At 66.9% G+C, this 114,826-nt stretch carries 94 protein-coding genes, 1 other RNA gene and 1 riboswitch (1 of these 96 cut by a window edge); of the genes, 60 read left to right on the top strand and 35 right to left on the bottom strand.

Annotated features, from left to right (window positions below):
- The 4 genes from SMAL_RS02555 to SMAL_RS02570 form a co-directional block, all read right to left on the bottom strand.
- Positions 1-638, bottom strand: the beginning of a protein-coding gene (locus tag SMAL_RS02555; RefSeq protein WP_012509976.1) for an FAD-binding oxidoreductase. Its footprint begins 676 nt before the window's first position; only the first 638 of its 1,314 coding nucleotides appear in the window; its start codon is at positions 636-638; its stop codon lies off the left edge, out of view.
- Positions 635-2,026, bottom strand: a complete 1,392-nt coding sequence (locus SMAL_RS02560; protein WP_041864470.1) for a UbiA family prenyltransferase — start codon at positions 2,024-2,026, stop codon at positions 635-637. Before SMAL_RS02560 ends, SMAL_RS02555 begins: the two co-directional genes overlap by 4 nt.
- A gap of 419 nt (positions 2,027-2,445) precedes the next feature.
- On the bottom strand, positions 2,446-3,384 hold the full coding sequence (locus tag SMAL_RS02565) for an electron transfer flavoprotein subunit alpha/FixB family protein (RefSeq protein ID WP_012509978.1): 939 nt from the start codon (positions 3,382-3,384) through the stop codon (positions 2,446-2,448).
- Positions 3,384-4,130, bottom strand: a complete 747-nt coding sequence (locus SMAL_RS02570) for an electron transfer flavoprotein subunit beta/FixA family protein (RefSeq protein WP_012509979.1) — start codon at positions 4,128-4,130, stop codon at positions 3,384-3,386. Before SMAL_RS02570 ends, SMAL_RS02565 begins: the two co-directional genes overlap by 1 nt.
- Before the next feature lie 285 nt (positions 4,131-4,415).
- Here SMAL_RS02570 and rfbB point away from each other — a divergent pair, with 285 nt between their 5' ends.
- From rfbB to glmS, 5 genes are all read left to right on the top strand, one after another.
- A complete protein-coding gene (rfbB, locus tag SMAL_RS02575; protein ID WP_012509980.1) occupies positions 4,416-5,471 on the top strand; it encodes a dTDP-glucose 4,6-dehydratase in 1,056 nt (351 codons plus the stop codon).
- 14 nt (positions 5,472-5,485) lie between these two features.
- On the top strand, positions 5,486-6,373 hold the full coding sequence (gene rfbA / locus SMAL_RS02580; protein ID WP_012509981.1) for a glucose-1-phosphate thymidylyltransferase RfbA: 888 nt from the start codon (positions 5,486-5,488) through the stop codon (positions 6,371-6,373).
- Positions 6,370-6,927, top strand: a complete 558-nt coding sequence (gene rfbC / locus SMAL_RS02585) for a dTDP-4-dehydrorhamnose 3,5-epimerase (protein ID WP_012509982.1) — start codon at positions 6,370-6,372, stop codon at positions 6,925-6,927. The genes rfbA and rfbC overlap by 4 nt, the downstream gene beginning before the upstream one ends.
- Entirely contained in the window at positions 6,924-7,862 is a 939-nt protein-coding gene (gene rfbD, locus SMAL_RS02590; protein WP_012509983.1) for a dTDP-4-dehydrorhamnose reductase, read from the top strand. The genes rfbC and rfbD overlap by 4 nt, the downstream gene beginning before the upstream one ends.
- A 118-nt stretch (positions 7,863-7,980) precedes the next feature.
- On the top strand, positions 7,981-9,819 hold the full coding sequence (gene glmS, locus SMAL_RS02595; protein ID WP_012509984.1) for a glutamine--fructose-6-phosphate transaminase (isomerizing): 1,839 nt from the start codon (positions 7,981-7,983) through the stop codon (positions 9,817-9,819).
- 92 nt (positions 9,820-9,911) lie between these two features.
- Here glmS and SMAL_RS02600 read toward each other — a convergent pair whose 3' ends face one another.
- Positions 9,912-11,315 (bottom strand): mannose-1-phosphate guanylyltransferase/mannose-6-phosphate isomerase, encoded by a 1,404-nt coding sequence (locus SMAL_RS02600; protein ID WP_012509985.1) that lies wholly within the window; start codon positions 11,313-11,315, stop codon positions 9,912-9,914.
- Between the two features lie 11 nt (positions 11,316-11,326).
- Positions 11,327-12,673: a phosphohexomutase domain-containing protein gene (locus SMAL_RS02605; protein WP_012509986.1), complete on the bottom strand. Its 1,347-nt coding sequence runs from the start codon at positions 12,671-12,673 to the stop codon at positions 11,327-11,329.
- Between the two features lie 231 nt (positions 12,674-12,904).
- Here SMAL_RS02605 and SMAL_RS02610 point away from each other — a divergent pair, with 231 nt between their 5' ends.
- From SMAL_RS02610 to SMAL_RS02635, 6 genes are read left to right on the top strand one after another with little or no spacing between them, the layout of a single operon-like run.
- Positions 12,905-13,861 carry a UDP-glucuronic acid decarboxylase family protein gene (locus SMAL_RS02610; RefSeq protein WP_012509987.1) on the top strand — a complete coding sequence of 319 codons (957 nt, stop codon included), beginning with the start codon at positions 12,905-12,907 and terminating at the stop codon, positions 13,859-13,861.
- Between the two features lie 10 nt (positions 13,862-13,871).
- Positions 13,872-14,816 (top strand): glycosyltransferase, encoded by a 945-nt coding sequence (locus SMAL_RS02615; protein WP_012509988.1) that lies wholly within the window; start codon positions 13,872-13,874, stop codon positions 14,814-14,816.
- Complete coding sequence (locus SMAL_RS02620) at positions 14,794-15,198, top strand: GtrA family protein (protein WP_004141946.1); 405 nt, start codon at positions 14,794-14,796, stop codon at positions 15,196-15,198. Before SMAL_RS02615 ends, SMAL_RS02620 begins: the two co-directional genes overlap by 23 nt.
- On the top strand, positions 15,195-15,794 hold the full coding sequence (locus SMAL_RS02625; protein ID WP_012509989.1) for a hypothetical protein: 600 nt from the start codon (positions 15,195-15,197) through the stop codon (positions 15,792-15,794). Before SMAL_RS02620 ends, SMAL_RS02625 begins: the two co-directional genes overlap by 4 nt.
- Before the next feature lie 49 nt (positions 15,795-15,843).
- A complete protein-coding gene (locus tag SMAL_RS02630; protein ID WP_012509990.1) occupies positions 15,844-16,269 on the top strand; it encodes a hypothetical protein in 426 nt (141 codons plus the stop codon).
- Positions 16,244-17,446 (top strand): hypothetical protein, encoded by a 1,203-nt coding sequence (locus SMAL_RS02635; RefSeq protein ID WP_012509991.1) that lies wholly within the window; start codon positions 16,244-16,246, stop codon positions 17,444-17,446. The genes SMAL_RS02630 and SMAL_RS02635 overlap by 26 nt, the downstream gene beginning before the upstream one ends.
- Before the next feature lie 30 nt (positions 17,447-17,476).
- Here SMAL_RS02635 and SMAL_RS02640 read toward each other — a convergent pair whose 3' ends face one another.
- Positions 17,477-20,791, bottom strand: a complete 3,315-nt coding sequence (locus SMAL_RS02640; RefSeq protein WP_012509992.1) for a DEAD/DEAH box helicase — start codon at positions 20,789-20,791, stop codon at positions 17,477-17,479.
- Positions 20,792-20,951: 160 nt separating this feature from the next.
- Between SMAL_RS02640 and SMAL_RS02645 the strand changes: the two genes are divergently transcribed.
- Positions 20,952-21,683, top strand: coding sequence for a CoA transferase subunit A (locus SMAL_RS02645; protein WP_012509993.1), 732 nt, complete (start codon positions 20,952-20,954; stop codon positions 21,681-21,683).
- Position 21,684: 1 nt separating this feature from the next.
- Positions 21,685-22,317 (top strand): CoA transferase subunit B, encoded by a 633-nt coding sequence (locus SMAL_RS02650; protein ID WP_012509994.1) that lies wholly within the window; start codon positions 21,685-21,687, stop codon positions 22,315-22,317.
- 10 nt (positions 22,318-22,327) lie between these two features.
- Here the strand turns inward: SMAL_RS02650 and SMAL_RS02655 are convergent, their stop codons facing one another.
- The gene (locus SMAL_RS02655) at positions 22,328-24,388 is read right to left on the bottom strand and encodes a glycoside hydrolase family 99-like domain-containing protein (RefSeq protein ID WP_012509995.1); all 2,061 of its coding nucleotides are present in this window, start codon (positions 24,386-24,388) and stop codon (positions 22,328-22,330) included.
- A 116-nt stretch (positions 24,389-24,504) separates the two neighbouring features.
- On the opposite strand from SMAL_RS02655, the gene SMAL_RS02660 reads away from it, so the two are divergent.
- Entirely contained in the window at positions 24,505-25,092 is a 588-nt protein-coding gene (locus SMAL_RS02660) for an alpha-ketoglutarate-dependent dioxygenase AlkB family protein (RefSeq protein ID WP_012509996.1), read from the top strand.
- A 71-nt stretch (positions 25,093-25,163) separates the two neighbouring features.
- Here SMAL_RS02660 and SMAL_RS02665 read toward each other — a convergent pair whose 3' ends face one another.
- The 4 genes from SMAL_RS02665 to SMAL_RS02680 are packed head-to-tail and all read right to left on the bottom strand — an operon-like array spanning position 25,164 to position 28,682.
- Positions 25,164-25,805 carry an ABC-type transport auxiliary lipoprotein family protein gene (locus SMAL_RS02665; RefSeq protein ID WP_012509997.1) on the bottom strand — a complete coding sequence of 214 codons (642 nt, stop codon included), beginning with the start codon at positions 25,803-25,805 and terminating at the stop codon, positions 25,164-25,166.
- Positions 25,802-26,728 carry an MlaD family protein gene (locus SMAL_RS02670; RefSeq protein ID WP_012509998.1) on the bottom strand — a complete coding sequence of 309 codons (927 nt, stop codon included), beginning with the start codon at positions 26,726-26,728 and terminating at the stop codon, positions 25,802-25,804. The genes SMAL_RS02665 and SMAL_RS02670 overlap by 4 nt, the downstream gene beginning before the upstream one ends.
- 3 nt (positions 26,729-26,731) lie before the next feature.
- The gene (locus tag SMAL_RS02675) at positions 26,732-27,559 is read right to left on the bottom strand and encodes an ABC transporter ATP-binding protein (protein ID WP_012509999.1); all 828 of its coding nucleotides are present in this window, start codon (positions 27,557-27,559) and stop codon (positions 26,732-26,734) included.
- Between the two features lies 1 nt (position 27,560).
- On the bottom strand, positions 27,561-28,682 hold the full coding sequence (locus tag SMAL_RS02680; RefSeq protein WP_012510000.1) for an ABC transporter permease: 1,122 nt from the start codon (positions 28,680-28,682) through the stop codon (positions 27,561-27,563).
- Positions 28,683-28,774: 92 nt separating this feature from the next.
- Here SMAL_RS02680 and SMAL_RS02685 point away from each other — a divergent pair, with 92 nt between their 5' ends.
- Positions 28,775-30,034, top strand: coding sequence for a threonine/serine exporter family protein (locus SMAL_RS02685; protein ID WP_004142069.1), 1,260 nt, complete (start codon positions 28,775-28,777; stop codon positions 30,032-30,034).
- Between the two features lie 130 nt (positions 30,035-30,164).
- Here SMAL_RS02685 and SMAL_RS02690 read toward each other — a convergent pair whose 3' ends face one another.
- The 3 genes from SMAL_RS02690 to SMAL_RS02700 form a co-directional block, all read right to left on the bottom strand.
- The gene (locus SMAL_RS02690) at positions 30,165-30,548 is read right to left on the bottom strand and encodes an H-NS histone family protein (protein ID WP_004142140.1); all 384 of its coding nucleotides are present in this window, start codon (positions 30,546-30,548) and stop codon (positions 30,165-30,167) included.
- A 222-nt stretch (positions 30,549-30,770) separates the two neighbouring features.
- Positions 30,771-32,474, bottom strand: coding sequence for a proline--tRNA ligase (locus tag SMAL_RS02695; RefSeq protein ID WP_012510001.1), 1,704 nt, complete (start codon positions 32,472-32,474; stop codon positions 30,771-30,773).
- A 593-nt stretch (positions 32,475-33,067) separates the two neighbouring features.
- The gene (locus tag SMAL_RS02700; protein WP_012510002.1) at positions 33,068-33,442 is read right to left on the bottom strand and encodes a DUF4124 domain-containing protein; all 375 of its coding nucleotides are present in this window, start codon (positions 33,440-33,442) and stop codon (positions 33,068-33,070) included.
- An 80-nt stretch (positions 33,443-33,522) separates the two neighbouring features.
- Between SMAL_RS02700 and pssA the strand changes: the two genes are divergently transcribed.
- Genes pssA through rimI form a run of 3 tightly spaced genes read left to right on the top strand, consistent with a single transcriptional unit; the run spans position 33,523 to position 35,293 of the window.
- Entirely contained in the window at positions 33,523-34,299 is a 777-nt protein-coding gene (gene pssA / locus SMAL_RS02705; protein ID WP_004142286.1) for a CDP-diacylglycerol--serine O-phosphatidyltransferase, read from the top strand.
- A complete protein-coding gene (locus SMAL_RS02710) occupies positions 34,296-34,799 on the top strand; it encodes a hypothetical protein (protein ID WP_004142287.1) in 504 nt (167 codons plus the stop codon). Before pssA ends, SMAL_RS02710 begins: the two co-directional genes overlap by 4 nt.
- Positions 34,796-35,293: a ribosomal protein S18-alanine N-acetyltransferase gene (rimI, locus tag SMAL_RS02715; protein WP_004142288.1), complete on the top strand. Its 498-nt coding sequence runs from the start codon at positions 34,796-34,798 to the stop codon at positions 35,291-35,293. The genes SMAL_RS02710 and rimI overlap by 4 nt, the downstream gene beginning before the upstream one ends.
- Before the next feature lie 67 nt (positions 35,294-35,360).
- Here the strand turns inward: rimI and SMAL_RS02720 are convergent, their stop codons facing one another.
- The 5 genes from SMAL_RS02720 to SMAL_RS02740 form a co-directional block, all read right to left on the bottom strand.
- Complete coding sequence (locus tag SMAL_RS02720) at positions 35,361-36,182, bottom strand: EamA family transporter (protein WP_012510003.1); 822 nt, start codon at positions 36,180-36,182, stop codon at positions 35,361-35,363.
- Positions 36,183-36,275: 93 nt separating this feature from the next.
- Positions 36,276-39,104 (bottom strand): valine--tRNA ligase, encoded by a 2,829-nt coding sequence (locus SMAL_RS02725; RefSeq protein ID WP_012510004.1) that lies wholly within the window; start codon positions 39,102-39,104, stop codon positions 36,276-36,278.
- Between the two features lie 33 nt (positions 39,105-39,137).
- Positions 39,138-39,329, bottom strand: coding sequence for a YqaE/Pmp3 family membrane protein (locus SMAL_RS02730; protein WP_012510005.1), 192 nt, complete (start codon positions 39,327-39,329; stop codon positions 39,138-39,140).
- A gap of 19 nt (positions 39,330-39,348) precedes the next feature.
- On the bottom strand, positions 39,349-39,774 hold the full coding sequence (locus SMAL_RS02735; protein ID WP_005415211.1) for a DNA polymerase III subunit chi: 426 nt from the start codon (positions 39,772-39,774) through the stop codon (positions 39,349-39,351).
- Positions 39,775-39,856: 82 nt separating this feature from the next.
- A complete protein-coding gene (locus SMAL_RS02740; protein ID WP_004142473.1) occupies positions 39,857-41,335 on the bottom strand; it encodes a leucyl aminopeptidase in 1,479 nt (492 codons plus the stop codon).
- Positions 41,336-41,439: 104 nt separating this feature from the next.
- Here SMAL_RS02740 and lptF point away from each other — a divergent pair, with 104 nt between their 5' ends.
- Positions 41,440-42,522 (top strand): LPS export ABC transporter permease LptF, encoded by a 1,083-nt coding sequence (lptF, locus tag SMAL_RS02745; protein WP_012510006.1) that lies wholly within the window; start codon positions 41,440-41,442, stop codon positions 42,520-42,522.
- Positions 42,519-43,625, top strand: coding sequence for an LPS export ABC transporter permease LptG (gene lptG, locus SMAL_RS02750; protein ID WP_004142518.1), 1,107 nt, complete (start codon positions 42,519-42,521; stop codon positions 43,623-43,625). Before lptF ends, lptG begins: the two co-directional genes overlap by 4 nt.
- A gap of 82 nt (positions 43,626-43,707) precedes the next feature.
- On the opposite strand, the gene SMAL_RS02755 is transcribed toward lptG, so the two are convergent.
- Complete coding sequence (locus SMAL_RS02755) at positions 43,708-44,199, bottom strand: RDD family protein (RefSeq protein WP_012510007.1); 492 nt, start codon at positions 44,197-44,199, stop codon at positions 43,708-43,710.
- 56 nt (positions 44,200-44,255) lie between these two features.
- Here SMAL_RS02755 and xerD point away from each other — a divergent pair, with 56 nt between their 5' ends.
- Together xerD and SMAL_RS02765 are read left to right on the top strand one after the other, a co-directional pair.
- Positions 44,256-45,233 carry a site-specific tyrosine recombinase XerD gene (xerD, locus tag SMAL_RS02760; protein ID WP_012510008.1) on the top strand — a complete coding sequence of 326 codons (978 nt, stop codon included), beginning with the start codon at positions 44,256-44,258 and terminating at the stop codon, positions 45,231-45,233.
- 100 nt (positions 45,234-45,333) lie between these two features.
- Complete coding sequence (locus SMAL_RS02765) at positions 45,334-46,125, top strand: DsbC family protein (protein WP_012510009.1); 792 nt, start codon at positions 45,334-45,336, stop codon at positions 46,123-46,125.
- A gap of 121 nt (positions 46,126-46,246) precedes the next feature.
- Here SMAL_RS02765 and SMAL_RS02770 read toward each other — a convergent pair whose 3' ends face one another.
- Complete coding sequence (locus tag SMAL_RS02770) at positions 46,247-48,358, bottom strand: glycosyl hydrolase family 18 protein (RefSeq protein WP_012510010.1); 2,112 nt, start codon at positions 48,356-48,358, stop codon at positions 46,247-46,249.
- A gap of 831 nt (positions 48,359-49,189) precedes the next feature.
- On the opposite strand from SMAL_RS02770, the gene purL reads away from it, so the two are divergent.
- The 17 genes from purL (at position 49,190) to pncB (ending at position 77,184) form a co-directional block, all read left to right on the top strand.
- Positions 49,190-53,074 carry a phosphoribosylformylglycinamidine synthase gene (purL, locus tag SMAL_RS02775; protein ID WP_012510011.1) on the top strand — a complete coding sequence of 1,295 codons (3,885 nt, stop codon included), beginning with the start codon at positions 49,190-49,192 and terminating at the stop codon, positions 53,072-53,074.
- 438 nt (positions 53,075-53,512) lie between these two features.
- Positions 53,513-60,691 carry an ESPR-type extended signal peptide-containing protein gene (locus SMAL_RS02780; protein ID WP_012510012.1) on the top strand — a complete coding sequence of 2,393 codons (7,179 nt, stop codon included), beginning with the start codon at positions 53,513-53,515 and terminating at the stop codon, positions 60,689-60,691.
- 158 nt (positions 60,692-60,849) lie between these two features.
- On the top strand, positions 60,850-62,703 hold the full coding sequence (locus tag SMAL_RS02785) for a S8 family peptidase (protein WP_012510013.1): 1,854 nt from the start codon (positions 60,850-60,852) through the stop codon (positions 62,701-62,703).
- A 136-nt stretch (positions 62,704-62,839) separates the two neighbouring features.
- Complete coding sequence (gene gspE, locus SMAL_RS02790) at positions 62,840-64,561, top strand: type II secretion system ATPase GspE (protein ID WP_004142827.1); 1,722 nt, start codon at positions 62,840-62,842, stop codon at positions 64,559-64,561.
- Between the two features lie 24 nt (positions 64,562-64,585).
- Positions 64,586-65,806, top strand: a complete 1,221-nt coding sequence (gene xpsF, locus SMAL_RS02795; protein WP_004142828.1) for a type II secretion system protein XpsF — start codon at positions 64,586-64,588, stop codon at positions 65,804-65,806.
- A 49-nt stretch (positions 65,807-65,855) separates the two neighbouring features.
- Positions 65,856-66,299, top strand: coding sequence for a type II secretion system major pseudopilin GspG (gene gspG / locus SMAL_RS02800; protein WP_004142831.1), 444 nt, complete (start codon positions 65,856-65,858; stop codon positions 66,297-66,299).
- A gap of 6 nt (positions 66,300-66,305) precedes the next feature.
- Positions 66,306-66,800 (top strand): type II secretion system protein XpsH, encoded by a 495-nt coding sequence (xpsH, locus tag SMAL_RS02805; protein WP_012510014.1) that lies wholly within the window; start codon positions 66,306-66,308, stop codon positions 66,798-66,800.
- Entirely contained in the window at positions 66,797-67,216 is a 420-nt protein-coding gene (gene xpsI, locus SMAL_RS02810; RefSeq protein WP_012510015.1) for a type II secretion system protein XpsI, read from the top strand. The genes xpsH and xpsI overlap by 4 nt, the downstream gene beginning before the upstream one ends.
- A complete protein-coding gene (locus SMAL_RS02815) occupies positions 67,213-67,845 on the top strand; it encodes a type II secretion system protein J (RefSeq protein ID WP_012510016.1) in 633 nt (210 codons plus the stop codon). The genes xpsI and SMAL_RS02815 overlap by 4 nt, the downstream gene beginning before the upstream one ends.
- Positions 67,842-68,705 carry a type II secretion system minor pseudopilin gene (locus SMAL_RS02820; RefSeq protein WP_004142842.1) on the top strand — a complete coding sequence of 288 codons (864 nt, stop codon included), beginning with the start codon at positions 67,842-67,844 and terminating at the stop codon, positions 68,703-68,705. The genes SMAL_RS02815 and SMAL_RS02820 overlap by 4 nt, the downstream gene beginning before the upstream one ends.
- Positions 68,702-69,841: a PilN domain-containing protein gene (locus SMAL_RS02825; protein ID WP_012510017.1), complete on the top strand. Its 1,140-nt coding sequence runs from the start codon at positions 68,702-68,704 to the stop codon at positions 69,839-69,841. Before SMAL_RS02820 ends, SMAL_RS02825 begins: the two co-directional genes overlap by 4 nt.
- Positions 69,816-70,523, top strand: a complete 708-nt coding sequence (gene gspM, locus SMAL_RS02830; protein WP_012510018.1) for a type II secretion system protein GspM — start codon at positions 69,816-69,818, stop codon at positions 70,521-70,523. The genes SMAL_RS02825 and gspM overlap by 26 nt, the downstream gene beginning before the upstream one ends.
- On the top strand, positions 70,513-71,304 hold the full coding sequence (locus SMAL_RS02835) for a hypothetical protein (RefSeq protein WP_012510019.1): 792 nt from the start codon (positions 70,513-70,515) through the stop codon (positions 71,302-71,304). The genes gspM and SMAL_RS02835 overlap by 11 nt, the downstream gene beginning before the upstream one ends.
- Before the next feature lie 9 nt (positions 71,305-71,313).
- On the top strand, positions 71,314-73,515 hold the full coding sequence (gene gspD / locus SMAL_RS02840; RefSeq protein ID WP_012510020.1) for a type II secretion system secretin GspD: 2,202 nt from the start codon (positions 71,314-71,316) through the stop codon (positions 73,513-73,515).
- A 688-nt stretch (positions 73,516-74,203) separates the two neighbouring features.
- Complete coding sequence (locus SMAL_RS02845; RefSeq protein ID WP_004142973.1) at positions 74,204-75,058, top strand: glycosyltransferase family 2 protein; 855 nt, start codon at positions 74,204-74,206, stop codon at positions 75,056-75,058.
- Positions 75,055-75,894, top strand: coding sequence for a glycosyltransferase family 2 protein (locus SMAL_RS02850; RefSeq protein ID WP_012510021.1), 840 nt, complete (start codon positions 75,055-75,057; stop codon positions 75,892-75,894). Before SMAL_RS02845 ends, SMAL_RS02850 begins: the two co-directional genes overlap by 4 nt.
- A gap of 108 nt (positions 75,895-76,002) precedes the next feature.
- Positions 76,003-77,184 (top strand): nicotinate phosphoribosyltransferase, encoded by a 1,182-nt coding sequence (gene pncB, locus SMAL_RS02855; protein ID WP_012510022.1) that lies wholly within the window; start codon positions 76,003-76,005, stop codon positions 77,182-77,184.
- A gap of 19 nt (positions 77,185-77,203) precedes the next feature.
- Here pncB and SMAL_RS02860 read toward each other — a convergent pair whose 3' ends face one another.
- On the bottom strand, positions 77,204-77,569 hold the full coding sequence (locus SMAL_RS02860; RefSeq protein ID WP_004143030.1) for a hypothetical protein: 366 nt from the start codon (positions 77,567-77,569) through the stop codon (positions 77,204-77,206).
- 440 nt (positions 77,570-78,009) lie between these two features.
- Between SMAL_RS02860 and SMAL_RS02865 the strand changes: the two genes are divergently transcribed.
- The 8 genes from SMAL_RS02865 (at position 78,010) to SMAL_RS02900 (ending at position 91,674) form a co-directional block, all read left to right on the top strand.
- A complete protein-coding gene (locus SMAL_RS02865; RefSeq protein WP_004143031.1) occupies positions 78,010-78,549 on the top strand; it encodes a fimbrial protein in 540 nt (179 codons plus the stop codon).
- A gap of 85 nt (positions 78,550-78,634) precedes the next feature.
- Positions 78,635-79,366 (top strand): fimbrial biogenesis chaperone, encoded by a 732-nt coding sequence (locus SMAL_RS02870; RefSeq protein ID WP_012510023.1) that lies wholly within the window; start codon positions 78,635-78,637, stop codon positions 79,364-79,366.
- Positions 79,367-79,458: 92 nt separating this feature from the next.
- On the top strand, positions 79,459-82,023 hold the full coding sequence (locus tag SMAL_RS02875; RefSeq protein ID WP_050767026.1) for a fimbria/pilus outer membrane usher protein: 2,565 nt from the start codon (positions 79,459-79,461) through the stop codon (positions 82,021-82,023).
- Positions 82,014-83,051: a fimbrial protein gene (locus tag SMAL_RS02880; RefSeq protein WP_012510025.1), complete on the top strand. Its 1,038-nt coding sequence runs from the start codon at positions 82,014-82,016 to the stop codon at positions 83,049-83,051. The genes SMAL_RS02875 and SMAL_RS02880 overlap by 10 nt, the downstream gene beginning before the upstream one ends.
- A 267-nt stretch (positions 83,052-83,318) precedes the next feature.
- On the top strand, positions 83,319-84,503 hold the full coding sequence (wecB, locus tag SMAL_RS02885) for a non-hydrolyzing UDP-N-acetylglucosamine 2-epimerase (RefSeq protein ID WP_012510026.1): 1,185 nt from the start codon (positions 83,319-83,321) through the stop codon (positions 84,501-84,503).
- The gene (locus tag SMAL_RS02890; RefSeq protein ID WP_012510027.1) at positions 84,500-86,701 is read left to right on the top strand and encodes a cellulose biosynthesis cyclic di-GMP-binding regulatory protein BcsB; all 2,202 of its coding nucleotides are present in this window, start codon (positions 84,500-84,502) and stop codon (positions 86,699-86,701) included. The genes wecB and SMAL_RS02890 overlap by 4 nt, the downstream gene beginning before the upstream one ends.
- Before the next feature lie 6 nt (positions 86,702-86,707).
- Positions 86,708-88,855 carry a glycosyl transferase family protein gene (locus SMAL_RS02895; protein ID WP_012510028.1) on the top strand — a complete coding sequence of 716 codons (2,148 nt, stop codon included), beginning with the start codon at positions 86,708-86,710 and terminating at the stop codon, positions 88,853-88,855.
- Positions 88,852-91,674 (top strand): NfrA family protein, encoded by a 2,823-nt coding sequence (locus SMAL_RS02900; protein WP_012510029.1) that lies wholly within the window; start codon positions 88,852-88,854, stop codon positions 91,672-91,674. Before SMAL_RS02895 ends, SMAL_RS02900 begins: the two co-directional genes overlap by 4 nt.
- Here SMAL_RS02900 and SMAL_RS02905 read toward each other — a convergent pair.
- The 3 genes from SMAL_RS02905 to ettA form a co-directional block, all read right to left on the bottom strand.
- Positions 91,668-92,672: a DUF4434 domain-containing protein gene (locus SMAL_RS02905; RefSeq protein WP_012510030.1), complete on the bottom strand. Its 1,005-nt coding sequence runs from the start codon at positions 92,670-92,672 to the stop codon at positions 91,668-91,670. The genes SMAL_RS02900 and SMAL_RS02905 overlap by 7 nt on opposite strands.
- Before the next feature lie 82 nt (positions 92,673-92,754).
- A complete protein-coding gene (locus SMAL_RS02910) occupies positions 92,755-94,071 on the bottom strand; it encodes an NCS2 family permease (RefSeq protein ID WP_004143054.1) in 1,317 nt (438 codons plus the stop codon).
- 183 nt (positions 94,072-94,254) lie between these two features.
- Positions 94,255-95,919, bottom strand: a complete 1,665-nt coding sequence (ettA, locus tag SMAL_RS02915; RefSeq protein WP_004143079.1) for an energy-dependent translational throttle protein EttA — start codon at positions 95,917-95,919, stop codon at positions 94,255-94,257.
- A 255-nt stretch (positions 95,920-96,174) separates the two neighbouring features.
- Here ettA and SMAL_RS02920 point away from each other — a divergent pair, with 255 nt between their 5' ends.
- From SMAL_RS02920 to ribD, 6 genes are all read left to right on the top strand, one after another.
- Entirely contained in the window at positions 96,175-96,648 is a 474-nt protein-coding gene (locus tag SMAL_RS02920; RefSeq protein WP_012510031.1) for an RcnB family protein, read from the top strand.
- 187 nt (positions 96,649-96,835) lie between these two features.
- Positions 96,836-98,089, top strand: a complete 1,254-nt coding sequence (gene glyA, locus SMAL_RS02925; protein WP_004143345.1) for a serine hydroxymethyltransferase — start codon at positions 96,836-96,838, stop codon at positions 98,087-98,089.
- Between the two features lie 124 nt (positions 98,090-98,213).
- Entirely contained in the window at positions 98,214-98,633 is a 420-nt protein-coding gene (locus SMAL_RS02930; RefSeq protein WP_012510032.1) for a hypothetical protein, read from the top strand.
- 27 nt (positions 98,634-98,660) lie between these two features.
- Positions 98,661-99,110, top strand: a complete 450-nt coding sequence (locus SMAL_RS02935; RefSeq protein WP_012510033.1) for a hypothetical protein — start codon at positions 98,661-98,663, stop codon at positions 99,108-99,110.
- Positions 99,111-99,258: 148 nt separating this feature from the next.
- Positions 99,259-99,780, top strand: coding sequence for a transcriptional regulator NrdR (nrdR, locus tag SMAL_RS02940; RefSeq protein WP_004143350.1), 522 nt, complete (start codon positions 99,259-99,261; stop codon positions 99,778-99,780).
- Between the two features lie 79 nt (positions 99,781-99,859).
- On the top strand, positions 99,860-100,945 hold the full coding sequence (ribD, locus tag SMAL_RS02945) for a bifunctional diaminohydroxyphosphoribosylaminopyrimidine deaminase/5-amino-6-(5-phosphoribosylamino)uracil reductase RibD (RefSeq protein ID WP_012510034.1): 1,086 nt from the start codon (positions 99,860-99,862) through the stop codon (positions 100,943-100,945).
- Between the two features lie 35 nt (positions 100,946-100,980).
- Here the strand turns inward: ribD and SMAL_RS02950 are convergent, their stop codons facing one another.
- The 3 genes from SMAL_RS02950 to SMAL_RS02960 form a co-directional block, all read right to left on the bottom strand.
- Positions 100,981-101,415, bottom strand: coding sequence for a hypothetical protein (locus SMAL_RS02950; RefSeq protein WP_232274006.1), 435 nt, complete (start codon positions 101,413-101,415; stop codon positions 100,981-100,983).
- Between the two features lie 95 nt (positions 101,416-101,510).
- Positions 101,511-102,395: a hypothetical protein gene (locus tag SMAL_RS02955; protein ID WP_004143360.1), complete on the bottom strand. Its 885-nt coding sequence runs from the start codon at positions 102,393-102,395 to the stop codon at positions 101,511-101,513.
- A 152-nt stretch (positions 102,396-102,547) separates the two neighbouring features.
- A complete protein-coding gene (locus SMAL_RS02960; RefSeq protein WP_012510036.1) occupies positions 102,548-103,168 on the bottom strand; it encodes a hypothetical protein in 621 nt (206 codons plus the stop codon).
- Between the two features lie 301 nt (positions 103,169-103,469).
- Positions 103,470-103,615, top strand: a riboswitch (FMN riboswitch).
- Positions 103,616-103,692: 77 nt separating this feature from the next.
- Here SMAL_RS02960 and SMAL_RS02965 point away from each other — a divergent pair.
- From SMAL_RS02965 to thiL, 5 genes are all read left to right on the top strand, one after another.
- Complete coding sequence (locus tag SMAL_RS02965; RefSeq protein ID WP_012510037.1) at positions 103,693-104,319, top strand: riboflavin synthase; 627 nt, start codon at positions 103,693-103,695, stop codon at positions 104,317-104,319.
- Positions 104,316-105,416 (top strand): 3,4-dihydroxy-2-butanone-4-phosphate synthase, encoded by a 1,101-nt coding sequence (gene ribB, locus SMAL_RS02970; RefSeq protein ID WP_004143417.1) that lies wholly within the window; start codon positions 104,316-104,318, stop codon positions 105,414-105,416. The genes SMAL_RS02965 and ribB overlap by 4 nt, the downstream gene beginning before the upstream one ends.
- Positions 105,417-105,601: 185 nt before the next feature.
- Complete coding sequence (gene ribH, locus SMAL_RS02975; protein WP_004143439.1) at positions 105,602-106,069, top strand: 6,7-dimethyl-8-ribityllumazine synthase; 468 nt, start codon at positions 105,602-105,604, stop codon at positions 106,067-106,069.
- On the top strand, positions 106,066-106,545 hold the full coding sequence (gene nusB / locus SMAL_RS02980; protein ID WP_004143441.1) for a transcription antitermination factor NusB: 480 nt from the start codon (positions 106,066-106,068) through the stop codon (positions 106,543-106,545). The genes ribH and nusB overlap by 4 nt, the downstream gene beginning before the upstream one ends.
- A gap of 120 nt (positions 106,546-106,665) precedes the next feature.
- A complete protein-coding gene (thiL, locus tag SMAL_RS02985) occupies positions 106,666-107,628 on the top strand; it encodes a thiamine-phosphate kinase (protein WP_004143456.1) in 963 nt (320 codons plus the stop codon).
- 231 nt (positions 107,629-107,859) lie between these two features.
- Here the strand turns inward: thiL and SMAL_RS02990 are convergent, their stop codons facing one another.
- The 5 genes from SMAL_RS02990 to SMAL_RS03010 form a co-directional block, all read right to left on the bottom strand.
- Entirely contained in the window at positions 107,860-108,045 is a 186-nt protein-coding gene (locus tag SMAL_RS02990) for a hypothetical protein (protein ID WP_012510038.1), read from the bottom strand.
- Between the two features lie 341 nt (positions 108,046-108,386).
- A complete protein-coding gene (locus SMAL_RS02995) occupies positions 108,387-109,772 on the bottom strand; it encodes an FAD-binding oxidoreductase (protein WP_012510039.1) in 1,386 nt (461 codons plus the stop codon).
- Positions 109,769-110,350 (bottom strand): metal-dependent hydrolase, encoded by a 582-nt coding sequence (locus tag SMAL_RS03000; protein ID WP_012510040.1) that lies wholly within the window; start codon positions 110,348-110,350, stop codon positions 109,769-109,771. The genes SMAL_RS02995 and SMAL_RS03000 overlap by 4 nt, the downstream gene beginning before the upstream one ends.
- A 110-nt stretch (positions 110,351-110,460) precedes the next feature.
- A complete protein-coding gene (locus tag SMAL_RS03005) occupies positions 110,461-110,829 on the bottom strand; it encodes a YraN family protein (RefSeq protein ID WP_041864472.1) in 369 nt (122 codons plus the stop codon).
- On the bottom strand, positions 110,819-112,540 hold the full coding sequence (locus SMAL_RS03010; RefSeq protein ID WP_012510042.1) for a penicillin-binding protein activator: 1,722 nt from the start codon (positions 112,538-112,540) through the stop codon (positions 110,819-110,821). Before SMAL_RS03010 ends, SMAL_RS03005 begins: the two co-directional genes overlap by 11 nt.
- An 81-nt stretch (positions 112,541-112,621) precedes the next feature.
- On the opposite strand from SMAL_RS03010, the gene rsmI reads away from it, so the two are divergent.
- Positions 112,622-113,440: a 16S rRNA (cytidine(1402)-2'-O)-methyltransferase gene (gene rsmI / locus SMAL_RS03015; protein WP_012510043.1), complete on the top strand. Its 819-nt coding sequence runs from the start codon at positions 112,622-112,624 to the stop codon at positions 113,438-113,440.
- A 124-nt stretch (positions 113,441-113,564) separates the two neighbouring features.
- Positions 113,565-113,916: RNase P RNA component class A (rnpB, locus tag SMAL_RS20645), an RNA gene on the top strand.
- 123 nt (positions 113,917-114,039) lie between these two features.
- On the opposite strand, the gene SMAL_RS03020 is transcribed toward rnpB, so the two are convergent.
- Positions 114,040-114,519: a DM13 domain-containing protein gene (locus tag SMAL_RS03020; protein ID WP_012510044.1), complete on the bottom strand. Its 480-nt coding sequence runs from the start codon at positions 114,517-114,519 to the stop codon at positions 114,040-114,042.
- Positions 114,520-114,826 lie beyond the last annotated feature (307 nt).

The raw sequence follows: 114,826 nt of genomic DNA on the forward strand, positions 1-114,826 counted from the left end.
ACCGTGTACTCATAGCCTGCTGCAGAATCCCGGGAAAGCTCGAAGAATTCATCAAGATTGCCGAATCGGATCGACTCGGTTTCGATCCATGGGCCGGGTACCCGGCGAAGCTGCAGTTCGGCCCAGGTAATGAATCCGGTCAGACCTAATCCCCCTGCGGTGGCCGCGAATAGTCCACTACTGTCAGCTGCCGTGAGTTGCTGGCGCGAACCATCGCTGCGTAGCAGTTCCAAGCGCAGCACATGATGGCAGAAGGTCCCGGCGCGATGGTGGTTCTTGCCGTGCACGTCATTGCCAATGGCGCCGCCAACGGTGGCGTAGCGTGTGCCCGGTGTTACGGGCAGGAACCAGCCACGTGGCAGTGCAATATCCAGTATGGAGGCCAAGGTTACGCCGGATTCGCAGCGCACGATGCCGGTAGCGGGATCAAAATCGATGAATCGGTCCAGTCCGTGGCTGGTGAGCAGGGTGGCATCCGGATTCAGGCAACTGTCGCCATAACTGCGGCCATTGCCGTGAGGCAGCACCGAGCCCCCATCGACAGGCAATGGCAGCGGAACGTCGCGGTCGAAAACCGGCACTATCCGCTGATTGACTCGCGGATAGCGCCCCCAGGATTGGCCGGCCGGTGCACTCATATTGCGATCAGGACGATGAGGAGGCACAAGCCGATCACGATTTGACTACTACGGTCTGTCGCAGCGAATACGATGGGATCGTCATGCATGTCGCCACGGTGAGAGACGATCCACATGCGGCTGATCCAGTACAACAGGATCGGACAAAGGAGCCATAGCAGTTTCGGGCTGGTGTATAGCTCCAGGCTTTCGGGGCTGTTGATGTACAGCGCGAATACCAGCACGCCAATGTAACCTGCGGCGGCTCCCAATGATTGCACCAACGGCAGGTCGGCCACAGAGTAGCCACGGCCGATGGCCACTTCCTTGCCACTGGCCAGCGCCGAAGCCAGTTCCGTATAGCGCTTGAGCATGGCCAGGCTGAGGAACACGAACATCGAGAAAGCCAACAGCCAGAACGAGAGTTCAGAGCTGATTGCCACTGCGCCGCCAATGATACGCACGGTGTACAGCGCCGCCAGCATTACGACGTCAATCATCACAATGCGCTTGAGCTTGAGGGAGTAGCTCAATGTCATTACGTAATAGCACAGCAACACGCCGGCGAAGGCTGGGCTGCAGGCCAGGGCGAGTGCGAATCCGGCCAGCGTGATCAGCGGGGCTGCCAGCAGCCCGTGCAGCAATGGCAGCGTCCCGGCGGCAAATGGCCTCCGGCGCTTGCGCGGATGCATACGATCGGGAGTCAAGTCCAGCAGGTCGTTGAGCAGGTAGACGCCTGACGCGCACAGGCCGAATGCCAGGAAGGCCACCCCGGCATCGACGACCGAGCCGATGTCGAAGAAGCGGTGGGCAGTCAGCAAGGGCACCAGCACCAGCAGGTTCTTCAGCCACTGATAGACGCGAAGGGCCTTGATCCAGGTGAGCAGGCCTCCGCTCTGAGACGGCAGGTGGGCCAGGACTTCCGTCCGCGTGCTTGCCGCGCGGACCAGCCCGTTGCCATTGTTGACAACAATGGCTCCTCCGGCGTGCGCCCAGACCTTCAGGTCGACCTGGCCGTTACCCATATAGTCGAAGCCGCGTTCACCGAAGCGCTCCGCCAATGCCTGCCCTTTGTTGGTGCCGGACAGGTTGGTGTACCCATCGCTGGCCATGACCTCTTCGAACAGGTCCAGATGGTCGGCAATGGGTTGGACCAACAGCCGGTCCGACGCCGTACACAGTACGCGCGGCCGTTGCGTGGTGGTGCGTAGAATTTCCAGGACCCGCTCGTCATAAGGCAAAATTGCTGCGGGCAATTGCACGCGCGAGGCCAGTTGGCGCTTCACATACGCCTTGCCTTTCAACAGCCAGAAGGGAACCAGGAAGACATACAGTGGATTGTGCGCCAACAGCGCCAACAAGGACTCGTAGAGGATGTCGGAACGCAGTAGGGTTCCATCAAGATCCACGCAAAGCGGTCGATTGGAAGCCGTCACAGAGGAAAGCCCCGGTTCGTAGCCGCATTGTTTTGTCGCATTTTCATGCCTTTCATGGTTACCGGTGACGAGGCGAATGATAGATGATGGCAACCTCGGTAATCGCTATCGATATTCAGGCGCGAGGCTCGCGGTACGCCGGCTGCCGCTCATGTGCTTTATGGGGGGCGTTCAGCCCAGTCGTCCAGCCCAGTCGTCGGGCTCATCCGTCCGAACGATAGGCAATTATCCGTGATCCTGCGCCAGGAGGAGCGGGAGGGGCCGCCGGTCGGCTGTGCAGGAACGGAGTATCTGATCCAGACAGGTGCCCCGGCAACCCGGTTACGCGCCGGGCTGCCATTGGGTGGGTCTGGTCCCCCGGTAGTTGATAGCGTACTTGCCGGGAGTGAGGCTTACAGCGCCTTTTCCAGCTCCGGCAGGATCGCAAACAGATCCCCCGCCAGGCCGATGTCGGCGATCTCGAAGATCGGCGCGTCGCCGTCCTTGTTGATCGCCACGATCGTGCCGGCATCCTTGATGCCGGTCAGGTGCTGGATCGCACCACTGATGCCGACCGCCACATACAGTTCCGGCGCGATGATCTTGCCGGTCTGGCCAACCTGCAGGTCGCTGGGCACATAGCCGGCATCAACTGCGGCACGCGAAGCACCGACGGCGGCACCGAGCTTGTCGGCCAGCTGGAAGATGACCTTGAAGTTCTCTTCCGAACCGACACCACGACCACCGGAGACCACACGCTTGGCGCTCTGCAGGTCCGGACGGTCGCTGGCACCGGCGGCCAGGCCGACGAAGCGGGTGTGGGTCGGCAGGGCAGCATCGACGTTGGCCGCTTCGATGGCGGCGCTGCCGCCTTGGGCGGCTTCCGGCCACGAGGCGGCACGCACGGTGGCGACCACGATCTGGTCGGCCGGGGCTTCCACGGTGATGATCGCGTTGCCGGCGTAGATCGGACGCTTGAAGGTGTGGCTGCCTTCAACGCTCATCAGGTCGGAGACCTGGTTGACGCCAAGCAAGGCGGCCACGCACGGCATCAGGTCCTTGCCGAAGGTGGTCGACGGGCCGAACAAGTGGGTGTAACCCTTGGCCAGCTGCGCGATCTGCGGCGCCAGCACCTGGGCGATGGCCTGCGCATTGGCAGCGTTGGCCACGGTCAGGACCTTGGCGACGCCAGCGATCTTCGCGGCCTCGGCGGCAACGGCGGCCGGGTCGGCGGCCAGCACCAGCACGTCGATGCTGGCACCTGCGATGGCGGTGGCGGCGCTGACGGTTTTGGCGGTGGCGGCGTTGAGCTTGCCGTCGTGGTGTTCGGCGATGACGAGAATCCTGCTCATTACAGCAACCCCTTCTGCTTGAGTGCGGCAACCAGTTCGGCCGCGTCCTTGACCATCACACCCTTGCTGCGCTTGGACGGCGCGGCGTACTGGGTGGTCTTGAAGGTGTCGGCGGCTTCAACGCCGAGGTCGGCCAGCTGCAGGGTCTCCAGCGGCTTGGCCTTGGCCTTCATGATGTCCGGCAGCTTGATGAAGCGCGGCTCGTTCAGGCGCAGGTCGGTGGTGACCACGGCCGGCAGATCGACTTCCAGTGTTTCCAGGCCAGCATCGACTTCACGGGTGACCGTGGCCTTGCCGTCGGCGATCTCGAGCTTGCTGGCGAAGGTCGCCTGCGGGCGGCCCCACAGCGTGGCCAGCATCTGGCCGGTCTGGTTGGCGTCGTCGTCGATGGCCTGCTTGCCGAGGATCACCAGGTCCGGCTGTTCCTTCTCGATCAGCTTGAGCAGGGTGCGCGAGGCGGTCAGCGGCTGGATGGCCTGGTCGGTGACGACGTGGATGGCACGGTTGGCGCCCATGGCCAGGCCGTTGCGCAGGTGCGCCTGGGCGTCGGCCGGCGCGATGGTGGCAACCACGACTTCGCTGGCGATGCCCTTGTCGCGCAGGCGCAGGGCTTCTTCCAAGGCGATTTCATCGAAGGGGTTGGGGGACAGCTTGACGCCGTCGGTGACCACGCCGGAACCGTCCGGCTTGACCTGAATGCGGACGTTGTAGTCCACCACGCGCTTGTACGCGACGAGGATTTTCATCTGCTGCTCGATCCTTGTAGTGCCGGCCGCTGGCCGGCTCACAGTTGCGGAGAACGCCCGGTCCTGCAACAGCAACCGGTTCGGGGGTGGGACCCCGATTCTAGCTGGCTTGGGGTGACCATGCGAATGCGTATGGTTTTGCTGCAGCGCGGCAAAGCCCATCGCGCCGGGTCCCTTGTTCATGCTCGGCAGACAGTTGGCAGGGGCCCTCCATGTATTCTGTATGGCTGAATCGGACGGTTCTCATATCGCCGAACTTCGATAGATCGATCAGGAGAACAGGTAGTGCCCACATGGCTTGTCACCGGCGGCGCCGGATTCATTGGCGGTAACTTCGTTCTTGAAGCCGTCGCGCGCGGCGTCAAGGTCATCAACCTTGATGTGCTGACCTACGCCGGCAACCTGAAGACCCTGTCCAGCCTTGATGGCAACCCGAACCACCTGTTCGTCCAAGGCGACATCGGTGACCGCGAACTGGTCACCCGCCTGCTGGCCGAGCACCGGCCGGACGCGGTGCTCAACTTCGCCGCCGAGAGCCACGTGGATCGCTCCATCGACGTTCCGGGCGCCTTCATCCAGACCAACGTGGTGGGTACCCTGGGCCTGCTGGAAGCGGTCCGTGACTACTGGAAGGCGCTGCCGGCCGAGCAGGGTGCGGACTTCCGCTTCCTGCACGTGTCCACCGACGAGGTGTACGGCACCCTGGGCGAGACCGGCAAGTTCAGCGAAACCACGCCGTATGCCCCGAATTCGCCGTACTCGGCGTCGAAGGCGGCTTCGGACCACTTGGTCCGCGCCTTCCACCACACCTACGGGCTGCCGGTGCTGACCACCAACTGCTCCAACAATTACGGCCCGTACCACTTCCCCGAGAAGCTAATTCCGCTGGTGATCGCCAAGGCGCTGGCTGGCGAGCCGCTGCCTGTCTACGGCGATGGCAAGCAGGTGCGCGACTGGCTGTTCGTGTCCGACCACTGCGAAGCGATCCGCACCGTGCTGGCCAAGGGCCAGGTCGGCGAGACCTACAACGTCGGCGGCAACTCGGAAAAGCAGAACATCGAAGTGGTGCAGGCGATCTGTGCGCTGCTCGATGCGCGCCGCCCGCGTGAGGATGGCCAGCCGCGCAGCAGCCAGATCACCTACGTGGCCGATCGCCCCGGCCACGACCGCCGCTACGCGATCGATGCGTCGAAGCTGAAGAACGACCTGGGCTGGGAACCGGCCTACACCTTCGAGCAGGGCATCACCTTCACCGTCGACTGGTACCTCGACAACCAGGAATGGGTCAACGGCGTGCTCGACGGCAGCTACCGTCTGCAGCGCATCGGCACCGCGGGCTGAACCCAGGAGACCTCATGACCCAGCGCAAGGGAATCATTCTCGCCGGCGGCTCCGGCACCCGGCTGTATCCGATCACCAAAGGCGTTAGCAAGCAGCTGCTGCCGGTATACGACAAGCCGATGATCTACTACCCGCTCAGCGTGCTGATGCTGGCGGGCATCCGTGAAGTGCTGATCATCAACACCCCGCACGAGCAGGTCCTGTTCCAGCAGCTGCTGGGTGACGGTTCACAGTGGGGCATGGACATTCAGTACGCGGTGCAGCCAAGCCCCGATGGCCTGGCCCAGGCCTACCTGATCGGCCGTGATTTCGTGGCCGGCAAGCCGAGCTGCCTGGTGCTGGGTGACAACATCTTTCACGGCCATGGCCTGCGTGAAATGCTGAGGCGCGCGGACGCGCGCGATCAGGGCGCCACAGTGTTTGGCTACTGGGTCAACGATCCTGAGCGCTACGGCGTGGCCGAGTTCGACAAGAGCGGCAAGGTGATCGATCTGGTCGAAAAGCCGGAAAACCCGCGTTCGAACTACGCGGTCACTGGCCTGTACTTCTACGACGGCAACGCCAGCAATTACGCCGTCGACCTGAAGCCCTCGCCGCGTGGCGAATTGGAGATCACCGACCTCAACAAGCGCTATCTGCAGGAAGGCAATCTGCACCTGGAAGCGCTCGGTCGTGGCTATGCCTGGCTTGATACCGGCACCCATCAGTCGCTGTTGGAAGCCTCCAACTTCATCGAGACCATCCAGACCCGTCAGGGCCTGCAGGTCTGCTGTCCGGAAGAAATCGCGTTCGGCCAGGGCTGGATCACCGCCGAGCAGCTGGAAGCACTGGCTGCACCGCTGATCAAGAATGGCTACGGCCGGTACCTGCACAAGCTCGCGCTGCGTGGAGTCGTTCCGTGAAAGTGATTGAAACCAGGTTGCCCGGCTGCGTAGTGATCGAGCCGGCCGTGTTTGGTGATGCCCGTGGTTACTTCTTCGAAACCTGGAATGCCGAGCGCTTCGCCGCGCTGGGCCTCCCGCATCGCTTCGCACAGAGCAATGTTTCCACCTCGGCGCAGGGAGTGCTGCGCGGCCTGCATTATCAGTGGCCGCGCCCGCAGGGCAAGTTGGTGAGCGTGCTGGAAGGGGAGGTCTATGATGTCGCTGTAGATATCCGCCGTGGCTCGCCGACCTTCGGCCAGTGGGAAGCGGTAGTGCTGAGCGCCGAGAACAAGAAGCAGTTCTGGATTCCGGATGGCTTCGCGCACGGCTTTGCGGTGCTGTCCGAACGCGCGGTGTTCAGTTACCTGTGCACCGAGGTGTACCTCAAGGACTTCGATGCCGGCGTGCGCTGGAACGATGCGGACATCGCCGTGGACTGGCCGATCAGTGCACCGACGCTGTCGGCCAAGGATGAGAGTGCTCCCTTCCTGAAGGACATCGCTGAAGACCGCCTGCCGGTCTACGTGCCATGACCGTTCTGGTACTCGGCGGCAACGGCCAGGTCGGCCAGGAACTGCTGCGCGCGCTGGTGCCGCTGGGCAAGGTGGTCACGACCACCCGCAGCGGCATCCTGCCCGATGGCAGCGTCTGCGAAACCGCCGATTTCGACCAGCCGGACAGCCTGCCGGCCTTGCTCGACCGGCTTCAGCCATCGGTCGTAGTCAATGCGGCGGCTTACACCGCCGTCGACCGTGCCGAACGGGAAGTCGACGCGGCCTTTGCGGTCAACGCAGAGGCACCGGGCGTGATCGCGCGTTGGTGTGCGGCGCATGATGTGCCGTTCGTGCATTACTCCACCGACTATGTGTTCGATGGCCAGGGCACGGCACCGTACCGTGAGGACGAGCCGACCGCACCGCTGGGTGTCTATGGCATCAGCAAGCGTGATGGCGAGGACGCCGTACGGGCTGCGGGAGGACGCCATCTGATCTTCCGCACGGCATGGGTGTATGCCTCGCATGGCGCGAACTTCCTGCGCACCATGCTGCGTGTGGGCGCCGAGCGCGATGCGTTGCGGGTGGTGGCCGACCAGATCGGTACGCCCACTCCCGCCGCGCTGATCGCCGATGTCACCGCGCAGGCGCTGCAGCATCCGGGCCAGCTGTCTGGTACCTGGCACCTGACAGCCAGCGGCCAGACCAGTTGGTATGGGTTCGCCGAGGCGATCTTCGCCGAGGCGTTGGCCACCGGCGTGTTGGCCAAAGTGCCGGCGGTCGAGGCGATTCCCAGTTCCGAGTATCCGACCCCGGCCAAGCGTCCGGCCTGGTCGGTGTTGGACAACCGCAAGCTGCAGCAGGACTTGGGCACTGCTCTCCCGGATTGGCATGAGGGACTTGCCATTGTGATGAATGAAATCAAACGCTTGCGGGATGAGTCCGCTGGGGGCAGGGCCTCCTGGACGAACTAGACTGGTTTCCCCGCCGGCAGTGCAGACACCTTTCCGGACACTTTCATTAAGCGGACAGGAGGGCGACGCCGGACGCGCAGGCTAGAATGCGCCGATCGTCTTCAAGGAAACGCCTGACATGTGTGGAATCGTAGGTGCGATCGCTGATCGCGACGTAGTGCCGGTGCTGATCGAAGGCCTGAAGCGGCTTGAGTACCGTGGTTACGATTCCTCCGGTATCGCGGTGATCGACCAGGGTGAGCGCCGGGATGTACGCCGCGTGCGCCGCACCGGTCGCGTTTCGGAAATGGCCACTGCGGCCGAGGCCGAGGGCTTCAATGCAGTGCTGGGCATCGGCCACACCCGCTGGGCGACCCATGGCGGTGTCACCGAGGCCAATGCGCATCCGCACATCAGCCACGGCGTGGCGCTGGTGCACAACGGCATCATCGAGAACCACGAAGAGCAGCGCGAGAAGCTGCGTGCGCAGGGCTACAGCTTCGAGTCGCAGACCGATACCGAAGTCATCGCGCACCTGATCCACCATCACCTGAAGGACGGCGATGACCTGCTGGTGGCGCTGCAGCGCACCGTGAAGGAATTGACCGGCGCCTACGCGCTGGCCGTGGTCAGCCGCGCCGAGCCGGAACGCTTCGTGTGCGCGCGGATGGGCTGCCCGCTGCTGATCGGTCTGGGCGAGGGTGAGAACTTCGTCGCGTCCGACGTTTCGGCGGTGCTGTCGGCCACCCGCAAGGTGATCTTCCTGGAAGAGGGCGACACCGCCGAAATCCGCCGCGACGGCGTGCGCATCTTCGATGAGCATGACCAGCCGGTCGAGCGTGACGTGCACCTGTCCGACGTGTCGCTGGCGTCGCTGGAGCTGGGCCCGTACCGCCACTTCATGCAGAAGGAAATCCACGAGCAGCCGCGCGCGCTGGGCGACACCATCGAGGCAGCGATCGACGCCGGTGGTTTCCCGGCCGAACTGTTCGGCAAGAATGCCGAAGCCGTACTGTCGGGCATCGAAGGCGTGCAGATCATCGCCTGCGGTACCAGCTATTACTCCGGCCTGACCGCGCGCTACTGGATCGAAGCCATTGCCGGCCTGCCGTGCAGCGTGGAGATTGCCAGCGAGTACCGCTACCGCGCCGCCTATGCGAACCCGAAGCACCTGATCGTCACCATTTCCCAGTCCGGCGAAACGCTGGATACGATGGAGGCGCTGAAGTACGCCAAGTCGCTGGGCCACAAGCACACGCTGTCGATCTGCAACGTGCCGGAGAGTGCGATCCCGCGCGCCAGCGAACTGGTCTGCTACACCCGCGCCGGCGCCGAGATCGGCGTGGCCTCGACCAAGGCCTTCACCACCCAGCTGGCCGCGCTGTTCCAGCTGACCGTAGTGCTGGGCAAGCTGCATGGCCGCATCGACGCGGCGCAGGAAGCGGACTACCTGGAGCAGTTGCGCTTCCTGCCGGGCAGCGTGCAGCACGCGCTGAACATGGAGCCGCAGATCGCTGCCTGGGCCGAGCGTTTCGCGCGCAAGAGCAGTGCGCTGTTCCTGGGCCGTGGCCTGCATTACCCGATCGCGCTGGAAGGCGCGCTCAAGCTCAAGGAAATCTCCTATATCCACGCCGAGGCCTATCCGGCGGGTGAGCTGAAGCATGGCCCGCTGGCGCTGGTGGACGAGGACATGCCGGTGGTGGTGATCGCGCCCAACGACAGCCTGCTGGAAAAGGTGAAGTCGAACATGCAGGAAGTGCGCGCCCGTGGCGGCGAACTGTTTGTGTTTGCCGACCAGGACAGCAACTTCAACGAGTCCGAGGGCGTGCATGTGATCCGCACGCCGCGCCATGCCGGCGTGCTCAGCCCGATCGTGCACACCATCCCGGTGCAGTTGCTGGCATATCACACCGCACTGGCGCGTGGCACCGACGTGGACAAGCCGCGCAACCTGGCCAAGAGCGTGACGGTGGAGTGAGAAGAGATGGAGTCCAGAGCCGCGCTGGCTCTGGTTTCCCTCAAGCTTGGGGAATGCGGTTGCAGGCGCCCGCTAGCCGGGCAACAGGGACATCAACTCCGCCCGTAGGTATCCTCGAACCGCACGATGTCATCCTCGCCCAGGTAGCTGCCCGACTGCACCTCGATCAGTTCCAGCGGCAGCTTGCCCGGGTTGCGCAGGCGATGGGTCACGCCCAGCGGAATATAGGTGCTCTGGTTTTCGCTGAGCAGGATCACCTCGCTGCCGCGGGTCACTTCAGCCGTGCCGCTGACCACGATCCAGTGCTCGGCGCGGTGATGATGCATCTGCAGGCTGAGCGTGCCACCGGGCTTGACCGTGATCCGCTTGACCTGGAAGCGCTCACCATTATCGATCGAGTCGTAGGCACCCCAGGGGCGGTAGACCTTGCGGTGCCAGGTGGCTTCGCTGCGGCCTTCGGCCTTCAGCTTCGCCACCACCGTCTTGACTTCCTGCATGCGGTCGGCCTTGCCGACCAGCACCGCGTCATCGGTCTCGACCACGATCACGTCATCCAGGCCGACCAGTGCCACCAGACGCTGCGCATAGGCGTAGGTGTTGCGGCAATCGATGGCGATCACGTCACCCTGGTGGGCGTTGCCATCACCGTCCTGCTGCGAGACATCGCGCAGCGCGGTCCACGAACCGACGTCGTTCCAGCCGGCATCCAGCGGAATCACCACCGCATCGGCGGTCTTTTCCATCACCGCGTAGTCGATCGAGTCCGAGGGCACGGCGGTGAACGCATCCTTGTCCAGGCGGGTGAAGTCGGCATCGCGTCGGGCCTGCTGCCAGGCCTGGCGGCTGCTGGCCAGCATTTCCGGCTGGAAGCGTTCCAGCTCCTGCAGGTAGCGCGACGCCTTGAACAGGAACATGCCGCTGTTCCAGTAGTACTGACCGCTGCTCACGTAGCCGGTGGCGGTCTCCAGGTCGGGCTTCTCGACGAAACGCTCGACCGCACGCACACCCTGTCCATCAGCGGCTTTGATGTAGCCATAACCGGTTTCCGGGCCGGTCGGTACGATGCCGAAGGTCACCAGCTTCCCAGCGTCGGCGGCACTGGCCGCGGCCTGCACTGCACTGCGGAAGGCAGCTTCGTTGGTGATCACATGGTCAGAAGGCAGCACCAGCAGCAGTGCGTCGGCACCGTCACGGGTGGCTTCCAGCGCGGCCACGGCAATGGCCGGTGCAGTATTGCGGCCCACCGGCTCGAGGATGATCGCGGCCGGTTCGGCGCCGACCTGCTGCAGCTGCTCGGCAGCGACGAAACGGTGTTCTTCGTTGGCGATCACCAGCGGGCCATGCGCCGCCAGCGGGGCGACGCGTTGCCAGGTGGCCTGCAGCATGGTCAGCTCGCCCGCCAGCGGCAGGAACTGCTTCGGATACGCTTCGCGCGAAAGCGGCCAGAGGCGGGTGCCGGATCCGCCGGAGAGAATGACGGGCTGGATGCTGCTCATGCGGGCCTCGGTTACTGCTGGATCAGACGGGAAATTTCGTCGGTGCGCGCCTGCATCAACGCAGCGTCACCGCGCGCTTCGACGTTCAGGCGCAGCAGTGGTTCGGTGTTGGAACTGCGCAGGTTGAAGCGCCAGTCGCCGAAATCGGCGCTGATGCCGTCGGTGTGGTCCAGCGCGGGCGACTGCGCCGCGAAGTGCTCCATCACGCGCGCGACGGCGGCCTTGGCATCGTCCACCTTGAAATTGATCTCGCCGCTGCAGGGATAGGCGGCCATGCGGTCTTCAACCCAGTCGGCCAGCGAACGACCACTTTCGGAAACCAGCTGCGCGATCAGCAGCCACGGGATCATCCCGGAGTCGGCATAGGCGAACTCGCGGAAGTAATGGTGGGCGCTCATCTCGCCGCCGTACACCGCATCTTCGGCACGCATCTTTTCCTTGATGAAGGCGTGGCCACTCTTGCACTGAACGGGCACGCCACCGGCCTGCTCGACCATGTCCACGGTGTTCCAGACCAAGCGTGGATCATGCACGATCTTGCCGCCCGGATTGCGCGCCAGGATCGCCTTGGCCAGCAGGCCGACCAGGTAGTAGCCCTCGATGAAGCGGCCGGAATGATCGAAGAAGAAGCAGCGGTCGAAGTCACCGTCCCAGGCAATGCCGAAGTCTGCGCCGTGTTCGCGCACCGCATCGGCGGTGGCGGCGCGGTTTTCCGGCAGCAGCGGGTTGGGAATACCGTTGGGGAAGCTGCCATCGGGTTCATGGCAGATGCGGATGAACTCGAACGGCAGGTGCGGTGCCAGCAGGTCGACGATGGCACCAGCACCGCCGTTGCCGGCATTGACCACCAGCTTCAGCGGCTTGAGCCTGCTGGTATCGACATAGCTGAGCAGGTGCTGGATATAGGCACTCTTGTCATGCTGGGCGACTTGGCCCGCGCGAGGCGGCTGGGCCTCGGAGGTGTCGCCGGCGACCGCATCGGAAATCGCGAACAGGCCGGTATCCGAGCTGATCGGCCGCGCGTTCTCCTTGACCAGCTTCATGCCGTTGTAATCCATCGGGTTGTGGCTGGCGGTGACCATCACGCCGCCGGCCGCACCCAGGTGGTCGGTCTGGAAATAGACTTCCTCGGTACCGCAGAGGCCGATGTCGATCACCTCGCGGCCGGTGCCGCGCAGGCCGGCCGCCAACGCGTCCTGCAAGCCTGCGCTGGTCAGACGCACATCATGGCCAAGCACCACCGGGCCGGGAGCGAGCTGCGCGGCCAGGGCGACGCCGATGCGGCGGGCCAGGTCTTCGTTCAGTTCCTCGGGCACGCGGCCACGGATATCGTAGGCCTTGAAGGCGGGCAGGGGCATCAAACCAGTCCATCAGGAAGAGAATCCCGATTATAGCGGGAGGGTCTGCAAACGGCGGGTGAGCCGGGGGCGGATCCCCCTGTGCCGGGGCGCAGGCGGGGAGGGCGGTCGCGGCGGGGCGGAACATGGCCAGCAGGCAGTTCGCTTACAATTGCGCGCTGAATACCGAGGGTGTGGCCTGTCGTGGCCACCGCCGATTGGCCTGCTGCTCCAGAAGGTTCGAGGATTGCTTTGAAATTCACTCACGATCAGAAGCGCGTGCTGGTGACCGGCGGTGCCGGCTTCCTGGGGTCACACCTGTGTGACCGCCTCATTGCGGCCGGCCATGACGTCCTCTGCGTGGACAACTTCTACACCGGCAGCAAGGCGAACGTGGATGGGCTGCTGGGGCACCCACGCTTCGAGCTGATGCGCCACGACGTGACGTTCCCGCTGTACGTGGAAGTGGATCGGATCTTCAATCTGGCCTGCCCGGCCTCGCCGATCCACTACCAGCAGGATCCGGTGCAGACCACCAAGACCAGCGTGCATGGTGCAATCAACATGCTCGGCCTGGCCAAGCGTCTGCGCGCGCGCATCCTGCAGGCCAGCACCAGCGAGGTCTATGGCGATCCGGAAATCCATCCGCAGGTGGAGGGCTACTGGGGCCGGGTCAACCCGATCGGTATCCGTAGCTGCTATGACGAAGGCAAGCGCTGTGCGGAAACCCTGTTCTTCGACTACTGGCGCCAGCATCAGCTGGAAATCAAGGTCATGCGCATCTTCAATACGTATGGCCCACGCATGCACCCCAACGATGGCCGCGTGGTCAGTAATTTCATCGTGCAGGCTCTGAAGGGCGACCCGATCACCATCTACGGTGACGGCAGCCAGACCCGTAGCTTCTGCTATGTCGACGATCTGATCGAAGGCATGCTGCGCCTGATGGATTCGCCAGCCGACCTCACCGGCCCGATCAATATCGGCAATCCGGCCGAGTACACCATGCTGGAACTGGCTGAAACCGTGCTCCGGCTGGTCGGTGGCTCGTCGAAGATCGAGTATCGCCCGTTGCCTTCGGATGATCCGCGCCAGCGCCAGCCGGATATCAGCCTGGCCAGGGCCGATCTTGGCTGGGAACCCAGAGTCGGCCTGGAGGACGGCCTGAAGGAAACCATCGCCTACTTCCGCCATCGGCTGCAGGCCTGAGGTACCGACGATGCGCAAGATTGTGGTGATGCCGGTCTATGAGGACCTGGAAGCGTCTTCGAAGCTGTTCATCGAGCTCGCCCGCACCCAGGGGCCGGACACCTATGTTGTGGCCGTCGACGACGGCTCGGTACGGCAGCCACTGCCGATCAGTGCCATCGAGGCCTCAGGACTGGAAGGCGTGGTGATCCGCCTGCGGCGCAACGTCGGGCACCAGCGGGCGATCGCCATCGGCCTGAGCTATGTGGCCGAACACTTTGATGGCGACAACATCGTCGTGGCCATGGATTCCGATGGAGAGGACACGCCTGAGAGCATCACCGCGCTGGTTGCCGGCCTGGATTCGGCCGATGTCGACGTGGTTGTGGCCAGCCGCCGGAGCCGGGTGGAATCGTTGAGGTTCAAGGCCTTCTACGTGGTGTACAAGCTTCTGTTCTCGCTGCTCAGCGGGAGGCAGATCAGTTTCGGCAATTTCATGGCAGCGAAAATGCCAGCGGTGCGCCGGCTTGCATCGATGCAGGAGCTCTGGATCCACGTTGCGGCCTGCGTGCTGGGGTCCAAGCTGCGCGTGCAGACCTGCGCGCTGGATCGGGGGCCACGCTACGCCGGCCGCAGCAAGATGAACTTTGTCGGCCTGGCCCTGCACGGGTTTCGCGCGCTGATGGTGTTTGCCGAGGACGTGCTGGTGCGCGTAGGCATCGCCTGCACTGTGGTGGCGGCACTGTCGATCACCGGCGGTGTCGTCGCAACCGTGCTGAAGATGCTGGGCTTTGCATCTCAGGGGTGGTTCTCGCTGGCATTCGGCATTCTGGTGCTGGTGTTCCTGCAGACGGCCGCACTGACCCTGATCATCCTCATGCTGTCGGGCATGATGCGCAGCGGTGGCGTGCTTGGCGTCGGCAGCTATCGTGAATTCGTCGACGAGGTCCTGCATGCCACCCGTCGTAGCGCGTAAGGACGCGCTGGCTGGCCAGTTCATTCGATATGTGATCAACGGCCTCGCCGCCACGGCCGTTCACTACGGGGTGCTGCGCTTCAACATCGAGGTGCTGCACATCCCGCTCGCCGCGGCGGCCAATGCTCTGGCAGCGGTGTTTGGCATCATCGCCTCGTTCCTTGGCAGCCGCTATTTTGTCTTTCGCGGCAGACAGGGAAACGTGGCGCGGCAAGGCTCGTTGTTCCTGCTGGTCTATGCCGGCATCGCCCTGTTGCATGGGCTGGTGATGTACGTCTGGGCAGACCGGTTGCAGTTGGATTACCGTATCGGTTTCGTGCTGGCCACGGGCATGCAGATGACCATCAGTTTTGCTGCCAATAAATTCCTGGTGTTCAAATGAACAGATACCTGCGCGCCGTATTGGCGACCGTCATCTTCGTGGTTGCCCTGCTGCTGGTCTACTACGTGCATATGCGCCACTTCCGGGTGAACGTGGTGCTGTACGCCAGTATCCTTGATGCGGTGATCGCCCTTGTGGTCGTGTTCGCAGGGCTGTATCTGCTGAAATGGTTCCGCGATTTCAGTCGTCTGGAGCTGATCCAGCTCGCGGCCATCTGGCTGCTGGGCGGCTACGTGTTCGCGATCTCCGTACCCACAGTGATTGATCGGTCGCTGTCGTTCTACATTCTGGAAAAGCTGCAGCAGCGTGGTGGTGGCATCCGCGAGGATGCATTCCACGAGGTCTTCACCGAAGAGTATGTGCGTGAGCATCATCTGGTGGAGGTGCGTTTGACCGAGCAGCTGCAGTCCGGCACGGTGCAGATCGATGGCGGCTGTGTCAGGTTGACAGCCCGGGGTGAGCGCTTGGCCTCATTCAGCCGCTTCTACCGGAAAAACCTGCTGCCGACCCATCGCCTGTTGATGGGCCAGTACACCGATGCGCTGACCGATCCTTTCCGCGACAGCCGGATGCCGACTGACTACCGTTGCCAGTAGTACGCGCGTCCTGGCATTCGTCCAGGATCCATCGCTTTCCCGTCCTTTCATGGAAGACATGAGTAACCTATCCGTTCGCAGACGCCCTTCGCCCTGGCAATGGGCTGTCGCCGCCTTGCTGGGCGTGTTGCTGGTCCTCGCCCTTGCTTCGGTGGCGCGCCGCTCGCACTTCGAAACCCCTCTGCTGCGCCAGGCGCTCGCCGAAGATGCCGGCTTTGCGGCGTCCGTACCGCGCGAGGTGGTGGATGCTCGTGAACTGATGCGCGCGCAGCGCGAGGATCTCTCGCCGTTGTCGCTTGGGCAGGGTCTGAAAGACGACCCGTTGCTGCAGCAGCGCATGTGGGAGGCGCTGTATCCGGCGCGCTTCAGCGATGCCGATACGCCACATCGCCTGCTGAAGGCGGATGACCCGCTGGCTGCCACCTGCCAGGTTCTCGACAGGAGGGGAAATGTCGTTCTTGCCAACTGCCGTTGAACTGGGACGCCGTGCGGCGCTGGCCATGCTGGCCTCGTTGCTGTTGTGCTATGCCCTGGCGGCCACAGGCTTGATGGGGTGGCCGGTGCTGGTTGCCTTCGCTATCTTCCTGGTCAGTGCCTTGCTGGCGCTTCCCGCAGTGCGTGATCTGCGCGTGTCGCCGTTGGTGCTGGTCGCCTGCGCACTGGTGCTGATCGCATTGGGCAGTCCCAGTGACGGCTGGGACCCGCGGTCGATCTGGCTGTTCCATGCCAAGCGCATCTTCCTGGAGGGCTCGCTGTATGCCCAGCTGGACGACTACGCGCCGTGGAGCCACAACGACTATCCGGCGCTGGTACCGTTGCTGATGGCCTCTGCCGCGGGCCTGCTGGGGCACTGGAACGAGCTGCTGCCCAAGGCTGTGGCCCCGTTGCTGCTGCTGCCTGCCTTGCTGTTGATCGCGCCTAGCCTGCGCTCGCGCTGGTTGGTGGCGCTGTTTGCGTTGTTGCTGCTGAGCACGGGCCGCGAGATGCTGCTCAACGGCTACATGGATGCGCTGGTGGCAGTCTATGCAGTCGCGGTGGTGGCAACCGCTGTCCGCGCCCGCACGACGGGCGGTAGGCCGCGTGCTGGTGAGCTGATCGCATTCGTCCTGCTGGTGGCCGTGCTCTCGATGCTGAAGAACGAGGGTGCCGTGCTGGCTGCCGTACTCACAGCATCCGTGCTGGTGGATGGCCTGTTGCGGGAGCGCCGCCTTGCTTGGCACATCGTCCTTGCCGTGCTCGTGGCCCTGTTGCCGCTGCTGGCATGGAAGCTGAGTGTGGACGGAGCGGGCGTTGGCAATGATCTGGCGGGCAGCGACATGAAGGGCCAGCTGCTCGCTCGCCTGGGCAGCGATGGCGGGAGTCAACTCATCCTCAAGCGACTGCTCCTGGATGCCTGGGTACTGGTTCCGTTGCTGTTGTTGGCAGTGTTCTGGCGACGGACGTTGCGCACGCCGGTGGCGATGACGTCGCTGCTGGCGGCGCTGGCTTACGCCGCGGTGCTGTTCCTCGTCTATCTCGGCACGCCGCATGACCTGGATTGGCACCTGCGGACCAGTGCGGATCGTGTCCGCCTGCCCGTGCTCCTGCTGTTGGCCTTCGCGATGCTGTCCGTGTTGGGGCCGCGCGCAACCCCGGTGGCTCGAGCCGAATGATGTCGCGGCGTTGGCCGCAGCCCCAACGCTCTAGCGGACCTTGCTTTGCCGGCCGGCCTTGCGTCGCGCCGGCAAAGCACCCGGCAACGGCGCCAGCAGCGCCTGCACGTCCTCTTCGCTGAAGCGCGGTCCGGCGCTGCCGCCGCCTTCAAGAATCGATTCGGCCAGCATCGCCTTGCGCTCCTGCAGCTCGGCGATCCGCTCTTCGATGCTGCCGGCGGCAATCAGCCGGTAGACGAACACGGGCTGCTGCTGGCCGATGCGATGGGCACGGTCACTGGCCTGGTTCTCGGCGGCCGGATTCCACCAGGGATCGAAGTGGATGACGGTGTCGGCGGCGGTCAGGTTCAGCCCTACGCCGCCGGCCTTCAGGCTGATCAGGAACAGCGGCACCTCGCCCTGCATGAAACGCTGCACCGGCGTGACCCGGTCCTGGGTATCACCGGTCAGGGTCACATAGGCCAGGCCCAGCCCGTCGAGCGCCTGCGCGATCAGCGCCAGCATGCCGGTGAACTGCGAGAACAGCAGGATGCGGCGGCCTTCCTCGACCATCGACGGCAGCATCTCGCGCAGCAGCTCTAGCTTGGCCGAACCGGCATTGCGTGCCGGCGTTTCGCCCGGCAGCAGGCGCGGATCGCAGCAGACCTGGCGCAGCTTCAGCAGCGCATCCAGTACCCGGATGTGGCTGCGTGCCAGTCCGCTGTCGCTGATGGCCTCGCGGACCTGCTTCTCCATCGCCGCACGTACGGTTTCATAGAGATCACGCTGCCCGCCCTCCATTGTCACCGCACGGGTGATGAGGGTTTTCGGCGGCAGTTCGGCGGCCACCTGGTCCTTGCGCCGGCGCAGGATGAAGGGGCGCAGCCGCTGCGCCAGCAGTTGGGCACGGCGCTGGTCGCTGCCGCGTTCGATGGGGTGGCGCCAATGCTGGTTGAACAGCTTTTCACTGCCGAGCAGCCCGGGCAGCAGGAAGTCGAACTGCGTCCACAGTTCGCCCAGGTGGTTCTCCAGCGGCGTACCGGTCAGGCACAGGCGATGACGCGCCTGCAGCGTGCGCAGCGTGACCGCCGCCCGCGATTTCGGGTTCTTCACCTGCTGCGCCTCGTCCAGGATCAGCAGATGGTAGGAATGGGACTGCAACGCCTGCTCGTCGCGCCACAGCAGGGGATACGTGGTCAGTACAAGATCGTGCTCGGGGATAGCCTCGAACAGCGCTTCACGTGCCGGTCCGTGCAGGGTCAGTACGCGCAGGCCCGGGGTGAAGCGTGCCGCTTCGCTCTGCCAGTTGTGCAGCAGCGAGGTCGGCACCACCAGCAGCGCAGGCCGGTCCAGGCGGCCACTTTCCTTCTCGACCAGCAGATGGGCCAGGGTCTGCAGGGTCTTGCCCAGGCCCATGTCATCGGCCAGCACGCCGCCCAGCCCCTGCTGGCGCAGATACTGCAGCCACGACAGGCCTTCGCGTTGGTAGCTGCGCAGCGTCGCCTGCAATCCCGCAGGCGGTGCCACGTCTTCCGGTGCTGGCGCCTGCAGCAGGCGCTGCACGAGTGCCTGGGTGTCCTTGTGACCCCGGAACTGCAGGTGTGCATCGTCCTGCAGCGCCTGCAGGCGGCCGCGGTCGTGCGCCGACAAGCGCAACGGTGCACCACGCTGGGTAAACAGGTCGGCCAGCAGGGCCATGATCGGCTTCAGTCGCGACGCCTGCAGCGCCAGGCGCGTGTTGCCGCTGGCAGTCAGCAGGATGTTCTCGTCATCGCCAATGGCGTCCAGCTGGCCGCGCGACCAGCGCGGATCGGCGTGCAGCACCTGCTGCAGCAGCGGAACCATGGACACTTTGCGGCCATCCACCTGGATCTCCAACCCCAGGTTGAACCAGCCCGCGTCCTCCGGGTCTGCCTGGATGTCCAGATCGATCTCATCCACCCGGGTGATGCGATGGCGGAAATCGTCATCCGTCTCCACCTTCCAGCCGAGGGCCTCCAGTCGTGGTACATCGCCCAGAAGGAATCCGGTCCAGTCATGGGTACGCAGCTGGAATTGAGGGCCTGCGCCATCCAGAACCGCGCGTGGCTGCGGGTCGCGGTGCAGCTTCACACTGCGCAGCTCGCCTTCCCGTCGCGCTTCTTCAGCCAGGTCGCGGGGCAACAGGGCCAGCCGGCCCTCGGTGTCGTGGGCGAACAGGCTCGGGTCATCCAGGAACCGCACATGCTCGTCGTACTCGAAGGCCACGGTCGCGATATCGGCCCATTGCGACGGGTCGCGGCGGCCGAGCCATGCCGGCCGGAACTCAATCGTATGCAGGCGCAGCACGGGGATCATCGCGCTGATCTGCAGGGTGGGCAGCGTGTCGCTTGCACCGGGGCGCGGCAGGGCAGGGTCGATCTGTTGCAGCATCTGTGCGACCACCGCTTCTTCGTTGGGTAACAGATTGGGCAGGCTCAGGAAGGCGTCGGCGTCCTCGGCCCTGACATCCAGCAGCAGCGGACCGACCTCGCCGGTGACCGGGTCCAGATAGCACGCACTCCGGCCCAGGACCACGCCTCTGGCGCCGCCCTCCACGCTCAACGCGGGTTCCAGCAGCGTCGCGCCCTGCGTCATGCCAACGGTCCAGCCCAGTTCGCCGCGGCGTGGAGCTCCTGACCGGGCCGGCACGTCGCCGTGCGTACCGCAGGAGACCCAGCCATGGCCGCTGGAGACGATCAACTGCAGGGTGGCCGCGAAGTCGATCCATTCGTCCTTCGTCGCGGGCTGCCGCTGGGTGCGTAGCTGGATCATCACCGCCAGATCAGTCGGCGTGAGATATGCCGGAGGATCCAGCAGCAGGTCCGCGGTGATATCCATCCACTTGCCCGTGCTGATCGCACCATCGGTCCCGTACTTGACGCGCCGGACCAGCACGGCGGGGTGGTGGTTATAGGTGGACAGTTCGAAGATGACACCGTTCCGGCGTGGCTGGGCCGGCTGGATCCGCGCGCTCTGCCAACGCGAAAGCTCCGCCAGCAGTTCAGGACGCGGCGGTTGCGTCAGGTTCTGTTCGGTCAGGGGGCTTTCGTCGTCCATGGCAAGCGAATCCAGCATGTACGAGACCAGCACCGCCGCCACATGCTTGCAGGTGCGGCCGACGGGGCAGGAACAGGCACTCTGCAGGCGGCTGCGCGCGGTGCGCGTACTGGCCGTCAGATCGATCTCCACGTAGTAGGGATGCCTGGCCGAACCCTGTACCTCGGCCGTCAGCAGGCCATCGCGGAGTTGCCGGTTGCGCACGCCACCCAGGCACTGCTCGCTTTTCTGCAGTGTCCATTCGTCTATCCAGCGGAACAGGTCTTCGTCTGTGAAGGTCGGCGTCATCGTAGATGGAGGGGCGCAGGCGCTGCAGCACCCTTCTGCGTGGAATCGGCCATTCTACCCAATGCCCGCCTGGTGCTCCGTCAATGCTGCGGCGCATCCAGGCCCTTCGCCGCCCTCCAGCTAGAATGCGGTCATCCTCAACGTGCAGGGTAGTACAGCAATGCAGCAATCGACTTCCACCGGCAAGCGCGGCAAGCGCTTCGCCAGTGCGGCGGAGGCCCTGCAAGGGGTGGTCGCCGATGGCCAGACGCTGGCCGTGGGCGGCTTCGGCCTGTGTGGCATTCCCGAGGCCCTGATCGCCGCGCTGCGCGACAGTGGCGCCAAGGGCCTGACCGTGATCTCCAACAATGCCGGCGTCGATGGTTTCGGCCTGGGCCAGCTGCTGGAAACCCGGCAGATCAAGAAGATGATTTCGTCCTACGTGGGCGAGAACAAGGAATTCGAGCGCCAGTTCCTGGCCGGCGAGCTGGAGCTGGAATTCAATCCGCAGGGCACCCTGGCCGAGCGCCTGCGTGCCGGCGGTGCGGGCATCCCGGCGTTCTTCACTGCCACTGGCTACGGCACGGTGGTGGCCGAGGGCAAGGAAACCCGCGAGTTCGACGGCAAGCACTACGTGATGGAGACCGCGCTGCGTGCCGATGTCGCGCTGGTCAAGGCGTGGAAGGCCGACGAAGCGGGCAACCTGGTGTTCCGCAAGACCGCGCGCAACTTCAACCCGGCCTGCGCGATGGCCGGCAAGGTCTGCATCGTGGAAGTGGAGGAGGTGGTGCCGGTGGGCGCCATCGATCCGGACCAGGTGCACCTGCCGGGTATCTACGTGCATCGCATCGTGCACAACCCGCATCCTGAAAAGCGTATCGAACAGCGCACCATCCGCGCGGAGGGCAACTGACATGGCGTGGACCCGCGATGAGATGGCGGCACGTGCCGCACGCGAACTGACTGATGGCGCCTACGTGAACCTGGGCATCGGCCTGCCGACCCTGGTTGCCAACCACATCCCCGAAGGCGTGGACGTGTGGCTGCAGTCGGAAAATGGCCTGCTCGGTATCGGCCCGTTCCCGACCGATGCCGAAGTCGATGCCGACCTGATCAACGCCGGCAAGCAGACCGTGACCGCACGCGCCGGTGCCAGCTACTTCGGCAGCCACGACAGCTTCGCGATGATCCGCGGCGGCCACGTCAACCTGGCCATCCTCGGCGCCATGCAGGTCACCCACAAGGGCGACCTGGCCAACTGGATGGTGCCCGGCAAGATGGTCAAGGGCATGGGCGGCGCGATGGACCTGGTGGCCGGCGTGCAGCGCGTGGTGGTGCTGATGGAGCACACCGCCAAAAACGGCGAACACAAGATCCTGGCCGAATGCACGCTGCCGCTGACCGGCGTGGGCGTGGTCGATCGCATCATCACCGACCTGGCGGTGTTCGACGTGACTGACAAGGGCCTGTTGCTGGTGGAAGCGGCGCCGGGCGTCAGCGACGACGAACTGAAGGAAAAGACTGGCGTGGCGTTCGTTCGCGCGTGACGCCGGAGGTTCAGCCCCCGCGGGCATATGGGTAGCCCGCGGATGCTGGTTGTGGGGGGGCGCCGTGCACCTGGGAGGTGTCGCCCACGGAGAAGCCGGCGCACGTGGCCACGGCACCGGTCGCGCGCTCGATGGCATGGGCCAGGGTGCCATCGATCTGGCCGGCTTCGACCTCGAACATGCTGGGCAGCAGGTGCGCATCCAGCAGCGGGCGCAGTGCCTGCAGGCGCACCCAGAACATGCTGCCGGACGCGAACTGACCGTCGCCGGGCGCACCGTCCAGCCCCAGCTGTGCCCACAGCCGCTCCATGCGCTGTGCATTGCCACCGATGTAGTCGGCCACATTCAGCAGATGCCCGGCAGGAGCCATCAGCCCCAGGCGGGGATCGGCTTGGAGATGGGCCAGGTTCGCCGCCGCCTGGGCCGGGCCCAGCAGCGCATCAACCATCTCGCGCCGCCACTGGTCACCGTTGTCGCGATGGGTGGAGCGCTTGGTATGCAGCTTCAGCACCAGCGATTCGTTCTGCTGCAGCAGCCGGTCGGCGGCATGCAGGAAGGGCAGGATGTCGCGGCCGTGGTTGTCGTAGGCCCAGATCTCGGCAGGCAGTCCGTGCGACTCGGTGATCGACTGCACCTGTGCTTGCCGGTCAGATGTGGTGGTGATGACAAGACGTGCCGGAAGCCCGCTGTCCTTCACCGCGCTCAACAGCTCGGGCAGCGCGTCCAAGTGCCAGGCATGGATGACGACGCACGGCCGCGATGGTGCAGGCTGCGAGGGCGTCATTGCGCGGCGGGTGGCCTGCAGCCAGGCATGGCCGAGGCGGGCGTCGGGCTCGAGCACAGCACTTTCCGCCCATTCGTTCCAGGCGTTGATGAACACCATGCGCCTGGCCGGCGGAACATCGCGCAGGCGTCCGTGCACCGTGTCGTGCAGCCAGTCAGCATAGCCGCGCGGCGACGCGTGCAGCAGGACGCGTCCGCGTCCGGGGCGGCGGGCCTCGTTGTCCCAACCCGGATTTACGCCCGGATACAACGGATAGTCCGGTAACGGTGCCGTGCGCATCTGCGCCGCCAGCTCGCGCCAGTCGCGCACGTCGCCTTCGTAGCCGGGGTTGAGCAGGAACTGGGACGTGTTCAGCTGACGTGGAGCGGCTATGTTCGGCGGGAACTCCACGGCGGCATCGAAGCCGATATCGCGTGGGTCCGGGCGCTCGAAACTCTGGACATAGGCCAGATGGATCTCGCCGATGCCATTGTCACGGCACCAGCCGCGCCAGCGCGCGGCCGTGGCCTTGGGATCGGGCAGCAGTTGCGGGCGATACAGCAGCAGCACGGGGTGTCCATCGACCTTCAATGCCCGGCGGTCCCGCAGGTATTCGGCGATGTGGGCGATGAAGGCCAGATCATCCTGCTCGCTGTGCTGCTGGCCGATCAGCACGTCCTGGTTTCGACCATCCCAGCGCCGGGTCCAGTTCTCGTTGGCCCAGCACAGGCAGAAAGGCAGTTCAATCGTGCTGTCGGCCAGCCATTGACGCAGGGGCTGCTCCATCAGCGTGTGGCCACTGAACCAGTAGAAGTAGAAGCAGAAGGCACCGATGCCGTGGTCTGTGGCCAGTTTCGCCTGCGCACGTAGCGTCTCGCCAACGCGAAGGTCGTAGAAGCCCAGGTCGCCGGGCAGGCGCGGTTGTACATGACCCTCGAACTGGGGTAAGGCGCGGCTGACATTGCGCCACTCGGTGAAGCCCTTGCCCCACCACGCATCGTTCTCTTCGAATGGATGGAACTGCGGCAGATAGAAGGCCACCAGCGTGGCTGGCGGTGCTGCCGGCAATGGTGCGTCTTCCGCGGCGGCGTAACCGATCGCCCGTTCATCGGCACGCAGCAGCGCACGCGCACCATCGGCTGCTGCGCCGACACGACCGCGCGGCGGCGGTGGGCTCCAGCTGCCGATGCGGTCCAGGCCTTGGTTGCGCAGGCGATCGCGCAGCGCCGCGGGCATCGGCAGGGCACGGAACAACGCGCGCAGGACGGAGAAGCTGAGCTGGCGGATGCCGGACGCTGCGCCACTCATTGCTGGAACCTGGGAAGGAAGACAGTGCGCATTGTTCGGGACCAGCATCGGGACTGAGCCCATTTTCCGGCAATCGCCGTTGCAACGGCAAATCTGTCCGATGCTACTGTGCTGGCATGCTCTTCCCCCACGACCTGCCCGATGCCGAAGTCCAGCACTTGCCCGGTTGGTTACCGGCGGGCGAGGCCGATGCATTGCTGCTGGCGCTTCGGGCCGAAGTGCCTTGGGAGGTGCATCGCATCCGCATGTTCGGCAACTGGGTGGATTCGCCGCGGTTGAGCTGCTGGATAGGCGATCCGCAGGCCCGTTACCGCTATTCCGGTGCTGAATTCGTGCCGCATCCGTGGCCGCTGTCGCTACAGGGCGTACGTGAGCATCTGGAAACCGAAGGTCTCGGCCGCTTCAACAGCGTGCTGCTGAACCGCTATCGCGGCGGTGGCAACTACATGGGCTGGCACAGTGATGACGAACCCGAACTGGGGCCGTCGCCGGTGATTGCCTCACTGAGCCTGGGCGCAGCGCGGCGCTTCCTGCTGCGCCGTCGCGATGACCCGGCGCGGAAGGCCGAATTCCTGCTTGGCCATGGCGATCTGCTGGTGATGGCGGGGCAGACGCAGAGGTTCTACCAGCACGCGTTGCCGAAGATGGCGCGGGTGCAGGGTGAGCGCATCAACCTGACCTTCCGCTGGATTACGCCGCGCTGAGGAATTTGGGGTCAGTGACGTGGGGTCAGAGCCCTTTCCCGAGGGGGAAAGGGATCCGACCCCTGGTGCGTTCAGCGGGTCACGGTCGGTTGGTCGGCCTGCCCGCTCTGCAGCGTCCAACCGACCACATCCTGCGCCAGCTGCTGCAGGCCACGCTCGAACGCGGCAGTGACCGCCGGCACATCGGTGCTGCCGACCGGCTGCGACTGGCGGAAGGTACGGTCAGCGACCACGCGCTGGTCGGCGACGTGGATCAGCTTGGCGTTGACCTCGATCACCACCGTCGGCGTCGCCTGGCCCTGGTAGTCCGATTCGAAGCGGCGCACGTCGGTGGACAGCTTGTAGTCGGCGCGGATGCCGGCGGTGCTGCGTGCCACGCCACGGATCCGGCCGGAATCCTCGAAGCCGCGCAGCAGGGTGTCTTCGATCATGTCGGTGGCCGGCTGCGCCCAGCTGGCCCCCTTGTAGATCTCCAGCTGCGATGGCGTCGGCCGCACGTTGATGCGCGGGCTGTCGACCATGCGTGCGGCGCTGGGCTTGGCCAGCACCAGCTGCCAGCTGGCCTGCGGCCACGCCGGGTCGGCCTTCACCTGCACCGAGGGCGAGTAAAGCGTCACCGCGGTTTTCTCGCTGCTGCCGAGGATGGAGCAGCCGCCCAGCAGGGCGAGCATCGAAGTGGCCAGCAGCAGGCGCGGAAGGGTGGTCGGGCTCATTGGGGTTCGAACTCCTTCGGGGCGTCGCGGCCAAGCAGGTAGCGCGCGGGGTTGTTCTCGAGGCGGTCGCTGACCCGGCGCAGGTCGCGGATCAGCCCGCGCAGTTCGGTCAGCGTCGGGCCCAGCTGGCCGAGACCGTCGTTGGCGAAGCTGTTGATCGCGGCGCGGTTCTCGCCAAGGATCGAATCGGCGTTGCCGGCGGCCGAGTCGAGCTTGACCAGGGTGCCGTCGAGCTTGTCGATGATGCCCGGCAGCTGCTGCACCAGGTTCTTGTCCAGGCGCTCGATGGTGCCGTTGGTAGTCTTCAGCGTGGTGTCGAGGCTGCGCGCGGCATCGCGAGCGCTGAGCAGCAGCGCCTGGGTACCCTGGTCGCGGTCAGCCAGGCCGCCGCTGATGGTTTCCAGGTTGGCCAGTGTTGCGTTGATGGACGCCACGTTGCGGTCGCTGAGGATCTGGTCCATGCGCTCGACGATGCGGTTGGCCACATCGGTGATGTTCTGCAGGGCCGACGGTGTGGTCGGGATGATCGGTGCCGGGTCCTTGTTGACCGTGGTCAGCGCCGGCGACTGCGGCGTGCCGCCACTGAGCTGGATGATCGACGGGCCGGTCAGGCTGGTGATCGCCAGCTTGGCACGAGTATCGGTCTTCACCGGCGTGGTCGAGTTCAGGCGGATGCGTGCGACCACCTGGCGCGGGTCATCCGGTACCAGGTTCAGTTCGATGATCGAACCGACCGCGATGCCGTTGTACTGCACCGGGCTGCCGACCGACAGGCCGGTGACCGCCTCGCGGAACACCACGCGGTATTCCTGCCAGGTGCGGTCGGAGGAGTACTTGGCGGCCCACAGGCCGAAGGCCAGCAGGGCCAGGCCGGTGATCAGGGTGAACGCGCCGATCAGCACGTAGTTGGCTTTGGTTTCCATGGCTCAGGCACTCTCGATCTGTTCGCCGCGGGCGGCACGCGCGCGCGGTCCGTGGAAATACTCCTGGATCCACGGATGGTCCAGTTTCTCGATCTCCGGCAGCGGCGCATTGGCCACCACCTTGCGGTCGGCGATCACCGCCACCCGGTCGCAGATCGCGTACAGGGTGTCCAGATCGTGGGTGATCAGGAACACGGTCAGGCCCAGTGCTTCCTGCAGGGTCTTGATCAGGCGGTCGAAGGCCGCCGCGCCGATCGGGTCCAGTCCAGCAGTGGGTTCATCCAGGAACAGCAGCGGCGGGTCCAGGGCCAATGCACGGGCCAGGCCGGCACGCTTGCGCATGCCACCGGACAGCTGCGAGGGCAGCTTGTTGATCGCGTCGGCGGGCAGGCCGGCCAGCTTCACCTTCAGCAGCGCCAGTTCGTAGTGCCAGCGCTCGGGCAGTTCGCGGTGGTGCTCCTTCAGCGGTACCTGCACGTTCTCGCCCACCGTCAGCGACGAGAACAGCGCGCCGTCCTGGAACAGCACGCCGGTGTTGCGTTCGATGTGCAGGCGGCTCTCGGCATCGTCGGCGCGCGCATCGCGGCCGAGCACTTCGATCTGCCCGGCATCGGGCACGCGCAGGCCGAGGATCGAGCGCATCAGCACCGATTTGCCGGTGCCCGAACCACCCACCACGCCGAGGATCTCACCGCGGCGCACGTCCAGGTCCAGGTCCTCGTGCACGGTCTGGCTGCCGAATCGATTGACCAGGCCACGCACGCGGATGGCGAGGTCGTGGCCGTCATCGTCGCGCATGGGCACTTCTTCGGGTGTCGGATGCGTGCTCATGTCACCAGTCCATGTGCATGAACCACAACGCCGCGAAGGCGTCGATGATGATCACCAGCGAGATCGTCTGCACCACGCTGGAGGTGGTGCGCTCGCCGACCGACTGCGCCGTGCCTTCGACCTTCAGGCCTTCCAGGCAGCCGATCAGGCCGATCACCAGCGCGAACACCGGCGCCTTGGACAGGCCCACCAGCATGTGCCGCACTTCCATCGTGTCGTGCATGCGGGCGATATACATCTGCGGTGGAATATCCAGGTCGAATGCGCCCACCGTGATGCCGCCGGCCAGGCCGGCGACCATCGCGATGAAGGTCAGCAGCGGCAGCGTGACCAGCAGCGCGAACAGCCGTGGCAGTACCAGCAGGTCGATCGGGTCCAGGCCCAGTGTGCGCATCGCATCGATTTCCTCGCGCGCCTTCATCGCACCGATCTGCGCGGTGAACGCGCTGGCAGTGCGGCCGGCCAGCACGATCGCGGTCAGCAGCACGGCGAACTCGCGCAGGAAGGCGATGTTGACCAGCTCGACCACGTAAATCTCGGCGCCGAAATCGCGCAGGATGGTCGAGCCGAGGAAGGCGATCACCGCGCCGACCAGATAGGACAGCAGCGCCACCAGCGGTACCGCATCCAGCCCGACCTGCTCCATCTGGTGCACGGTGGCGGTCAGGCGGAAACGGCGGGGTTCCTTCACCAGGCGCGCGGCCTTGACCAGGTTCTCGCCGAGGAAACTGCACAGCGCCTTGATGTTGTGGCCGGTGGCATGGACGCTGACACCCAACCGTTCCAGCGCGGCCAGCACGCCGAAATCGCGCTTGGGCTTGGGCCGGTCGTCGGCCACTTCCTCGATGGTGCACACCAGCGCCTGGTGATCCGGACGGAACTGCAGCGCGTCCTCGCCGAGGTCGGCGCGATGGGCCACGCGCAGCACCTGCAGCACGCCCGCCGAATCCATCTTCTCGATGCCGGTGGCATCGATGCCGGTCAAGGTGTCGGGAACGTCGCGCAGGACTTCGGCCGCGGCCAGCGCGGTCTTCAGGGTCCAGGTGCCGGACAGGCGGATCAGGCCCGGGTCATGGGCATCCTGTTCGAGCTGGGGGGCGTGGTTCGGGGTCACTTGGGCCATTCGGGTCGCAGCATAACCGTTCTGTATCGGGCTTCGCGTCGAACTCGGATGAATTTCTCCGGTAAGCCCCAGCCTAGGTAATACTACGGCGCATGTCCGCAGACGCTCACACGATCCCCACGCCCCAGGCCACCTACGCACAGCGCGTGGCCTTTGTTTCCGAGATCGCCGGACGCCTGCACAGCTATGGCACAACGGCTCAGCGCCTGGAAACGGCGGTGGTGGCACTGGCCCGCCAGCTCGATCTGGATTGTGAACCGTGGTCGAATCCCACCGGTATCATTCTCAGCTTCAGCGACCCGGCGCAGGCGATCGGCTCCAGTGACATCACCCGCGTGATCCGCCTGGCGCCCGGTGAAAACGATCTGCACAAGCTCAGCGTCGCCGACCATATCGCCGAGGAAGTGGCCAACGGGCGGATGAGCATCGCCCAGGGCCACACCGCGCTGCGCCAGCTGGACAAGGATCCGGGCCGCCGCGGCAAGCTGCGCACCATCCTTTCGTTCACTCTCGGTGCGGCCGGCGTGGCCGGCATGTGGAAGCTGCCGTGGCTGGACATCGCCACCGCCGGTGTCATCGGCCTGATGATCGGCCTGCTCGGCATGGTCACCGATCGCCGCCCGGCCACCCGCGAGGCAGCCGAGGCACTGGCTGCGCTGCTGGCCGGCCTGGTGGCCACGCTGGTGGCGTCCTTCGTCGGCGCGCTCAACCTCAATACGGTGATCATCGCCTCGCTGGTGGTGCTGCTGCCAGGCATGTCGCTGACCAACGCGGTCAACGAGCTGGCCAGCCAGCACTGGGTGTCGGGTACCGCGCGCTTTGCTGGGGCGTTGACCACCATCATGAAGCTCAGCGTCGGCGCAATGATCGCGGTGACCCTGGCCGACGTGCTCGGCCTGGATCCGGTGATCCGTGCGACGCGCCCGCAGGGGCCATGGGTCGAGTGGGGTTCGCTGCTGACCGCGGCCTTCGCTTTCGCGATGCTGTTCAAGGCCAACCGTCGCGACTATCCGTGGGTGATCGCCGCCTCGGTGGCCGGCTATGCGATCTCCAAGTTCGGCGGCCATGCCTGGGGTGCGCCGGCCGGCATCTTCCTGTCGGCGATGCTGCTGACCGCCGGTGGCAACCTGTTCGGGCGCCTCGTTGGCCGCCCGGGCGCGATCATCCGTCTGCCCGGCATCATCATGATGGTGCCCGGCAGCACCAGCCTGCGCGGCGTGCTGACCCTGGTCCAGCAGCAGGACGTAGGCGCCGGCCAGAGTGTGTTCCTGACCGTGCTGAACGTGGTGATGGCGCTGGTTGCTGGCCTGCTGTTCGGCAACCTGCTGATGCCGGCCCGCAAGACGCTGTGATCAGGCGGTAGCGCCGGGCCATGCCCGGCGGATCGGGGAACCAACCGCTGCGCTCGCCGGGCATGGCCCGGCGCTACCTAAAAAAAACGCCGGCTTTCGCCGGCGTTTTTCATTGCATCCCGATCCGGCCTCAGGCCTTCTTGATCAGGAAATCTTCCGGCTTCTTGTTGCCCTTGGCGGTCAGTTCGGCCATCCAGCGCGGCTGCTTGCCGCGACCGGTCCAGGTTTCCTTCGGATTGGCCGGGTTGCGGTACTTCGGGGCAACCTTGCCCAGCTTGCGGCCGGCGGTCTTCGACGGTGCCTTGGCGGCCTTGGCCACTTTGCGCGCGCGCGGGGCCGGGGCATCGCCGAACAGTTCCTCGATGGTGTAACCCTCGGTCTTGGCCAGCTTGATCAGCTGGGCCCGGACCTTGGTGATCGGCCGGCGCTTGGCGACGATGGTCTGCTGCTTCTTGGCGGTGCGGATCAGGGCGCCCAGCTCGCGTGCCGACAGGCCGGTCAGGTCAATGCTCATTTACGGTTACTCCGGAAACTAATGTGTGGACGGGACGAGCCAGTCCATGGCGTCGGCGGACAGAATAGTGATGAATTAATCAGAGCACAAATGCAGGCAGGACAGGGCTTGGCGGCATGCCGGCTGCATTGCGTCGATTTTGACCGGATTATGTCCGCTGCAATATCGATCAGATGAACACAACGCAAAAAAAGACCGGGGCATGCCCCGGTCTTTTCTTGATCAACCCTGCAGGCGCTGCAGCAGGGTGGCCTTGTCCAGGCTTTCCGCTTCGCTGGCGCGGCGCGAGCGGTACTCGTAGGTACCGGCGGCCAGGCCACGTTCGCTCACCACCACGCGGTGCGGGATGCCGATCAGTTCCATGTCGGCGAACATCGCGCCCGGGCGCAGGCCACGGTCATCGAGCGCCGCGTCCAGGCCCGCATCGCGCAGTTCCTGCAGCAGGTTGGTGGCGGCGTCGGCCACGGCGGCGTCCCCCTTCGGGTTGATCACGCACACCACCACCTGCCACGGCGCCATCGCGTCCGGCCAGATGATGCCGGCATCGTCATGGTTCTGTTCGATCGCGGCAGCCACCACGCGCGAGATGCCGATGCCATAGCAGCCCATCGCCATCACCGCGGCCTTGCCATTCTCGTCCAGCACGGTGGCATCAAGCGCTCGGGCGTACGTACGGCCGAGCTGGAACACGTGACCGACTTCGATGCCACGGGCGATCTTCAGTTCACCACCGTCCAGCGCGCGGTCACCGGCACGCACGTTGCGGATGTCGGCCACTTCCGGTTCCGCCAGATCGCGGCCCCAGTTGACGCCGGCCAGGTGGAAACCGGCTTCGTTGGCGCCGACGACGAAGTCGGACATCGCCGCCACTTCGCGATCAGCCACCACGCGGATGGCCTTGGCCGGCGCAATCGGGCCGAGGAAGCCCGGCACGCTGCCCAGGTGCTCGGCGATTTCCGCCTCACTGGCGAAGCGCTGTTCATCCAGGCCGGCAACCTTGGCCAGCTTGATCTCGTTGACCTCGTGGTCACCGCGCACCAGCACCAGCACGAACTGCTGTGCTTCGCCTTCGCCGGCGATCAGCGCCACCGACTTCACCGTGCGCTGCAGGTTGATGCCGAGCAGGGCCGCGACATCCTCGCAGGTCTTCTGGGTGGGGGTATCGACCTTGCGCATGGCTTCGCTGGCGGCCGCACGCGGTGCCGGATCGGCGGCAATCGCCGCTTCCATGTTGGCCGCGTAGTCCGAGCCGGTGGAGAACACCAGCGCATCTTCGCCGGAATCGGCGATCACGTGGAATTCCTGCGAGGCGTCGCCACCGATCGCACCGGAGTCCGCCTGCACCATGCGGAAATCCAGGCCGAGGCGGGTGAAGATGCGGCTGTAGGCCGACTTCATGTTCTCGTACTCGCGCACGAGGCACTCATCGTGCAGGTGGAACGAGTAGGCGTCCTTCATCAGGAATTCGCGTGAACGCATCACGCCGAAGCGCGGGCGGATCTCGTCGCGGAATTTGGTCTGGATCTGGTAGAAGTTGACCGGCAGCTGCTTGTAGCTGGACAGCTCGCTGCGCGCGAAGTCGCAGGCGGCTTCCTCGGCGGTCGGGCTGTAGCAGAAGGTCTGGTCCTTGCGGTCCTTGATCTTCAGCAGCTGCGGGCCGAACTTCTGCCAGCGGCCGGTCTGCTCCCACAGTTCCTTCGGCTGGATGGTCGGGATCTGGAATTCCACGGCACCGGCACGGTCCATTTCCTCGCGGACGATGCGTTCAACCTTGCGCAGCACGCGCAGGCCCAGCGGCGACCAGGTGTACAGGCCGGATGCGAGCTTGCGGATCATGCCCGCGCGCAGCATCAGCCGGTGGCTGGTGAGCTCGGCGTCGCTGGGGGTTTCCTTGGTGGTGTGCAGGTGGAACTGGGAGAGGCGCATCGGCGGCTTCGGATAACGGCAGAGACGCCTATTCTGCCAGCCCGGCCGGGGTGGGGGGTACTGGCAGGGCTGCGCCCTGCACCCGCCTCAAGCAACGTCAACTGCAACAGCAACAGCGGGTTTCCCGTGGGATGGCGGGGTGGGTCCGGTTGCGGGAGACGCCGTAAACCCGTCCATGGGGGCTTGGCCGCGGCATCCATGCCGCGGACACTCCCGCAACCGGACCCACCCCGCCTTCGACAGTTTCCCGCGATCTGCCCGCATTTCTGTAGAGCCGAGCCATGCTCGGCTGCTGTTCGATCAATTCTCGAAACATTCGATTTCCATGGAGATTCATCCACGCATGGCGTGGATCTACTGTGTCGACCAAGGTCGACACCTACCAACAGCCGCCGGAACCTGTCGAAGGCAGGGCACTGTGGGTTTGCGGGGTGTGAGCCGCATGGATGCGGCGACCAAGCCCCCATGGACGGGTTCACGGCGGCCCCGCAAACCCACAGTGCCCTGCCATCCCCCAGGAAGCCGCTCTGGCATTTGACGTTGCCCTTGCTATTGCCTCTGCGGGTGCAGGGCTGCAAGCCCTGCCGATACCCTCACTCCGCCGGGCAGTAGGCCTTGATGGCGGCTTCAGCCAATCCCTTCTGCGCGCTGCGCTGCTCCTGGGTCAACGCGGTATCGGCCTTGCCGTCGCCGTTGGTGTCCTGCATGACGGTGCCGGTGCTGTCCAGCAGGGCCAGGTTGGCGCGGGCGGTGCTGCACTGCTCGGGCACCGGCGCGGCGGGGGTCTCGGCGCTGGCCGCTGCCTGCGGGCTGCGGGCCTGCTCGCGGGTCTCGAACTTCTTGCCCGCCGGCGGGGTCTCCGAATACTGGGTCACGCCATTGGCGTCCTTCCATTTATAGACCGGGCCGGCCACGGCGTTGGCACTGGCCAACAGCAGCAGGCATCCAAGGCAGGACAGGGCACGCATGGCAAACTCCACGGAATGGGCGTAGAACGCCGATTGCAGCATTGCCGCCGACCACTGGCAAGTCGATTAAACTGGATTCCATGGACCCGATCACACCGCCGCCGCGCTCGCGCACGATTTACCTGCTGCCCAACCTGTTCACCACCGCCGGCCTGTTCGCTGGCTTCTACGCGATCATCGCCGCGGCCAACGGGGATTTCGTCAACGCCAGCATCGCCGTGTTCGTCGCGGCGGTGATGGATGGCCTGGACGGGCGCGTGGCGCGCCTGACTGGCACCAGCAGCGAGTTCGGCGTGCAGTACGACTCGCTGGCCGACCTGGTCAGCTTCGGCATGGCCCCGGCGCTGGTGATGTACCACTGGTCGCTGTCGTGGCTGAAGTTCGATGACCCGCTGCTGGGGCGCGTCGGCTGGGCCGTGGCCTTCCTGTATGCCGCCTGCGCGGCACTGCGCCTGGCCCGCTTCAATACCCAGGTGGCAGTCGTCGACAAGCGCTGGTTCGTCGGCCTGGCCAGCCCGGCCGCGGCCGGCCTGATGATGTCCTTCGTCTGGGCCTTCGCCGATGGCAACCTGGGCTGGGACGGCAACCAGCTGCGCTACGTGGCGCTGGCGGTGACGATTGTCTCCGCACTGCTGATGGTCAGCCGCATCCGCTTCTGGAGCTTCAAGGGCGGTGCCGCCAAGGGCGGCCGTTCGGACCGGGTGCCATTCCTGGTGCTGGCACTGGTGCCGGTCGCCATCGCCATCGCGGTGATCGATCTGCCGCGCGTGCTGTTTGCGGTCGGCATCCTGTACGCGCTGTCCGGCCCGGTGATGTGGGCGGTGCAGCGCCTGCGCAAGAAGCCCGAGGCCGCGTGAGCCAGGACCTGCCCGTGCTGTGGTCATCGGCCCAGCAGGCCTGGCTGCAGGCCATGGGCTACACCGTCTATCATGACGGCCAACTGGCCGCCGAACTGGACGCCGCGCTGCAGTTGAGCGTGGCCGAAGCCGAGGCCGCACAGCCGGCGGAACCGGCGCGGGCGAGCAGCCCAATCGCGCGCGAGCACCCCGCCGAAGCCGTCCCCGCGCCCCGTGCGGAACGCCCGGCTCCGCCGCGCCGCGAGACGCCGGTCAGCGCACCGGATACGGCGCCTGCACCGGCCCGGCCGCTGCCCAGCGGCAATGCGCGGCAGCCGGTCGTGCGCCTGCCGGATCGCCTGCAGATCGCGTTGTTGCGCGCGTCCGGCTGCAATCCCAACGACCCGGCCACACAGACCCTGATGGAGAGTTGGCCGCTGGACCAGCTGCGTCACGATCCGGCCGCCAAACGCGCGCTGTGGCCGCAGCTGCGCGCCCTGCGCAAGCGGGGCATGCCGTGAGTGCGGTCCGGCAGCCCGGTCCGGTCAGCCTGCGCGCGCTGCGCGAGAGCGACCTCACGGTGGTGATGGCGATCGAGGTGCGCGGTTATCCGTTTCCGTGGACCCGCGGCATCTTCGTGGATTGCCTGCGTGCCGGTTACCCCGGCCTGGCCATGGAGCGTGACGGCGAGCTGATCGGCTACGGCATGCTCAGCATCGCCGCCGACGAGGCACATGTCCTCAACATCTGCATCGATCCGTTGACGCAGTCGCGTGGCCTGGGTCGCCAGTTGCTGCGCGCACTGGTGCAACTGGCCGGCGACCGTGGCGCGCAGCGTGTGTTCCTGGAAGTGCGGCCTTCGAATACACCGGCACTGGCGCTGTATCACAGCGAAGGCTTCAACGAGATCGGCCGTCGCCCGCGCTACTACCCGGCGGCACAGGGCCGCGAGGACGCGGTGGTGATGGCGATCGAACTGGTCCACGGCGACCTGCAGGCGATGCCGCCGCTGTAACGAAGAAGGGTTGCCGGCCAGCGGCCGGCACTACCGGTAGCTGCCAACCTTGGTTGGCACGTCTTGCTCACGCCAACCGCAACGCCAACACGCCGCCCACGATCAGCGCCGCCGCCAGCCAGCGCGCGCGCGGAATCCGTTCGCGCAGCAGGAACACCGAGATCAGCAACGCGAACAGGATCGACGATTCGCGCAACGCGGAGACCATCGCCACCGGTGCCTGAGTCATTGCCCATAGCGCCATCGCGTAAGAGGCGGTGGTGCCGGCGCCGCCGGCCAGCCCCAGCGGCCAATGCTGCCGCGCATAGTCCAGCACCGCGCCGCCGCGGGTGTACAACGCCCACAGTGGTAGCGGAATGCCTGACAGCAGGAACAGCCACAGCGTGTAGCTGAGTGCGCTGCCGGACTGGCGCGCGCCCTGCGCATCGACCAGGGTGTAGGTGGCGATCATCGCCGCGGTCAGCAGCGGCAGGCGCAGCTGGCCGCCACGCGCACCCAGTGCCATGCACAGGATACCGGTGCTGACCAGCACCACGCCCAGCCACGCTGCAGGCGACAGCTGCTCGCCCAGCAGTGTGCCCGCCAACGCGACCAGGATCGGCGCGCTGCCACGCATCAGCGGGTAGGCCAGGCTCATGTCGACCTGCTGGTAACAACGTGCGACCAGCCCGTAATAGGTCACCTGCAGCAGCACCGAAGCGGCCAGCCATGGCCAGCTGTGCGCGGCGGGGAAGGGCAGGAAGGGCAGGGCAGCGGCGGACAGCAACGCGGCGCTGCCGGTGACCAGCACGGTGCCGAGGAACTTGTCCGGCCCGCGCTTGACGATCGCGTTCCAGCTGGCGTGCAGGGCTGCAGCGGCGAGAACCAGCAGGAAGATGGAAAGCGGCATCCAGCGATGATGCCATGCGCGCGAAATGTAGAGTCGAGCGGGGCTCGACTCTACAAAAGGAAACGCCGGGCAGTACCCGGCGCTTCCCGGCGCTTACAGCTTCGCGCGCTGCTCGCGCAGGCCGGCCAGCTGGGTGTTCCAGTCGACCAGGCGCACGCGTTCCTGCTCGACCACGGCCGGCGGCACCTTGTCGGTGAACTTGGCCAGCTTGGTCTCGCTCTTTTCCTTTTCGACTTCGACGCGGGCGATTTCCTTGTCCAGGCGCACGCGCTCGGCATCGAGATCGACCAGGCCTTCCAGCGGCACCAGCAGCTTCAGCTCACCGACGATCGCGGCGGCGGCCGGCGGTGCGCTTTCGCCTTCGGCCAGCCACTGGATGCTGTCCAGCTTGAGCAGGAACGACAGCGAGGCGCTGAAGCGTTCGATGCGCACGCGGTCCTGCTCCAGGCCGGCCTGCAGGCGCAGCGGCACCTGCTTGGACGGGGCGACGTTCAGTTCGCTGCGCACGCGACGCACCGCACTGATCACCGCCTTCAGCCATTCCACGTCGGCCTCGGCCTGGGCGAAATCGCCTTCGAACTCGGCGGCGGTCGGGTACGGGCGCAGCGACAGCGTGGTTTCGGCCAGGCCCAGTCGCGGGGCCAGCTGCTGCCACAGCTGTTCGGTGATGAACGGCGTGAGCGGGTGCAGCAGGCGCAGCAGCGCTTCCAGCACGTACAGCAGGGTGTGGCGGGTGCTTTCGGCGTCGGCGGCATCGGCACCGTTCAGCGCCGGCTTGCTCAGTTCCAGGAACCAGTCGCAGAACTCGTTCCAGGCAAACTCGTACAGGCACTGCGCCAGCAGGTCGAAGCGGTAGTTGGCGTAATGGCCCTGGGCCTCGCTGGACACGGCCGCAAGGCGCGAAAGGATCCAGCGCTCGGCATCGGTACGCGGGGTCGGCATGCCGGTGAACGCTGCACCCTCGGTGTTCATCAGGGTGAAGCGGCTGGCGTTCCACAGTTTGTTGCAGAAGTTCTTGTAGCCCTCGGCGCGGTTCATGTCGAACTTGATGTCGCGGCCGTGGGTAGCCAGCGCGGCGATGGTGAAGCGCAGCGCATCGGCACCGTGGGCGGCGATGCCGTCCGGGAATTCCTTGCGGGTGGCCTTCTCGATCTTCTCCACCATCTTCGGCTGCATCAGGCCGCCGGTGCGCTTGGCAACCAGGTCGTCGATGCTGATGCCGTCGATGATGTCCAGCGGGTCGAGCACGTTGCCCTTGCTCTTGGACATCTTCTGGCCCTGGCCGTCGCGGATCAGGCCGGTGAAGTAGACGTCCTTGAACGGGATCTTCCCGACCAGGTTGTCGGTGGCCATGATCATGCGCGCCACCCAGAAGAAGATGATGTCGAAGCCGGTGATCAGTACCGACGACGGCAGGTAGCGGTCGAAGCCGCGCTCGGCCATGGCCTGCTCGTTCGGCCAGCCCAGGGTGGAGAACGGCCACAGCTGCGAGGAGAACCAGGTCTCCAGCACGTCGCTTTCCTGGTTCAGCACCACGTCGCTGCCCAGGCTGTGCTTTGCGCGCACTTCCTCTTCGCTGCGACCGACGTAGCAGCTGCCGGTGGCTTCGTCGAACCACGCCGGAATGCGGTGGCCCCACCACAGCTGGCGGCTGATGCACCAGTCCTGGATGTTGTTCATCCAGTGGCGGTAGGTGTTGATCCAGTTCGGCGGCACGAAGGAAATGCTGCCGTCTTCGACCAGCTCCAGGCCACGCTTGGCCAGGTCGTCCATCTTCACGAACCACTGGTCGGTCAGGTACGGCTCGATCACCTGGCCGGTACGGTCGCCGCGCGGCACCTGCAGCTTGTGCGCCTTGGTCTCGACCAGGATGCCCAGGTCTTCCAGCTCGGCCAGCACGGCCTTGCGCGCGGCGTAGCGGTCCAGGCCCTGGAAGCGCTCCGGCGCGTTCTCGTTCAGCGCTGCCACCGGAGTGAACAGGTTGATCATCGGCAGGCTGTGGCGCACGCCCACTTCGTAGTCGTTGAAATCGTGGGCCGGGGTGACCTTGACCACGCCAGTGCCGAAGGCGCGGTCCACGTAATCATCGGCGATCACCGGCACGCGGCGGCCGGTCAGCGGCAGCACCACGCTCTTGCCGATCAGGTGCGCATAGCGGGCGTCTTCCGGATGCACCATCACCGCGGTATCGCCCAGCAGGGTTTCCGGACGGGTAGTGGCCACCACCAGGTAGTCGCGGGTTTCGCGCAGGGTTTCCACGCCGTCGGCATCGCGCTCGACGTGCTCGTAGCTCAGGCCGTCATCCAGCGTGTAGGCGATCGACCACAGGAAGCCGTCTTCCTCGGCGCTCTCCACTTCCAGGTCGGAGATGGCGGTCTTCAGCACCGGATCCCAGTTGACCAGGCGCTGGCCGCGGTAGATCAGGCCCTGCTCGTACCAGCGCACGAAGGCTTCGTTCACCGCCGCCGAAGGCTGCGGATCCATGGTGAAGGTGCTGCGCGACCAGTCGGCCGAGGTACCGAGGCGGCGCATCTGGCGTTCGATGATGTCACCGGACTGCTGCTTCCACTCCCAGACCTTGCCGATGAAGCCCTCGCGACCCAGCGAATCGCGGGTCTCGCCCTTGCCTTCCAGCGCCAGGTTGCGGCTGACCACCATTTCGGTGGCGATGCCGGCGTGGTCGGTACCCACCTGCCACAGCGTGTCGTAGCCGCGCATGCGGTGGTAGCGCACCAGTGCATCCATCAGGGTCTGCTGGAAGGCATGGCCCATGTGCAGGGTGCCGGTCACGTTCGGCGGCGGCAGCAGGATGGTGTACGGCTCGCCCGTGCCGGACGGCTTGAAGTGGCCGGCCTTCTCCCAGGCCTCGTAGAGGTCGGTCTCGAAGGACTTCGGGTCGTAGCTGGAGGCGAGTTGGGTCATGCGGGGCAACCGGTAATCAAGGCGGAAGGGAGATCAGCGCGGCCCGAGGGCGCGCCGGATCTTCTGGTCGGTGTGGTACTGGCTGACCGCGTAGGCGGCCCAGATCGCGGCGGGCAGCCAGCCGATCAGGGTGATCTGCAGGATCAGGCAGACGATGCCGGCAAACGGCCGGCCGATGGTGAAAAAGGACAGCCAGGGAAGAATCAGGGCGATCAGCAGGCGCATCAAGGGGTCCTCGCTGGACTTACATGTCGTGCTTGTTCAGGTCGTAACCGGCGGCCTTGTACTGGCGCCAGCGCTCGCGCAGCGGTTCGCGCGCTTCCGGGTCGGCCGGGACCACTTCCAGCACGCGCTCGCACTGTCCCAGCCAGGGTTCGTCGCGCAGGTTGATCACCAGCGGGCGGGCCGGCGCTTCAGTGCCGGGCACGGCGATCAGCACCAGGGCCTCTTCCTCGTCCATGTCTTCGCCGGCGATCTGGTGCGGGATGTAGGCATCGTTGTCGAACGCCCACAGCAGTTCGTCCAGCTCCTCGGCCTGGGCCTGGTCGCGGGCCAGCACCAGGGTGAACAACCCGGCGTCGTTGGCCTTGCGCGCCAGCTCGCAGACCAGGCGCAGCGGCTCGGTCAGGAAGCGGGGCTTGGCGATCAGGTAGAAGTCGGCGCGGGGCATGGCAGGATCCGGGTCAGGCAGGGGCCCGGCGCTGCCGGGCGAGGCCCTGGCCGGCGGGCGCCGGCCAGGGTCGGGTACGGCATCAGGCGCGGGCGGCCTGGTCCAGCAGCCACTGGCTCAGCAGGCCGACCGGGCGGCCGGTGGCCATGCCACGCTTGCCTTCATCGCTGGCCACACCGGCGATGTCCAGGTGGGCCCAGCGCTGGCCTTCGGCGAAGCGCGACAGGAAGCAGCCGGCGGTGATCGCACCGGCCCAGCGGCCGCCGATGTTGTAGACGTCGGCGAAGGTCGAATCCAGCATCGGCTGGTATTCGTCCCACAGCGGCAGGCGCCAGGCGCGGTCGAACACCTGCTCGCCGGCGGCCAGCAGCTCATTGGCCAGGTCGTCGTGCTTGCTCATCAGGCCGGCGGTCTGGTGGCCGAGGGCGACCATGCAGGCACCGGTCAGGGTGGCGACGTCGACCAGCGCGGCCGGCTCGAAGCGCTGCGCGTAGGTCAGGGCGTCGCACAGGATCAGGCGGCCTTCGGCGTCGGTGTTGCCCACTTCGATGGTCTTGCCCGACATCGAGGTGATCACGTCGGACGGACGATAGGCGTTGCCGTCGATGGCGTTTTCGACCGCCGGCACCACCACCACCAGGTTCAGCGGCAGCTTGGCCTTGACCGCAGCGACGAAGGTGCCGATGACGTTGGCGCCACCGCACATGTCGTACTTCATCTCTTCGATGCCGCCCTGGGTCTTCAGGTTGACGCCACCGGTATCGAAGGTGATGCCCTTGCCGACCAGCACGTACGGCTTGGCATCGCCGCCATTGTTCCACTTCAGCACGACCAGGCGCGGGCGGTTGGCCGAGCCACGGGCCACGGCGAGCAGCGAGCCCATGCCCAGCGCTTCCATCTGGTGCTCGTCGAGGATCTCGGCTTCGGCACCGTCGTGCTCGCCGGCGAACTTCACGCCGACCTCGGCCAGGTAGGCCGGGGTGCAGTAGTTCGGCGGCAGGTTGCCCAGCTCGCGGGCGAACTCGACACCGGCGGCGATGGCCTGGCCCTGGGCCAGGGCCTGCGCGTCGTCACCGGCGATGGCCAGCTGGGCCAGGCCGGCGTCGTCGGCCTTCTTCTTGCCCAGGGTAGCGGTGTAGCGGTAGGCGGCGTGATCGGCGGCGATCACCGCCTGGCGGATCGCCCAGGCCGCATCGCGGTCCTTCACTGCCACTTCGGACAGGGTGAACAGTGCGCTGCGGACAGCGCCGGCCTTCAGCGCGCGTACGGCATCGCCGACCGCCTTCAGGTACTGCGGCACGCCGAAACGGGCCGCTTCGCCCAGGCCGACCACCAGTACGCGCGGGGCGGTCACGCCCGGCAGGTCGTGCAGCAGGGTGGTCGCGCCGGTCTTGCCGGACAGGTCGCCACGCTGGGCCAGGGCGGCCAGGCGGCCACCGCTGGCGGCATCCAGTGCCTGCGCGGCCGCAGTCAGGGTATGGTCGGCATAGGCGCCGACGACCAGGCAATCAACGGCGGCCGAAGCCGCGGCGAGGTGGTTCAGGGTGAATTCGAGAGCCATTGAGCAGATTCCATTGGCAAGTCCGTACAATCGCGGACCGTTTACGCCCAGACAGTAGACTGGGCGGCACCGCGAACGAACCCCAGAGTTTAAACCACCGCCCCATGTTGAAGCTCGACCGATACCTGCTGGGCGATTTCGTCCAGAGTTTCCTGGCTACCCTGATCGTCCTGCTGGTGGTCAGCGTGGGCGGCGTGCTGGTGGACATCCTCGGCAACATCGCCGATGGGCGCCTGCCGGCCAAGCTGCTGTTCTCTCAGCTGGGCCTGCAGTTCATCGCCTACCTGCCGCTGATCCTGCCGCTGGCGCTGATGCTGGGCCTGCTGCTGGCGGTCGCCCGCCTGTACCGGGACTCGGAAATGGCGGTGATCACCGCCATTGGCGTGGGCCCCAAGCGCCTGCTGCGGCCGCTGCTGATGCTGGTGCTGCCGGTCGTGGCCCTGGTGGGGGCCTGCTCACTGTGGCTGGGGCCCTGGGCCGGGCGGGTGGCCGAGCAGATGATCATCGAGGCCAACCGCAGCGTGCTGATGGCCGGACTGGAGCCGGGCCGGTTCACCCCGCTGCCCAATGGCGGCGTGGTCTACCTGTCCTCGATCTCGCCCGATGGCACCCGGCTGGGCAGGGTGTTCCTGCAGCGGCAGAAGGACGACCGCCTCGAGGTGGTGTCTGCCGCCGGGGGCCGGATGTTCTTTGAAGGCGCCCGCCAGCGCTTCCTGGAGCTGGATGATGGGCACCAGGTGGAGGGCCCGGTAGCGGGTGGGCTGGACTACCGCCTGGCGACCTTCGCGCGCAACGACGTGGCCCTGCCCGACGGTGCGCAGACCCGTACCGAGAACGATCCGGAGCTGATGCCGACCACGAAGCTGTTCGGTGATGCCCGGCCCGAGGCACAGGCACAGCTGCATCGCCGGCTGGCCCCGCCGCTGATCGCACTGGCCTTCGCCCTGTTGACCGTGCCGCTGGGCCGCAGCTCTCCGCGCCAGCAGCGCTATGGACGGATGATGCTGGCCCTGCTGGCCTACATGGTTGGCACCAACCTGATGTTCATCGGCAGTGGCTGGATCGCCACCGGCAAGATTCCGGCCGCGCTCGGCCTGTGGTGGCTGACCCTGCCGTTGCTGGGGCTGGCGATCTGGATGTATGCACGTGATGGCCGCCTGGGCCGGCCGAAGGGAGCCCACGCATGAGGCTGCGCCCGATGCGTTTCGATCTGTACCTGGGCCAGTCGGTATTCACGACGGTGCTGTTGACCTGGACGGTGCTGGTCGGCCTGGACGTGGTGATGGCCTTCTCCGGCGAGTTCAAGGACATCGGCAAGAACGGCTACTCGCTGGGCCATGCCGCAGCCTGGGTGCTGTACACGGTGCCGCGGCGGGCCTACACCTTCTTCCCCACCGCTGCGGTGATCGGCGCCCTGATGGGCCTGGGCCAGCTGGCGGCGACCTCCGAACTGACCGCGCTGCGCGCGCTGGGGCTGTCGCGCAAGCGCCTGAGCGTGTCGGTGGCGATTGCGCTGTCACTGCTCACCGCAGTGATGGTGCTCAGCGCCGAAACGCTGGGACCCTGGGGCCAGGATCGAGCCGATGCGCTGAAGTCCAGCGCCAAATGGGGCCAGGACATTTCCACTGCACGCTACTCCGGGCTGTGGGCGCGGGAGGGCGACACCTTCCTCAGCGCCGCCGGTGGCGAAGAGCAGCTGGTGGGTGACAAGGGCACGCGGTTGATCCTGCGCGACGTGCGCCTGTACCGCATCGCCGAGGACGGACAGATCGCCTCGTTGACCCACGCGGCCACCGCCGAGCACGACAACGATGGCTGGGTGTTGACCGGTGTGCGCCGGGATACGTTCGGCGAACGTTCGGCCACGCGCGAGGAAGTGGCGCGCGAGCCGTGGAATTCCAAGCTGGATGCCGGCGCGCTGGCGACCGGTATCGCCAAGCCGCGCAACCTCAGCGTGGCCGAGCTGCGTACCAGCATCGAGTACCGCGAACGCAATGGGCTGGATGCGCGCGACTATGAGGATGTGTACTGGAGCCGCTGGTTCTACCCGGTGAACGTGCTGGCGCTGTGCCTGGCGGCGGTGCCGTTCGCATTCGGCTCGCTGCGCAGCGGCGGCATGGGCAAGCGCCTGTTCCTGGGCATCCTGTTCGCGCTGGGCTTCTGGTTGCTGCAGCTGTTCTTCGGCCGCATGGCCGGCGCGTTGAAGTTCGATTACCGCATTGCCTATGCGCTGCCGCCGATCGTGATGCTGGCGATATCCGGACTGCTGTTCCGGCGCAAATCGGGCTGATTCCGGTAGCGCCGGGCCATGCCCGGCGGAGGTTTGCGGTAACCCACGTCCGCCGGGCATGGCCCGGCGCTACCAGGGCAATTCACCGCTTCGGCATGCGCACCAGCCGCGTGCCACTGGCACGGTCGTGCCAGGTCAGCCGCTGGCGGTCGATCAACGCCCACCAGAAGCCGATGCCGCCCAGCAGCAGCGACAGCGTGCCCACTGCGAAACGCAGCCACAGCTGCCTGCGTCGTAGCGGCGTGCCATCGCTTGATTCCAGCTTCAGCCGCCACGGCCGCATGCCCAGTGTCTGCCCGCCACGGCGCCAGCTGGCGGTGGCGTACCACCCGGTGATCGCCCAGCACACCGCCCACAGCAGCCACTGCCAGGCACTGAACGGTGCGATGTTCTCGCGCTGGGTGTGGCCATCAAGGGTGTAGGCGATGGTGAACAGTGTGCCGGCCAGCATCCACAGGGCCAGCACCGGCAACGTGTCGTAGACCATCGCCAGCGTGCGCCACAGCAGCAGTGCGCGCGGGCGGGGCATCTCGGTGGTGGCCGCAGTGGCCGTGTCGGTGGCAGGGCGGGACATGCGCCGAGCATACGCAATGCTGGCCGCATCCGCAGTCGCCCTCGTATCCTGCACGCATGGCCCCTGTTTCCACCCCCGCCGAACGCCGCCAGCTGGTGCAGCAACTGCCCGAGCTACGGGCCGATGACAGCCTGCGCATCCAGCGCTTCCTCGATGCGATCTGGGCCGAGAACGGCCTGGCCCGCGCCACCCTCGACAGCTACCGGCGCGACCTGGAAGGGTTGGCACGCTGGACCGATGGGCGCGAGGGTGGCCTGGCCGGCATTGAACGTCCCGGGTTGTTCGACTACCTGGCGTGGCGTACCCGGCATGGCTGGTCGCCGCGCAGCAACGCGCGCCTGCTGTCGGCGCTGCGCGCGTTCTTCGCTGATGGTGTGCGCCGGGGCGATCGCAGCGAGGACCCCAGTGCACTGCTGGATCCGCCGAAGCTGCCGAGGCTGCTGCCCAAGGCGTTGGCCGAAAGCCAGATCGACGCACTGCTGGCGGCGCCGGACATCGACAGCCCGCTGGGCCTGCGCGATCGCGCCATGCTGGAGCTGATGTATGCCGCCGGGCTGCGCGTTAGCGAGCTGGTGCTGCTGCCGGCCACGGCGGTCAACCTGCGCCAGGGAGTGTTGCGGGTCACCGGCAAAGGCAGCAAGGAACGGCTGGTGCCGTTGGGCGAGGAGTCGCAGCATTGGCTGGAGCGCTATCTGCAGCAGTCGCGGCCGCAGCTGGTTGGCAAGGGCAAAGTGCAGGCCTTGGCCGATGGGCAGACACCGTTGTTCATCGAGCCGACGCTGCATGCGTTGACCCGGCAGGCGTTCTGGCACCTGGTCAAGCGCCACGCACAGGTGGCCGGCATCGATCCGGCACGGATCAGCCCGCATGCCCTGCGCCACAGCTTCGCCACCCACCTGCTCAACCGGGGCGCGGATCTGCGCGCGCTGCAGATGCTGCTGGGCCACAGCTCGCTGTCGACCACCCAGATCTACACGCTGGTGGCGCGCGAACACCTGCAGAAACTGCACGCCCGCCATCACCCGCGCGGCTGAGCAGGGGCCTGAACCCTTGCCGCGAGCCCTGCCTGCCATCGCGGCCTGGCAGCGGCGGCTGTGTCAGAATCCGGGGTCTTCTTCTGTCGCGGACCGCTCCATGCTCCGATTTGCCATCGCCGCCGTGTTCGGTGCGCTCAGCCTGACTGCCTGCGCCCAGCCGGCCCCGCCGGCCGCCAAGGCACCTGCTACCGCTGCTGCGGCCAAGGCTGCCAGCCCGGCTGCCAACGGCTCGGCCGACCAGGCCGTGCGTGCCGCGCTGACCGCGCTCAATCCGGGTTTCGAAGTGGATTACATCGGCGCCGCGCCGTTCCCCGGCTTCCGCGAAGTGGTGGTCTCCGGCCAGCTGCTGTACGTGTCCGATGACGGTCGCTACCTGTTCCAGTCGCAGCCCTACGACACCCGCGCCAAGGGTCCGGCCAACAGCGAAGGCCTGCTCGGCTACCGCCGCGATCTGCTGGCCAAGGCCAACCACGGTGACCGCATCGTGTTCGCTGCGCCCAATGCCAAGTACACCATCAGCGTGTTCACCGACATCGAATGCGGCTACTGCCGCAAGCTGCACCAGGATATCGCCGAGCTCAACCGCAACGGCATCAGTGTCGAGTACCTCGCGTTCCCGCGCATGGGCCTGGGCAGCAAGGACTACACCGACATGATCTCGGTCTGGTGTGCGGCCGATCGTCGCCAGGCGCTGACCAGCGCCAAGCGCGGTGGCAGCGTGCCGGCGAAGAGCTGCACCAACCCGGTGGCGATGCAGTACGCACTGGGCCAGCAGCTGGGCGTGAACGGTACCCCGGCGATCTTCGCCCCGGACGGTACCCAGCTGGGCGGCTACCTGCCGCCGGCGCAGCTGCGCGCCGCGTTGGAAAAGCTGTCGGCCAAGCGCTGATCAGAACACCGCCGGGCATGGCCCGGCGCTACCGTGGAATGGCGGGTAACGCCGGGCCATGCCCGGCGGATGCATCATGCGAGCGAGGCCGGGGATGCAAGTCGCACCCCCGGCTTTTTTCTTATTGCAGGCCGTCACTGACCGCCTTGGTCAGCGTGCCCTGCGCATCGTCACCACTGAACTCCCAGACGAATGCGCCGCCCAGGCCCTGGGTCTTCACGTAGCCCATCTTGCGGGTGATGTTGGCCGGGGTGTCGAAGCTCCACAACGTGCTGCCGTTGTAGATCCAGGTGGCACCGGCGGTGTTGTCGGTGTAGCCCGGCCACGCCAGGTTCTTCAGCACCTTCCAGTCCTCGATGCCGGCTTCATACGTGCCCGGGGCGGCGCCGGTCGCGGTCTGGTACAGGCCGTTGTTGGCGTTGGCCACACCGGTCCAGCCACGCCCGTAGTAGCCGATGCCCAGGTTGAGCTTGGCGGCGGGCACGCCACGGCTGATGAAGGCCTCGATGGCGTCGTTGCTGTTGTAGAGCTTCTGGTCGCCGGTGGACGGATCATTCGGCGAATCGAACAGCGCCGACTGGTGATTGGTCTTCGCATCCCACGCGCCGTGGAAGTCGTAGGTCATCACATTGATGTAGTCCAGGTACGGGTGGTACGCGGCCGGATCGGTGACGCGGATCTTGTCGATGCCGGCACCCACCGCTACCGTCAGCAACAGGCCCGGACGCACCGCATCGAGCTGGCGGCGGAACTCGGCCATCAGCGCGGTGAAGTTGGCGTTGTCCTCCGGCTTGCCACATTCGATGCCGCAGGCCACCGGGTATTCCCAGTCGATGTCGATGCCGTCGAACACACCCAGGGCGGCACCGGCGCCACCGGCACCGTCGGTCACCGGCAGGTTGCCCTTGATGTAGGCGTCGATGCACGAGGCCACGAAGGCCTGGCGGTTTTCCGGGCGCGCCGCGCTGGAGAAGCCGCGCGACCAGGTCCAGCCACCCAGCGAGATCAGCACCTTCAACCCCGGGTGCTTGGCCTTGAGCTGCTTGAGCTGGTTCCAGTTGCCGCGCAGCGGCTGGTCCCAGGTATCGGCGCTGCCGCTCACGCTCTCGCCGGCACCGAAGGCCTTGGTGTAATCGGCGAAGGCATCACCACCGGCACCGCTGTTCGGATCCGACGGCTGGGTGATGCCCACTTCGCAGCGGTTGTTGCGCACGTTGCCGAAGGCGTAGTTGATGTGGGTCAGGCGTGCGGCCGAACCGCTGCTGTCGATGTTCTTGACCCGGTAGTTGCGGCCGTAGATGCCCCACTGGGTGAAGTAACCGATGACCCGCTTGCCGGTACCGCCGCCATTGCCGGCCAGCGTGGTGGCGCTGATTTCGGTGCCCTGTGCCGACGCATTGCCGGCGTTGTCGCGGGCGCGCACGCGGTAGCGGTAGGTGGTCGACGCGGTCAGCCCGCCATCGACATAGCTGGCGCTGGACGGCGAGCCGACCAGGCTGCCGTTGCGGTACACGTCATAGCCGGCCAGGCCGCTGCCACCGGTGTTGTCGGTGGACGGGCTCCAGCTCAGCGCGATGCTGTTGGCGGTGCGGGTGCCGACCGCCAGCCCGCCCGGCACGCTCGGCGCGGTGGTATCGCCACCGGCGGCGTTGACGGTGATGCTGATGGTCGCCGTGCTGGCGGTGGCGTTGTTGTTGTCGGTCGCCACCGCGCGCAGCGTGTGGCTGCCGGCGCTGGCATTGGCCCAGCTGGCGGCATACGGCGCATTGGTGGCCACGCCCAGTGAGCTGCCATCGCGGAAGAATTCGACCTTGGCGACGCTGCCATCCGCATCGCTGGCATTGGCGGTCACGTTGACCGTGCTGCCGGCGCTGAAGGTGGCGCCATTGGCCGGTGAGGTCAGGCTGACCACCGGCGGCTGGTTGCTGCCGCTGCCATCACAGGCACCGAGGTTGGTGTAGTAGGGCGCACCGGCCGGATGGTCCGGCGGCGCGTTCCAGATGTCCTGGTTCGCCCGATAGAGGACGCCTCCTTTCTGCAGGGTATCGCCGGCCCGGTAGATCTTGGCCTGGTCCCACTGGGCCACGCCGGCACAGCTGGCGGCCTGCGCCAGGCCGGGCAGGGCAACGGCCCCGGCAAGGGCCAGCAGCCAGGCCAGACGGCGCGGACGACAGCGGTGGAGGGAGCGTTCGGCACTGCGGACATCGGCACTCAGCACAAGCGGGTCGTACATGGTGTGTCTCCGATCGATCGGTTGGCGCGCGGGCCCGGATGGCGCCGCACGTAACGCAGGTCCGGACATCGCCCGGGAAGGCGGCGGAGGGGGACGGACGGAGGTACCTGGGAGGCCGGGGAGAGAGTCCGGCGCCAGGTGGGGACAACGTTGTCATCAATCGCGTGGTCAATCCGTGAGCAAGCGCATGGTTCCGGGATCCGGGCCAAGGGCGGCGCTGCGCGCGGTCGGCGGCCATCGGCGGAGCCCCCTCGTGGCGGGTCGAACTGCGAATTCATGGGCTTGGCCGGGCGGGTGGGCATCGCGGGGGACGCCGTAAACCCTTCCCTGGGGGCTTGGCCGCGGCATCCATGCCGCGGACACCCCCGCGATGCCCACCCGCCCGACCCTGGACAGTTTCCTGCGGGTGCCAGCCACGAAAGACAGAAGAAAAAAAACAAAAGCAAAAGCCGGTCGCTCCGCTCTTCATGCCTGATTTCTGATGTTCCCTGGTTGCCGGCCAGCGGCCGGCACTACCGGGGAGCATCCACGCATGGCGTGGATCTACCGCAGATCGCGGGAAATTGTCGAAGGCGGGGTGGGTCCGGTTGCGGGGGTGTGAGCGGCATGGATGCCGCGACCAAGCCCCCATGGAAGGGTTTACGGCGTCCCCCGCAACCGGACCCACCCCGCCATCTCCCAGGAAACCCGCTGTTGCTGTGGCTTTTGCCTTTGCTCTGGCTGTGGCCTTGGCTTGGGCGCCTCTGCGGGTGCCGGGCGCCGCCCGGCCAGAGCCCTTCCCCCGCTTCCGGTACAATGTCGGGCCCGTTTCCCAACTACGGTTCCCCGGACATGATGGTCCTCGAGGGCGCGCCCGCCCTGTCGCCGTTCCGCCGCGAACGTCTTGAATCCCGCCTGCAGTCCATCGCTCCCTCCCTGCGCATCAGCGGTGCCTGGCACGTCTACTTCGTGCAGCCCGAAGGCAGCGCCGTCCCCGACCTGACCACGCTGTGCCGCATCCTCGAAGCTGCGCCGCAGGCCGAGGCCGTGGCCGAAGGCGCGGTCAGCCGCATCGTGGTGCCGCGCCTGGGCACGCTGTCGCCGTGGTCGAGCAAGGCCACCGAACTGGTGCGTGGTGCTGGGCAGCCGGTCAGCCGGGTCGAACGTGGACTGCGCATCGACGTGCAGGGCTGGCCGGCCGATGCCGCCGCCCAGCAGGCGCTGATCAAGGCGCTGCACGACCCGATGACACAGTCGGTGCTGGAGAACGTCGAGCAGGGTCAGGCCCTGTTCTCGACCCCGGCCCGGGGTGAACTGGAGCGGGTGCCGGTGGACCAGCTGGAGGCCGCCAACCAGCGCCTCGGCCTGGCCATGGCCCAGGACGAGATCGATTACCTGCGCGAGCGCTTCAGCGCGCTGGGCCGTTCGCCGTCGGACGTGGAACTGATGATGTTCGCGCAGGCCAACTCCGAGCACTGCCGCCACAAGATCTTCAATGCCAGCTGGACCATCGACGGCCAGGAACAGGACCGTTCGCTGTTCCGGATGATCAAGAACACCCACCAGCAGACCCCACAGCACACGCTCAGCGCGTACAGCGACAATGCCGCGGTGATCGAAGGGCATCCGGCGTCGCGTTATCGTCCGGACCCGGCCAGCGGTGAGTACCGCAGCGAGCCGAGCGTGCCCAGCGCGTTCCAGATCAAGGTGGAAACGCACAACCATCCGACCGCGATCGCGCCGTTCCCGGGTGCTTCGACCGGCGCCGGCGGCGAGATCCGCGACGAAGGCGCGACCGGCCGCGGTGGCAAGCCGAAGGCCGGCCTGAGCGGCTTCTCGGTCTCGCACCTGCGCATTCCCGAGCTGCCGCAGCCGTGGGAGGCGCCGCGCGCGCTGAACCCGCGCATGGCGCCGGCGCTGGAAATCATGACCGACGGCCCGCTGGGCGGCGCTGCGTTCAACAACGAGTTCGGCCGCCCGGCCCTGCTCGGCTACTTCCGCAGCTTCGAGCTGCCGGAAGGCGCCGACCTGGTGCGTGCCTACGACAAGCCGATCATGCTGGCCGGTGGCCTCGGTGCGATCGACCGCGTGCAGGTCGACAAGATCCTGCTGCAGGATGGCGATGCCGTGATCGTGCTCGGTGGCCCGGCGATGCTGATCGGCCTCGGTGGCGGTGCCGCCAGCTCGGTGGCCTCCGGCGAAAGCGCCGAGGACCTCGACTTCGCCAGCGTGCAGCGCGACAACCCGGAAATGGAGCGCCGCTGCCAGGAGGTCATCGACCGCTGCGTGGCGATGGGCGCCGACAACCCGATCAAGTTCTTCCATGACGTCGGTGCCGGTGGCCTGTCCAATGCCATCCCCGAGCTGCTGCACGACTCGAAGGTCGGCGGCATCATCGATCTGGGCAAGGTACCGACCGACGACCCGTCGCTGTCGCCGATGCAGTTGTGGTGCAACGAGTCGCAGGAACGCTATGTGCTCGGTGTCGCGCAGGAGCGCCTGGCCGAGTTCGCCGCACTGTGTGCCCGCGAGCGCTGCCCGTTCGCCGCGGTTGGCGTGGCCACCGCCGAAGAACACCTGGTGGTGGCCTACGGCGCTGTTCCGGGCAACATTCCGGCCGATGCGCCGATCGACCTGCCGATGGACGTGCTGTTCGGCAAGCCGCCGAAGATGCACCGCGACACCGCACACCCGCCGGCACCGCGCTGGCCGGCGCTGAAGACCGGCGGCCTGGACCTGCAGGAAGCCGGCCTGCGCGTGCTCGCGCACCCGACGGTGGCATCGAAGAACTTCCTGGTCACCATCGGCGACCGCAGCGTTGGTGGCCTGACCGCACGCGAGCAGATGGTCGGCCCGTGGCAATTGCCGGTGGCTGATGTGGCAATCACCCTGGCCGACTTCAACGGCGTGGCCGGTGAAGCGATGGCGCTCGGTGAGCGCACCCCGCTGGCGCTGCTCGATGCCGCAGCGTCGGCACGCATGGCGGTGGGTGAAGCATTGACCAACCTGTGCGCTGCACCGGTCGATGCGCTGGACGAGATCAAGCTGTCGGCGAACTGGATGGCCGCCGCCGGCCACCCGGGTGAAGACGCGCTGCTGTACGACGCGGTGAAGGCGGTGGGCATGGAACTGTGCCCGCAGCTGGACATCAGCATCCCGGTCGGCAAGGACTCGCTGTCGATGCAGGCGCAGTGGCACGATCAGGGCGAGGCACACAAGAGCGTGTCGCCGGTGTCGCTGGTGATCACCGCGTTCGCGCCGGTCGCCGACGTGCGCCAGCAGTTGACCCCGCTGCTCGATCGCGAAGTCGAGAGCGAGCTGTGGCTGATCGGCCTCGGCGCCGGCAAGCAGCGCCTCGGTGGTTCGATCCTGGCCCAGGTGCATGCCGACCATGGCGACCTGCCGGCCTTCGCCGGTGCCGCGCCGGACCTGGATGACCCGCAGCGCCTGCGTGGCTTCTTCGAACTGATCCGCGATGCGCGCCAGTCCGGGCTGCTGCTGGCCTACCACGACCGCAGCGACGGTGGTGCCTTCGCCGCACTGTGCGAAATGGCCTTCACTTCGCGCCTGGGCCTGGACATCACCCTTGATGCCTGGGGCGATGATCCGTTCCGCAGCCTGTTCAATGAAGAACTGGGTGCAGTGGTGCAGATCGCGCGCGAAGACCGTGCGGCCTTCGCCGACCTGGTCGAGCGCCATGCACTGACCGAATGCGCGCAGCGCATCGCCAAGCCGACCACCGCACCGGTGGTGCGCGTGTCGCTGGGTGGCGAGAACCTGGCCGAATGGCGCTGGGACGCGCTGTTCGATGCCTGGTGGTCGGTCACCCATGCCATGCAGAAGCGCCGCGACAACCCGGCCAACGCCGACGCCGAGCGCGAAATCGCGCGTGCCTTCACGGCGCCGGGCCTGAAGCCGAAGCTCAGCTTCGACCTCAACGAAGACGTGGCCGCTCCGTTCATCAGCACCGGTGCGCGTCCGCGCGTGGCCGTGCTGCGCGAGCAGGGCGTCAATGGTCAGATCGAAATGGCGAATATCTTCGAACGTGCAGGCTTCCGCGCGTTCGACGTGCACATGAGCGACCTGATCGAAGGCCGCGTGGCGCTGCAGGACTTCACCGGCCTGGTCGCCTGCGGCGGCTTCAGCTACGGCGACGTGCTGGGTGCCGGCCGTGGCTGGGCGACCTCGATCCTGGAGCGCAGCGCACTGCGTGATGCCTTCGCTGCGTTCTTCGCCCGCGAGGACAGCTTCGCGCTGGGCGTGTGCAACGGCTGCCAGATGATGAGCCAGCTGAAGGGCATCATCCCCGGTGCCGAGCACTGGCCGCAGTTCCGCCGCAACGCCAGCGAGCAGTTCGAAGCCCGTACCGCGCTGCTGGAAGTGGTGGAATCGCCGTCGATCCTGCTGCGTGGCATGGCCGGCTCGCGCCTGCAGGTGGCGGTGGCGCATGGTGAAGGCCAGGCGGTGTTCGACAACGCCGTTGACCAGGCCGCCGCACGCGTCTCGCTGCGCTACATCGACGGCAATGGCAACGTCGCCAGCCAGTACCCGCTGAACCCGAACGGTTCGCCGGACGGCATCACCGGCCTGACCAGCACCGACGGCCGCGTCACCATCATGATGCCGCACCCGGAACGCACCCCGCGCGCGCTCAACATGAGCTGGGCCCCGGCCGAGTGGCAGGGCGATTCGCCGTGGATGCGCATGTTCCGCAACGCGCGGGTGTGGTGCGGCTGATCGCACTGCATCGCGCAGGCCTCAATGCCATCGCGTATGGAAAAACCCGCCGTTGATCGGCGGGTTTTTCTTTGCGCGATTGAAACTCCAGTCGCGACCGCTAGTTACATGCATTTCCATGCGTCGAGGAATCGTCACGCATGCATAACAAAATCCTTTCATAAACACGTGAAATAGTGATGTGCTTCACGGCAATAGGATTTGCCGTGTCAAAGTCTTGACGATCTGCAAAGTTGCCGTTAACACTTGAAGCCCGTTTCAGAATCATTCATTTCGCAGTAACCGCTTGGCGCACGCGCTCGGTTTTCTGTCGCTGCGCGCCGTTCGGCAATACCCCGCAGTAAATCACGCGAATAAACGCCCCCAGGGGACGTTGGGCCGGAAAGCCCAGCGGTGGCGTTGCTTTGCCCAAAACCAGTCCAATCAGGAGCCGTACCGATGAATCGGATTTATCGCAAGGTCTGGAACAAAGCATTGGGTCAGTTGGTGGTGGCCTCGGAACTGGCCTCCTCCGGCAGCAGCGGCGGGGTCGTCGACCAGCGCCGCGATGCAACGCAGGCTGCGCCCGCACGGTTGGCGATGGCACTGGGCCTGGTATTGGGATTGGGCATGAGCGGTATCGCTGCGGCACAGTCGGTGCAGATCGGCGGCAGCGCCACCTGCGTCGCATTCAGCGGCAAGCTGCTCGAAAAGTGCCTGATCGAAGGCACGGCTACGGCCAAGGGCAGCAACGCGGTGGCGATCGGCAGCAACAGCAGCGCCAGTGCTGCCAATAGCGTGGCGCTCGGCGCCGGCTCCAAGGCCACCCGTGCAAACACCGTGTCCGTCGGTGACACCGGCAAGGAACGGCAGATCACCAATGTTGCTGCAGGCAGCCAGGCCACCGATGCGGTGAACAAGGCGCAGCTCGATGCGCAGGCGCGTGCAACGCAGGCCGCGCTTGCCGATGTCGCCGCAGACGGCAACCGTTATTTCAAGGCCGACGGCGCAGGCGATGACAGCGACGCGGCGAAGATCGAAGGGCAGGGCGCCGTGGCGGCCGGTGCCGGCGCACAGTCGCTGGCCAATGCGACCACCGCCATCGGTACCCAGGCCATCGCTGCCGGCATCGGCGCGAGTGCGTTCGGCCAAGGCGCACTCGCGCTCGGCGATGCCAGCGTCGTGGTCGGGCAGAGTGCCGCGGCATTCGGTCTCGGCGACACCGCGGTTGGCGCAAGCGCTACCGCATCCAGCGAGAACGGCGCGGCCACCGCACTCGGCGCGCTGTCCGAAGCCACCGCTGATGGTGCGACGGCCGTCGGCGGCGGTGCCGTGGCGATGGGCCCGGGCAGCACCGCACTGGGCCGCGGCGCTACCGCCGCCAACGAAGCGTCGATCGCGGTTGGCGCGTTCAGCACCGCCGTCGGTGAATACAGCACGGCGCTGGGCTCGAACTCCGCTGCGGTGGCTACCGGCAGCGTGGCGCTCGGCGCCGGCTCACTGGCCGATCGTGTCGATACCGTGTCCGTCGGTGCCGCCGAATACGGCCTGACCCGCCAGATCACCAGCGTGGCTGCCGGTACGGAAGATAACGATGCGGTCAACGTCGGCCAGTTGAAGGGCGTTGCCGCCGTGGCCGATGCTACCGCCAAGCGCTTCCAGGCCACCGGCAGCAGTAACAGCGATGCCGGTGCGCTGGCCGAGGGCGACGACGCACTGGCTGCAGGCGAGGCCGCCAACGCGATCGGCAACGGTGCTACTGCAGTTGGCGCGGGTGCCGGCGCCGTCGCGCAGAACGCCACCGCCGTCGGCAACAACGCGCTGGCCTCGGGCCAGAACAGTGCAGCGTTCGGCAACAACGCACAGGCCAACGGCCCGGGCAGCGTTGCCGTGGGCGGTGCCGCGGTGGACGCCAACGGCAACCCGCTGATCACCAGCGGCGGCGTACCGGTGGAAACCGGCGCCACCAGCGCCGGCGTCGGTGGCACTGCCGTCGGTGCCAGCGCTGAAGCCAGCGGCTTTGCCGCGTCGTCCTACGGCGTGGGTGCCTATGCTGCCGGCGCACAGGCGTCGGCGTTCGGTGCGGTGGCCAATGCCATCGGCGATTACTCCACGGCATTGGGTACGCAGAGCAATGCCACCGGCACCAGCAGCGTCGCCATCGGCGGCCCGGCTGATCTGATCCCCGGTCTGGGCTTCTTCGTGCAGACCCAGGCCAGTGGCGAAGCCGCGACCGCCGTCGGCGCGGGCGCCATTGCCAGTGGCGATCGCGCGGTGGCCAACGGCAGCCTGAGCGAGGCCTCCGGTGCCGAAGCCACTGCGGTCGGCTACTTCGCCTATGCACCTGGCGAGAACGCCAGTGCCCTCGGCGCTCAGACCTGGGCCAGTGGCGCACAGAGCACTGCGGTGGGTTACTACGCCACCGCACGTGGCGCCAACAGCGTCGCGCTCGGCGCCAACTCCGAAGCGGTGCGCGCCAACAGCGTGGCGGTGGGCAGTGCCGGCAACGAACGGCAGATCACCAGCGTTGCCGCCGGCAGCGAAGCCACCGATGCGGTGAACAAGGCGCAGTTGGATGCGGTGGCCAATACCGCCGACACCACCGCGCGGTTCTTCCAGGCGCAGCCGGAAGCTGGCAGCGATGCCGGCGCGCTGGCCGATGGCGAGGGCGCCATCGCCGCCGGTTCGTCGAGCAATGCGATCGGTGCGGGTGCCATCGCGCATGGTGCGGCTGCATCCGCGATCGGCGATGACAGTGTGGCGGTCGGCCGCAACAGCGCGGCCACCGGCAATGGCGGTGTCGCCATCGGTGGCCTCGGCCAGGCCTACGATGAATTCAACCAGCCGATCATCGGTGCCGACGGCAAGGCACAACAGGTCGGCACCACCGCCGTTGCCGATGCCACCGCAGTCGGCAGCGGTGCGCAGGCCACCGGAGCCACCAGCACTGCCTTCGGCAATGCCGCCAAGGCCAGTGGTGACAACAGCTTCGCCGCCGGCGGCAAGTCACGTGCCACCGGCAGCTATGCGGTTGCAGTCGGCGACAGCGCGTTCGCCAGCAGCGATGACAGCACCGCCGTCGGTGGTTACAGCTGGGCGACCGCCAGTGGCGCAGCAGCATTCGGTTCGGGTGCATGGGCCACCGCCACCAACGCGTCGGCGTTCGGCAACGCGGCGTGGGCCAGCGGCAGCGGCGCAACGTCCATCGGTTACAACAGTTGGGCCAACGGTGCCAGCTCCACCGCCGTCGGTCGCGGGGCCTTCGGCTATGGCGACAACAGCGTGGCGTTGGGCTTCCAGGCGTTGGGCAACAGCATCAACAGCATCGCCATCGGCACCAACACGGTGGCCGGTGGTGAGAGTGCGATCGCGCTCGGTGCCGGCAGCAATGCCAGCGCCAGCAACACGGTCGCGCTGGGCGCTGGTTCGGTCGCCAACCGCGCGCGCACGGTGTCGGTGGGCAGCGCTGGCAACGAACGCCAGGTCACCAACGTCGCCGCCGGCACCCAGGCCACCGATGCGGTGAACAAGGCGCAGCTGGATGCGGTTGCGGCCACGGCCACAACCACCAGTCGCTTCTTCCAGGCCAGCGGCAATGGCGATGACGTAGCCGGTGCGCTCGTGGACGGTGACAACGCACTGGCCGCCGGTGATGCGGCCAATGCCATCGGCAATGGCGCCACTGCGCTGGGCAGCGGCGCCAATGCGTTGGCCAGCAATGCGCAGGCGGTGGGCTTCAATGCCCTGGCCAGCGCGGCCAATGCCAGCGCCGTCGGCGCCAACGCACAGGCCACCGGTGAGTACGCCACCGCGCACGGTGCGGAAAGCGAGGCCAGCGGCGAGCAGAGCGCGGCGTTCGGTGCGGCCAGCATCGCCAGCGGTGCCGGCAGTACCGCTACCGGCGTGCTGTCCGAAGCCTCTGGCGAAGAAGCCGTGGCTGTGGGTTACTTCAGCAATGCCAGCGGTGACGCGGCAACCGCCGTGGGTAGCGAAAGCGTGGCCAGTGGCACGGCGTCAGCGGCCTTCGGTATCGGTGCCGAAGCCAGCGGCGGTTACAGCACCGCCATCGGTGGCTACGCACAGGCCTCGGCGTTCAACGCCACGGCGTTCGGCAACTTCGCCAATGCATCCGGTTCCAACAGTGTGGCAGTGGGTGGCGATTCGGAAGCCTCCGGTGCCTACAGCACCGCCACCGGCCAGGGCAGCCTGGCCACCGGCACCAACAGCGTCGCCGTTGGCGGCTCGCTGTTCGGCGTGCTGGCCACCGAGGCATCGGGCAACTACTCCACTGCGGTGGGTGGTGGCGCCTGGTCGGGGGGCATCAACAGCACCGCACTGGGCAACGCCGCCGAATCGCGCGGTGCCAACAGCGTGGCGCTGGGTGCGGACTCGATTGCCGACCGCGACAACACCGTGTCGGTGGGCGGCGGCGGCAATACCCGCCAGATCACCAACGTGGCCGATGGCACCCAGGGCAACGACGCGGTCAACAAGAACCAGCTCGATGCGGTGGCCGCTGCGGCGGAAAAGACCAGCAAGCAGTTCCAGGCCAGTGGCAATGCCGATGGCGAAACCGGGGCGCTGGTCGAGGGTGACAACGCGCTGGCCGCAGGTGACGCCGCCAATGCCATCGGCAACGGCGCCACCGCGCTGGGCAGTGGTGCCAATGCGCTCGCGGCCAACGCCACGGCGGTAGGCATCGATGCGCTGGCCACCGGCAGCAACGCGGCTGCCCTGGGCAGCACGGCACAGGCCACCGGCGAAGACAGCCTGGCGCTCGGCACCGGCGCCAGCGCCAGTGAACTGGGGGCAAGCGCGGTCGGCGCGCGCGCGCAGGCCAGCGGTGCATACAGCATGGCCACAGGTACAGAAGCCAATGCCAGCGGCACCCAGGCATTGGCCAGCGGTTTCCGCAGCGCCGCGTCCGCCGATGGCACTACCGCTGTCGGCGGCTACGCCGAAGCCAGCGGTCGCCTCGGCACCGCGTTGGGCTACGGCTCGGCGGCCAGTGGTGCCAACACCACCGCAGTCGGTTTCGGTGCCGCTGCGGCCGGAACCGGTGCCGTTGCCGTGGGTCAGTCCAGCGAGGCCAGTGGCGAGGAGAGCGTGGCCATCGGTGGCAGCACCTTCTTCGGCCTGATCCCCTCGCGTGCCAGTGGCACCGGTGCCGCGGCATTCGGTGCGGGCGCGTGGGCCACCGAAGACTACGCCACGGCGATCGGCTGGAATTCGTGGGCGGCAGGCGGCAGCGCCACCGCACTGGGTGCCAATGCCACCGCCAATGGCAGCAACAGCGTCGCGCTCGGCGCCGGTTCCAAGGCCGACCGTGACAACACGGTGGCCGTCGGCAAGGCGGGCGGTGAGCGCCAGGTAACCCATGTCGCAGCAGGCAGCGAAGCCACCGATGCGGTGAACAAGGGCCAGCTGGATGCAGTGGCCAGCGTCGCCGACAAGACCAGCCGCCAGTTCCAGGCCAGCGGCAATGCCGATGGCGAGGCCGGTGCACTGGTGGACGGTGACAACGCACTGGCTGCCGGTAATGCGGCCAACGCCATCGGCAACGGCGCCACCGCACTGGGCAGCGGTGCCAACGCGATGGCGGCCAATGCCACCGCGGTGGGCTTCGATGCGCTGGCCACCGGCAACAATGCCGCTGCACTGGGTAACACGGCGCAGGCCAGCGGTGTCGACAGCGTCGCCCTCGGCAGTGGCGCCAGTGCCAGTGAGCTGGGTGCCAGCGCCACCGGTGCCGGCGCCCAGGCCAAGGGCGCCTACAGCACCGCCAGCGGTGCGCAGGCCACCGCCAGCGGCACGCAGTCGCAGGCCAATGGTTTCCGCGCCAGCGCGTCGGCCGACGGCGCATCGGCCATCGGTAGCTACGCCGATGCCAGCGGCCGTCTTGGCACCGCAGTCGGTTATGGCAGCAAGGCCACCGGCGCCAACGCGACGGCGGTTGGTGTCAGCGCCAATGCCAGCGCTGCCGGCAGCGTCGCGCTGGGTGCTGGTTCGGTTGCCGACCGTGCCAACACCGTGTCGGTCGGCAGTGCCAGCAGCGATCGCCAGATCACCCGTGTCGCCGCCGGTACCGAGCGTACCGATGCGGTCAACCGTGGCCAGCTGGATGCCGTTGCCGCCACCGCAGACGGCACGGCGCGCTACGTCAAGGCCACCGGCAGCGGCACGGCCAGCGCCAGCGGTACCGACGCCGCAGCCATCGGTTCGGCAGCCAGCGCCAGTGGTGCGCGCAGCAACGCGCTGGGTGCCAATGCGCTGGCCATCGGCAACGGTGCATTGGCCCTGGGTACCAGCGCCGGTGCAACGGGTGCCAACTCGGTCGCGCTCGGCGCGGGTTCGCGAGCGCTCGATGCCAACGTGGTGTCGGTCGGTGGTGGCAACGGCACCGATGGTCCGGCCACGCGCCGCATCGTCAATGTGGCCGATGGCCGCATCGCCGCCGGCAGCACCGATGCGATCACCGGTTCGCAGCTCAACGTCACCAACCAGCGCGTGGGCGCGGTGGAAACCCGCGTCGGTGATTTCGATTCGCGCATCACCACCGTTGAAACCACGGCGGCCAGCGCGGTGGGCTACGACGACGCCAGCCGTGATCGCCTGACCCTGTCCGGCTTCCAGGGCACCACCATCGACAACGTCGGTGCAGGCAGCATTGCCGCCGGCAGCCGTCAGGCGATCAACGGCGGCCAGTTGTTCCAGTCGCTCAGTGATGCAGCCAGCTTCCTCGGTGGTGGTGCCAGCGTCGGTATGCAGGGCGTGTTCGTGGCGCCGAACTATGTGATCCAGGGCGCCACCTACAGCAACGTCGGCGATGCATTGGGTGCGCTGGACCGCAAGGTCAGCGAGATCGACCGCCGCAGCGCCGGTGGCACGCGTGCCGGTGCGTCCAGCCTGCGCGCGATGAGCGCCTCGCTGGATGACACTTCGTTGGCCAGCACTGCCGATGCCCCGGTGGCGGCGGATGCGGCAGCGGCCAGCACCGCACGCGTGCAGGGCACGCCGACGGCTGCCGCAGCAGGTGCCGGCATTCCGGTGGGTACGCCGGGAAGCGGCGCCAACTCGGTCACTGTGGGTGATGGCGCCGTGGCCAGCGGGGCTTCCTCGACCGCGATCGGCCAGGGCGCTACCGCCACAGCAACCAACGCCATTGCATTGGGCCAGGGCTCGCTCGCCGACCGTGCCAATACGATCTCGGTGGGCAGCGAGGGCAACGAGCGCCAGGTCACCAACGTGGCGGCCGGTACCACGGCTACCGATGCGGTCAACAAGGGCCAGCTTGATCGTGGCATGGCCACGGCCAACAGCTACACCGACAGCCGCGTCCAGGCCGTCACCGACAGCTTCGATGTGTTCAAGGGCGAGATCGACGGACGCCTGCGCCACATGGATCGCCGCATCGACCGCCAGGGCGCGATGAGCGCTGCAATGCTCAACATGGCCACCAGTGCTGCCGGTATCCGTACCCAGAACCGGGTCGGCGTCGGCATCGGTTTCCAGGGCGGCGAATCGGCGTTGTCGCTGGGCTACCAGCGTGCGATCAGCGATCGCGCCACGGTCACCTTCGGCGGTGCCTTCAGCAGTGACGACAGCTCGGTTGGCGTCGGTGCCGGCTTCGGCTGGTAAGCCATTCCATCGCGCCGGCGGCCACCCACGCCGGCGCAGCACCTGCAGTGAGGGCCTGGGGGGAGGTCACGGCAATCCCGGCTGGGCCGGCCGGGAGTCGTCAAGGAATGATGGCCGCAGTGTTGGTTCGAACCATGACCCAGAAGAGGAATTTCGACGTGATCAAGAAGCAGAACCTTCGCATCAATGTGCTTGCCGCCGCCGTGCTGTCGATGACGGCTGTCGGTGCCGTCCACGCCGCCGGCCTGCCGACCCGTGAGCCGGTGCGCCAGGCCAGCACCGCCCAACCGGGCGCCGAGCGCATCATCGTCAAGTACCGGGCCGGCGCTGCTGCCGCCACCGACCGCTCGGCGAAGCTGTCCAGCGTGCAGTCGGCGCTGACCCGGGCCAGCCTGTCCGGCGGTACCTCACGTGCCAGTACCCTCGGCCCGCAGGTGGTACGCAAGCTCGCTACCGGTGCGGACCTGATCCGCGTGCAGGGCCGCCTGGCCCCGGCCGAACTGCAGCGTGTGCTGAAGGAACTGCAGGCCGACCCGTCGGTGCAGTACGCCGAAGCCGACGTGAAGCTGCGCCGCACCGAGCTGCGTGCCGGCGATGTGCAGCCGGCACTGGTGCCGAACGATCCCTTCTACCAGCAGAACCAGTGGCACCTGCACAATGCGGTCGGCGGCATCAACGCACCGGCGGCATGGGATGTCTCGCAGGGCGAAGGCATCGTGGTGGCGGTGATCGATACCGGCATCCTGCCGCAGCATCCGGACCTGGTTGGCAACCTGTTGGAGGGTTACGACTTCATCAGCGACGCCGAGACCTCGCGGCGCCCGACCAATGATCGTGTGCCAGGCGCGCTTGACCAGGGCGACTGGGTGGAGAACGACAACGAGTGCTACGACGGCTCGCTGGCCGAGGACAGCTCCTGGCACGGCACCCATGTGGCCGGTACCGTCGCCGAGCAGACCAACAATGGCGTCGGCATGGCCGGTGTCGCCTACAAGGCCAAGGTGCTGCCGGTGCGCGTGCTGGGCAAGTGCGGCGGCTACCTGTCCGACATCGCCGACGCGGTGGTCTGGGCATCGGGTGGCACGGTGACCGGCATCCCGGCCAACACCAACCCGGCCGAGATCATCAACATGAGCCTGGGCGGCAGCGGCGCCTGCGGCAGCACCTACCAGGACGCCATCAACGGCGCCATCTCGCGCGGTACCACGGTGGTGGTGGCGGCCGGCAATGAGACCGACAACGCGTCCAAGTACCGTCCGGCCAGCTGCGAAGGCGTGGTGACCGTGGGTGCGACCCGTATCACCGGCGGCATCACCTACTACTCCAACTACGGCACCCGCGTGGATCTGTCCGGCCCGGGCGGCGGTGGCAGCGTCGACGGCAATCCCGGTGGCTACATCTGGCAGACCGGCTCCAATGCGGCGACCACGCCGGATTCGGGTACGCCTGGCTACATGGGCATGGGCGGCACCTCGATGGCCTCGCCGCATGTGGCCGCCGTTGCTGCACTGGTGCAGAGCGCGCTGATCGCCAAGGGCAAGGATCCGCTGACCCCGGCGGCCATGCGCACCCTGCTGAAGGAAACCGCGCGTCCGTTCCCGGTCGCCATCCCGGCGGCCACCCCGATCGGTACCGGCATCCTCGACGCCAAGGCCGCGCTGGCCAAGGCACTGGAAGAGCCGTGCACCGAGAACTGCGGACCGGTGGCCACGCCGCTGACCAACAAGGCGGCCATCGGCGGTCTGTCCGGTGCGGCTGGCAGCAGCAAGCTTTACAGCTTCGAAGCGGCCGCCGGCAAGCAGTTCAGCGTGATCACCTACGGCGGCACCGGCAATGTTTCGGTCTACGTGGCTGAAGGCCGTGAGCCCAGTGCCAGCGACAACGACGCCAAGTCGACCCGTCCGGGCACCTCCGAGACAGTGCGGGTGACCAAGCCGGTGGCGGCCACCTACTACATCAAGGTGGTGGGTGAAGCGGCCTACAACGGGGTGAGCATTCTCGCCACGCAGTAAGCTCGCACTGTCGTAGTTGAATGGCCGAAGCCCGTCATCCCGTGTGACGGGCTTCGTCTTTTTACGAAAGGTGGCGCAGGAGCGGCGGAAATCACGGCTTAACTGCTAAAGTCGAACCGATTGACAGGAGAGTCATGTGAACGCGCTTGCTGCAACCGCCGCCGACACCGCCGAAGGTCGCATCCTGGATGCGCTGCTGGCGCGTGGCCGGCTCAAGGAAGGCGATCTGGCACGGGCGCGGCCGCTGCATGCCGAAGCCGGTGGCAGCCTGCTCGGCCTGCTGGTGCGGCTGGGGCTGGTCTCCGAGCGTGACCAGGCGCAGGCCAGCGCCGAGGTGCTGGGGCTGCCGCTGCTGGAGGGCAAGCAGCTGCCCGAGGCACCGCCGCAGGGGCTGGCCGAGGGCCTGCCGCTGTCGGTGCGCTTCCTCAAGCAGTTCCATGTGTGCCCGTTGGCGCTGGATGAACAGGGCGTGCGGCTGTGGCTGGCCGATGCCCACGATCCCTATCCGCAGCAGGCCGTGCAGCTGGCATTGGGCGTACCAGTGACGCCGGTGCTGGGCATGCGCGCGGAGATCGATGATCTGGTCGAGCGCTGGTTCGGCCAGGGCCGCAGTGCGATGGGCGCGATTGTCGAGACCGCCGACGGTGAGGGTGGGGCGGTGGACGACATCGAACACCTGCGCGACCTCGCCTCGGAAGCGCCGGTGATCCGCCTGGTCAACCTGGTGATCCAGCGCGCGGTAGAGCTGCGTGCCTCGGACATCCATGTCGAACCCTTCGAAAGCCGGTTGAAGGTGCGTTACCGCATCGACGGCGTGCTGGTGGAAGGCGAGAGCCCGCCGGCCAACCTCACCGCTGCGGTGATCAGCCGCATCAAGATCATGGCCCGGCTCAACATCGCCGAGCGCCGCCTGCCGCAGGACGGCCGCATCATGCTGCGCGTGCAGGGCAAGGAACTGGACCTGCGCGTGAGCACGGTGCCGACCGCACACGGCGAAAGCGTGGTGATGCGCCTGCTCGACCGCGAAACCGTGGTCTTCGATTTCCACCGGCTCGGCTTCACCGATGTCTTCCTGCCGCAGTTCCGCAAAGTGCTGGAACAGCCGCACGGCATCCTGCTGGTGACCGGCCCCACCGGTTCGGGCAAGACCACCACGCTGTACACCGCGCTGAGCCAGCTCAATACCGCCGACGTCAAGATCATCACGGTCGAAGACCCGGTCGAGTACCAGATCGAGGGCATCAACCAGATCCAGGCCAAGCCGCAGATCGGGCTGGACTTCGCCAATGCCCTGCGCAGCATCGTGCGCCAGGACCCGGACATCATCATGATCGGCGAAATGCGTGACCTGGAAACCGCGCGCATCGCGATCCAGTCGGCGCTGACCGGCCATCTGGTGCTGTCCACCCTGCATACCAACAACGCAGCCGGCGGCATCACCCGCCTGCTCGACATGGGGGTGGAGGACTATCTGCTCACCTCCACCATCAACGGCATCCTTGCCCAGCGCCTGGTGCGCCGGCTGGAACCGACCCACGCCGAGCGCTATGAAGCCTCGCCGGAAGAAGTCGAACGCTTCGAACTGCGCCGGCTGCAGCCGCAGGGGCCGATCCACCTGTACCGCCCGAAACCCTCGGCGCTGGCACCGACCGGCTACCTGGGACGCACCACCATCATGGAATTCCTGGTGATGAACGACGCGCTGCGGCGTGCGGTGATGCGCCGTGATGGCATGGGCGAGATCGAGCGCATCGCCCGCGAAGCCGGCATGCGCACCATGTACGAGGATGGCCTGTCCAAGGCGCTGAGCGGGCAGACGACCATCGAGGAAGTGCTGCGCGTGACCGAGGAAAGCTGATGCGCGCAGGACGCAGGGGCTGACATGCCGAACTACCGCTACAAGGCGCTCAATACGCACGGCGAGATCTTCGACGGGCAGATGGAAGCGGCCAGCGAGGCCGAGCTGGTCGCGCGCCTGCAGGACCAGGGCCACCTGCCGATGGAGACGCAGCTGGCTGACGGCGGCGCGATCGGCGGCAGCACCTGGCGCAACCTGTTCCGCCAACGCCCGCTGCAGGGCGCGGCACTGCTGCAGTTCACCCAGCAGCTGGCGACCCTGCTCGGTGCCGGCCAGCCATTGGACCGCGCGTTGTCGATCCTGCTCGGCCTGCCGGAAGACGAACGTTCGCGGCGTGCGATCACCGACATCCGCGACGTGGTGCGCGGTGGTGCGCCGCTGTCCACTGCGCTGGAGCGCCAGCATGGGTTGTTCTCGCGCCTGTACGTGAACATGGTGCGTGCCGGCGAGGCGGGTGGCAGCCTGCACGACACCCTGCAGCGGCTGGCCGACTACCTTGAACGCAGTCGTGCACTGCAGGGCAAGGTGATCAACGCGCTGGTCTACCCGGCCATCCTGCTGGTGGTAGTGGGCGGTGCACTGCTGTTCCTGCTCGGCTATGTGGTGCCGCAGTTCGCGCAGATGTACGAGAGCCTGGATGTAGCGCTGCCGTGGTTCACCAACGCGGTGCTGCAGCTGGGCCTGTTCGTGCGCGACTGGTGGGTGCTGCTGCTGGTGGTGCCCGCCGTGCTGGCGCTGTTCTTCGAACGCAAGGCGCGGCAACCGGTGTTCCGCCTGGCGCTGGATGGCTGGCTGTTGCAGCGGCGCGGCATCGGCCGCCTGCTGGGCGAACTGGAGACCGCACGATTGGCACGCACGCTGGGCACCCTGCTGCGCAATGGCGTGCCATTGCTGGGTGCGCTGGGCATCGCCCGCAACGTGTTGGGCAACCGCGCGCTGGCCGCCGATGTGGAAGCAGCCGCGGACGAAGTGAAGAACGGTACCGGCCTGTCGCTGGCGCTGTCGCGCGGCAAGCGTTTCCCGCGCTTGGCGCTGCAGATGATCCAGGTCGGCGAGGAATCCGGTGCACTCGATACCATGCTGCTGAAGGCGGCCGATACCTTCGAACAGGACAGCGCGCGCCGCATCGATCGTCTGCTGGCGGCTATGGTGCCGGCGATCACCCTGGTGCTGGCCTCGGTGGTCGGTGCGGTGATCGTTGCCGTGCTGGTGCCGCTGTATGACCTGACCAATGCCATCGGTTGACGATGGATCCCTACGCAACCCCGACACTCCGCAACTGAAAGGACCGACCATGATTGCTTCCCGTCGACCGATCCGCCTTTCCTTCACCGCCGCGCGCAACCAGTCGGGCATGAGCCTGCTGGAAATCATCATCGTCATCGTGCTGATCGGTGCGGTGCTGACCCTGGTCGCCAGCCGCGTGCTGGGCGGCGCCGATCGCGGCAAGGCCAACATCGCCAAGGCGCAGGTGCAGACCGTTGCATCCAAGGTCGACAACTACCAGATCGATACCGGCAAGCTGCCCGGCTCGCTCAACGATCTGGTGACCGCACCGGCGGGTGTCGGTGGCTGGCTGGGGCCGTATGCCAAGCCGGCTGACCTGAACGACCCGTGGGGCCACGCGCTGGAATACCGTGCGCCGGGCGAAGGCCAGCCGTACGAGCTGATCAGCCTCGGCAAGGATGGCAAGGCCGGCGGCAGCAGCGTCGATGCTGACATCCGCTACCAGCCGTAATCCTGCATGACGTATTTCCTGCCGCGCCGGCTGCCTCGCCCGCGCCTGCACGGCAGGCGCGCAGCGGGCCTGTCGCTGCTGGAAATGCTGCTGGTGATCGCCCTGATCGCAGCAATTGGCCTGATCACTGCTGCCGGCCTGTCACGTGGCTTCGCTGGCATGCAACTGCGCAGCGCCGGCAAGGACATCGCCAACCAGCTGCGGGTGGTACGGGCGCAGGCGATCGCCCGGGGCGAACCGCAGCGCTTCGTGATCGAACCGGCGCGACGCCACTGGGAAGGCGCCAACCAGCGCCATGGTGACGTGCCGGCACAGCTGCAGGTGCAGTTCGAAGGCGCCGCGCAGCTGGCCACCGCGCCAGGGCAGGGCGTGATCGAGTTCCATCCCGATGGTGGTTCCAGCGGTGGCCGCATCCGCCTGCAGCGCGACGGTGCCGAGTGGCGCATCGATGTTGGCTGGCTGACCGGCGAAGTGCGCTCCGGCCCATGGCGGGCGCAATGAAGCGGCGTGCGCGTGGCTTCACCCTGCTGGAAGTGATCATCGCCTTTGCCCTGCTCGGGTTGGCGCTGACGCTGCTGCTGGGCAGCCTGTCCGGTGGTGCGAAACAGGTACGCGAGGCCGGGCTGCGCACGCGTGCGGTGCTGCACGCGCAGTCGCTGCTGGCCGAAGCCGGTGTCGCTGCACCGCTGCAGGTCGGCCGCCAGCAGGGCGACTGGGAGCAGGGCCGCTACCACTGGGAACTGCAGGTGCAGCCGTGGGTGGAGCCACGTGCTGGTAGCGTGGTGCAGTCGCAGTCGCCGGGTGCGCCCTGGCTGGCCGAGCTGCAGCTGCAGGTGCGCTGGGGCGACAGCGAGCGCGAACAACTGCGCTGGCGCAGCCTGCGCCTGTTGCCGCCGGATCTGGAGAGCGCGCGATGAAGCGGCGCGCTGCGGGGTTCACCCTGATCGAGGTGATGCTGGCCACGGTGCTGCTGGCCGGTGGCCTGGCGCTGGCGTTCGCCAGCGTGCGCTCGGCAATGGCGGTCAGCCAGCGCGGCGAGCAGATCGCTGCCGAGAGCGAACGCATGCGCGCGGTGCAGGCGCTGCTGCGGCGGCAGCTGGCCGGCGCGCTGCGCACACCGCTGGAAGTACCCGACCCCACCCGTGAGCCGATGTTCTTCCAGGGCGAAGAACAGCGCATGTTGTTCGCCGCCGACCTGCCCGGCTATCTCGGCCGCGGCGGACCGTACCTGCACGCGTTGCAGGTGGATGGCCGCAGTGGCCAGCAGCGCCTGCTGCTGGACCTGGTGCTGCTGCAGGAGGGCGAGCGCATCGCCGAGACGCCGCCGCGTCCACCGGAAGTGCTGGTGGACGGCCTGAAGTCGGTGCAACTGCGCTATCGCGGCATTGACGCCAGCACCGGCCAGGTGACCGACTGGCTGCCGCGCTGGGACGATACGCGGCGCCTGCCGATGCTGGTGGAAGTACAGATCGTGCCGGCCAAGGGCGCGCCGTGGCCGGTGCTGGTGGTCGCACCGCGTGCCGGTGGCAGCGGTGGTGCGCGATGAACCGGCAAGGTGGCGCCGCGCTGGTGCTGGTGTTGTGGTTGATCGCGTTGATGACTGCGCTGGTCGGCGCCTTTGCACTGAGCGCGCGGGTCGAGCACCTGCAGCAGCGGGTGCTGGATGACGACGCGCGCGGCCAGGAGCGTGCACGGGCCGGCCTGGAATATGCGCTGATGCGCCTGTCCGCCGATCCGCAGCGGGCCCCGTGGCGGGCCGATGGCCGTACCTATCGCTGGACGTTCGATGACGCCAGCATCGAGATCAAGGTGCTGGACGAGAACGGCAAGATCAACCTGAATCTGGCCGATGTGGCCCTGCTGACCGCTTTCCTCAAGGCGCTGGGCGAAGACGAAGGAGCCGCACGGCAGCTGGCCGGTGCCATCGTCGACTGGCGCGACGAGGACAGCCTGCTGCAGCCCGGTGGCGGTGCCGAGGCACCCGACTATGCCGCGGCCGGGTTGCCGTATGGCCCGCGCAACAAGCGTTTCGAGACTCTGGGCGAACTGCAGCGGGTGCTTGGCATGCCCGGGCCGTTGTACCAGAAGATGCTGCCGCACCTGACCCTGTACAGCCGCCAGGCACGCCCGGATCCGCAGTTTGCCAGTGCGCCGGTGCTGACCGCATTGGGGCTGGATGCCGACACCGTGCTGGCCCAGCGTGCCCAGCAGGAGCGTGATGCCGATACCGCTGCGGGTGCGACAACGCTTGCCAGCAGCAGTGGCACCTATAGTATCGAGTCCCGTGTCATCGACGGCAGCGGACGCCGGTCGGTGCTGCAGGCAGTGGTACGCAACGGCTCGGGCGGGGTTCCCGGGCGGTCCTACACAGTGCTTCGCTGGGAGCAGGGAATGACAGCAAGATGACGGCTTGGCAGGACAGTCTGCGGCAGGTTCAGGGTCGGATCGGCCCGGGCGCTGGCCGCTTCCTGCGCTGGTGGCGGCAATCGCTGCTGGCGTGGGTGCCGGCACGTTGGCAGTGGGCGCTGGGTTGGGCGCAGGCGCGCCTGCTGCTGCAGCGCGAGGGTGACCAGCTGCAGGTCCGGCGTGAGGCCGGCGAACGCCGCGAAGCGGTGGCGACGTTGCCGTGGCCGTTGTCGCCGGCTGAACTGGACCGTGTTCTGGAGCCGCGCCTGCGCAGCCTGCCGCGGGTGTGGCTGTTGCCGGCCAATGAAGTGCTGCGCCGCCATCTTCGGCTGCCGGCGGCGGCGGCCGATCGCCTGCGCGCGGTGGTCGGCTTCGAGATCGACCGGCAGACTCCATTCGAATCCAGCCAGGTCAGCTATGACGTGCGTGAACTGGGCAGCGCCGGTGAAGGCCTGTTGCAGGTTGAACTGATCGCCTGGCCGCTGCGCCAGCTGGACGCCTGGCGTGGCAGCGTGGGCGAGTGGGCCGATACGTTGGCCGCCGTCGACGCGATCGATGCGCAGGGTGATCCGCTGCACGTGAATCTGCTACCGCCCGCGCAGCGCCAGCTGCGGCCAGACCCGATGCGGCGCTGGAACCTGCTGCTGGCCCTGGCCGCGCTGGTGATGCTGGTGCTGGCCGCGGTGCAGCTGCTCGACAACCGCCGCGCCGCCGCCGATGAACTGCGTGCCCAGGTTGAACGCAGCGCGCGCAGTGCGCGTGGCGTGGCCAGCGAACGTGCACAGCTGCAGGGGCTGATCGACGGTGCCGCGTTCCTCGAAAAGCAGCGCAGCCAGCGTGCCGGCACGGTGGAAATCTGGAATGAACTGACCCGGCGCCTCCCGGAGGGCACCTACCTGGAAAAGCTGGCCATCGAGAACAACAACCTGCAGCTGATCGGGCTCAGCCGCGAGGCCTCGCAGCTGGTGCAGCTGCTGCAGGACGCGCCGCAGTGGCGCAAGGTCAACCTGACCGGCGTGCTGCAGGCCGACGGTGCCGCCAGTGGCCGTGACCGTTTCACCATGACCGCTGAACTGCAGCCGATGGCGGCTGCGAACGGGGAGGCGGCCGATGCCGATGCCAAGCGCGCGCCGTGACCGCTGGCTGGCACTGGCACTGCTCCTGGCAGTGCTCGGCCTGGCCTATCTGTTGCTGGTGCACCCCTGGTTCACCCAGCCGCTGCGTGAGATCAATGCCGATGTCGCCGCCCTGCGCGAGCGCGAGCAGCGTGTACAGGCGCAGCTGCAGCAGCAGCCGCAGATCGAACAGCGCCTGCGCGCTACCCGCGAAGCGTTGCAGCAGCGGCCGGGCTTCCTGCGTGAAGCCACCGCCGAAGCCGCCGCCGCCGCGCTGGGGGGCAAGCTGCAGGATGCCGTGGCGATGGCCAGCCCGGGCAACCGCAGCTGCACCATCAGCAACCGCACGCCGCTGACCGACAACCGTCGCGATGCCGAGTTCGTGCGCGTTGCCATGCAGGTACGCCTGCGCTGCGGTGTGGCCGAACTGGCCACCGTGCTGCACAGCCTGGAAACCGGCAGCCCGCGCCTGTTCGTCGACAACCTCAACCTGATCGCACAGCGTTTCCAGCAATCGCCGAACGAATCCGGGCTGGGCCTGGATGTGTCCTTCGAACTGGCCGGTTATCTGCTGCCGGGCGCTGCGGCCGAAGGGGCCACGCCAACACCCGCAACCGGGCCGGCCGCCACCCCGCAGCCGCCTGCAGCGGCACCGGTACCGGATGCACCGGCCGAGGGACAGGAGGTGGCCGATGAAACTTGAGCAGATCAGCCTGCGCACCGGTTTCCTGCTGGCCCTGGCGGGCTGGGCGGCAGCGGTCTGGCTGGCCACCGGCTTCGGCCTCGGCAGCCAGTTGCCGGGCGCCGATGGCAATGCCGATGCGGCGCCGTCGCTGCCCGGCCTGCCGTCGCTTGCCGCCGAACGCATGGCCAGTGCCGACAGCTACAGCGCGATCGGCGAACGCCCGCTGTTCGCCGAGGACCGCAAGCCGAAGCCCTACCTGCTCGGTGGAAGCGAGCCCGCCGCCAGTGCCGCGCTGCGCCTGACCGGCGTGCTGCTGACCGGCGATTTCGGCATGGCCACCTTTACCACCGAACAGAACCGCTCGCTGCGCCTGCGCCTCAATGGTGAGGCCGTTGATGGCTGGCAGCTGGTCGCGCTGGCGCCACGCCAGGCTACCGTGATCGGTCCCGGTGGCAACCAGGTGTTGGAGCTGGCGGTGTTCAACGGTCAGGGCGGTGAACCGCCAACCGTGCTGCGCGGCGCCAACGGTGCGCCGCCGGCGGGTGGAATCATTGTGCCGCCGCCGGCCGGTGCTCCACCGCCACCGCCGGCCGCTGCAGCTACGGCACAGCAGGCGCCAGGTGGCAGTGCAGCACCGGCGGCCACACCGGCGGCCGCAACGCCTCCCGCCAACACCAACGGTCCCAGCGAAGCGCAGATGCAGGCCATCCGCGAACGCATCCAGGCCCGCCGCCGCCAGCTGCAGCAACAGCAGCAGCAACAACCGTCGCCGCCCCCGGGCGATGGCACCAACCGATAGAGTGAATGCATGAACCTGCGTTTCCTTCCCTGGTCCTTTGCCCTCGCGCTGCTGGTTGGCTGCAGCACGGTGTCCGCGCCGCACGTGCAGCGCAAAGGCAACCTGACGTCCACGACCGATGCCGGCCAGGCGGCGGAAGTGGCTGCCGATGCCGCCCGTGACAGCCAGGGCGCGCCCCAGGCGGTCATCCGCCGCGGCACCGGCACCATGATCAACCGCGAAGCCGCGCGCGCGCCGGCGCCGGCACTGCACGGCGCCAGTACCGGCGAGGCGACCTTCAACTTCGAGGGGGAATCGGTGCACGCGGTGGTCAAGGCCATCCTCGGTGACATGCTCGGGCAGAACTACGTGATCGCACCGGGAGTGCAGGGCACGGTCACCCTGGCCACGCCGAAACCGGTGTCGCCGGCGCAGGCGCTGAACCTGCTGGAGATGGTGCTGGGCTGGAACAACGCACGCATGGTGTACAGCGGTGGTCGCTACAACATCGTGGCTGCCGACCAGGCATTGGCCGGCACTGTCGCGCCGAGTACGGCCCCGGCGGCCAGCGCACGCGGTTTCGAGGTGCGGGTGATCCCGCTGCAGTTCATCTCCGCCACTGAAATGAAGAAGGTGCTGGAGCCGTACGCGCGCCCCAACGCCATCGTCAACGTCGACAGCGGCCGCAACGTGATCACCCTCGGTGGTACCCGCGCCGAGCTGGAAAACTACATGCGCACCGTCGAGATCTTCGACGTCGACTGGTTGTCGGGCATGTCGGTGGGCGTGTTCCCGATCCAGTCGGGCAAGGCCGAGCAGGTTGCAGCAGATCTGGAGAAGGTGTTCGGTGAGGAGAGCAAGACCCCCAGCGCCGGCATGTTCCGCTTCCTGCCGCTGGAGAACGCCAACGCGGTGCTGGTGATCACCCCGCAGGTGCGTTACCTGGACCAGATCCAGCAATGGCTGGACCGCATCGATACCGCCGGCGGCAGCGCCCGCCTGTTCTCCTACGAACTGCGCTACATCAAGGCACGCGACCTCGCCGAACGCCTCAGCGAAGCCTTCGCCAGCAGCGGCAACCGCGGCGGCTCCAGCCCCGGCTCATTGGCGCCCGGTGCGATTCCGTCGCAGCTGGGCAGCGATGGCGACCGCGGCATGGACAGCAACAACAGCAGCAACTTCGGTTCAACGTCGGGCGGCAGCTCCAGCGGCGGCGGTAGTGGCAGCATGAACCTGCCGCAGCGCCAGTCCGGCAACGTCAGCGTCAGCCTGGAAGTGGAAGGCGACCGTGTCGGCGTATCGGCGGTCGAGGAAACCAACACCCTGCTGGTCCGTTCGACCCCGCAGGCCTGGCGCTCGATCCGCGAAGTGATCGAGAAGCTGGACGTGATGCCGCTGCAGGTGCACATCGAGGCGCAGGTGGCTGAGGTCGCCCTGGAGGGTGACCTGAAGTACGGCGTGAATTGGTTCTTCGACAACGCGGTGGCCGGGCGCGCGCTGACCGGCGCATTGGCCGGCGTGACCCTGCCGGCCGCCGCCGGCGGCTCCTGGAGCAGCCTCGCCGGTGCCGCGACCGGTGGCGAAGGCCTCGGCTGGGCATTCACCGGGCACAATGGTGCCGCAGTCGTGAGCGCGCTGGACAAGGTTACCGATGTGCGCCTGCTGCAGACCCCTTCGGTGTTCGTGCGCAACAACGCTGAGGCCACGCTCAATGTGGGCGACAAGGTGCCGATCAACACCACCACGGTGAACACCGGCATCGGCACCAGCAGTTACAGCTCGGTGCAGTACATCGACACCGGCGTGATCCTCAAGGTGCGCCCGCGGGTGACCCGCGACGGCACGGTGTTCCTCGACATCGTGCAGGAAGTGAGCAGCGCCTCGAACGTGCCGGAGAACTGCAACCCGCAGGAGCGCAACTGCAACCCGCGGATTTCCACCAAGAAGCTGTCGACCGAAGCGGCGGTGCAGAGCGGCGACACCATCATGCTGGCCGGCCTGATCACCGACACGGGCACCGATGGCAGCAGCGGCATCCCCGGCCTGAGCCGGATTCCGGTGGTGGGCGCACTGTTCGGGCAGAAGAGCCGCACCAGCCGCCGTTCGGAAGTGATCGTGCTGCTGACGCCGAGCATCGTCCGCAACAGCCAGGAAGCGCGCAACCTGACCGACGAGTACAGCCAGCGCTTCCGCGCGATGGAACCGCTGAACCAGCCGCGCGCAAAGAAGTAAGGGGTTGACGGCCGGGCTGCGCCCGGCACCCGCAGAAGCCGGAGCTGGAGCAACAGCAACAGCAACAGCAACAGCAACAGCGGGTTTCTGGGGGATGGCGGGGCGGTGTGGGTTGTCAGGACACGCCGTAAACCCGTCCCTGGGGGCTCGATGGCGCCTTGCTCGTGTGCGCTGTCCTGCGCACACGGCAAGACCGGGGTTGGGCGTCCTGCCCAACCCGCCCGAGGCATGCCTCGGGCCCATGGCGCCAACGGTCCTGCCAACCCACACCGCCCCACCTCTGACAGTTTCCTGCTGCTGTTGGTAGGTGTCGACCTTGGTCGACACGCTGGATCCACGCCATGCGTGGATGACTCTCCATCGAAATCGAATATTTCGAGATCCGAAACATCTGAGCCGAGCATGGTTCGGCTCTACAGAAGGCAATGCCCGACAGATCGCAGGAAACTGTCGAAGGCGGGGTGGGTCCGGTTGCGGGGGCGTGAGCCGCATGGATGCGGCGACCGAGCTTACATGGACGTACTTGCAGCGTCCCCCGCAACCGGACCCACCCCGCCATCCCCCAGGAACCCAGCTTTTGCTCCGGCTGTTGCTTCGGCTCTGGCTCCGGCCTCTGCGGGTGCCGGGTGCAACCCGGCCGATACCCTCCCAGTGCTAGGCTGTGGCTACCGACAACCACGGAGGCGGGATGGGGGCGATCGTGTTGTTGCCGCTGTGCGTGGACGATGCCGCGCTCGACCGCTGCCTGGCCGCGCTGGATGCCGGCACCGCGCCGGGTACCGCGGTCTGGCTGGCCGATGACGCGCAGACCGGGCCGCGTGCGCAGGCGGTGGTGGAACACTGGTTGGCGCATACGCCGTTGCAGGCCGAATACACCCGCCGCGCGCGGCCGTTGGGCGAGGTCGCCCATCTGGATGAGATGCTGCGCGCCTGCGAGGGCCTGGACGTGGCCGTGCTGGCGCCGGACAGCGTGCCAGCACCCGGCTGGCTGCAGCAGCTGCAGGATGCCTTCGCCCGCGACGCCGCCATCGCCACCGCAACACCGTGGTGCAATGCCGGCGAAACAGCCGCGTGGCCGCGATTGGGCGAAATCAATCCCGAACCGGAGGACCCGGCGCTGCTGGCACACACCTGTGCCACGCTGCCGGTGCTGCATCCGGAGCTGCCCTCGGCAGTCACCCACGCGGTGCTGGTGCGCGGCAACGCGCGCCGGCGTGCCGGCGGCCTGGACGTGGAGAGCTACGCCGGCTGGAACGCGGCGCTGGTCGACCTGAGCCTGCGCATGGCCGGGCTGGGTTGGCGCAACGTCCTGTGCGAGACCGCCTTCGTCGGCCGCGCAGGGGAGGCCGTCAGCCGCGATGGCGATCTTGAAGCCCTGGCCGCGCGCTGGCCGGCCTGGGTGCCGCGACTGGCCGATTTCCTGATGCACGATCCGCTGCACGGGTTGCGCGCCGATCTGCAGCAGCGCATGCGGCAGGCGATAATGCCGGCCGAGCAGGGCGACCTGTTCGTCTCGTCTTCCGCGCCGGAGCCTCCTGCTTGAATGTTGCCATTGCCGCCATCGTCGTCACGTACCAGAGCGGCAGCACCATCGACGCCTGCCTCTCGCGTCTGCGCCAGGCGCAGGACGTGGCCGAGATCCGGGTGATCGACAATGGCTCGATGGATGGCACGCTGGATATCGTGCAGCGCCATGCCAGCCACGACCCGCGCGTGCGTTTCGTCGGCAATCCGGACAATCCCGGCTTTGCCGCCGCCAACAACCAGGGCGTGGCCGATTCGAGCAGCCCGTGGCTGGCCTTCATCAATCCGGACCTGATGGTCGAGCCGGATACGCTGGCCGGATTGCGCAGCCGCGCCGACGCCCTCGGTGACTGCCTGCTGGGTGTCGAACAGCTGGATGAGCATGGTCAGGCCGATGAGGCCGTGCGCCGCCGTGACCCGGATTTCCTGTTGATGCTGCGCTCGCCGGGCAAGGGCTCGAAACTGGCCGTTCCGCGTGACCCGCAGCAGGCACTGCAGCGGGTGCCGGCGTTGTCCGGTGCCTTGCTGATGATGTCGCGCGCGCTGTTCGACCGTATCGGTGGCTGGGACGCCGGTTACCGCCTGCATGCCGAAGACCTGGACCTGTGCCGGCGTGCACGCGAAGCCGGAGCAGTGGTGGCGATCGCCAATGACCTGCAGGTCACCCACGTTCGTGGCGTCTCCAGCCGCTCGCGGCCGTTCTTCGTGGAATGGCACAAGCACAAGGGCCTGTGGCGCTATTTCCAGAAGTTCGAGGCCAGGCAGCGTTCGCTGCCGGTGCGGGTAGCGGTGTGGGGCGCGATCTGGGCGCACGCGCTGATGCTGGTGCCGAAGCTGCTGCGCAAGGCGCTGTAGCGCCGAGCCCACGCTCGGCTCAGGCAACACATCCAGCCGAGCGTGGGCTCGGCTCTACGGAGGGCGGGCGCGCCCACGGTTCACTCCGCCGGGCGCATAATCCGCCCCATGCCTATCATCCAGTCCCTGCTCGACACCGACCTGTACAAGTTCACCATGATGCAGGCGGTGCTCCACCAGCACCCCGGCGCCCAGGTGCAGTACCGGTTCAAGTGCCGCACGCCCGGCATCGACCTGGCCCATTACATCGACCAGATCGACGAAGAGATCGACCACCTGTGCAGCCTGCGTTTCAGCGACGCGGAGCTGGACTACATGCGTGGCCTGCGCTTCGTGAAGCCGGACTTCGCCGATTTCCTCGGCCTGTTCCACCTCGACCGCAAGTACATCCAGCTGCGCGCATCGAAGACCGTGCCCGGCGAGATCGAACTGGACATCACCGGGCCCTGGCTGCACACCATCCTGTTCGAAGTGCCGCTGCTGGCGATCATCAACGAAGTCTGGTTCCGCAACACCACCACCGCCGACTTCGCCGAGGGCGAGCGCCGCCTGCAGGCCAAGGCCGCGCTGCTGCGTGATACCCCGGGGTTCGAGCAGTGCCGCATCGCCGACTACGGCAGCCGCCGCCGCTACTCGCGTGACTGGCATGCCCGTCTGCTGCCGCTGCTGCGCGATGCGCTCGGCCCGCAGCTGGTCGGCACCAGCAACGTACACTTCGCGCGCCTGTATGGCATGACTCCGCACGGCACCATGGCTCATGAGTACCTGCAGGCGTTCCAGGCGCTCGGCCCGCGCCTGCGTGATTCGCAGGTGGCGGCACTGGAATCGTGGGCACGCGAATATCGCGGCGACCTCGGCATCGCGCTGTCCGACGTGGTCGGCCTGGACGCGTTCCTGCGCGACTTCGATATGTACTTCTGCAAGCTGTTCGACGGCGTGCGCCACGACTCGGGCGATCCGTTCGACTGGGGTGACCGCATGCTGGCGCATTTTCAGCAGCGCCGGGTCGATCCACGCAGCAAGGTGCTGGTGTTCAGCGATGGCCTCGACATCGTCAAGGTGATGCGCCTGTATGACTACTTCCGTGGTCGCTGCCAGGTCGCCTTCGGCGTCGGCACCCATCTGACCAATGATCTGGGTCCGACGCCGCTCAACATCGTCATCAAGATGGTCCGCTGCAACGGCCAGCCGGTCGCCAAGCTCAGCGACTCGCCGGGCAAGAGCATGTGCGACGACCCTGGTTACCTGACATACCTGCGCCAGGTCTTCGAGTTGCCGCAGCCGGAGTAACGCCGGCCTGCTGCAGGTCTTACAGGTAGTCGACCACGACCAGGTAGGCGCCCTGCAGCGGCTGCTGCTTCGAAGCCTGCACGCTGTAGCGTTCGGAGAAGGCGATATCGCCGGCGCGCATCGCGCTGGCCGACACCGACAGCTTCTGGCCCTGGCGCTTGCCATCGCGCAGCGTCGCGGCCTGGCCATCGGCCAGCGCCGTCACGGCCACCGTCGAGCCCTTGGCCGACGGCGGGCAGGCCGCCAGGCTCAGTTCGCCCTGGGACAGGTTCGTCGTGCAGCCCGGCTCAGCGATGTGACCGCTGAAACGGATGCTGCCGCTGCTGGCCTGGGCCAGCGCACTGACGGACATCAGGGCCACACACAGCAGGATGGAGTTCCTCATGACACGTTCTCTGGTTCGTTCGGTGTTTCCTAGTTAGCGACAGGTTGGACCCGGCTTTAATAGGACAAATCCGAATCTGCTAGGGCCATCACCGAGAAAGAGTGATGCGCATCAAGAAAGCTGTTTTTCAGGGAGAAATGGCGACTTTTTGCGTGCGCGCCCGGCGCAGCCAGCCGCCTCCGCGAAGGCTGCGGGTGACCGCTCGCCCCCGCTGACTCGATTTCGGCTACCACGTCACACTTGAGGCGTCAATAAACCGTCGTTCAGAAAAATAATGAGACTTTCATCACAGTTGTGCCTATACTTGCGTCACGGATTCAGGGGAAGGTATGTCCGAGTCCGGCCACAGGTGAGACGCAAGGATGGGTCCTGATAGCCCGGCAGTGCTCCTTGCTTCCTCCTCTACTTCTCATCTCTTCAGTAGGGTTAGGTAAAAGCGAATGCACAAGATCAATCTCATCGCCGCTGTGATGCTGGCCGCCGCTCCGCTGGCCGCCAACGCCGCCGACGGCACCATCACCTTCAATGGCAAGGTGACCGACAAGACCTGCACCATCTCGACCCCGGGCGGCAAGGACTTCGCCGTCAACCTGCCGACCGTGTCCAAGAACACCCTGGCCAATGCCGGTGCCGTTGCGGGTCGTACCCCGTTCGCGATCAACCTGACCAAGTGCAGCGCCGGCAACGTCGCGACCTACTTCGAGCCGGGTTCGACCGTTGACTTCAACACCGGCCGCCTGCTGAACCAGGCTTCGGCCAACGCTGCCACCAACGTGCAGCTGCAGCTGCTGGGCTCCAACAACCAGGTCCTGCCGATCAAGGCAGCCGGCGCTGGCCTGGCCCAGACCAACTCGCAGTGGGTCACCGTCGGCACCGACGGCTCGGCCGACCTGAGCTACTACGCTGAGTACTACGCCACTGCCGCCGCCACCCCGGGCGACGTCACCAGCAGCGTCAAGTACACGATCATCTACAACTGATCGTAGCCGTACCCGCATTGGCCGGCGTACGCGCCGGCCAATGCTCCGCGGCCTCTGGCCACACACCTCGAGCGTAGTACTTCCGATGAAAGCAATCTTTCCCCGGGCGCTGCTGCTGGCAGCGTTCACGCTGCCCTTCTGCCAGAACGCACTGGCCGGCGTGGTGGTCAACGGCACGCGAGTGATCTATCCGGCGCAGGCGCGCGAAGTCACCGTGCAGGTCGACAACGTGGGCGATTCGCCGGCGCTGGTGCAGGCCTGGATCGACAGCGGCGACGCCAACCAGACCGCCGATACCAGCGATGCACCGTTCGTGCTGACACCGCCGATCGCGCGCGTCGAGCCGGGCCGCAGCCAGGCGCTGCGCCTGATCTTCTCCGGCGCGCAGCTGCCGACCGACCGCGAGTCGGTGTTCTGGCTCAACGTGCTGGATGTGCCGCCGTCGCCGGACAACGCCGACAACAGTGGCGAACAGAATTACCTGCAGGTCGCGTTTCGTTCGCGCCTGAAGCTTTTCTACCGGCCGCAGGGCCTGAAGGGCGTTGCCAACGACGCACCGGCAGCGCTGCGCTGGACCCGCAATGGCGACCGCCTGCGGGTGGAAAACCCGAGCCCCTTCCACGTCACGCTGGCTGAAGTGCATGCCGTGACCGGCAGCAGTGAAAAGGCCGTCGAGGACAAGGGCGCGATGGTTGCGCCGAAGCAGAGCCTGGAGTTCGCCGCACCGGCGGGCACCAACCAGGTCCGCTTCATCACCATCAACGACTACGGCGGCCGGGTGGAACACACCATCCGCCTCGGCAGCACCGGGGGCTGAACGCGCCGCGCTGGCTCATGGCCTGCGCATCCCGCCACCGCCGCCGTGCGGCGAATTGAAGGAATGTCAGTGTGATCGGAAACAGATTGACATTGTCGATCCATCAGGCGCTTTGCCTGTTGGTTGCTGGCGTGGCCTGCCCAGGATGGGCGCTGGCTGCCCCGGCCAATCTCGGCGAACAGGCGCTGATGGCGCAGAGTGGTGCGGCCAATGCGCGTGCACCGGAATCGGCCCAGTTCAACTCCAGCTTCCTGTCTGGCCAGGCCAAGCAGGTCGATCTGGCGGCCTTCAGCAACGGCAACCCGATGGTGGCCGGCACCTATCGCGTCGACGTCTACGTCAACGGTGCCTGGCAGGGCCGTCGCGATCTGCAGTTCAAGGCCGATGCGCAGGGCCGTGTCGACGCCTGCCTGCCGCTGCCGATGCTGGAAGAAATGGGCGTGGACAGCGAGGCCGTGCTGCTGCAGCAGGACCCGTCCGTGCCGGCCGACAAGACCAGCTGCGTGCCGGTGCAGCAGCGCATGAGCAACGCCTACGGCATCTATGACAGCGGCAACCTGCGCTACGACCTCAGCATTCCGCAGGTGTTCCTGCGCCGCGAGGCGCGCGGCTACGTCAATCCGGCACTGTGGGACCGTGGCATCAATGCCGGCTTCGTCGGCTACAGCTTCAATGCGATCAACAGCGACAGCCGCGTCGAAGGTGGCCAGCGCAACCGCAGTGCCTACCTCGGCCTCAATGCCGGCCTGAACCTGGGCGGCTGGCAGTTCCGCCACGACTCGAACCTGACCTGGTCCGAGGGTGACGGCCGCCATTGGCAGAGCATCGCCACCTACGCACAGCGCGGTATCCCGCAGGTGCGCGGCATGCTCACCATCGGTGAGGCCTACACCACCGGTGAACTGTTCGATTCGATCGGCTATCGCGGCGCCAGCCTGGCCAGCGATGACCGCATGCTGCCCGACTCGCTGCGCGGTTATGCGCCGGTCGTGCGCGGCATCGCCGAAACCAACGCACGCGTTGAAGTGCGCCAGAACCAGCAGCTGATCTACTCCTCCACCGTGTCGCCGGGCAGCTTCGTCATCGACGATCTGTACCCGACCGGCTACGGCGGCGACCTGGAAGTGAGCGTGATCGAGGCCGATGGCCGCCGCCGCGAATTCAAGGTGCCGTTCGGTTCGGTGCCGCAGATGCTGCGCGAAGGCGTGTCGCGTTACTCGCTGACGGCCGGCCAGGTGCGCAACAAGCTGCTGGCCGATGAGCCGTGGCTGGTGCAGGGTACCTACCAGCGCGGTATCGGCAACCAGCTGACCCTGTACGGCGGCAGTGCACTGAGCGATGGCTACCTGTCGCTGCTGTACGGCGTCGGCCTGTCCACGCCGGTCGGCGCGTTCGCCGCCGACGTCACCCACGCACGTACGACGTTCGACCACTACGGCAACCACACCGGTGCCAGCGTGCGCTTGAGCTACAGCAACATGATCGGCGAGACCGGGACCAACCTGACCCTGGCCGCCTACCGCTATTCGACCGAAGGCTTCTACAGCCTGCAGGACGCGCTGTATGGGCGCGATTCGGACAAGCGCGGCATCGATCCGACCACCCGCGGCCGCCAGCGCAGCCAGTTCCAGGTGACGCTGAACCAGCCGCTGGGCCGTCGTGGCGGCGCACTGTACGTGACCGGTTCGGTGCGTGACTTCTACGATCGCCCGGGCACCTCCAAGCAGTACCAGGTGGGCTACAACAACGCCTGGCGCTCGGTGAACTATGGTTTCTCGGCGCTGCGTACCGAAGAAGGCCTGCTCGGCCGTTCCGATACCCAGTACCTGCTGTCGATGAGCGTGCCGCTGGGCCGTGGTACCCACCCGGTGTCGTTCAGCGCCGATGTCGGCGTGCGCGACCGCGGTGGCTACGACAACAGCCGCGTCGGCATCACCGGTTCTGCCGGCGTCGACAACAACTTCAGCTATGGCGCGGCGCTGTCCGATTCCCGCGAGGGTGGCACCACCGCAGTCGGCAACGCCGAGTACCGCAGCCGCTACACCGCGTTGAATGCCACCTACAGCCACTCGCGCGATTTCCGCCAGGCCTCGGTCGGCGCCAACGGCAGCGTGGTCGTGCATCCTGGCGGCTTCACCTTCACCCCGCAGCGTGGCGATACCATGGTGCTGGTGGAAGCACCGGGCGCACGCGATGCGATCGTCAGCAACGCCCCCGGCCTGCGTGTCGATGGCCGCGGCTACGCCGTGGTCCCGTACGTGTCGCCGTACCGCCTCAACACCGTCACCCTCGACCCGCAGGGCATGGCCCACGACGTCGAACTGGAAAGCACCAGCCAGTCGGTGGCACCGTTCGCCGGTGCGATCAGCTACCTGCGCTTCGATACCCGCAAGGGCAACGCGCTGCTGATCCAGGTCCGCAACACCGATGGCCGCACGCTGCCGTTCGGCGCGCAGGTCAAGGACGAGCAGGGCCAGCCGGTGGGCATGGTCAGCCAGGGTGGCCGCCTGTACGTGCGCAGCGAGAAGAACCAGGGCCAGTTGCAGGTCGAGTGGGGCGCAGGTGCCGACCAGCGCTGCACCATTGATTACCAGGTACCGGCGGGCGCCGATGCGTCCAAGACCGGCTTCATCCCGCTGGAGGCAGCATGCCGATGATTTCTTCCCGTGGCCGCAAGGCACTGGCCGCGTTGGCCCTGCTGGGTGGCGTGCTGCTGGCGCAGCAGGCCAGTGCGGCCTGCCGCATCCAGGTCAACGGTTTCGTTGCGCAGGACGTGCAGATGGACATGGGTCAGATCGTGATCCTGCCCAGTACGCCCGTGGGCGGCGTGATCAAGGAAATCAGCGTGCCGATCAACCAGCAGAACAGCGTTGCCCGCTGTGACTACTGGTATAGCGGCTACTCGACAGGCGAGTACGTCAACGCGCCGCAGAAGCGACCGGTGGCTGGCTTTGCCAACGTCTATGAGACCGGCGTGGCCGGTGTGGGCATCCGCCTGTTCCGCGACTCCGGCGCGATCCAGGCCTATTACCCACATACCATCAATTTCGCGGCCAACTCCACGATCTCGCTGATCGGTGGCCAGTTCCGCATCCAGCTGATCAAGACCGCCGCGCAGACCGGGTCGGGCGTGATTGCACCGAACGGTCGCTTCACCACCTACTACTTCGATGGTGATGGCCCCAGCCGCCCGGTGCTGACCTCCACCTTCAGGGGCTCGGGCACCACCGTGGTCAGCCCGACCTGCGAAGTGCAGGCCGGCAGCCGCAACATCGCCGTTGATTTCGGCAGCGTGCCCAACACCACGTTCACCGGCGTTGGTTCGCGTGCGGTCGATCGTGACTTCGAGATCCGCCTGAACTGCCAGGGCAGCAACGTTGCTGCCTACCAGAGCAAGATCGGCATCCGCCTCGACGCCGACCAGGACAGCTCGAACATGCCCGGTGTGCTGAAGCTGAGCGCGGCCACCAACAGCGCCACCCGCATCGGCATCCAGATGGTCCAGCGTGATGGCAGCACCGAGCGCGAGGTGCGTTTCGGCCAGACCGTCAACGTCGGCACCACCGTGCCGGGTACCAGTGTCATGGCGCTGCCGCTGCGCGCCCGCTATGTGCAGACCCAGGCCGGTACCGTCGGCGCTGGTGTCGCAAACGGCCAGGCGACCTTCACCATCCAGTACGAGTAAGGCGGCCGCAGGCCACCGCCACCGCTACGTTCCACCGCAACGTCACCTGTTCCGCAGGTGGCGTTGACTGCGTCTTGATCTTCCAACGATGAAGATCAGTGCCACGACGCACGTACAACCACATGAATGTGATGTATGTCGCGAATTTGGAGTTTCCTCATGAGGTGACCGTCTCCTGCCCACGGGTGTTGGACGGGAACGCCGAAAGGATCCAGACGTGGCTACAGCTGCCCGCATCCCCCCGCGCCAGCCTTCGGGAGCGCTGCGGTGAAGGTCCTGTCCGTGTTCGGCACACGGCCGGAGGCGATCAAGATGGGGCCGCTGGTGCGGGCTTTGGCAGAGTCTGCCGACATCGAGTCGGTGGTCTGCATCACCGGCCAGCACCGGGCGATGCTCGACCAGGTGATGTCGCTGTTCGAGATCACCGCCGACCATGACCTCGATGTCATGGTGCCCAACCAGACCCTCAACGGCCTGTGCGCCAGGCTGTTCGAACGGCTTGACGCGCTCTACACACAGGTTCGCCCGGACCGCGTGCTGGTGCATGGTGATACCACCACGGCGATGACCGCCGCGCTGGCTGCGTTTCATCACCGCATTCCAATCGGCCACGTCGAGGCCGGCCTGCGCACCGGTGACATCAACCGGCCATGGCCGGAGGAAATGAACCGGCGGGTGATCGACGTGGTCGGCCACCAGCTGTATGCGCCCACCGCCAGCTCGCGCGCCAACCTGGCCCGCGAACACCTGGGCGGGCAGATCCTGGTCACCGGCAACACCGTCATCGATGCCCTGCAGCAGACCGTACAGCGGCTGGATGCTGACCCGGCCCTGCGCGCGCAGGCCGACGCGCCCTTCCACATGCTCGACCCGCGGCGGCGCCTGCTGCTGGTCACCGGCCACCGCCGCGAGAGCTTCGGCCAGGGTTTCGAGGACATCTGCCGCGCACTGGCCGAGCTGGCGCGACGCACGGACCTGCAGGTGCTGTACCCGGTGCACCTCAACCCGAATGTACAGGGCCCGGTCAACGCCCACCTCGGCCACCTCGACAACGTGCACCTGGTGCCGCCGCAGGACTACCTGCGCTTCGTGCGCCTGATGCAGCGCGCCGACGTGATCCTCACCGATTCCGGTGGCGTGCAGGAAGAAGCGCCGGCGCTGGCCAAGCCCGTTCTGGTGATGCGCGATGTCACCGAGCGTCCGGAGGCGGTCGAGGCGGGTGTGGTGACGCTGGTCGGCACCACCCCTTCGCGCATCGTCGAGGCGGTCAACGCCGCGTTGGCACAGCCACCGCAGCCGACCCACTTCGACCCCGATGCCAGTCCCTACGGCGATGGTCGCGCCAGTGTGCGCATCGTCGCCGCCTTGCGTGGGCAACCACTGCCCGAGTTCTCACCCGTCGTCCACGGTGGCGCTGCCAACCACCCTCATCCGCATGAAGTGATGCCATGACCCAGACCGGCCGCTCTCCCTTGTTTGCTTCCGCTGCCGCGTTCGTCCTCTCGGGCGTGGTCGCCAGTGCCCATGCCGCCGACAGCGTTGCCGGCCAGTTCGCCGAATGGAGCGGCGACAGTACGGTGAACCGGCAGATGAGCCTGCGCGAACTCGGCTTCCGCCAGCCGCTGGTATTGAGCGGGCAGGAAAGCCAGCGAGAGATTTACCTGCCGGTGCCGGCCGGTGTCGCCACCCGCGACGCGCAGCTGCAGCTGGACGGGCGCTATGTGCGCGGCCACGCTGGGCGCACTTCCGGTTTGTGGTCGGTCGACGGCGACCCGATCGCCGCGCGTTCGATCACCGATGCGCAGGGCGACGCCAGCCAGCTGCTGGCCATCGATGGCGAACCGCGCCAGAACGGTTTCGTGCGGGTCGGCGTCGGCTGGTGGTCGATCGTTTCCGATTACCAGTGCGCCGACCAGAGCGCACCGGCCAACGTGCTGCGGTTGTCGCCGGATTCGCGTTTCAGCTACCGCTTCGACGGCCGCGCCGTGGACACCGTGGCCAAGGCCTGGGGCGCGCTGCCGCCACGGGTGCGCCTGCTGGTGGATGGCAGAGCTCTGCAGGCGCCTGTCTATGATGCCGCCTGGCGCATCGGTACCGCGCTGCAGGCCGGTGGCAAGCAGGTGCAGGTGGTCGCGCTGCCGAAGGTTGGCGACAGCGTCGACCTGACCGGCATCAGCATCCCGGCCAGCCTGCAGGGCGTGCCGGCCTATGCTGCGCTGGCGTCGGGCGAGCGCGCGTATGTGCTGAAGGATCTGGCCGAAGTCGGTGTGCTGCTGTCGTTGCGTGACAGCGGGCCGTTGGCCGCCGATGCGATGATCGGCAGCGATGCGCTGAGGGCTGGAGTACGCGCGGCGCTGGACGCGCTCGCTGCGCAGGTCGGCGCCACTGGCGCTGATGCGGGCACGGCGTTCGCCGCGTGGCGCGGTACCGGCATGGGCGGCCTGGAAAAGCCCGCAGACAATGGCTCGGTCAGCGTGGTCGCCGTTGCCGGCCGTCCGACGCTGGTGGTCGATCCGGCGGCGGCCGGCAAGGTCGCCGGGTTGTTCGCCGATCAGTGGCGCAGCTATGCGCTGGGCCGCAGCCTGCAGGTCACCGCGGCCGGCATGCCGAAGCTCGACGGCGACCAGGTGCTGCTGAGTCGGCTCGGCAACATCGCAGGCACGATGGACGTGGTCACCCGCGCCGATCGCAGCGCCACCTTCGACCTCGGTGCGTTGTCGGCCGATGGCCGCCTGCCCGAGCAGGTGGTGATCGATGTCTCTGCGGCGCCGAACGCGGCCGGGCAGGGCGCGGTAGCCACGATCTATTTCAATGACTACCTGCTGGGTGGGAAGGTGCTGGCCGCCAATGGCCAGCCGCAGCGGCTGGTGGCCAAGGTGCCGGCCTATGCACTGTCGGCGCGCAACGAGATCCGCGTCAGCTTCCTGCGCCAGCCGGCACGCCCGTACTGCCACGATCCGGCCACTGGCTATCCGGTCTCGATCCTGCCCAGCAGCCACCTGACCCTTGCCAAGCGTTCGCTCGGCAGTGACTTCGTCGGTGCCAGCAGCCAGCTCTCGCGCGGCAGCCAGGTATTCGTGCCCGGCACCTGGCTGCAGGACGCGCCGACCTCGCTTGCCAAGGTCATCGCCATCGCCAGTGCAGTGGGTGCATCACCGGAGGCCTCGGAACTGAAGGTGGTCGACGCCGGTGCCGCGGTCAGTCCGGGAGCGCCGTGGCTGGCGTTCGGCGTGGCACCGGCCGGTGTCGATGTGGCCGGCCTGAAGGACGGCCACCTGCTGATCGGCGGCACGCCGCAGCCGCTGCTGGATGTCAGCGGCCTGGACCGCGCCGCGGTGGTGCAGGTCGGCACCTCCGGCGGCCAGCTCGGCGTGTTGTACAGCGACCTGGGTGCGCAGGCACCGTCGTTCGGCGCGCCGTTCCGGTTGCTGCGTGGTGATCTCGCCGTGCTCGACGGCAGTGATGCCGTCCGTGAGTTCGACCGCCAGGACCCCTATGGGAGCCGCGTTGCCGAGGACGGCAATCCGCAATCGAAGTGGGAACGGCACATGGTCTGGTTGCTGCTGCTGGTCGGCGTGATCGTGTTCGCGCTGCTGGCTGCCCGCGTCACCCAGGTGCGCCGCCGCAAGTCCGCCAACACAGGGCACTGATCCACCGTGGACGGTCTGTTCTGGAACATCCAGCTGGCCAACTACTACGCCGCACTGGAAGCCACGGCGGCGGCGGTGGCCGTGCTGATCCTGATCTCCAGTCTCGATGACCTGTTCATCGATGTCTGGTACTGGGTCCGCGAAAGCTGGCGCGCGCTCACCATCAAGCGTCGCGATGCCTACAAGCCGTTGACCCAGGAAGACCTGCTGCAGCGACCGGAGCAGCCGCTGGCGATCATGGTGCCAGCGTGGATGGAGTACGACGTCATCGCGCAGATGGTCGAGAACATGATCAACGTACTCGACTACCGCGAGTACGTCGTGTTCGTCGGCACCTATCCCAACGACCAGCAGACCATTGATGAAGTGGAGCGCATGCGCCGCCGCTACAAGCGCCTGCGCCGCGTGGAAGTGCCGCACGACGGGCCGACCAGCAAGGCCGACTGCCTGAACTGGCTGATCCTGGCCATCTTTGAGTACGAGAAGCGCCACGACATCGAGTTCGCCGGTGTGATCCTGCACGACAGCGAGGACGTGCTGCATCCGATGGAACTGCGCTTCTACAACTACCTGCTGCCACGCAAGGACATGATCCAGCTGCCGGTTACCTCGCTGGACCGCGAGTGGTACGAGCTGGTGGCCGGCGTTTACATGGACGAGTTCGCCGAATGGCATGCCAAGGATCTGGTGGTGCGCGAGAGCGTGTCCGGCATGGTGCCCTCGGCGGGCGTCGGTACCTGCTTCTCGCGACGCGCGCTGCTGGCGTTGAGTGCACAGACCGACAACCAGCCCTTCAACACCGACAGCCTCACCGAAGACTACGACGTCGGTGCACGACTGGCGGCGATGGGCATGCAGTCGATCTTCGCGCGCTTCCCGGTGCAGTTCCGCGTGCGCCGGCCCTCGTGGTTCGGCTGGGGCCCGGTGCGCGAACGCACCCAGCAGATGGCCCTGTGCGTGCGCGAGTACTTCCCCGACAACTTCCGCGCTTCCTACCGGCAGAAGGCACGCTGGGTGCTGGGCATCGGCCTGCAGAGCTGGGAGTCGCTGGGCTGGCGCGGCTCGCTGGCCACCAAATACCTGCTGGCGCGAGACCGCAAGGGCATCATCACCTCGTTCGTCAGCATCATCGCCTACGTCATCTTCCTGCAGCTGCTGTTGTTCTGGCTGCTGAAAATGACCGGGGTATGGACGATGCAGTTTCCCAGCGTGTTCCAGCCCGGTACCTGGCAGATGAACGTGGCGCTGCTGACCACGGCTGCACTGGCGACCCGCGTCGTGCAGCGCTTCTACTTCGTCAACCGGCTGTATGGCTGGGAACATGCGCTGATGTCGATCCCGCGCATGGTGGTCGGCAACATGATCAATTTCATGGCCACCGCGCGTGCCTGGAAGGTGTTCCTGGCCTACCTGCTGTTCGGCAAGCGCATGGTCTGGGACAAGACCATGCACGATTTCCCGGATGCGGCGCAGCTGGTACAGACCCGCAAGCAGCTGGGCGAACTGCTGGGCACCTGGCAGGCCGTTGAACCCGAACGCCTGCAGCAGGCGCTGGACCAGCAGCATGCCGGCCGGCAGCAGCCGTTGGGCCGCATCCTGCTTACCCAGGGCTGGCTGGACGATGAAACACTGGCCGAGGCGATCGCCTTCCAGGGTGACCTGCCACGCGCGGTGATCGACGTGGATTACCTGCGTGCCTGCCAGTTCCCGGTCAGTGCCGATGCCTGCGTGCAATGGCGGATGCTGCCGCTGCCGCCGCGTCAGGAAGGTACCCTGCGGCTGGCCGTGGCCAGCCCATTGCCCGAAGAGGCATTGGCACTGCTGAAGCAGGAAACCCGCAGCGAGCACATTGAACAGAGCATCGCCCGCGAAAGCGAGATCAACGCGGGACTGCGCCTGATCGGTGGCGACCGGCAGTGGCACCTGGACAACGTGCCACTGCTGGGCGACCTGCTGGTGGAAATGCGCCTGATCGATCACGCACGCTTCGAGATCGCACTGGACGACTACAAGCCGCAGCGCGACGGCCGCATCGGCGATTACCTGGTGAAGCAGGGCATCACCACCGAGGAGGCCGTGGCCCAGGCCATGCAGGAACAGCGCCGGCGTGCGGCCACGCTGCAGTCGCCGCCTCCCGGAGCCTTGCCGGCATGAAGACCACGCTGCTGTCCACCGTCATTGCTATCGCGCTGGCTACAGCCACCGCACCGGTACTGGCACAGGCCGATGCGCCGCTGCCATTGTCCGGTGCGGCCTACCGCATCGCCGAGCAGGCGTTTGCCGCCTATGAACGTGGCGATTACCCCGCGGCCTACCAGCAGTCCAGTGAAGCGATCCGGCTGCGCCCGGATGTGGTGCGGCTGCGCCTGCTGCAGATCTATGCGCTGCAGAAGCTCGGTCGTGGCGCAGAAGCGCAGCAGCGGGCGCGCCGTGCGCTGGACGCGGGGATGAAGGATCCGGCTTTGCCGGCGCTGGCCGCCGCTGTGCCCAAGACGACCACAGGTGCGGCGCGTAGCGCAGCGTTGCCACGTGCGTCCGCCACGGCGGCCGACCGCAACAGCCGGCAGGCCTACCTGCTGGCAACCGAAGCCTATGCGGCCTACGACGCCGGGCAGATGGGCATTGCCGCCAGCAAGGCCGAGCAGGCGTTCCGGCAGCAGCCGAAGCAGGGCGCGTGGGCGCTGCTGTGGGTGGCGGCGCTGGAGGCTCAGCAACAGCCCGAACAGGCCGACGTCGCCATCAGCACCGCGCTGCAGCTGGGGGCACCCAACGTCGAGGAACTGCGCGCGCGCCGCGTGGTGCTGACGCGCCAACGCGCGCTGCTGCTGGCCCAGCAAGCCTATCGATCGCTGTCCGCAGGTGATGATGCCGCGGCCATTGGACATGCGCGCGACGCCGTGAAGCTGGCACCGGAGGTGGCTTCATACCGGTTGCTGCTGATCACCGCGCAGCTGCAGGGCGATCAGCTGGCCGACGCTGAGCACAGTGCCGATCAGGCACTGCAGGTGGATGCCAACGACCTCAATGCACGGGTCATGCGCGGTTACCTGCGCCAGCGCCAGGGCAGCACGTTGCGGGCCAATGAGGATTTCGACGCCGCGCTTGCCACGCCGGGATCAACCGCGCAGCAGCGCAACGTGCGCCTGCTCGCGGTGGATGCGGCACTGGCTGCCGGCGATCGGGTGCGTGCGGCTGCACTGCTGGCACCGTTGCAGGCGCCAGTGCCAGCAGATGAAAAAGACGCACGGGCACAGCTGCTGTTGCAGCAGGGCATCGAGCAGCGCGCCAAGGCGATTAGCTCCAGTCGCGCGCTTCCCCGCATCAGCGCCGAGGCCTACCCGGCACCGGTCCAGCACTGCCAGTCCGGTGACAGCAGCAACGTCTGCGAGCTGATGCCGGCCGACCTTCAGGGGGATGGCGGTGCCGCGCAGCGTGCCTACGCTGCCTATGCACGCAGGGACTACGCTGACGCCATCGGTGAGGCACGGCAGGCCGTACAACTCGCACCGGAGGACGTGAACCTGCAGGGCCTGCTGACCACCGCGCTGGCAGCGGGCAACCGCGTCCAGCAGGACGAAGCGCGGCAGCGCCTGGATGCGGCACTGGCGCAGCACCCTGATGATGCGGGCGCGCTGATGCAGCGCGGCTACCTCAACCAGAAGGCACGCGAACCGGCGCGCGCACTGGCCGACTTCCATGCCGCCGAGGCCACCGGCAAGGCACCGAAAAGCGTAGTCCTCGACCAGGCCTACGCCAGCGCCGCCAACGGCGATCATCCACAGGCGGTGACGCTGCTGCGTAGCGCGATTGATCGCGCCGATGCCGGTGAGCTGCCGCTGGATGAGCACCAGCGATACAACGTGCGCAATGCCATCGCCAATTATTCGCGCGAGTGGGGCGTGATCGCCTCGGCGGGTTTCCGGGGTGCGCGCCAGGCCGCAACCAATGTCGGCGGTGCGGCGATCAGTACGCCCGGCGATTCGGTGTTCAGTACACTGGAGGCGTTCTGGCGGCCCCCGGCCTTCAACGACCAGCATGGCACGCTGGAGCTCTACGCACGCCTGCTCAACACGCTGTACGACGAGGGTGGCACCTACGAGTCGATCCGTGCGGTGGATCCGTGCACCGGCGAATCAACGCCGGATGCGCGTGCACGCGCCGAGCGCCTCAGTCATTCGCGTTCGACCACGGGTTGGCCATCCACCATCGCTTCCTTCGGCATGCGCTATGCGTTCGGCCAGACCGGGCTCAGTGCCGGTATCGAGCGCAGACAGTTCCTCGGCAGTGCCACCCGCCAGGGCGAGGTCTACCCCGCATCGGCGGCCGTGCAATGCCGCCTGCAGCTGGCGCTGAACCCACCACTGGAAGCCAGTACGCTGGCGCGCTACCGGTTGGCCAGTGGTTCCGGTGGATGGATGTCCTACCTGACCTACGGCTACTACCACGGCACCGATCTGCGCACCGATGTGAACCAGTGGTGGATGGTCAGTGGCTACGCGCAGGGGGGATATACCTGGGACGACAACGGTGCCAGCTTCACCCTTGACGCGCTCGATGCCAACGGCACACCGGTGCGGCGCGTGGGCGAGGCCAATGGCCGTCTGCATCGCGAACAGTGGTTCGCCGCTGGTGAACTACGTGCCGGCCGCAGTTTCCGCTTCGGTTCCGGGCAGACCCACTGGGTGGTCACGCCCTATGTGGTGATAGGTGCGGACTGGCTGGACCAGCGCTCGCGCGTGCGCGACCTCCGCTACCCGCTGTTGCCGTCGCAGTCGTTCGCGCTCAACGACAGCCAGCGCAGCTGGTCACTCGGCGCGGGCCCGGGCGTGGGCGTGCGCTACTGGTTCCGCGAGGACCACTACAACACGCCGCGCTCCTACCTGGATCTGACCGTGCAGTACCGCTTTGCGATCGGCGGCGGTGATACGCAGCGCGCCAAGGGCCTGTTCGCCACCGCCATCCTCTACTACTGAGGCAGGCCCCAACGTCGTCGCAGCGCCGCGGCCTGCGGGGTGTCCTGGGTCAGCCACGGCTCCAGTGCATAGACCAGCACGTGTTGCGCGCCGCTGTCGCGTGCCCATGCCAACTGCCGCTGGATGCGTGCGGCATCGGCGGTTTCGCCCTTGAATCCGCTGCCGTCGGCAGGGCCGCCGGGCAGTTCGCGGAACAGTTCAACGATCGCATCGAAACCAATGCCATGTGCATGGAAATGATCGAGCAGCGGTTGCAGCTGCTGCACGTTGCCGGCACCGGCTACACCCACACCGTCCTGCACCATCGGCCGCACCGCCGCTTGGGCCAGCACGGCCTGCCACAGCGTGACCAGGTTGCCATCGGTCTGCAGGCGGCTGAAGTAGCAGGACATCGCGCAGTCACCACCGCGTGCGCTGGCCGCCTGCACCAGCCCGTGCAGCCACTGCGCCAGCCAGTGCTGGCGGGCCGGATCGGCCCAGTGGTACTGCTCCAGCTCGTAGGGCAGGTACCAGCCCCCGAAGGCCGGCTGCTGCGCCCAGGGCGCCTGTGCCAACCAGCTGCGTGCATGCCCCAGGCTCTCGGCCAGGAAGGCCTGCAGCGTGGCATCGTCTGCGCCGATGGCCTGCCACCAGCGTTGCTGGAAGGGCAGGCCGACGCGGATGCGGATGTCGTTCTCGCTGGCAGCGGTGAACAGCTGCTGCAGGCTGCCGTCGGGCAATGACCAGTCGCCGTCACTGCCACCGACGATGCCGGTCCATTGCAGCACCAGCTGCCTGCAGCCCAGCGTACGTGCAAGCTTCAAGGATCGCTGCCAGTCGGCCAGGCCCCACTGCAGGTGGCTGCGCCAGGGCTGCAGGAAGGAGCCATCCACCTGCACCGGCAGCGAGCAGCCGGGCAGGGTGGCGAGCGTACCGGCCAACGGCGCCAGTACTGCCGCACGCAGCAGCCGGCGGCGCAACGGCGAGGACGGATCAGCAGGAAGGACTGGCGGTGGCATGCCCGCATCATCCCAAAGCACCGTGCGCGGCAGGTGAACCACCGCCCGGTAGTGCCGGCCGCTGGCCGGCACCGCCCAACGCTTACTCCAATGCGTAGCGCAGGGTAAACAGCACCGCCACCAGCCACACCGCCGGATGCACTTCGCGCCAGCGGCCGGTGCCGGCCTTCAGCGCGGCATAGGCGATGAAGCCGAACGCCAGGCCATTGGCGATCGAATAGGTGAACGGCATCGCCAGCGCACACAGCGCGGCCGGCACCGATTCGGTCAGGTCGCTCCAGTCCACTTCCACCAGTTCACGCAGCATCAGCCCGGCCACGAACAGCAGCGCCGGTGCGGTGGCATAGCTGGGCACCATCGCCGCCAGCGGCGAGAACAGCAGCGCAGCCAGGAACAGCGCCGACACCACCAGCGCGGTCAGACCGGTACGGCCACCGACCTGCACGCCCGAGGCGCTTTCGGCAAAAGCGGTGGTGCTGCTGGTGCCGAGCATCGAACCGGCCACGATCGCCGTGCTGTCGGCCAGCAGCGCACGGCCGAAGCGCTTCTGCGCACCCGGAAGTTTCAGCAGGCCGGCGCGGCCGACCACGCCGTACAGCGTGCCGGTGGCATCGAACACTTCCACCAGCACGAACACCAGCACCACCTGCAGCAGCACCGCAATCGGCGCGCCGCCGTCATGGTGCAGCAGGCCCGGCAGGTCCAGCTGCAGGAAGGTGGGTGCCAGGCTCGGCGGCAGCGACACCAGGCCCTGGTACTGCACGTCGCCCAATGCCCAGCCAGCGCCGGTCACGGCCAGGATGCCGATCAGGATCGCACCGCGGATGCGGCGCGCTTCCAGCACCGCGATCAGGAGGAAGCCGGCCAGCGCCAACAGCGGCGGTGCCGTGTTCAACGGGCCCAGTGCCACCAGCGTGTCTTCATTGCCGACGATCACGCCGGATTTCTGCAGCGCAATGATCGCCAGGAACAGGCCGATGCCGGCCACGATGGCCGAGCGCAGCGACGAAGGAATGCCCGACACCAGCCACGCCCGCACGCCAGTCAGCGACAGCACCAGGAACACCAGGCCGGAGATGAACACCGCACCCAGTGCCTGCTGCCAGGGCAGGCCAGCGGCACCGACCACGGTGAAGGCGAAGAACGCGTTCAGGCCCATGCCCGGAGCCATGCCGACCGGGAAATTGGCGGCCAGCGCCATCACCGCCGAACCCAGTGCAGCGGCCAGGCAGGTGGCCACGAACACCGCGCCGGCGTCCATGCCGGTGGTGCCGAGGATCTCGGGATTGACGAAGACGATGTAGGACATCGTCAGGAAGGTGGTGACACCGGCCAGCAGCTCGGTGCGCACGGTGGTGCCGTGCTGCTGCAGCTGGAACAGGCGTTCGAGCAGTGACATGGGGAATCTCGCGACAATAAGGTGTCACGACCAACGGTCGTGACCTACCCGAATGCAGAACGTGGGTACCGACCGTTGGTGGTGGGTACCGACCGTTGGTCGGTACGCTTCAAAGCGCCACCACCAACGGTGGTGACCTACCGAAATGAGAAAGGCCGCGCGAGCGCGGCCTTTCCGGTTGCCTTACTTCAGCGCCTTGAAGCGCAGGCGCTTCGGCGCCGCGTCGTCGCCCATGCGGCGGCGCTTGTCTTCTTCGTACTCGCGGTAGTTGCCCTGGAAGAACTCCACGTGCGAGTCGCCTTCGAACGCCAGGATGTGGGTCGCGATGCGATCCAGGAACCAGCGATCATGCGAGATGACGAAGGTGTTGCCCGGGAACTCCAGCAGCGCATCTTCCAGCGCACGCAGGGTTTCGATATCCAGATCGTTGGACGGTTCGTCGAGCAGCAGCACGTTGCCACCCTGCAGCAGGGTCTTGGCCATGTGCAGGCGGCCACGCTCACCACCGGACAGCGAACCGACCATCTTCTGCTGGTCCTGGCCCTTGAAGTTGAAGCGGCCGATGTAGGCGCGCGACTGGATCTCGATGCCGTTGATGTTGAGGATGTCCAGGCCGCCAGCGATTTCCTGGAACACGCTGTGGTTGCCTTCCAGCGCATCACGGCTCTGGTCGACATAGGACAGCTGCACGGTCGGGCCGACCACGATCTCGCCGGTGTCCGGCTTTTCCTGACCGGTGATCATCTTGAACAGAGTCGACTTACCGGCACCGTTGGGGCCGATGATGCCGACGATGGCGCCGCCCGGCACCAGGAAGCTCAGGTTGTCGAACAGCAGGCGGTCGCCGAACTTCTTGGAGACGTTCTTGAACTCCATCACCGCGTTGCCCAGGCGCTCGCCCGGCGGGATGAAGATTTCATTGGTCTCGTTGCGCTTCTGGTAATCGACCGACTGCAGCTCTTCCAGGCGGGCCAGACGGGCCTTGCCCTTGGTGCGGCCGCCCTTGGCGTTCTGGCGCGACCACTCCAGTTCCTTCTGGATCGCCTTCTGGCGGGCCTTTTCCTGGTTGTCTTCCTGCTTCAGGCGCTCATCCTTCTGGGTCAGCCAGTCGGTGTAGTTGCCCTTCCACGGAATGCCGCGACCGCGGTCCAGTTCCAGGATCCACTCGGCGGCGTTGTCCAGGAAGTAGCGATCATGGGTGACGGCCACGACGGTTCCGGTGTAACGCGCCAGGAACTGCTCCAGCCATTCCACCGACTCGGCGTCGAGGTGGTTGGTCGGTTCGTCGAGCAGCAGCATGTCCGGCTTCTGCAGCAGCAGGCGGCACAGCGCAACACGGCGCTTCTCACCACCGGACAGCTTGCCGACGATGGCCTCCCACGGCGGCAGGCGCAGCGCATCGGCGGCTACGTCCAGCTGGTTTTCCAGGGTGTGCGCATCGCCCGCGGCGAGGATCGCCTCCAGGCGCTCCTGTTCCTTGGCCAGGGCGTCGAAGTCGGCACCTTCTTCGGCATAGGCCGCGTACACCGCTTCCAGCGCAGCCTGCGCCTGCAGCACTTCGCCCACGCCTTCCTCGACCGCTTCACGCACGGTCTTGGTCGGGTCCAGCTCCGGTTCCTGCGCCAGGTAGCCGACCTTGATGCCAGCCTGCGGGCGGGCTTCGCCCTCGAAATCGGTGTCCACGCCGGCCATGATCTTCAGCACGGTGGACTTGCCGGCGCCGTTCAGGCCCAGCAGGCCGATCTTCGCGCCCGGGAAGAACGACAGCGAGATGTCCTTGATGATCTGCCGCTTGGGCGGGACCACCTTGGACACGCGGTTCATGGTGTAGATGTATTGCGAGGACATGAGGTCTCCGTAGGCGCGGCCCTGCGCCCGATCCGTCACGGGGAGCTTCCCGTTGCGGCAGCGGGCACAGACTGAAAAGGAATACCGCCAATTATAGCCGGAACCGCTTCCGCACCGCGCCCGGGCAGGGGCTGCCGGGCTGGCTGCGGCCTGAATACTGCGTCACAGTCCCGCAGCAGGAAGCGTTTCCAGCTGGAAGCGGTTCAGATCGGGTGCGCAATATGGGCTCACCACCCACCCAAGCAGAGGTCTGACATGCGCATCAATCGAGTAATGGCCGGCGCCGTGGCCTCTGTGCTGGCGCTCGGCGCGGTGGCCCCGGCCTTCGCCGACAACGACCATCGCCATGACCACGACCGCCGTGAGTGGCGCGAGGATCGCCGCGAATGGCGCCAGGACCGTCGTGAGTGGGAACGTGATCGTCGCGAGGCCCGGCGCGACTATCGCCAGGATCGCCGTGAATGGCACCGCGACCATGATCGCTACTACCGCCCGGCGCCGCCGCGGGTGGTGTACCGCCCGGCCTATGGCCCGGGCTATGGCTGGAAGGTCGGCCACCGCTACCGCGATTACTACCGCGGCCCGGTCTACGTGGTGAACGATTACCCGCGCTACCAGCTGCGCCGCCCGCCTTACGGGCACCAGTGGATCCGCGATGACCGCGGCAACATGCTGCTGGTGGCCATCGCGACCGGCGTGATCGCCCAGTACGTGCTCAGCAGCCGCTGAAGATCGCGCTCGGGGTCGGATCCCTTTGCAACGCAAAGGGCTCTGCCCCCGCAACGCCACTCGAAACCATACGGGGCCGAATTCCTTCGGGGATGCCGGCCCCGTCCGTTTCGGCCCCGGCAGGCCGGTGCGGGGCTACAATCGGGGGCTGAGCCGTACCCCTTTTCCCTGCCTGCTGGAGTACCCGATGTTCCCGCGTGACGTCCGCATCGAATCCTACGATCCCGAACTGGCCAAGGCCATCGCCGCTGAGACCCAGCGCCAGGAAGACCACGTCGAGCTGATCGCCAGCGAGAACTACACCAGCCCGGCGGTGATGGAAGCCCAGGGCAGCCAGCTGACCAACAAGTACGCCGAAGGCTACCCGGGCAAGCGCTACTACGGTGGCTGCGAATACGTGGACATCGCCGAGCAGCTGGCGATCGACCGTCTGAAGCAGCTGTTCGGCGCCGACTACGCCAACGTGCAGCCGCACAGTGGTTCGCAGGCCAACCAGGCCGTGTACTTCGCCCTGCTGCAGCCGGGTGACACCATCCTCGGCATGAGCCTGGCCCACGGCGGCCACCTCACCCACGGTGCCAAGGTGAACGCCTCGGGCAAGCTGTTCAACGCCGTGCAGTACGGCGTGAACGACCAGGGCCTGATCGACTACGACGAAGTCGAGCGCCTGGCCCTGGAGCACAAGCCGAAGATGGTCGTGGCCGGCTTCTCGGCCTACTCGCAGGTGATCGACTGGGCGCGCTTCCGCGCCATCGCCGACAAGGTCGGTGCCTACCTGTTCGTCGACATGGCACACGTCGCCGGCCTGGTTGCTGCTGGCGTCTACCCGAGCCCGCTGGAACATGCGCACGTGGTCACCTCGACCACCCACAAGACCCTGCGCGGCCCGCGCGGCGGCATCATCGTCGCCAAGGGCGCCGGCGAAGACCTGGTCAAGAAGCTGCAGTCGATCGTGTTCCCGGGCATCCAGGGTGGTCCGCTGATGCACGTCATCGCCGGCAAGGCCGTGGCCTTCAAGGAAGCGCTGGAACCGGGCTTCAAGGCCTACCAGCAGCAGGTGGTGAAGAACGCCCAGGCGATGGCCAACACGCTCATTGCGCGCGGCTACAAGATCGTCTCCGGTGGCACCCAGAACCACCTGATGCTGGTCGACATGATCGGCAAGGACGTGTCCGGCAAGGACGCGGAAGCCGCGCTGGGCAAGGCCCACATCACCGTCAACAAGAACTCGGTGCCGAACGACCCGCGTTCGCCGTTCGTCACTTCGGGCCTGCGCCTGGGCACCCCGGCGGTGACCACCCGTGGCTACGTCGAACAGGACTGCGTGGACCTGGCCAACTGGATCGCCGACGTGCTCGACGCGCCGAGCGATGACGCCGTCATCGCCCGCGTGCGCGACGCCGTCAGCGCGCAGTGCCGCAAGTACCCGGTCTACGGTTGATCGAAGCAGGGGTCAGAGCCCTTTCCTGACGGAAAGGGATCCGACCCCTAAACCCGGATCGAAGCAGGGGTCAGATCCCTTCCCGCAGGGAAGGGCTCTGACCCCTGCATTGGAGTAACCGCGCATGGATGAGCGCCACCTCAAGTACCTCTACACCGCGCTGGCGGTGCTGTTTGGCCTGCCCAGCCTGGCGATGGGCGGCGCGGCGGCGATGATGCTGCTGTTGATGGGCCTGGGCCAGTTTGGTCACGGCACCCTGACATCGGTGACGCTGATGCCGCTGTGGGGCCTGGCCGGCATTGCCGGCTGTCTGGCTTGGCTGTGGCTCAGTGCCGGTTACCTGATGCACGGACGTGCGGGTCTGCGGGTGCGGCCGGTCTGGTGGTGGATGTTGCTGGCCGGAGGTCTCGCCGCCTTGCCGCCGCTGGGGCTGGCGCTGTGGTGGAGCGCCACCGTGCACGCCGAAGGCATCAGCCTGTTGCTGCTGGGCCCATCGATGCTGGTACCGGCCGCGATGCTGGTATGGCTCAAGCGCCGCGAATGACACGGCCCATGGAAGGAAATCGACTGCATGGATGAGCGTCTGCACAAACGCTGGATGGCGATCGCCGGCCTGCTGGTGGGCCTGCCCACCGTAGCCGCCGGAGGCACGGGTGCCGTGCTGGGGCTGATGGTCGTATGGGATGGCAAGTACCTGACCGGCGACGAGCACAGGATCCTGCTGCTGTGGTCGTCGGCCGGAATTCTTGGCCTGCTGTCCTGGCTGTGGCTGAGCGGACTCTTCCTGTGGCGTGGTCTTGCCGGCCTGCGCCAATCGCCGGTTGTCGCCTGGGTGGGTCTGGCGCTTGGGGCCCTGGCTGCGCTGGGCGTGGTCGCCGCCACGCTGTACTTCACCTTCAAGCGGGGGGAAATCTCGACATTGGCCTTCCTCGGCTTTGGCCCACCGCTGCTGGTGATGGGGGGGCATCTGGCGTGGTTGCGTTGGGCTCGCGCGGCCTCGGTGCCGCCCGCACCCGGTTGAGCGGGTAGTCCAGACCTCGTTGGACGCTCTGATTGGCTGAAACGCAGGCGCTTCCGCGCAGACAGCATTTGCTGCTACGCCCTTTCTCAGGTACCTTTGCGACGCTGCCATGACCGTGGCAATAGGTACTCCCTGAGCCAGGCGTTCCATGCATTGCCCCTTCTGCCAACATGCCGATACCCGGGTCATCGACTCGCGCGTCTCCGAAGACGGCGCGACGATCCGTCGTCGGCGTGAATGCGAAGCCTGTGGCGAGCGCTTCAGCACCATGGAGACGGTGGAGCTGAAGCTGCCGGCCATCGTCAAGAGCGATGGCACCCGCGAGGCGTTCGACCAGCGCAAGGTCCGCGCTGGCTTCGACCGCGCGCTGCAGAAGCGTGCCGTGGCCGAAGACAAGATCGAAGCGGCGGTGCGTGCGGTGGTCCACCAGCTGCGCATCAGCGGCGAGCGCGAAGTACCCTCGATCAAGGTCGGCGAGTTCGTCATGAACGAACTGCGCAAGCTGGATCATGTCGGCTATGTGCGCTTTGCCTCGGTGTACCGCAGCTTCGAGGACGTGGCCGATTTCCGCGAGGAGATCGAGAAGCTGGAGCGCGATCTGCCCTCCAGTACCGAACAGCTGCAGCTGCTGGGCGATGTGATTGCCCTGACCAAGAAGAAGAAGGGCTGACCGCCTCTGCCTTGGTGGGTGCCAACCGTTGGTTGGCACTGATGGCGTGCATCCACACCGGCGGCGTTACCATGGCCGCATGACCAACCCGTTCTCCGTCCTTGACCACCTGCACATGGCCAACGCACTGCGTCTGGCCGAGCGTGCCGCCTACACCACCCGCCCCAACCCGATGGTCGGCTGCGTGATCGCCCACGGCGAACGTGTGGTCGGGCAGGGCTGGCACCAGCGCGCCGGTGGACCGCACGCCGAAGTGTTCGCGCTGCGCGAGGCCGGCAGCGAGGCTCGTGGTGCCACCGCCTACGTCACGCTGGAACCCTGCGCACACTACGGTCGTACGCCGCCGTGTGCGCTGGCCCTGATCGAAGCGGGCGTGTCGCGCGTCGTTGCCGCGATGCGCGATCCGTTCCCGAAGGTCGATGGTGGTGGCTTCGATCTGCTGCGCAATGCCGGCATCGAGGTCGCCGAAGGGCTGATGGCGGCGCAGGCGCGTGAGCTCAACAAGGGCTTCCTGTCGCGCGTGGAGCGCAACCGACCGTGGTTGCGGGTGAAGCTGGCCGCCAGCCTCGATGGCCGTACCGCGATGGCCGATGGCAGCTCCAAGTGGATCACCGGGCCGGCCGCGCGCGAAGACGTGCAGCACTGGCGCGCGCGTGCGGGTGCGATCCTCACCGGCGCCGACACGGTGCTGGCTGATGATCCGATGCTGACCGTGCGCCTGGCCGATACCGAGGTGATGCCACCACTGCGCGTGGTGCTGGATTCGCGCCTGCGTTCGCTCGAATGCAGCCGTGTGCGCGAGGGCGGGGCACCGACGCTGTATCTGCACGCTGCTGCAGTGAGCGCACCGGATGCGGCCGACGCAGAATTTGCCAGCGTGCCCAGTGCTGACGGCCGTCTCGATCTTGGCGCGGTGCTGGCACTGCTGGCCGAACGCGGCATCAACGAGGTGCATACCGAAGCCGGTGCGACGCTGGCCGGTGCCTTGCTGCGCGGCGGCTGGGTGGACGAACTGCTGCTGTATCAGGCGCCCACGCTGCTGGGCGATAACGGTCGTCCGCTGCTGGCCGGTCTCGGTATCGATGCCATGGACCAGCAGCGTCGCCTGCGTGTGGTTGACCAGCGTCAGGTCGGTGAGGACATCAGGCTGCTGCTGCGCCCGTAAGGGAATGACGCGAAGCAGGGGCGACGCCCTTGTCGTCAGGCATCCTCGTCGTCTTCTTCGCCGATGGGGCACTGGCCCTTCCACTGCTGCTTCCACAGCGCATGCAGGTTGCGGCAGTACGCGCCCAGTACCTCGCCCGGCAGGTTCTTCGCCTTCAATCGCAGCTGGTGACGGGTAAAACCGTCGTCGTACTCATGCGGCAATACCAGCACTGCGCACTGATCGTGATACATCAGGAACGCGTGGCAGTCGTCGTCTTCGCTCATCCACGCATCCAGCTGCCTGTCGCTCAGCAGGGTTGACTCGAAGGCAACCGCTGGGATGACCGAGAAGGTCGTAATCCTGGACTTGGGTACTTTGGCTTGCCCGCACGCCGTCAACGCCAGCAGCGCCATCAGCATGACCATGGTCGACGTCGTGCGGTGTTTCATGCGGTTGCCCCGATGGAAGAGGGCAACAGCATTGACCATGCAGGTCGCACAGGGCCATGCAATGGTTCTGAAAGTGCGGATGCAGTCGTCATCCGTGACCACGAGCCGAGCGTGGGCTCGGCTCTACACGTGGCTTACGCGCACTCGTCGGTCCACATCATCTCGGCGATCGGGCGCAGTGCCTTGCACTCCTGCGTCATCTCATCGGCCGACTGCACCTGGGCCTTGGCCTTCAGTTCCTCGGCCATGGCGTCCACACCGCTGATCTGGTCCGGTGCGATCTTCGCCACGCAGGCACGATGCTGCTGCAGCAGCAGGTCGCAGCCCGGTACGCCGGTCACCTTCGGCGCGTTGGCCGCCTGCGCGTCCTGCATCCAGTCCTCGAACGGTGCCAGCGCGCCGGTCACGGTGCCCACCAGATCATCGAAGTTACCGCTGTACCAGTAGCCGTTGTCCTTGGCCGGGTACAGGGTGAAGGTGCCGCTGACCGGCACGCGCGCGCCACTCTGCAGCGCTTGGGTGTAGGCATCGGTGAACTGCTTGCGCGAGGCCGGGCTGGCGTCGGATGCAAGGCTGGCAGCGAACAGCGGGCGCACCTTGCCCAGGTCGGGCAGCTGGCAGCTGTAGGTGATCCGCGCCAGCTTCTGGTCTTCAACGTAATCGTTGTCTTCGATTACGCTCTTGGTCGCGCGGCACTTCGAATCACGCAGCGCTTTGGCATACAGCGCTTCGGTGGCTGCAGCGTCGACCTTGGCGCCGGTGCTGGCCAGTACGGTCTGCCAGGGTTCGGCCAATGCCTTGGCCAGCGCACCCGGGTTCGGGGTCACAGCGTCCTGGCCTTCGAATGCCGGTTTCAGTGCGTCGTTGAGCGTGCGCGTGGCGGCCGCGTCGTCTTCCAGCAGGGTGCGTGCATACAGGTCGAACGCCTGTTCGGGCGACAGCGTGGCCGGGGCGGCCGTGGCGATCAGCGGCGCGCACAGCAGCATGCTGGCCAGCAGAGTACGGGTGGGGGTCTTCATGACGGTGTTTTCCTGTTCCAGAGGCGCGCAAGCCTAGCGCATCTGCGTGGGCTTTCGATGGCGCGATGGGGTCACGAGGTCGTGTATGTCGGCCAAAAAAACGGGCCCCTTGCGGGGCCCGTTCGATCGCACGACGAGGAGCGATCGTTGGATCAGAAGCTGGCGCGGATGCCGGCCGAGTACTGGGTGACGTCGCGGTAGCCGGAGATCTCGCCCACCAGACCCCAGGTCTTGGTGAAGTTGATCTGGCCACCGATGGTGCCGACCCAGGTGCCCTTGTAGTTGTTGCCGCCGTCCATGTAACCGGCCTTGGCCCAGGCTTCGGTCATGCGCGACGGCTTGCCGCGGATGCCCATGGTGGCGCGGGCCAGGTTGGTGTGGTCCTTGTAGCGGTCGCTGTAGCCGTCGTAACGATCGGTCAGTTCAGCGTTCTGGCGCACCCAGGCAATGTCGGCGGTGAAGTCGACGCGATCGGTCCACGGCATGTGGTAGCCGATGCCCAGCTCCGGCTGATTCAGTTCAACCTTCAGCGAACCGTCGCTGTAGTGGTAGGTCTTGCTGGTGCGCGACCAGCCACCGAACACGTAGACCTGCTCGGCCACGGCGACCGAGCCACGCAGGTAGCCACCGTCAACCTTCGGGTCGTCCAGTGCGTTGTCGTCAACCTTGACCTGCGTCCAGCCGCCTTCGACGTAGGTGTAGCTCAGGGCGTCAGCCGAAGCCGTGAACGGAGCGGCGGCCAGCAGAGCGGCCACGATCAGGATCTTGCGCATGGGAATTCCTGTGAATTTCAGTCCATTGGCGGACCTGCCCAGCGGGCGGCCCGTGGCGACCTCATGTCGTCCGGTGCGCATGTTAATGAAATTTTTACAGATTGCGAGCGACGGCCGTCACAGCCTGCGGCAGATTTGGCCGGGGTCGGATCCGTTTTCCAGAGGAGAACGGCTCTGACCCCCTGCGCTGCCACGGACCCATTGGGGGTCAGAGCCCTTTCCTGCGGAAAGGGATCCGACCCCGTCATCCACCCTGTTCAGCGGGGGCTGGTACACTACGCCGGCCGGTTCGCCGGTACACAAACGTCTTCAGGGCGGGGTGCGATTCCCCACCGGCGGTAGGTGCGCAAGCACGAGCCCGCGAGCGCTCCGGCCTTACCGCCGGGGGTCAGCAGATCCGGTCCAATGCCGGAGCCGACGGTATAGTCCGGATGAAAGAAGACGGTGCTACAGGGCCTTTGTGGCCCTGCGCCCGCCTGTTTGCCTTGCGGCGTTTTTCGCTCACTTTTCGCGGAGAACGTTTCTTGTTTACTGGAATCATCGAAGGCGTCGGCCGTCTGGCCGCACGCGAATCCATCGGCGGCGATGTCCGCTTCACCTTCAACGTCGGGAACCTGCCGTTCGACAACGTGCAGATGGGCGAGAGCATCGCCATCAACGGCGTCTGCCTTACCGTCATTGCGTTCGACGCCAGCAGCTTCCAGGCCGATGCGTCCACCGAGACCCTGGGCCTGACCACGCTCGGCCAGCTGTCCGAAGGGGCGGTCATCAACCTGGAGCGCGCCATGCGCCCGACCGACCGCCTCGGCGGCCATCTGGTCAGCGGCCACGTGGACGGTCTCGGCCAGGTGCTGTCCATCCACGAAGACGCGCGTGCCCAGCGTTGGCGTTTCGCCGCGCCGGCCTCGCTGCGCCGCTACATCGCCAAGAAGGGCTCGATCTGCGTGGACGGCGTCAGCCTCACCGTCAACGAAGTGGATGATGAGGGCTTCGAAGTCGCCCTGATCCCGCACACCGTGGCCAACACCGCCTTCTCCGCCGCGGGCGTGGGCAGTGCGGTCAACCTTGAAATCGACCTGGTCGCCCGATACGTGGAGCGCCTGATCAGTGTGCCGGCCAACGGTCAGCACCCGCATGGAGATGCAGCATGAATTTCGCCCCGATTCCGGAGATCCTGGAAGACATCCGCCTGGGCCGCATGGTCGTCATCGTCGATGACGAAGACCGCGAGAACGAAGGCGACCTGATCATGGCCGCCGAGCTGGTCAAGGCCAGCGACATCAACTTCATGGTCACCCATGGCCGTGGCCTGGTGTGCCTGCCGCTGAACCGTACCCGCGCCGCCGATCTCGGCCTGGCGCCGATGGTGCAGGCCAATACCGCGCAGTTCCAGACCAATTTCACGGTCAGCATCGAGGCCGCCGAGGGTGTCACCACCGGCATCTCGGCGCATGACCGCGCGCATACCATCCGTACTGCGGTGAAGCCCAATGCCAAGCCGTCGGACCTGCACCAGCCGGGCCACATCTTCCCGCTGATCGCCCAGCCGGGCGGCGTGCTGACCCGCGCCGGCCACACCGAGGCGGCCGTGGACATGGCCATGCTGGCCGGGTTGGAACCGGCCGGAGTGCTTGTGGAGATCCTGAACCCGGATGGCAGCATGGCGCGCCGCCCGGAACTGGAAGTGTTCGCCCGCGAGCACGGCCTGAAGATGGGCTCCATCGCCGACCTGATCGCCTACCGCCTGGCCACCGAAAAGACCGTCGAGCGCGTGGACGAGCGCGAGATCGAGACCGAGTTCGGCCCGTTCAAGCTGGTGACCTACCGCGACCGCATCGCCCACGACGTGCATTTCGCCCTGGTGCGCGGCACCCCGGATGCGGACACCCCGACCCTGGTCCGCGTGCAGGTGGAAAACCCGCTGGCCGACCTGCTGCACTGGCGCCGTGATGATTTCGGCGTGGCTGCTACCGATGCCCTGCGCGCCATCGATGCCGAGGGCGCGGGCGTGATGGTGGTGCTGTCGGCCCCGCGCGACGGCGAGGCCCTGCTGGCCCGCCTGCGCCAGCAGCCGGCGCCGGTGGTACCGGGCAAGGACAAGGATGTGAGCCAGTGGCGCCGCAATGGTGCCGGCGCGCAGATCCTGTCCGACCTGGGCTTGGGCAAGCTGCGGGTACTGGGCACCCCGCGTCGCCAGATCGGGCTGGCCGGGTACGGCCTGGAAGTGGTGGAGACGGTTACCCTGTAATGGGTAGTGCCGGCCGCTGGCCGGCAACTGCATCCCCGGGATTGCTGGCCAGCGGCCGGCACTACCACACCTCCGCCAAAGGTGGGTGCCGACCGTTGGTCGGCACACCCTGCAGGCCCCCGCCAACCACGGCCGGGGCCCATCCACGCTAGAATTACCCCCTTATCGAGTCCCCCAAGCCGCATATGAGCCACTACGAAGGCGATCTTCGCACTCCCGAATCGGCGCGCTTCGCCATCCTGGCCAGCCGCTGGAATGCCCGCATCACCGACACGCTGGTCGCTGGCGCACGCCAGAGCCTGGCCGGCAACGGCATTGCCGAAGCCAACATCGACGTGATCCGCGTACCGGGTGCCTGGGAACTGCCGCTGGTCGCCGCGCGTCTGGCCGCCGCCCATGAGCACGCCGCCATCCTCACCCTGGGCTGCGTGATCCGTGGCGATACCCGCCACTACGAACACGTGGCCGACCGCTGCGCCGAAGGTCTGATGCGCGTGCAGCTGGACTTCGGCGTGCCGGTACTGAACGGCGTGCTGGCGGTTGAACGCGCCGAAGACGCCGAGGCCCGCGCAGGCGGCAGCCATGGCAACAAGGGCGAGGAAGTCGCACTCGCCGCATTGGAAATGGTCAACCTGCTGGAGCAACTGCCATGAACAAGAACACCCAGGGCAAGCCCTCCGGTAAGCCCGTCCGCCGCGATGGCGTCGACCCGGTGCTGCGCTCGCGCGCGCGCCGTCGTGCCGTACAGGCCATCTACGCCTGGCAGATCTCCGGCGGCAACGCACAGTCGCTGATCGCCCAGTTCGCCCACGAGCAGGCGCGCGAAATCGCCGATCTGGCGTACTTCGAAGCGCTGATGCATGGCGTGCTCGACAACCGCCGCGACATCGACGAGGCCCTCGGCCCGTACCTGGACCGTGGCATTGAAGAAGTGGATGCGATCGAACGCGCCGTGCTGCGCCTGGCCGGTTATGAGCTGCGCTACCGCCTGGACGTGCCGTACCGCGTAGTGATCAACGAAGCCATCGAATCGGCCAAGCGTTTTGGTTCCGAACACGGCCATACCTACGTCAACGGCGTGCTGGATCGTGCCGCCGTGGAATTGCGCAAGGTCGAATCGGGTCACTGACCCGCCTGCGGTAGTGCCGGCCGTTGGCCGGCAGCTGCAGGGATCCTGAGGTTGCCGGCCAGCGGCCGGCACTACCGCCCACCGCGCCCTGCGCGGCACGTACAACAGCGGGAACGCCCCATGTCCCTGGCCGAATTCGCCCTCATCGACCGCATCCGCGCCCGCACCCTCGAGCGCGACGACATCCTGCTCGGCATCGGCGACGACGCTGCGTTGCTGCAGCCGCGCGCCAATGAGCAACTGGTGGTCACCGCCGATACGCTCAACAGCGGGGTGCACTTCCCAGTCGAGACCCCTGCGTTCGATATCGGTTGGAAGACGCTGGCGGTCAACCTCTCCGATCTCGCAGCGATGGGTGCACGCCCGGCCTGGTGCACGCTGGCGCTGTCGTTGCCGGAAGCGTCTGAAGACTGGATCGATGCGTTCGCCGATGGCTTCTTCGCACTGGCCGACCAGCACGACATCGCGCTGATCGGTGGCGACACCACACGTGGCCCACTGTCGTTGTCGGTGACCGCGATGGGCCAGGTCGGTCGTGGCCAGGCCCTGCGTCGCGACCGCGCGCAGCTTGGCGATGACATCTGGGTGAGCGGCACACTCGGCGATGCCGCCGGTGCGCTGCGCCTCTGGCAGCAGGCCGCATTGAGCGTCGCCACCGCCACGTTGCTGGCCGACTACGAAAGCCTGCGCCTGCGCCTGCTGCGGCCGACGCCGCGGGTCACCCTCGGCCTGCGCCTGCGTGCCTTCGCGCATGCAGCGGTGGATGTGTCCGACGGCCTGCTGGCCGATCTGGGCCATATCGCCACGCGCAGCAGCGTGGCCGCGCATGTGGATGCCGACTCGTTGCCGATCTCGCACGCGCTGCGTGAGCTGCTCGGCCGCGACGATGCGCGCGACTGCGCACTGCGCGGTGGCGACGACTACGAACTGTGCTTCACCGCCGCCGCCGACCAGCGCGACGCGCTGCACTACCTGGCCGAATCGCTGGACGTGCCGCTCACCCGCATCGGCCGCATCGCCGAAGGGCAGGGCGTGCACTTGGATGGCGAAGCCGCCAACGGCGGTTACCAGCACTTCGCCTGATCCGGAACGCCGGACATGGCCCGGCGCTGCCACGCGACTGAAACCGCCGGGCATGATCGGGTGCTGCCGTATCGGTGCGCGGTTGCTGGATGACATCGACGCTGCAGAGCCGAGCCTACGCTCGGCTCACGCGCGAAGCGCGGCTTTCATCGCGATGTGGCTCAAGGGCAGCCGAGCATGGGCTCGGCTCTACAAATGTCGCTAAGCTGCCTGCAACTGCACACCCAGTACTCAGTCAGCCTGCGGCTGCCTGCCGCGACGCTGCTGCAGGCAGGACTCACACGTGACCGTTGCCAGCGACCGCGCATCGTTGGCCGCGGCCAGGGCCTGCTCCAGGATCGGCGCGAGGTCATGTGGCAGGCGCGCAGCGGCTTCGCCAAGAGTGGTGATGACATGGGGATAGAGAGGCTTGTACATCTCGGCATCCTTGTTCGCAGGGCGTGGGCGCTGTTGCTTCGACCCAACCCGTTCGGCGGTTGCCAACGGCTCACAGAGATGCCGATGGTGCTGTCACTGCAGGCTCGCTGGACCAGGCAGCTGGCGCTCACGGCGGGCGTGGGTCAGAGCTGTGTGGTGCTGTTGGCGATATGTTCCTGGCAAAGGCGCAGTTTTCCCATGCAACAAGTTGCAAAGCACACTGGACACCGGATGGAGCTTCAGTTGACGGCTGGCAGCGTGAAGGTCCGTAGCGGGCACAGTGCGACGCCTCCAGCAGGGGAGGGCTCCTGCGGGTCGTCGTCAACACATTGGCAGTGGCACTACACCGGCGGCAGCACCTTGCCGGGGTTGAGGATGCCGTCCGGGTCCAGCGCGGCCTTGATCGCTCGCATCGTCGCCAGCGTTTCTGCGGTGAAGGCCTTCGCCATGAAATCTCGCTTGGCCAGGCCAATGCCGTGTTCCCCCGACAGCGTGCCGCCCAACGCCAGCGTCAGCTCGAAGATCTTTGGCAGCGCTGCATGCGCGCGCGCGTTCTCGTCGGCATCATCCGGGTGGTAGAGGATGTTGACGTGCAGGTTGCCGTTGCCGGCATGGCCGAAGGTGACGATGGTGAGTGCGTAGTCACGTGCCAGTGCCTGCACGCCGGCCACCAGTTCCGGAATGCGCGACACCGGTACCACCACGTCTTCGTTGATCTTGCCCGGCGCGACGCTGCGCAGTGCGGGCGACAGCGCCTTGCGTGCGGCCCACAGCTGGTCGCGTGCGCGGCCTTCCATCGCCACGTCCAGCTCGATCATGCCGTCGCCTTCCGCAGCGCTGGCCAGCGCCTGCAGCAGGTAGGGCAGGGTGTCGTGGTCACCATCGGCTTCGACCAGCAGCATCGCACCGGCCTGGGGAACATCGGCGCCGTTGAGGCGCAGCAGCTCCAGGCTGCGCGCGTCCATGAACTCGAGGCGGGTCGGTACCACAGGCTGTGACATCAACCGCGACACTGCGGCAGCGGCGGCATCGGCATCGCGGTACAGCACGCGCAGACCAGCCTGGCTGACCGGCAGCGGGGTCAGTTTCAGGGTGGCTTCCACGATCAATGCCAGCGTGCCTTCGCTGCCCACCAGCAGGTGCGTGAGGTCGTAGCCAGTGGCGTCCTTGGTGTAGGCGCCGCCGCAGCGGATCACGTCGCCGGTGCCGGTCACTGCCACCAGGCCCAGCACGTTGTCGCGGCTGGTGCCGTACTTCACCGCGCGTGGGCCACCGGCGTTGCAGGCGAGGTTGCCGCCGATGCTGCAGATCTCGGCGCTGGAAGGGTCCGGTGCCCAGAACAGGCCATGCGGGGCCAGCGCCTGCTGCAGGGTGCCATTGAGCACACCCGGCTGCACGACCGCGCAACGATCACCGGCGCGGATCTCGACGATGCGATTCATGCGGGTGAACGACAGCACGATGCTGCCCGGCTGTGGGACGGCGGCACCGGTAGTGCCGGTACCGGCACCGCGCGCGACCAGCGCCACGCCATGCGCGCGGCAGGCACGCACCAATGCCTGCACCTGTTCGATGTCGGCCGGCAGCGCCACCGCTGCGGGACGCTGGTGACGCCATGAGTTGTCCTGCGCGTTGGCCTCCAGCGCGCTGTCATCCATGCGCCAGCCCTCCGCGCCCAGCAGGGCGGACAGTTCGGCAATCAGGGCAGCAGGCAGGACAGGACTCATGACGGGTCTCGTGGGGTAGCAGGAGCGGGTTGGATCAGTTTCCAGGCGACGACGGCTGTGGCCAGCGGCAGCCACACCCAGCGCAGTTCAGAGAGCAGGGTGGCCACGCCACGCGCGCTGAAGAACTGCGGCGCGAACGGTGAAACGCGGATCGGTCGCCACGGTGCGAAGAAGCGTTGTTCACTCCACGGCCAGGCCAGCGCAACGCCGAGGCCACCGGAGGTCATCGCATCCAGCAGCGGATGGCTGGCGGCACAGACGAAGACGAGTGTCGCTGCTTGCAAGGTAGGTGCCAACCTTGGTTGGCACGGAACCGCCGACCAAGGTCGGCTGCTACCAAAGAACGCCAACACTGCGGCCAATGTCGCCAGCACGCAGGCAAACAGCAACGAATGGCTGGCACCGCGATGTCCGAACGCATCGGCATAGGGAATGTGCAGTGCAAAGGCCAGCACATCGGCATCGGGCAGCATCGCTGCGATCACGCCGGCCACGAGCAGGCGCGGCGGGATGCGGCCACGATCAGCGGCGCACCACAGTGCCAACGGCACAGCGGCATGGGTGATGATCGAAGGCATCAGTCACGCACCGTGGTAGTGCCGGCCAGGCTGCGCTCTGGCAGGTGCCAACCTTGGTTGGCACAGAAGCGCCGACCAAGGTCGGCCTCTACCAGAGCGGACGGTAACCATCAGCAGTCATCCAGCCGGAATGCATCACGCAGCCACCGCAGCTGCGGCGGTTCACCACTGGCTTCAACCACATCGAAACGGCAGGGCGCATTGGCCAGTGCCGGGTTGTCCTGCAGGTACAGCTGCGCGGCATGCGCCAGGCGCCGGCATTTGCGCGCATCCACCGAAGCGGCGCCGCCACCGAAATCGGAGCGTGCGCGGTAGCGCACTTCCACGAACACCACGGTGCCGGCATCGTCCATCACCAGGTCCAGTTCACCGCCGCGATAACGCACGTTGCGCGCACGCGGCTGCAGCCCGGCCTGTTGCAGATGCTGCTCGGCGGCGGCTTCCACCGCCGAGCCACGTTGGCTGCGCTCAGCGACCACCGACGATCGGCATCGGCCGGCCGCCATTGAAGGTCGACCATGCCGGCTGGCGCAGGATGTTGCCGTTGCTGTCCAGGAACAGGGTGCCGGTGGCACCGTCCAGGCCGCCTTCGTTGGACAGCTTGTCCAGGTAGGCGGTGATCTTCCAGGCATCCGCACCGAAGGCGAACAGGCGGCCGGCCGCACCGCGTGCGCTCGGCAGGGTGCTGGCCACCTGGCTGGCCGAGGGCAGGCCGGACACGCTGCGCACGTTCCAGGCTTCGTTCGGGTAGACGATGCCGTCCAGCGCCACGTCTTCTTCCGCCTTGCCGCTGCCGACCGTCAACTGCGAGGTGCCGACGCGGGTGGCGCCACCGGCGCCGGCCAGCGCCAGCTGCGGCGCCAGCAGGCGGGCCTGCGGCGCGCGCACGGCAAGGAACACGGCGTCGACCTGGCCGGCATTGCGCACCTGCGCGCCGACATCACCGACGGCATCGCTGACGTTGAAGGTAGCCACGACCTGGCCACCGCGCTGGGCAAAACGCTGTGCGAAGGCAGCGGCGGAACGACGGCCGGTGTCGTCATTGCTGCTGATCACCAGCGCGCGGTTGCGTTCGCGGCCACGCAGGTACTCGGCGGCGACGATGCCGTCGTCTTCCGGTGCCAGCGAGAAACCAGCGCTGCCGGCCGGCGGTGCATCCTTGCCGCGGTTCAGCGCCAGCACCGGTACCTGCAACTGCTGGCGGCCATACACCGCGTCCACCTCGTCGCGGCCCAGCGGACCGACCACGAAGTCGACACCGGAGGCGACGGCCTTGTCGTAGGCAGCGAGGGCACCGGCCGGGGTGCCGGCGGTGTCGAAGAAATTGATGTCCGGGCGGCGACGGCTTTCACCGTAGTAGGCGCTCAGCAGGCCATCGCGCACCGGCTGCGCGGCGGTGGCCAGGCGACCACTGAGCGGCAGCAGCACCGCCAGCTTGGCCGGCGGGCGATAGCCGTCGCTCATCGCCGGCGGGCGCTTGCTGGTATCGAACTGGGCTGCGCCGTCGCGGTCGAACGGGCGCGGCAGCGGCAGGCCACGTGCGATCAGCGCGCGGCCTGCGAAGTTGTACAGCGGGTCATTGGCTGGCAGGGCGGCGGCACGGCTGCGCAGGGTGGCATCGTCGAGGGTGCCGAGCAGGCCGGAGATTGCAGCCTGGTTCTCGCTGCGCGCGCTGCCGGTCAGGCCGGCATGGGCGCGGGCACGCTCGTTGGCAGCGCCGAATGCATCGCCGGTGCCCTGCAGGGCCTGGGCGCGGGCCAGCAGCCAGCGGGTGCGCAGGCCGACCGCAACACTGTCGGCATGATCCTTCAGCAGTGCCAGTGCCTGCGCCGGTTGCTTGTCGGCCAGCGCCAGCTCGGCGCCGGTCAACTGGTAACGCTGCAGGCTGGCGCCGGACAGCTGGCGGGCGGTGAGCTGGCCCAGCAGGCTGCGCGCGCGCGCGCTGTCGCCAGCCAGGTGCCAGGCCCAGGCCGCGTCGGCCAGCGCGTTGCTGCGGGCACCGCCGCGCAGGGTGGCGGCCAGGCCTTCCAGCTGCAGTGCGGCGTCGCGCGGCTTGCCCTGTTCGATCAGCGCCAGCGCCTGGCTCTGGGCCGGCGATTCGGGTGCACTGGTCAGGCTGGTGGTGGCACAGCCGGCCAGCAGCATCAGCGACAACGACAGGGCGGAGATCCGTGCGGCGGGCTTGTTCATGATCGGGTCCATGCGATGAGGGCAGCGGCCTTGGCCGGGTACACGCTACGATTCTACCCTTGCCCCGTGAGTACCGCTGAAATGAGTGTCCCAACCCTGTACGTCGTCGCCACCCCGATCGGCAACCTGGCCGATCTGAGCCCGCGCGCGCAGGAGGTGCTGCGTTCGGTGGCGGCCATCTGTGCCGAAGACACTCGTCGCAGCGGCCAGCTGTTGTCCCGTTTCGGCATCCAGCAGCCGCTGGTGGCCCTGCATGAACACAATGAGGAAGCCCTGGCCCAGCGCCTGGTCTCGCGCCTGCAGGCCGGCGAATCGCTGGCACTGGTCAGCGATGCCGGCACCCCGCTGGTCAGCGATCCCGGTTTCCGCCTGGTGCGTGCCGCGCGTGCGGCAGGCATCAAGGTCAGCCCGATTCCCGGCGCCTGCGCCGCCATCGCCGCGCTGAGCGTGGCCGGCCTGCCCAGCGACCGCTTCAGCTTCGAGGGCTTCCTGCCGGCCAAGGCCAGCGGTCGCCGCGACCGCCTGCAGGCGCTGGCCGGTGAAGTGCGCACGATGGTTTTCTACGAATCCTCGCACCGGATCACCGAGTCGTTGGCTGACATGGCGGCGATCTTCGGCGGCGAGCGCCCGGCGGTGCTGGCCCGAGAGCTGACCAAGCTGTTCGAGACCGTGCTCGATGGTGACCTGGCCGGTCTGTTGGCCAAGGTTGAGGCCGATGACAACCAGCGCAAGGGCGAGTTCGTGGTGATGGTGCAGGGCGCCGGTGATGACGAGGAAGCGCAGCTGGCCCATGGCCGCCAGGTCTACGCCAAGCTCAGCGAGCACCTGCCGCCGTCGACCGCTGCCAAGCTGGCCGCCGAGTTGACCGGCGCACCGCGCAAGGCATTGTACGGGTCCTGATCGGTAGCGCCGGGCCATGCCCGGCGAGCGCGTAGCGCGGCATCGAACAGCCGCCGGGCATGGCCCGGCGCTACCAGAACGCGACGGGCAGGAAGTGCCCATGTACGCTAGAATACGCGCTGGCGGAGCCGGCCAGACAGTCGCGTCATCCCTTCGGGGGTGCCGAGGAAAGTCCGGGCTCCATAGGGCAAGGTGCCAGGTAACGCCTGGGCGGCGCAAGCCGACGGAAAGTGCAACAGAAAGATACCGCCTACGTCTTCTTCGGAAGGCCGGTAAGGGTGAAATGGTGCGGTAAGAGCGCACCGCGAGTCTGGCAACAGACCGGCACGGCAAACCCCACCTGGAGCAAGACCAAATAGGGATCCTTTGGCGCGGCCCGCGTTGGATCCGGGTAGGTTGCTTGAGCGTTGCGGTGACGTAACGCCTAGAGGAATGACTGTCCACGACAGAACCCGGCTTATCGGCCGGCTCCGCCTCCTTCTTCCATATGCGTGAACCGCGCATCGGTAGTGCCGGCCGCTGGTCGGCAGCGTCACGATGCCTGCAGGGCGGACAGAGTGCCGGCCAGCGGCCGGCACTACCTCGACGCCGCGTGTTCCTCAACCCGGCGTGCGGTACTGCCCGGCGGAGATGAACTGCGAGAAGCGCTCGCACCACACCACGACCGTGGTGTAGTCGTCCACGTTGACGTCATCGGGTACATCGACCAGGAAGCGGTTGAAGGTCTTCACCTCGCCGATGCGCCGGGCCTGTGCCTTGATCTTCAGGAAGTCGGCCTTGTTGTCGACGAAGTCGCGGACCAGGTACACCTTGTAATCCGGGCCCGGCCCCATCTTGCCGTCGAAGGCGACCTGGCGCGGGCTGACGCTGACTTTGCCTTCCGCCCAATGCACTGCATCGCTGCCCTTGAGGTCGCGGCGAAAGGTGGTGCGGTAGGGGGCATCAGTCATGGCGGCCTGCACCTGTGCGACCGGCGGGTCATCGGGGGCAATCAGGATCGGCAGGAAGTACACGCCCAAGCCGAAGCCAAGGCCGAGGGTGAGCAGGTGGGTGACGATCAGGATGAGGATGCGGCGCATGGGGCCTCCATGGGGGTTGCGGTCGATCGCGCGGCGGGGTGCCGGGCGCCACCACCCTGGGAGGTCAGGGGCGACATTTATAGACACAGTGCCGATTGCGAAAAGGGCACAGTGGGCGGACTGCGACGCCGGAGCCCCTGTGGCGTGGGCGGATCGCGGTCGCGGTTGGAAGCTGAATGACGTTTCGAGCCCGTTGCGATGACGACTGCCGTCGCGTGGATCGCGACAACGCGATGCCCGGTAGTGCCGGCCGCCGGCCGGCAGCTTCATGGCGCATCCAAAGATCCAGAGGTTGCCGGCCAGCGGC

Origin of the sequence: Stenotrophomonas maltophilia R551-3 (assembly GCF_000020665.1) — a bacterium.
In the GTDB taxonomy this organism is placed as follows: Bacteria; Pseudomonadota; Gammaproteobacteria; order Xanthomonadales; family Xanthomonadaceae; genus Stenotrophomonas; species Stenotrophomonas maltophilia_L.

What these genes read in the sequence shown, in the direction of transcription:
- SMAL_RS02565 (WP_012509978.1), bottom strand. Translation starts at nt 3,384, where the DNA reads ATGAGCAGGATTCTCGTCATCGCCGAACACCACGACGGCAAGCTCAAC.
- SMAL_RS02570 (WP_012509979.1), bottom strand. Translation starts at nt 4,130, where the DNA reads ATGAAAATCCTCGTCGCGTACAAGCGCGTGGTGGACTACAACGTCCGC.
- rfbA (WP_012509981.1), top strand. Translation starts at nt 5,486, where the DNA reads ATGACCCAGCGCAAGGGAATCATTCTCGCCGGCGGCTCCGGCACCCGG.
- rfbD (WP_012509983.1), top strand. Translation starts at nt 6,924, where the DNA reads ATGACCGTTCTGGTACTCGGCGGCAACGGCCAGGTCGGCCAGGAACTG.
- glmS (WP_012509984.1), top strand. Translation starts at nt 7,981, where the DNA reads ATGTGTGGAATCGTAGGTGCGATCGCTGATCGCGACGTAGTGCCGGTG.
- SMAL_RS02600 (WP_012509985.1), bottom strand. Translation starts at nt 11,315, where the DNA reads ATGAGCAGCATCCAGCCCGTCATTCTCTCCGGCGGATCCGGCACCCGC.
- SMAL_RS02605 (WP_012509986.1), bottom strand. Translation starts at nt 12,673, where the DNA reads ATGCCCCTGCCCGCCTTCAAGGCCTACGATATCCGTGGCCGCGTGCCC.
- SMAL_RS02615 (WP_012509988.1), top strand. Translation starts at nt 13,872, where the DNA reads ATGCGCAAGATTGTGGTGATGCCGGTCTATGAGGACCTGGAAGCGTCT.
- SMAL_RS02620 (WP_004141946.1), top strand. Translation starts at nt 14,794, where the DNA reads ATGCCACCCGTCGTAGCGCGTAAGGACGCGCTGGCTGGCCAGTTCATT.
- SMAL_RS02625 (WP_012509989.1), top strand. Translation starts at nt 15,195, where the DNA reads ATGAACAGATACCTGCGCGCCGTATTGGCGACCGTCATCTTCGTGGTT.
- SMAL_RS02630 (WP_012509990.1), top strand. Translation starts at nt 15,844, where the DNA reads ATGGAAGACATGAGTAACCTATCCGTTCGCAGACGCCCTTCGCCCTGG.
- SMAL_RS02635 (WP_012509991.1), top strand. Translation starts at nt 16,244, where the DNA reads ATGTCGTTCTTGCCAACTGCCGTTGAACTGGGACGCCGTGCGGCGCTG.
- SMAL_RS02640 (WP_012509992.1), bottom strand. Translation starts at nt 20,791, where the DNA reads ATGACGCCGACCTTCACAGACGAAGACCTGTTCCGCTGGATAGACGAA.
- SMAL_RS02645 (WP_012509993.1), top strand. Translation starts at nt 20,952, where the DNA reads ATGCAGCAATCGACTTCCACCGGCAAGCGCGGCAAGCGCTTCGCCAGT.
- SMAL_RS02650 (WP_012509994.1), top strand. Translation starts at nt 21,685, where the DNA reads ATGGCGTGGACCCGCGATGAGATGGCGGCACGTGCCGCACGCGAACTG.
- SMAL_RS02655 (WP_012509995.1), bottom strand. Translation starts at nt 24,388, where the DNA reads ATGAGTGGCGCAGCGTCCGGCATCCGCCAGCTCAGCTTCTCCGTCCTG.
- SMAL_RS02660 (WP_012509996.1), top strand. Translation starts at nt 24,505, where the DNA reads ATGCTCTTCCCCCACGACCTGCCCGATGCCGAAGTCCAGCACTTGCCC.
- SMAL_RS02665 (WP_012509997.1), bottom strand. Translation starts at nt 25,805, where the DNA reads ATGAGCCCGACCACCCTTCCGCGCCTGCTGCTGGCCACTTCGATGCTC.
- SMAL_RS02670 (WP_012509998.1), bottom strand. Translation starts at nt 26,728, where the DNA reads ATGGAAACCAAAGCCAACTACGTGCTGATCGGCGCGTTCACCCTGATC.
- SMAL_RS02675 (WP_012509999.1), bottom strand. Translation starts at nt 27,559, where the DNA reads ATGAGCACGCATCCGACACCCGAAGAAGTGCCCATGCGCGACGATGAC.
- SMAL_RS02680 (WP_012510000.1), bottom strand. Translation starts at nt 28,682, where the DNA reads ATGGCCCAAGTGACCCCGAACCACGCCCCCCAGCTCGAACAGGATGCC.
- SMAL_RS02685 (WP_004142069.1), top strand. Translation starts at nt 28,775, where the DNA reads ATGTCCGCAGACGCTCACACGATCCCCACGCCCCAGGCCACCTACGCA.
- SMAL_RS02690 (WP_004142140.1), bottom strand. Translation starts at nt 30,548, where the DNA reads ATGAGCATTGACCTGACCGGCCTGTCGGCACGCGAGCTGGGCGCCCTG.
- SMAL_RS02695 (WP_012510001.1), bottom strand. Translation starts at nt 32,474, where the DNA reads ATGCGCCTCTCCCAGTTCCACCTGCACACCACCAAGGAAACCCCCAGC.
- SMAL_RS02700 (WP_012510002.1), bottom strand. Translation starts at nt 33,442, where the DNA reads ATGCGTGCCCTGTCCTGCCTTGGATGCCTGCTGCTGTTGGCCAGTGCC.
- pssA (WP_004142286.1), top strand. Translation starts at nt 33,523, where the DNA reads ATGGACCCGATCACACCGCCGCCGCGCTCGCGCACGATTTACCTGCTG.
- SMAL_RS02720 (WP_012510003.1), bottom strand. Translation starts at nt 36,182, where the DNA reads ATGCCGCTTTCCATCTTCCTGCTGGTTCTCGCCGCTGCAGCCCTGCAC.
- SMAL_RS02725 (WP_012510004.1), bottom strand. Translation starts at nt 39,104, where the DNA reads ATGACCCAACTCGCCTCCAGCTACGACCCGAAGTCCTTCGAGACCGAC.
- SMAL_RS02730 (WP_012510005.1), bottom strand. Translation starts at nt 39,329, where the DNA reads ATGCGCCTGCTGATCGCCCTGATTCTTCCCTGGCTGTCCTTTTTCACC.
- SMAL_RS02735 (WP_005415211.1), bottom strand. Translation starts at nt 39,774, where the DNA reads ATGCCCCGCGCCGACTTCTACCTGATCGCCAAGCCCCGCTTCCTGACC.
- SMAL_RS02740 (WP_004142473.1), bottom strand. Translation starts at nt 41,335, where the DNA reads ATGGCTCTCGAATTCACCCTGAACCACCTCGCCGCGGCTTCGGCCGCC.
- lptF (WP_012510006.1), top strand. Translation starts at nt 41,440, where the DNA reads ATGTTGAAGCTCGACCGATACCTGCTGGGCGATTTCGTCCAGAGTTTC.
- lptG (WP_004142518.1), top strand. Translation starts at nt 42,519, where the DNA reads ATGAGGCTGCGCCCGATGCGTTTCGATCTGTACCTGGGCCAGTCGGTA.
- SMAL_RS02755 (WP_012510007.1), bottom strand. Translation starts at nt 44,199, where the DNA reads ATGTCCCGCCCTGCCACCGACACGGCCACTGCGGCCACCACCGAGATG.
- xerD (WP_012510008.1), top strand. Translation starts at nt 44,256, where the DNA reads ATGGCCCCTGTTTCCACCCCCGCCGAACGCCGCCAGCTGGTGCAGCAA.
- SMAL_RS02765 (WP_012510009.1), top strand. Translation starts at nt 45,334, where the DNA reads ATGCTCCGATTTGCCATCGCCGCCGTGTTCGGTGCGCTCAGCCTGACT.
- SMAL_RS02770 (WP_012510010.1), bottom strand. Translation starts at nt 48,358, where the DNA reads ATGTACGACCCGCTTGTGCTGAGTGCCGATGTCCGCAGTGCCGAACGC.
- purL (WP_012510011.1), top strand. Translation starts at nt 49,190, where the DNA reads ATGATGGTCCTCGAGGGCGCGCCCGCCCTGTCGCCGTTCCGCCGCGAA.
- SMAL_RS02780 (WP_012510012.1), top strand. Translation starts at nt 53,513, where the DNA reads ATGAATCGGATTTATCGCAAGGTCTGGAACAAAGCATTGGGTCAGTTG.
- xpsF (WP_004142828.1), top strand. Translation starts at nt 64,586, where the DNA reads ATGCCGAACTACCGCTACAAGGCGCTCAATACGCACGGCGAGATCTTC.
- gspG (WP_004142831.1), top strand. Translation starts at nt 65,856, where the DNA reads ATGATTGCTTCCCGTCGACCGATCCGCCTTTCCTTCACCGCCGCGCGC.
- xpsH (WP_012510014.1), top strand. Translation starts at nt 66,306, where the DNA reads ATGACGTATTTCCTGCCGCGCCGGCTGCCTCGCCCGCGCCTGCACGGC.
- xpsI (WP_012510015.1), top strand. Translation starts at nt 66,797, where the DNA reads ATGAAGCGGCGTGCGCGTGGCTTCACCCTGCTGGAAGTGATCATCGCC.
- SMAL_RS02815 (WP_012510016.1), top strand. Translation starts at nt 67,213, where the DNA reads ATGAAGCGGCGCGCTGCGGGGTTCACCCTGATCGAGGTGATGCTGGCC.
- SMAL_RS02820 (WP_004142842.1), top strand. Translation starts at nt 67,842, where the DNA reads ATGAACCGGCAAGGTGGCGCCGCGCTGGTGCTGGTGTTGTGGTTGATC.
- SMAL_RS02825 (WP_012510017.1), top strand. Translation starts at nt 68,702, where the DNA reads ATGACGGCTTGGCAGGACAGTCTGCGGCAGGTTCAGGGTCGGATCGGC.
- gspM (WP_012510018.1), top strand. Translation starts at nt 69,816, where the DNA reads ATGCCGATGCCAAGCGCGCGCCGTGACCGCTGGCTGGCACTGGCACTG.
- SMAL_RS02835 (WP_012510019.1), top strand. Translation starts at nt 70,513, where the DNA reads ATGAAACTTGAGCAGATCAGCCTGCGCACCGGTTTCCTGCTGGCCCTG.
- gspD (WP_012510020.1), top strand. Translation starts at nt 71,314, where the DNA reads ATGAACCTGCGTTTCCTTCCCTGGTCCTTTGCCCTCGCGCTGCTGGTT.
- SMAL_RS02845 (WP_004142973.1), top strand. Translation starts at nt 74,204, where the DNA reads ATGGGGGCGATCGTGTTGTTGCCGCTGTGCGTGGACGATGCCGCGCTC.
- pncB (WP_012510022.1), top strand. Translation starts at nt 76,003, where the DNA reads ATGCCTATCATCCAGTCCCTGCTCGACACCGACCTGTACAAGTTCACC.
- SMAL_RS02860 (WP_004143030.1), bottom strand. Translation starts at nt 77,569, where the DNA reads ATGAGGAACTCCATCCTGCTGTGTGTGGCCCTGATGTCCGTCAGTGCG.
- SMAL_RS02865 (WP_004143031.1), top strand. Translation starts at nt 78,010, where the DNA reads ATGCACAAGATCAATCTCATCGCCGCTGTGATGCTGGCCGCCGCTCCG.
- SMAL_RS02870 (WP_012510023.1), top strand. Translation starts at nt 78,635, where the DNA reads ATGAAAGCAATCTTTCCCCGGGCGCTGCTGCTGGCAGCGTTCACGCTG.
- SMAL_RS02880 (WP_012510025.1), top strand. Translation starts at nt 82,014, where the DNA reads ATGCCGATGATTTCTTCCCGTGGCCGCAAGGCACTGGCCGCGTTGGCC.
- SMAL_RS02890 (WP_012510027.1), top strand. Translation starts at nt 84,500, where the DNA reads ATGACCCAGACCGGCCGCTCTCCCTTGTTTGCTTCCGCTGCCGCGTTC.
- SMAL_RS02900 (WP_012510029.1), top strand. Translation starts at nt 88,852, where the DNA reads ATGAAGACCACGCTGCTGTCCACCGTCATTGCTATCGCGCTGGCTACA.
- SMAL_RS02905 (WP_012510030.1), bottom strand. Translation starts at nt 92,672, where the DNA reads ATGCCACCGCCAGTCCTTCCTGCTGATCCGTCCTCGCCGTTGCGCCGC.
- SMAL_RS02910 (WP_004143054.1), bottom strand. Translation starts at nt 94,071, where the DNA reads ATGTCACTGCTCGAACGCCTGTTCCAGCTGCAGCAGCACGGCACCACC.
- ettA (WP_004143079.1), bottom strand. Translation starts at nt 95,919, where the DNA reads ATGTCCTCGCAATACATCTACACCATGAACCGCGTGTCCAAGGTGGTC.
- SMAL_RS02920 (WP_012510031.1), top strand. Translation starts at nt 96,175, where the DNA reads ATGCGCATCAATCGAGTAATGGCCGGCGCCGTGGCCTCTGTGCTGGCG.
- glyA (WP_004143345.1), top strand. Translation starts at nt 96,836, where the DNA reads ATGTTCCCGCGTGACGTCCGCATCGAATCCTACGATCCCGAACTGGCC.
- SMAL_RS02930 (WP_012510032.1), top strand. Translation starts at nt 98,214, where the DNA reads ATGGATGAGCGCCACCTCAAGTACCTCTACACCGCGCTGGCGGTGCTG.
- SMAL_RS02935 (WP_012510033.1), top strand. Translation starts at nt 98,661, where the DNA reads ATGGATGAGCGTCTGCACAAACGCTGGATGGCGATCGCCGGCCTGCTG.
- nrdR (WP_004143350.1), top strand. Translation starts at nt 99,259, where the DNA reads ATGCATTGCCCCTTCTGCCAACATGCCGATACCCGGGTCATCGACTCG.
- ribD (WP_012510034.1), top strand. Translation starts at nt 99,860, where the DNA reads ATGACCAACCCGTTCTCCGTCCTTGACCACCTGCACATGGCCAACGCA.
- SMAL_RS02950 (WP_232274006.1), bottom strand. Translation starts at nt 101,415, where the DNA reads ATGGTCAATGCTGTTGCCCTCTTCCATCGGGGCAACCGCATGAAACAC.
- SMAL_RS02955 (WP_004143360.1), bottom strand. Translation starts at nt 102,395, where the DNA reads ATGAAGACCCCCACCCGTACTCTGCTGGCCAGCATGCTGCTGTGCGCG.
- SMAL_RS02960 (WP_012510036.1), bottom strand. Translation starts at nt 103,168, where the DNA reads ATGCGCAAGATCCTGATCGTGGCCGCTCTGCTGGCCGCCGCTCCGTTC.
- ribB (WP_004143417.1), top strand. Translation starts at nt 104,316, where the DNA reads ATGAATTTCGCCCCGATTCCGGAGATCCTGGAAGACATCCGCCTGGGC.
- ribH (WP_004143439.1), top strand. Translation starts at nt 105,602, where the DNA reads ATGAGCCACTACGAAGGCGATCTTCGCACTCCCGAATCGGCGCGCTTC.
- nusB (WP_004143441.1), top strand. Translation starts at nt 106,066, where the DNA reads ATGAACAAGAACACCCAGGGCAAGCCCTCCGGTAAGCCCGTCCGCCGC.
- thiL (WP_004143456.1), top strand. Translation starts at nt 106,666, where the DNA reads ATGTCCCTGGCCGAATTCGCCCTCATCGACCGCATCCGCGCCCGCACC.
- SMAL_RS02990 (WP_012510038.1), bottom strand. Translation starts at nt 108,045, where the DNA reads ATGTACAAGCCTCTCTATCCCCATGTCATCACCACTCTTGGCGAAGCC.
- SMAL_RS02995 (WP_012510039.1), bottom strand. Translation starts at nt 109,772, where the DNA reads ATGAGTCCTGTCCTGCCTGCTGCCCTGATTGCCGAACTGTCCGCCCTG.
- SMAL_RS03000 (WP_012510040.1), bottom strand. Translation starts at nt 110,350, where the DNA reads ATGCCTTCGATCATCACCCATGCCGCTGTGCCGTTGGCACTGTGGTGC.
- SMAL_RS03010 (WP_012510042.1), bottom strand. Translation starts at nt 112,540, where the DNA reads ATGAACAAGCCCGCCGCACGGATCTCCGCCCTGTCGTTGTCGCTGATG.
- rsmI (WP_012510043.1), top strand. Translation starts at nt 112,622, where the DNA reads ATGAGTGTCCCAACCCTGTACGTCGTCGCCACCCCGATCGGCAACCTG.
- SMAL_RS03020 (WP_012510044.1), bottom strand. Translation starts at nt 114,519, where the DNA reads ATGCGCCGCATCCTCATCCTGATCGTCACCCACCTGCTCACCCTCGGC.